The organism is Burkholderia sp. Ax-1719 (assembly GCF_011753055.1).
Taxonomy (GTDB): domain Bacteria; phylum Pseudomonadota; class Gammaproteobacteria; order Burkholderiales; family Burkholderiaceae; genus Paraburkholderia.
On record NZ_VWWJ01000024.1, the window covers coordinates 1 to 114,316 of the forward strand.

Genomic DNA, 114,316 nt, shown 5'->3' on the forward strand with positions numbered 1-114,316 from the left:
CCACGCCGATGATAGTGCGGATTGCCCGTGTGAAAGTAGGTAATCGTCAGGCTCCTTATGCTGTACGTCCAAAACCCCGGTATCTCCGCAAGAGAACCGGGGTTCTGGCGTTTACGCGCTTGAAAAATCAATCGCGAGTCAGCAAAACACGGTCGATTTGTCTCGCGAAAAAATCAATACAGATCCATTCGATCAGGATCGCGAATGAATCGCTCGGCAATCGGTGGGAGACCGGCCTCGCGGTTCAGAGCCGCCGTGAACATTGCGCCACACCATGCGCCAGCGGTTTCACATCATCTCCCGCAAACCCTCACCTTTGCGCCACTCACCTGACACGCCCGCCATATTGGCGTCAGGGGCGCGCCACTCCGGCACCATAAGATACGGTCCTTCGCGCCGGGGCTCGCGCCTCTTGCTAGTCCGCGCGTAGCACGACCGAGGTGATGAATGAAGAAGTGGATTTACAGCTTGATCGCAGCCAGCGCGTTGAGCGCATGGGCCAGTGTACCGGCGATGGCCGCCGACGAACCGGCCTGGTTGCCCGCAACCGCGGCGACGCGTCTACAGGGCGCAAGCGCCATCGTCGAAGGAGCGAGCGGAGCGAACGTAAAGTCGACGCTTTACGTCTTCATGGATCCCAACTGCATTTTCTGTCACCTGGTATGGAAAGCGCTGCAACCGTATGAAGCCGCTGGCCTGCAGGTCCACTGGATTCCGATGGGATTCCTGAAGCCTGATTCAGCAGGCAAGGCCGCCGCGCTGCTGCAGTCGAAGAATAGTGCGGCACTCCTGAAGGAACTGGAAACGCACTACTCCGAGAAGGATGAATCGGGCGGCATCGCGCCGCTCGCGCAGATTCCGCCGACCGCACAGACGCAAATCGAGCGCAATATGCAACTGTTCCAGGACCTTGGCTTTGAAGGCACGCCTACGATCATCTATCAGGGCTCGGGTGGTCGCTGGGCCGATCTCGATGGTTTGCCCAAACTGGGCATGCTGCCCGGCATCCTCAACCTGCCGGAGCAACGCATCACGGACCCGGAACTGCAGAAGTACCGCTAAGCCGCTGAGGTGAGCCGTTCCAGGAGATACCGCAGCAGAGTGAGTGCGTCGATGTGCGGCGAGATCACCGCAATGCGCGAATGGTGAGGAATTCCAGGAGTCGGCGCGTCAATTCAGACGAGGTGAGCGGGCGACAACGCGGCCCACTCACCCAGTGCGAATTCGCAAAGCAGTTTGTGAAACTAACGATGCGATCGCGCCTTAAATCCTGCACATCATGAAGCGGTGAAGGCGGCACAGGCCGCCTCCATCACCGTCATTGCGCTCCCGAAAATGCTCACCTCAAGCGCGTATCAGAACTTGTAGTCGGGGTTCTTGGGATCGAATACGTCGGCGTCGAATGACTTCGGCGTGATGCTGTCGATCACGATCTTCTCGAACATCTGGCCGTCATCGCCATAGGCTTCGACAGTCCGGAAGTAGGGATGGCGCAGATCGAGCCCAAGTGTCTGCTTCTTCGCATAGAACTGCGGCTTGCCGCTCGGCGACACATAGGTGAGCGCAACCACGCGCACGCCGTTGATCGTCTTTACCTCGACGTCGGGCTTATACGGCGCGCCCACTTCCACGTACTTCTTCGCGTCGGTCATGAACTGGCTCACGATGAACTCGGTGCCCAGATCCGTGATCTTGTGATTCGATTGCGAGCGCGCGAGCGTGCCGTCGAGCGCCGTCCACATCGGCATGACGCCCAGCAGGCCGCCTAGGTGCCCGTACATTTCGTCGGGCTTCTTCGACGCGTCGTAAATGACTTCCTCACCCGAATGCTCGCCATCGGGCAGCCACTTCGCGTAGATACGCAGAGGATCGTGATCGAGCTTCACGAGCATGTGCGCGGGCTTCGACGGCCATTTGCCGTTCAGACGCTCCCAACGCGACAGCGTGAACTCATAGGACGGATAACCCGACGGCCCCAGCTTGATGACGGTCGGCACCACGAGCGGGTCGAGCGTTTGAAAGAGCGCGGTGAGTTGCGCATCGTCCATCTTGACGAGCGCGCCGCTCTTTTGCGCGCGCTGCAGCCATTTCACCTGCTGGTCGACGGAAAGCTTGCTGACTTCCGCCGCGGCGTTGCCAGCCGGGCTGGCAGCGGCGGTCGGTGTCGCGCTGGCGTCGGGGCTCGCATCGTCCTGCGCAAACGCCGTGGCGCAGCTAAGCGCGACGGCGAGGGCCGCCAGGCGTAGCGTGTACCGTGTCACGGCGCGTGCTATCTGTGTCACCGGCTGCGAATCGATCGTGTTCATGATTTGTCTCCCTGTATCAGTGCTTGTTTGAGTGAAGCGAAAAAGCAGAACGGCAAAGACAGAACAGACAGCGGCGCTCAGCTCACGCGCTGTTTCGCAATCTCCTCGTCGCGCAACGCGCGCCGCAGGATCTTGCCGACGTTGGTTTGCGGCAGCGCATCGCGGAACTCCACCAGGCGCGGCACCTTGTAGCCGGTGAGTTGCAGCCGGCAATGCGCGATCACCGCATCGGCCGTGAGCGAGGGATCGCGCGCCACCACGAACACCTTCACACGCTCGCCCTGCACGGGATCGGGCACGCCGATGGCGGCCACCTCGCGCACCTCGGGATGCATCGCGACGACCTCTTCGATCTCGTTCGGATACACGTTGAAACCCGACACGATGATCATGTCCTTCTTGCGATCGATGAGGCGGATAAAGCCTTGCGCGTCCATCACGCCGATGTCGCCCGTTGCGAGCCAGCCATCGGCGTCGAGCACCTGGGCGGTATCGTCGGGACGGTTCCAGTAACCGAGCATGACTTGCGGACCCTTCACGCAGAGTTCGCCCGGCTCGCCCACATTGGCCCATGTGCCGTCCTCGCGACGAAAACGCACCTGAGTGGACGGCACTGGCAGGCCGATCGTCCCCGCGAAGTCGCGCATATTGCCCAGCTCGACGGGATTGGTCGCGACGATGGGCGAGCATTCCGTAAGGCCGTACCCTTCGACGATGGGCTGGCCCGTCACGGCCTTGAAGCGATCGGCCACGGCCTTCTGCGTGGCCATGCCGCCTGCCATCGCGAGCTTGAGCGAGGAAAAATCGCGCTTGCAGAATTCGGCGTCGTCGAGCAGGGCGTTGTAGAGCGTGTTGATTGCCGTGATGCCGGTGAAGGTTTCGCGGCGCAGGATCATCATCATGCGCTTCGTGTCGCGCGGATTCGCGATCAGGATATTGCGGCCGCCCAGCCCGAGAAAGATGAGCGCGTTTACCGTGAGCGAATAGATGTGATACAGCGGCAGCGGCGTGAGTACGGTTTCGACTTCGCCGGTGAGCTGCGAGGCCGACCAGGCTTTCGCCTGCAACACATTGGCGATGATGTTGCGATGCGTGAGCATCGCGCCCTTCGCGACACCCGTGGTGCCTCCGGTGTACTGAAGAAAGGCGAGATCGCCGCTGGTGCGCAGTGCGGGCGCGAGCGTGCGGCGCGCACCGGCTCGCAGCGCATCGCGCAGACGCACCGCTTGAGGCAGGGTGTACTTCGGCACCATCTTCTTTACGTGGCGCAACACGAAGTTGAGCAGCTTGCCCTTGAGGTTCAGACCATCCGCGAGCAGATCGCCCAGACCTGTCACCGCGATATGCTCGACGCGCGTGCCCGGCAGCGCCTCTTCGAGCGTCTTTGCGAAGTTCTCGAACACGACGATTGCGCGTGCGCCGCTGTCCTTCAACTGATGCGCCAGTTCGCGCGGCGTATAGAGCGGATTGACGTTGACGACCACCGCGCCCGCCTTGAGTGCGCCGAACAGCGCAACCGGATACTGGAAGGTATTGGGCAACATGATCGCCACGCGCTCGCCCGGCGCGATGCCCACGCCTTGCAGCCACGCCGCGAAAGCTTCAGCTTTGCGCGCGAGTTCACCATAGGTCAGCGACGATCCCACGCTCACATAGGCGACGCGATCGCGAAACTGCGCGACGCATTCGTCGAAATAGTGCGTAATCGTTTCGTACTCTGAAACGTCGATCTCGGCGGGAACGCCAGCGGGATACGATGCGTACCAGATGCCATCGGTATCGGGCGCGGTGTGCCGCGCGCCATCCGCTGGCGCCGTCTGCGCTTGCAGTTGGGCTGCCATGGTCGTCTCCAATATGTTTTTGTCGTGAATCGCGTAGCGGCGCGCGCGTAAGCACGGCACCGCAGCCATTTACGATAGCAAGCTCACCTCCCGCTTCGCACGCTTTACGACCGAGCAGTCGCTCTAGCGCTCACGCGCCTACATAACGGCGCGCTGTTGCAGCACCGCCGCAGAGGGCGATGTCTGAGTGCCCGCGTGCTGATCCACCGAAATGGCGCGCTCGGCCTGCGCCTGCGTCGTACCGGCAATCGCGCTGCGAAGCCATTCGACAGTCGCCGAAGGCGCCGTGACGGGCAGCATATGGCCGCCATCGATCACCTTGAGCGAGACCTGCTTCGAGCGTCGGCGCAACGCATCGCCGTGGCGCGTCCAGTTCAGGACGATATCGCCGCGTCCGAACAACACGTCCACCGGTACCGAGAGTTCTGCGTAGCGTTGCTCCATCTGCGCGAGATCGTCGGCATCTTCGATAGCGACGAGATCGAGCGATGCATTGATGAAACCCGTCGGCCGCAGGCTCAGCAGCGCGCCGCCGCGCGTGCGGAAATCCGTCGGCGTGGCTTCGGGAGCGAAGACCGCCTTGAGCGTGGGCGTACTGGTGGCAAGGCCAAACGGCGTCGCCAGCGTGCGTGCGATGAAGCGGCGCACCGCGCCCGAGCGCACGACGAGCGCGCGAAACGCCTTCGGCACTTCGGTTTGCACATGCGTGAGCGGCGCAATCAAGGCGATGCGCGTGACCGATTCGGGATGATCGAGCGCGACCGCGAGCGCAATTGCACCGCCCAGCGAATGCCCGACCAGCACCGGCGCGTGCAGGTCAAGCTTCTTCATGAAGCGCGCGATGATGTCGCCCTGCGCGCGGATGCTCGCGCTCGCTCGCGCGCTGCGGGTGGAGTAGCCGGAGCCGGGCCGATCGACGAGGATCACGCGATGATCGTGCGCTAGCGTTTCCAGCGGCAGGTAAGCGAAGTTGCGCATTTGCCCGCACAGACCGTGGACGAACACGATGGCCGGCTTGTCGCGGCTGCCGAATTCGACGTAATGCAGACGCTCGCCATCGACATCGATCAGACGGCCATCCATCGGCACGTCCTGTTCGATGCGGCGCGTCGCGCGTCGCGTGAACAGCATAAGCAGCGCGAGCGTGGCCATGATGGCGACGATCACGATAACGCCCGTCAACAAGGGTAGTGCGATGGTGTTCACGCGATTCTCCACGGGCAAGATTGTTATAGGTCGAGAGCGACGGATTGCGCTTCTTCGCGCTTTACCCACGCGATGAAACGCTGCACGCGCGCGGCGATTTGCGGCGCGTCGCGCACCACGGTCCAATGCGGCGCGTCGATGATCTCACGTCGATGACGACCGAGCCACTGCGCCACGTTCGCGGTGAGTGCGGGCGTCACATAGCGGTCGAAGCGCGGCACGATCACCTGCACGGGCACGTCGGTGCGACGCTCGCGCGGCTGACGCGCGCGAGCGATGAAATTCGCGCGATAGAGCTGCAAACCGTTGATGCAATTGCGCAACTGATCCGGATCGCGCTGCGCGCGAACGCCTTCGGTGCGACGCAGCCACCACGGCCACAGCGCCGCGCCGCCCAGACGCCAGACCAGTTGCGGCACGAGCGGCAGATGAAAGAACGCGATGTACCAGGAGCGCAGCGACTGCGCGAGACTCATGCGCACGCGGAATACATGATCGAGGCAAGGCCCGGAGATCGACGTGTAGGACGCGATGCGCGCGGCGTTGGCGGGATCGGTGACCGCCTCCCAGCACTGGATCGAGCCCCAGTCGTGCGCGACCAGATGGAAAGGCCGTGCGCCGCACGTGGCGTCGGCGACCGCGATCAGATCGCGTGCAAGTTGCGCGAGCTTGTAACCGGCTCGCGACCGCGGGGCTGCCGACGCGCCCGCACCGCGCACGTCATAGGCGATCACGCGAAAGCGCGTCTCCAGTTCGCGGCGCATGCCCTCCCAGACGCGCGCCGAATCCGGATAGCCGTGCACGAGTATGAGCGGTGGCGCATCGCGCGGCCCGCTCACATACACGGCGAGCCGCACGCCATCCGACGACACATCGAGCCGCTCGATCTCACGGGATAGCGCTGCAACGGCAGGCGCTTCATATTCACGCCCACCGCCACGCGGCACATCGCGCAAGGTACGCATGACCGTTCAGGCCGCACGCGGCGTGCTTGCCGCATGCAGGGGCACACGGCGCGGCGCGGCCTGCGCGGCATATTGCGCGTTGGTCTCGTCGATCTGCTCGATCAGGCCGTTGATCCGTTCGAGATGCTTACGATTGTTGTGATCCCACGGATGGAAGCCCGGCTTGAAAAAGCGCAGCCATTCCATGGCGATGCCTGGAAACACGCCGTGGCGCGGGCCATACAGGAATTTAAAGAGCCGCCAGTAGCCGCTGAACTTGCCGATGCGGCGCTTGTGCCGGCGCATCAGCGCCAGGTGATAGTCGAACACGATCAGCCAGAACAGCACGGACGTGGCGAGCATCGTGCCCGTGCGCATCAGATAGCGTTTCGGCCCTGGCTTGATGACGAGATTCCAGACATCGTAGGAAACCGCTTTGTGCTCGGTTTCCTCCAGCGCGTGCCACAGCCACATCTGCTTGTAACCTTCCACCGACCCTTCGATGCGCGTGCCCGTATCGGCCAGCAGCAGATCGGCGAGCATGGCGGTGTAGTGTTCGAGCGCCACTGTCTGCGCCAGTTGCAGCGAAGGCGGCAGGATCTTGCGCGCGAAGTTGAGAATGGCCCACAGACGCTTGTCGAGCTTGTGCGCGGGCAGTCCGGCCGCCTGCAGCAGGTCGTTGTATTCGACGTGTTCGCGCGTGTGCATCGCTTCCTGACCGATAAAGCCCATGACCTGCTTCTTCAATTCCGGATCTTCGATACGGTCGCGGTAATGGCGCACCGAATCCATAAAGAAGCGCTCGCCCGCCGGAAAGAGCAGCGAAAGCGCGTTGAAGAAGTGCGTCACCGGCACGCCTTCAACGTGCCAGTCGCAAGCCCGTTCGGGCGGTAACGCGAAACGGACGTCGCGTCGTACCGGCATGATCATGCTGTTTCTCCCTGATTTTTACCTGCGTTGTTGTTCATGGTGTGGCCCGTGCCGTTGAGCATGGCCTCGCGTTCGGCGCGTCGGGCGCGCTTGCGCGCTTTGGCGGCCTCGCGGCGCGCGCTCATCACGACGAGCGCCTGGTAGGCGGCGGGCAGCGAGCGTGCGAGCCAGTCGGCGGCGCGCGCATCGCGTCCGATCAGCACGCGCCGCGCGTTGCGGCGCACGCCGTTGAGAATGGTGCGGGCAGCATCGTCGGCGGTGGTGATGAAGAACTTCTCGAATTCATCCTTGCCCTGCTGTTCGCTCGCCACCATGAAGCCGACCATGTTCGATGCCACACGGCTCGACTGGGCGATGTTGGTGCGGATGCCGCCCGGATGCACGCAGGTCGCCGAAACCCCGCAGCGCATCATGTCGAGTTCCTGACGCAGCGATTCGGTGAAACCGCGCACCGCGAATTTGGTGGCGTTGTAGCCGCTCATGCCGGGCTGCGCGAACAGGCCGAACACGCTCGACGTATTGACGATATGACCGTCGCCCGAGGCTTTCAGATGCGGCAGAAAAGCCTTGGTGCCGTGCACGACGCCCCAGAAGTTGATGTTCACGATCCATTCGAGATCGCTGTACGACATGCCGTCGATAGTGCTGGACAACGCTACGCCCGCATTGTTGAAGATGAGATTCACGCGCCCGTGCGCGGCGGCGGTCTCATCGGCCCAGGCGAACATTCCTTCGCGATCGCCTACGTCGAGCTCGCGCGTCGTTACGCGGACATTGGGCGCGAGCGCACGCACGATGCGCTCGGTTTCGGCCAGTCCGATGGCGTTCTTGTCGGCCAGCGCGAGATGACAACCCGCGCCGGCGAGCTGCACGGCAAGCGAGCGGCCCATGCCGGAACCCGCACCCGTGATGGCGGCAACTTTATTGTCGAAGTGCTTCATCTGTTTTTCTCTCCCTTGATCGATCGATGGGCGCTGAACGTGGCGTCAGGCCGCTTCGGTCGTCTGCGCGGTCACGGTGACGGGAACTTCGGCATCCTCACGACGTGGCGCACGAAATACCTGATACTCGGCGATGGAAAAATGCGCCGTCGCCTGGCGGAAGCGCCACGTGAAGCCTGGCCAGAGCGTGGTGTTCTTGCCGTTGCGCGGATCCAGATACCAGCTCTTGCAGCCGCCCACCGACCAGATCGCGCGATCGAGTTTCATCTGGATGCGCTCGTTGTAGCGCGCTTCCACCTGCGGGCGCACTTCGATCGCATCGGCGCGATCCTTCTTCATCGCATCGAGCGCGCCGAGGATGTATTCGATCTGCGACTCGATCATGAAGACCATCGAGTTGTGACCCAAACCCGTATTCGGGCCGACGATCATGAAAAAGTTCGGATAGCCAGGCAAGCTCGTACCGAGGTACGCATGCGCGCCGTTGCGCCACGTATCGACGATATCCACGCCGCCGCGCCCGAGGATCGTGCCCGGTGCGAACGGGTCGGCCACCTGAAAGCCCGTGCCGTAGATCAGGCAATCGACTTCGTGATGGCGGCCATCGGTGGTGATCACGCCGGTCGCGTCGATCCGTTCGATCGCGTCCGTCACCACGTTCACATTGGCGCGCGTAAGCGACGGGTAGTAGTCGTTCGAAATCAGCACGCGCTTGCAGCCGATCGTGTAATCGGGCGTGACCGCCGCGCGAAGCGCCGGATCCTTGATGTGATGCCGAATGTGACGCACCGCGATCTTCTGCACGTTCTTCATCAGCGAAGGATGGATCGCGAAACCCAGCACGCGCGATTCCAGCAGCCAGTAAAGCCCGGTGCGCGCGATCTTCTGCGTGAACGGGAGCGCGCGGAACATCCATTGCTCGAACTTCGAGAGCGCGCGGTCGGGTTTGGGCATGATCCACGGCGGCGTGCGCTGGAACAGCGCGAGCTTGTCGACCTGCGGCGCGATCTTCGGCACGAACTGGATTGCGCTCGCACCGGTGCCGATCACAGCCACGCGTTTGCCTTCGAGCGCATAGCCGTGGTCCCACTGCTGCGAGTGGAACGCCTTGCCCTGAAACGTTTCCACGCCGGGAATCGCGGGCAGCGCGGCGCGCGAAAGGCCGCCCATCGCCGAGAGCAGCACCCGCGCCGCAACGCGCCGCCCGTTGGCGAAGGCGAGACGCCAGACATGGGCCGTCTCGTCCCACTGCGCGCTCTGCAGTTCGTGATCGAAATTGAGCCACGGATAGAGGCGGAATTTGTCCACGCAACGGTTCAGATACGCGCGGATTTCCGGCTGGGGCGCGAACATGCGCGTCCAGCGCGGGTTGGGCGCGAAGGAGAACGAATAGACGTGCGATTGCACGTCGCATGCGCAGCCGGGGTAGTGGTTGTCGCGCCAGGTGCCGCCCACCGAGCCGGCTTTCTCGAACACGGCGAAATCGGTATGGCCGCGCTGCAGCAGGCGGATGGCCATGCCAAGCCCGGCAAAGCCGGTGCCGATGATGGCAATGCCGACCGTCTCTAAAGACCGGGTGGGTGCGTTCATCCGGAGCGTCTCCCTATGGTTCATTATTAACTGTTACATTGAATGATGTAAACATAGTGCGCGAGACGGCCGGGCGCAAGAGGCTAGAGGGAGCATTCCAGGAAATGTGCGTGCACGGAACGAACACGTGCAAACGCCTGCCAGGCCTGGCGTTTCAGCGTTTTTGAGGGCGCGCGAGGGCCTTCCGAACCCGCCGTAATAAACAGGGCCGAAATAAAAAACGCGGCGTTAAGCCGCGTTCAAGTTGTGGTGCAGCGCAGGATCAGCGCTTTTTGCTGGCCGCCTTTTTGGGGGCGCGAGCGGGTTTTCCGGTGGGCTCATCAACGGCTGCAACCACCGCCGTTTCGGCGTCAGGCACGCTGCGGCGGCCCAGTTTCTGGTCGAGGATGGTCGCCACACGCCCACCCAGATAGTCGCTTGACTGTTCTTCCAGTGCGCGCAGGATTTCGTTCTCCACGAACACCGTGGAAAGCGGCCGCAGCCGCCAGATGGCGTCGACGAGCGCGGGCATGTCGGTGGCGGGCGGCAGGGCGCCTGCGTCGTAACGGTCGAGATGACGCACCACCATCTCCACCAGCACGCGCGCGATGGCGTCGAAATGCGGGCGCGCCTCTTCCAGCACGTCGAGCAGTTCGCGCGCCGGAATGCCTTCGCGCACCGTCGCGGCGGCGGCGTCGAGCATGGCCGGGTTGCGCGCGACGAACGAGAGGCCCTTGCGTTCGAGCAGACCCAGATCGGCGAGACGCGTGAGGCTGCTAGGCGCCTGCGGGCCGAACAGCTTGATCAGTTCGGGTAGCGAATAAGTCTTCGGGCGCGCATGCGACCACGGGCCGCCGATGGCGTTTTCCAGACCCAGGATCGAGCGCAGATCGCCGCCATCGTCGATGGCCTTGATGAGATCCTGGATGTTCGAAAGCGTATAGCCGCGCGCGAGCAGGTGATTGATGAGCTTCAGACGCGCGACGTGCGAATCGTTATAGATGCCCACGCGGCCGCGCTTGTCGGGCGGCATGAGCAGGTCGCGATCCTGATACGCGCGCACGTTGCGCACGGTCGTATTCGCCACGCGCGCGAGTTCATCGACGGTGTATTCGCTGTCGGTGGCGCGCTCGGGCGCGAGTTCGGTCTCGGGGGGCGTGGGCGATTTCGGCATGCGCCGATTTTAGCGCGAGCGGTCGTACGAGCGCGAGACGCTGTCCCGCGCGAACGTGCGCTGGCCCACCACGCACCCTTACCGGTACTTACGTCAGAAGCGGTAGGACACGCCCAGATACGAGATCAGCGGATCGGCCTTCAGTTCGGCGCGGCTCACGGCGAGCTCGGTGCCGTCGGCGGCCTTCACGATCACAGACGACGTGGTCTTCAGCGGAATATACGTCAGCGAGGCGACGATGCCGAAATGCGCGGTGATGTTGTACGTCGCGCCCAGGTTGAACACCGGCTGCCACGACGACGACGCCTTCGCGCTCACCTGCGTCGTGCCCGGCTTGCCCGCGCCCGCGGCCAGCACCGCGCCCAGATCGTCCTGCGTGGCCTTCACGAAGTTCGGATTGAGCTGGATCGACGAAAACCAGTTGTACGACACGCCCACGCCCACGAACGGGCGGAATTTCGCATCGGCATCCCGGAAGTAGTACTGAAAGATCAGCGCCGGACTCCACTGACGCACGCTCGTCACGATCGGATTAGTGGACGCATCGCTCAGGTTCTGGCTGCCGAGCGCGCCCGCCGGTCCCGGCGGCTTGATGGTGCCGTGGCCGTAGAGCTTGAAGGTGGGCGGCACGCCCGCCACCGACGACACCGCGATGTGATCGGTCAGAAAGTGCGTAAAGACCAGGCCGACCGTGTCCGCCTTGCTGGTCGACAGACCGGTGCCCTGCGAGGTGAACGAGCCCGGCAGGCGCAGCGGCGTGTTGATCGGCGTGGGCGCAACGGTCGTGGTGAGCGGCGTGCTCGATTGCTGCGGCATGACGTGGAACCAGCCGAGCACGGCCACGTTGTCGCCCGCATGCTGGGCATGGGCAGCCGTAGAGAGACCGGCGGCCAACATCGCCGCGGCCGCTGCCTTCGCAGTACGTCTCATCATTCCTCCCTGTGACTCTCAGGTTCGGGTGGCCTGCCCGCGCGCGGCAGCCGTCTCGTGAACGGCTGGTCCTGCGCGCGCCTTGCGGCTCGCTGGCGTGCGCGATGCAGGCCTGGAAGCCTGGCATCGCCCGCCGGCGAAGAGCGGTCACCTCATGGGCAGCGTGTCCCTCGTCGAACGCTGCGTAATTTCAGATCCGTTCAGGCACGCAGCGAGTGCGATCACTGCACGAAGGCACCCGCCGTGAAGTACGGCGCCGACGCATTCGACATGTCGAGGAAGCTGAACACGCCGCCGGTGAAGGTCATCTTGCCGGTCGGCGTCGTGCCGGTCGAAGCGTTCACATGCGTGGTCGTGACGACGCCCGGCGTGCTCTGCGCGAAGTTCAGATCAAGTGCGGTCGCAAGCGAAGCCTGCGAAGCATTGAACGGATCGAGCAGCGTGCCCTGCGTGCCGCTGAGCGCGAGCGTGCGATAGTCGAACTGGCTATCGACACTGATGTACTCGCCATCCTGCGAACCCTGCGCGACGGCCGTTTGCGGCGCGAGCACCGAAATGCCCGATTCATCGTCGGCGACCGGGCCGGTTGCGCCGCTCTGCGGATCGGTGCCGATCTGCGGATACGCCACGCCCGTGCGCACGAGCACCGGCACGAGTTGTCCGCGCAACTTGCCGACGATCATGAAGCCCTTCGCCGCGTTCTTGCCGGTGACGAGCGTGGGCTTGACCTGCCCCTGGAAGTTGTCGGTTTCGAATGCGCCGCTACCGTCGCTCGACTGCGTGAGGTTGGTGCCGGGCTGCTGGCACTTGCCCGCGTTCACGCCGGTGTTGTCGCACTCCTGCCATGTGCCGTCGGCGTTGATGGTGATCTTCGCGTCCACGGCGGCGGGCAGGAAGTTCTGCGACGGCACCTGGTGATAGCCGAGCTGGTTATACGTGCCCGCCACGTTGGCGATATTCGTTTCGATCGACGAAAACGCGATGAACGGGTAATACGGGAACTTGGTGTCCGGCACCACGCCGATGCCGCCGGAGCCCGCGAACTGGATTTCCGCGCCCGGAATCGTGCCGCCCGCCACGCCCATGCCGATAAATACGCGCGCCGGCCGCGACGAATCGAGGCTCGCGCCGTTCAGCTGGAACGCACACTGGTTGAGCTTGGCCGTCGGCAGGCCGGTTTCCTGCGTGATCGTGCCCGAGACCACGGTGCCCTTGCGCGTGGGCGTGACGGTGCCGGTGGTCGCCGGAATCGGCGATTCCACATAGGTGATCTGCCAGGTCTTTTTGGTGGTATCGAGTTGCAGCTTGACGAGTTCGCCGTCACCGCCGCCGCCCGTATAAACCGTGCTGTAATCGAGCGAGGTCGGGCAAAGCGCTGTTTCGACCAGCGGCGGGCTGCTGCTGCCACCGCCACCACAAGCGCCCAGCGTGAGCATCAGCGGGGCGCCTACGCCAACCATGGCGAGGCACTTCGCGAAGTGCTTTGATTGCATACCGCGTCTCCAGATTCATTCTTGTAGGCGGGGCGCCGGCTCCCTGTCGTGGCGCCCCGTTCTGGCTTGCTGCGTGCTGCCTGTTTCTTGTTGATTTGCTGTACGAATCAATGGTTATTGCGGCTGGATCAGCGCGCCCACACCAAAGTAAGGCGTATTGGACGTTTCGCTATTCGCCGACGTCGAGGTGACGCCGCCGTTTTCCTCGCCATTCAGGAAGATGCCGTACAGGCCGCCCACGGCGATCACGTTGCCGGTCTTGCCGTTGTTGTCGGTCGCGCCGATCAGACCCGGATGCGTCTGCGTGTAATCGAGCGTGAACGTGCTTTGCGTGGTCATCGTCGAGGGCTTGAGGAAGCCGCCTGTTCCGCCATTGATGAGCGTGGCCGTGTAGGCGAAGTTCGAGTCCGCGCCGATAAAGCTGCCGTCGAACGAGCCCGAGGTCAGATTGCTGGCGGGCGCCATCATGGCGATGCCCGATTCGTCGTCGACGGCGAGCGAGAGACCCTCGTTCACGTAGCCAGTGCGCACGACCACCGGCACGATCTTGCCGTTGAGCTTGCCGAGGATCAGATGGCTCGACCCACCGTGCGCGAGCAGCGCGACCGACGCCGACTCGATGCGCGGTGCATTGGCGCTGGTGAAGTAGCTGCCATTCGAATCCGTGGCCCATTGCGAGGTGGCGGTATCGCACGACGTGTTGGTCGCGCCGCTCGTCACGCTGCAATTGCCGCTGGCGTCGTAGGTTTCCTGCGCGGTCGTGGCGGCCGCAGCGAAATTCTGCGTCGGCACGATGTGATAGAGCAGCGCGTTCCAGTTGCCCTGCAGATCCGCGATGCTTGTGCTGACCGACGAGAACGCCAGGAACGGATAGAAGTCGAAGGTGCGCGACTTGACGTTGCCGAAGAGCAGCGCGGCCGTGCTGTCACCGGTGATGTTGACGGTCGCACCGGGAATGCCGCCGCCTGCCACGCCGAAGCCCACGTAGATCGTCGGCGGGTTACTGGCGTTGTACGCGGTGGTATAGGTGCTGCCGTTGAGCGTGCCGGTGCCCTGCTGAAGCTGGAACGCGCAGGCGATCTGCGCAGCCGTGGGCAGCGCACCGCTCGGCGGATGCTGGACCGCGCCGGTAATCGTCAGGCCCGCCCGCGTGTTCTGCACCGAACTCGACTGTGCCGGAATCGGCGAAGCGAGGAAGGTCAGCGAGTAGGTCATCTTGGTGGGATCGATGCTCAGGCTCACCACCTCGCCGCTGCCCGCGCCGCCCAGATACGTGTTCTTGGCGATATCGGCATCGGCCGGGCAGAGGGCGGTCGCAGCGGTCGCGCTGCTAGGTGCGCCTTGACCCGTGCACGTCGATCCCGAGCATTGCGCCGGATTGATCGCCGACGGATCGCTCGCCTTGCCTCCACCACATGCGACTAGAAGCGGCGTTGCGGCTGCGGCCAGCGCGACGCAGCGGACAATGCTCTCCAACATATGTCTGCCTCCCTGTCTCGTAATAATTTATGCGCTGAAGATTGGATCATGACATTGCACGCTGTCAATTGAACGAATCACTCTAAAACCGCGCCAGCACGCCGTATCGCTTGCGCTGTCACGGCTCGGACCTGCCGCAACAGGGGTTTGTCCTGATGTGTCCGCCGCGCACGGCGAGGCGCCGGCGCAATCGGCATTCCTGGCGCGATCCCCGCAGATTCCCGAAAGGTGGGACGCTCGTTGCGCGCGCATATTACGGATAACGGCCTTTTGCGTATCGACAAGCTAGAGGCAAACCCTGATTACGATGCATAACGAATGAAAATGTGCGGGCAAGATTCGCGAAGGCTTTCGAATCAATTTGCTTTGGTATCCGAATAAATGAATTCAGGGTTACGTGATTTATTCGGTGGTGAAATTGCCGGTCCATTTGTCGGGCGACGGTGAGGGTTTTCGGGATTTGATTCTCGGGGTGTCGCACACCTGAAAGGTGAGGCTTTACGGGATTGAGGTCGACGGGAGGGCAACGCGGCCCGAAAGTCGCCCGGTAAACCGCTATCAGCGGAGAAAACGGCAAAGGTGAGTGTTTGCGGGAGCAGAAGTGGGCCTCAAAGGCCGAAAAAATCGGCTTTTATGGATGTATTCAAGTTACTTTGCAGATTTTCTAAATCAAAGTGACTGACGCCAGATTTTAAGGTGAGTATTTTCAGGAGGGACGTGACCGCCTGTCATCGGCTGAATAATGAGAAACGGTATAAATAGCGATCCGCGCGGACCGATGCCGCCCGCGCCGCGCTACGGAGTTGCACGATGGGACTTTTCGACCGCCTGTGGCCGCGCAAACGCGCGCAGCCACTTCAGGAAACGGCGCAGACGCGCGCCCTCGTTGAACGGCTGACGGTGCTCAGCCCGTCGCTCAAGCTCGCGCGTGCGTATCGCGAACGGCTCGTGCCGGCGCTCGCTACCTCGCATGGCTATATCAGCGAACTGGTCGCAAGCCTGCCGCCCGCGCACGAAGCGAGCGCCGCGAACTGGCTCGCCGATCCCTACATCCACGCATTTTTCGCCGCGCCCGATGACATCGCGCACGTGTTGAGCCGCTCGCCCGAACTGCACGCGTGGTTCGACAGCCATCCACTCGCGCGCGAAACCTGGGCGGTGCTGGGCATGGCGATGAACGAACGGCGCGGCTTTGGCGTCAGGCAGCAGGGCGATCAGGTGCACGCCGACGTCGCCCAGACCACGGTGAGCTTTGACGATCATCAGGTGCGTGTCTGCGGCGAATCCGAAGCGGATCTGCGTGCGCAGATCGTGCAGCGCGTGGTCGAGCAGATCGCGCTGGAAGGGCTCGCGCAGATTGCCGCGGACGAATCGCGGCGCGGCGCGCTCGAAGAGGAGCGGGCGCTGCTGCGCACGCGCCGCCAGTTGCTCACGCGTCAGGGCGCGGGCACGCAGCGCATGGTGGGCGAACGCGTGCTCGCGGATGCCTCGGAACTCGCGCGGCTGGAAGCGGAGATTGCGGCCAATGAGCAGGCGCTCGCGGCGCTGGGCCTCAAGACCGATGCGATCGAGCACGAACTGGAAGTGATCTGCGACGTGCTCGGCCATCCGGAAAAGCACGCCAACGTAGAGATGCGCCGGGTGACGCTCAATCCGATGAACATCGTGATGGAGCAGGCCGACGGCGCCGCGCCGATTGTGTTTCCGCTCGCGCACATTCCGGCGAGTCCGGAAGGCGTGCGCGCGTTTTCGCTGGTGCGTTTCGCGCGCGCGGATCTGGTTGCGTTGCCGACGGTGCTGGATGCGGATAGCCGGTTCGTGATCTGAACGCTGGCAGACCGTTGAGCTGAAAGGTGAGGGTATCCGGGATCGCGATGCGGCGGCAGTTGTTCGGCTCTGCGAAGCGTGAGGTGATCCAGGATGGGGGTGTCGGCTCACTCGTCAGGCAAGCGCTGCGCAAGAAATCACGCAATTTCTGCGTGAATCATGCTTAAAAATTTCCTGGGACTCCCAGGTCACGCCAGGTGATTGCTAACCCCAATGCAACGATGACGCGCTGTGTCTATGGTGAGGGTTTTCGGGAAGGTGGCGCCACGGTGTGGGCAATCAGCGTGCGGTGAGGGAACGGGGCAGTCGGTCATTCACCGTCTTCATGAGCGTTCCGAGGCGCATATCGGAGGAAAAACGCTGGAACAAGGCCATTTTTCTGGAGAATTTTCCTGGTAGTCCCAGGTTAAGCGATGCGAATCTTTTTCGCATTCGCGTGGCTGACACTGGCGAAACGGGTTGAGGTGAGGATGTTCGGGAGCGTTGCCAGGCAGGTGAGCGCAACGCTTGCCGCCACCGGCAAAAGCCAGAAAACCCCTTAAAACAGCGGCCCGCTTCCAAACCGGCCGCCCGCTCGCGCCACCACCTTCAACCTAAAGGTGAGCCTTTTCAGGAGCCTTCGGCGGCCCACGCCGTGACGCCGCCCGCATCGATCTCAAAACGCAGCGCGCGCGTACCGTCATGCGAGTCGGCCCAGTCGTCGGCGGGAATATCGAACAGTTCGCCTGCCAGTTCGATCGTCACATAGCGGTCGCCGTGGCGCAGCGACGTCCCGGCGATGCGGCCTTCCCAGCGGCCGTCGGGCGCGGCGCGCAGCGCGCGCGGCGCAACGCGCCACATCACGCGCGAACCCTGCGCGAGCGCGTCAGCGCAAGGCAGCCGCAGCCCGCGAGCCGTCTCGATTTCGCCCGTTACCCGCACGACGCCCTCGCCAATGTTATGCAAGCCGAGCAGATCGGCCACACGCAGCGAGGCGGGGCGCGCGAACACGGCGTCGACAGGACCGGCCTGCAACGTGCGCCCATGTTCGATCACGAGGACTTCATCGGCGAGCAGGGCGGCTTCGTCGGGATCGTGCGTGACGATCACGGTCACCGCCGCGATCTCGCGCTGGAGCGCGCGCAGCGATTGCTGCAGCTTACGGCGGCGCGGCGTGTCGAGCGCGGCAAAGGGCTCGTCGAATAGCAGCAAAGGGCTGTGCCGCGTGAGCGCGCGCGCGAGCGCAACGCGCTGGCGCTGGCCGAACGAAAGCTGGCGGGGCAGGCGCTGCGTGAGCGTGTCCAGACCCAGATGCGCGAGCCAGTAGCGCGCGCTGGCGGCGTCGGCATCGACGGGAAACGCCAGTTGTTGCGCCACCGTCATATGCGGGAACAGGCCGTAGTCCTGCGGCATATAGCCGATCTGGCGGCGCTCGGGCGGCAGCACGCCAAGATCCGTCGCGCCGAGCGTCACCGCGCCGGCGTCGTTGGCTTCGAGCCCCGCGATGATGCGCAGCGCGAGCGACTTGCCCGATCCCGACGGCCCGATGATCGCCAGCCGTCGCGTGCGCGGTTGCCAGGCGACGTCGAGCGTGAACGCGCCAAGGTGCCGCTTCGCCGCAAATGCGAGGCGCAGGTCGGCGGCGTCGTTCGAGGTGGTGGCGGGCGTGATGGCGGTGAGTTCGTCGCCGTTATCGACGCTCACCGCCAGCGTGGCGCGCGCGCCGCGCGTGTAGACCGAAAGCACCGCGCAGACGATCGCGATGGCGAGTGTCGGCAGCAGCAGCGGCATCATCGCGGGCAAGCCCTGGCCGCCGAACACGACGTAGGTGTACACCGGCAGTGAGTAAGGGTGATACGCGACCATCACCGTTGCGCCAAACTCGCCGAACGCGCGCAGCCACGCGAGCGCAAGGCCTGCGCGGATGGCGGGCCAGGCGATCGGCAGGGTGACGCGGAAGAAACGGCTGGCGGCGTGATGGCCGAGCGTGGCGGCGACATCGTCGTAAACCGGATCGACCGCGGTGAACGCCGAGCGCGCCGCGACGATCAGAAACGGCGCGGCCACGAAGGTTTCGGCGAGCACGATGCCGGTGAAGGAATCGGTGAGCGCGCCGTTGGTGAGCAAGCCGAGCGGGCTATACGGCCCAAGCAGGAACAGCAGCAGAATGCCGCTCGTGAGCGGCGGCAGCGCCAGCGGCAACTGCACCACGAAACCCAGCAGCGCAACGCCGCGCGAGCGCGAACGCGCGAGCCAGTAGCCCAGCGGCACGCCGCCGATCAGGATCAGGAGCGCCGCGACGCTCGCACTCCCCGCCGATACCCCGACCGCCGACCACGTAGCGTGCCAGTCGACGTTGGCCCAGTCGGCTTGACCGATCTGCGGAATGCTGGCGAGAAAGGGCGCGCACAGATAGACCGCGAGCAGCGCGCCCAGCCACCAGAGCGGCCTTGCGGCGCGCTGCACGGGTTGCGTCATGACCGCATCAGGCTCATTGCTGTGCGGCGTCGATCACGGCCTGCACGGAGGGCGGGATCGCCTGGCCGTTGCCGTTGACGGTGGGTTTCGTCACATCCACGCCATGTTCGGCGAGCAGCTTGCGGCCTTCCGCCGAGAGCAGGAAGTTCACGAAGCGCGCAGCGCCAGCGTTATTCGGCGCGTCGTTGAGGATCGTCAGCGTGTAGTTCGCCTTGATCTTCAGTTCGGGCGCCGGGTGGATCGACGGAATCTTCAGATCGGACGTTTCGGTCGAGTAGAAGAAACCCGCGTCCAGTTGACCCGATTGCAGACGGCCAACCAGCGTTTCTTCCGGCAGCACCTGCTCCGGATTGTCCGGCGTGCCGAGGGTCTTTTCGACCAGATCCGGCTGGTTATACGCCTGCGCCGCCTTCGTCATCAGTTCGACGGTGAAGGCGCCCTTCGGGTCGAGCTTCGGGTCCGTGCGGCCAATACGGATGCCCTGTTCCTGCAGCACCTGGTCCCACTTCTTCGTCTTGAAGTCGGCGGCAAAACGGCTTTTCGCGTTGTAGCCGATCAGCAGCGGCGATTCGGCGAAATTCACGTACCACGAAACATGGTTGCCGTTGGCCTCGCCCATGAGGTTTGAATTGACCTTGGGGCTCGCGCTGATGAACACGTCGCCGCGGCGCAGCTTGCCCTTGATCTCATTGGCGATCTTGTTCGAGCCGGCGGCATAGCCCTTGAAATGCAGGCCCGTTTCCTTTTCAAACGCGGGGCCGACGCTCTTTTCCATCAGGTTCACGAGCGAGCCTGCGTAAAGCACGTTCACATCATTGTCATCTGCTGCGAATGCACTTGAACTCGCGGCCAGCACGCCCGACATCATCACGACCGATGCGATCAACTTGCGGATCATCTCATCTACCCCGTAGCGTTATAAAGGTCGATATATTACGACGTCCTGACGCAACGTTGTGCTTATCCGGATGGCCAATCTTCGCGATAACAAATGGGCGTGGATGTCGGGCGCGACTACACTGGTCTGCTACCCCAGCTTGAACCCGCTTGAACCTTTGAGGAGACAGTCATGCGTACCAGCGCCCGCAATCATTTCACCGGCCAGATCGCTTCGGTCAAGCACGGTGCCGTCAACGACGAAGTCACGCTGCGCGCCGACGGCGGCCTGGAAATCGTCGCCATCATCACGCACGGCAGCGCCGCTTCGCTGGGCCTCGCGGCAGGCAAGCCGGCCTTCGCGCTGGTCAAGGCATCGTCGGTGATCCTGATGGTCGACGGCGATGCGAGCAAGGTTTCCACGCGCAACGTCGTCACCGGCAACGTGACGTCGGTCACCAAGGGCGCGGTGAACGCCGAAGTCGTGATCGCAGCGCCTGGCGGCGCGCAGGTCGCGGCCATCATCACGAACGAAAGCGTCGACAACCTCGGCCTCGCGGCGGGCAAGACCGCATCGGCGCTGTTCAAGGCGTCGAGCGTCATCATCGGCGTGGACGCTTAAGGCGTCTGGGCGTCTGCCATGAGCGGCTCGCCGTCCGATCCGGATCAACCCACGGCAGCGTGCCGCGACCGCCTGACCGGTGTGCCAGGCGGCGCGCGCTCGGCGGACGCCTGGCTGTTCGCGCGCCTCGTGGCGGCGCGCGAAGTGCGCGGCGAGCGCGCGTTGCTGGGTTTATCGGCGTCGGAGATGGCTGGGCTGGCGGCGCGGCATTTTGCGGCGGGCGCACTCGCGGCGCCGTCGCATGAATCCGTCGCTGTGCTGAACGAAAAGCACGCCGCCTTCGCCGCTGCGATGCGCGATTTCCTGATCGGTCTGGCCGCGCCCGAAACCGATGCCGACGACGCGCGCTGTCTCGCCACCATCCTCGCGCACGCGTGCCTGCGGCCCGACCATTTGTGGCGCGATCTCGGCTTGTCCGGCCGCGATGACGTCACACAGATGCTTACGCGTTTCTTTCCCGAAGTCGTCGCGCGCAATACCGGCAACCTGCGCTGGAAAAAGCTGCTCGCGCGCGAACTGGCGCTGTCTCGCGGCGAGGCGTCGGGACCTGCGCCGGGCTGTCCCGGCTGCGAGGATTTCGGCTTTTGTTTTCCGGACGGGAAGCGCGCTCATTAGCGCTTCTGGCGCGCCTCCTGGCATGGGAGACGCCAAACCCATCGTGTATGCTTGCGCCCATGACTGCATCCGCCAAAGACCGCACGCCAGCGCCCGTGAAGACGCGCAAAAGCGCTGCCGAAACCATTCCGCCCGCACCTGAAACAAACGAGCCCGCCAGCACGGGCGCGCGTCGCGAACCCGACGTGCGTTTTCGCATGCGCGTGATCCAGGACGAGACGGTCGCGCTTGGTCCCGGCAAGGTGCAGCTATTGGAGGCGGTGCGCGATCACGGCTCGATATCGGCGGCGGCGCGCAGTCTCAATATGTCGTATCGGCGTGCATGGCTGTTGATGGACGAACTGAACCGCGCGCTCGAATCGCCGGCCACGGTGTCGGAGCACGGCGGCCAAAGCGGCGGGGGCAGCACGCTTACGCCGGTCGGCGAGGAAATCATCCGTCTTTATCGTGGCATCGAAGCGCGTGCGGCCGCCGCCTGCGCGCCCGAAATCGCCGCGCTCACCAAACTCGTCAAGGGCTGAGCGCCGCGGTTTATCCGCTTCTCAACCGTGGCGCAGGCAGAAGCGCGACACCGGCACGGCCGCGAGCGCCGGGGTCGGGCCGGTATGCAGCCGCACCATCAGCTCGACAAAGCTTGCGAGGCTGGCTGTGCGCAGCGGGTGATAGCTCACCTGATGCCGTTCGCACACGCGCTTGAGCATATTCATCGAATCGTGGTCGATGCAATCGACCGGGAACACGGCCATGTCCGCGCCCGCGAGCGCGGCCGCCAGCAGACCCTTGCGGTCCTCGATACCGCCGTCGTGGACCGTCAGTTCGCCGCCCGCCGCGGCAACCCAGCGCCGCAGCGCATGATTCGAACCCGGCCGACCGCCCACATAAACGATGCGTTGGCCCTTGAGCGCTTCGCGCGGCAGGGCGCGCGAAGCGTCGCCATCGCTTTCGTCGCCCGCATGCATCGAGCTTTCCATGGCGTAGGCCTCGGCGCGCAGCGCGTCGATCAGCGCACGCGCTTCGTCCAGTTGCGTGCGCACGGTGCGCAGCGCGTGTTCGTCGGCGGCGGCGCGCTGTTCGGCGGCTTCGCGCCGGCTGGTTTCCAGCGCGAGCCGGGCGTCGCGGGCCGCCAGCGCTTGCTGTAGCGCCGCGATCTGCGCGTGTAGCGCCGATTCATTCTGCGGCTCGCGTTGCGCCACGGCGCGCGTGGTGTGGTCGTCGAGCGCCGCGCGCGCTTCGTCGCGCTCAAGGCTCATCGCGTGCAGGCGCGCCTGCTGACGCTCGATTTTGGCTTGCAGCGCGGCGTTCTCTTCTTCCAGTACGACCAGGCGTCGCAGGTCCGCACGGTTCGCCGCGCCCACCAGATGCGAGAGCATGTGCAGGTCGCCAAACGCGGCCTGGCGCACTTCCATCGTCGTTTCCGGGTGGGACATCAGCGCCCAGTAGGCGGCCGGGATGTCGCCGCTCGCGCGCGCTTCGTTCCAGAGCGCCAGCACGGCGTCGGCGTCGCGCGCGCTGGCAAAGCGGCGCAACGCACCCGCGTAACGCGTGTCGAGCGCCTTTTGCAGCGCCTTGCCGCCCGCGCCGCCCTGGATCGCCAGTTCGACGGCGGTGTGATGAATGTCGAGATCGCTCGCGTGCTGGCCGTCGAGCGACGCGTATTTCGGCACGAGCTTGCGCAGTTCATGCGTGGACAGGCAGGTGCCGATGATCGAGCAGTGCAGATGCGAATCGAGATCGGCGAGACGTGTGCGGCCGCGCGAACGGTTGAGTTCGGCCTGCGAGGGGCCGCAGCAGTCGGCGGCGGGGGCGAAGGCGCGCAGATGCGGCGCCTCGTCCGGCGTCGCGGCGCCCGAGGTGCGCGCGAGGCGAAACGGCGGTGCGTGCATGGTGACCTCTGTCCTCTGTCCGGTTAGGAGCGCGGGCCGGCGATGCGAACAGGGCGCATACCGACAGCGCAATATATCACGGAATATAGCGCTGTCCGGCGGTCGGCCAGGCCCGCCCGATCAGGCCGTGCGCGTGCTGCCCGCGGCTTGTGCGTGCTGCTCGTGCTGCGCCAGAACGTGGTCGACGCACAGGCCGACGAACGCCGTATCGAGCCGGTCAAGTTCCGCGGCGGTCTTGCGCATCGCCTCGGTGTCGAGACACAAGGCATCGGAAAAGAGCGCCTCGCGGGTCTTGTCCAGACGGCGTGCATCGCGGATCGCGCGCTTGAGTTCTCGATGGCGCGCAAAGCTGGCGGGATCGATATGACGCGCGAGCGCGGTCAAAAGCGGCTGGAGTGCGGTGTCGGTCGCGTCGCGTGCGGGGGGCTCGCCCGCGCGCGCCGCGAACATGCGGTTGAAGCGCGCGACGCTCTCGCGCAGCCGCCGGAAGGCATCGACGACGTCGCGGATACGCTCCGCGCGGTCATGGCCGCTGGCGGGGCGCAGCGTCGTAATGGTCGAGGGCAGATCGCCCGACGGGGCGCTCACGCGCGCCGGCGTGACCGAGATCGCCGTGACGGCGGCATTCATCATCAAGGGCCGACTGCTCACTTCCCCACCTTTCGCGGACCTGCACGTTCACGCGTGCAGCCAATATGTACATTCAAGCGGCGCGCCAAAGCCACGCCGGATTCGTTATATTCTAATGGATATATCGATAGGTGGTTCGTCGCCTGGCGTTTGCCCAACGCCGCTCTCCGAATGTTTCACGCGTAATAAGGCCGGCGAAAGCTACGCGAGTACCGCCGCGCCCATTGTTCTAGAATTGTCAGCTTTCCAGTTCCGCTTCACGCGCCGCCGCGCCCGCCGCTGGCGCGCGCCGGCTTCAGTCGCCGTCCATACGCCGTCCAATGAACACACCCTTATCCGACTCCGGCGCTGCGTCCGGCAGTCTTGCGCGCCATCCCAGTTTCCAGCGTTTCTGGGGCGCGCGCGTGCTCGCCTCCCTGTCGTTCCAGATGCTCGCCGTCGCCATGGGCTGGCACATCTACGCGCTGACGAAAAGCGCATTCGCGCTCGGTCTCGTCGGACTCGCGCAGTTCCTGCCGATGTTCCTGCTCACGCTCGTCGTGGGCCATGTCGCCGACCGATATGACCGGCGGCGCATCGCGGCCGTCTGTCAGAGCATCGAATGCGCTGCTGCGCTGACCTTCGCCTGCGGCACCTTCGGCGGCTGGCTAAGCGCGCCGATCATCTATGCGCTGGCGGCCTGCGTGGGCGCGGCCCGCGCGTTCGAGTCGCCGGCGATCTCGTCGCTGCTGCCCGGCGTGGTGCCGCGCTCGCAGTTGCCCAACGCCACCGCATGGTCCACCTCCGCGACCCAGACTGCGCAGATCCTCGGCCCGGCGCTGGGCGGCCTGCTCTACGGCGTCGGCGCGGGCGCGGCCTATTCGGCCTGTGCGGTCTCGTTCGCGCTCGCGGCGGTGCTGTCCGCCAACATTCCGCTGCACACGAAACCCGCGTCGCGCGCGCCCGTCACGCTCGAATCGGTGTTTTCGGGCATCGCCTTCATCCGCTCGCAGCCGGTGATTCTGGGCGCGCTCTCGCTCGATCTGTTCGCGGTGCTGTTTGGCGGCGCGACCGCGCTGCTGCCGATCTTCGCCCGCGACATTCTCCACGCGGGGCCGCTCGAACTCGGTCTGCTGCGCTCGGCTTCGGCCGTGGGCGCGCTCACGGGCACGATCTGGCTCGCGCACTTCCCGCTGCGGCGCAGGCCGGGCCTGGCGATGTTCGGCGGCGTGATCGTGTTTGGCTTCGCGACGATCGCGTTCGGGCTGTCGCACAACATCGTGCTCTCGCTGATGGCGCTGGCGGTGCTGGGCGCGTCGGACGTGGTGAGCGTGGTGGTGCGCAGCTCGCTCGTGCAATTGCGCACGCCCAACGAAACGCTGGGCCGCGTGAGCGCGGTCAATTCGCTGTTCATCGGCACGTCGAATCAGCTGGGCGAGTTCGAATCGGGCCTGACCGCTGGATGGTGGGGCGCGCAGCCCGCCGTGCTGGTGGGCGGCGTGGCGACGATTTGCGTGGCGCTGCTGTGGATGCGGCTTTTCCCCGCGCTGCGCGACACGCGATCGCTCGAACGCGAGCCGGATCGCGCCACGGCGGGCGCAAGCTGACCAGACGGCCTATGCCATCTGGCGCGATAAGCGCACGCCGTTTGCCGCTATGCTTTTGCATATCGACCGCTATTCACAACAGGCAGGACCCCAATGATGCAACCGACCCAATCCGCCCGCGCCGCAGAAAGGAGCCCCGCATGCGCGTAGGCCGCCCGGTCAAGGCGCTGCCGCAGCCGCTTTGCGACTACTGCGGCGCGAAAGCGCTGCTCGCCCGCTTTGGCGACGAAGCCTATCCCTACCGCGACGATCACGGCACGTTGTGGGTCTGTGCGCCCTGCGAGGCGTGGATCGGCGTGCCGGCGCGCAGTACGCGCAACGTGCCGCTTGGGCGCCTGGCCAATGCCGCGCTGCGCGAGGCCAAGAGCCGTCTGCACGATGCGCTCGAACCGCTGGTTGCCGCCAAGGTGCGGCGCGACAAGGTCAACGTATTCGAGGCGCGCGGCCGGGCGCTGCGCTGGATCGCCGAAGAACTGGGTTTCGATCTGCCGAATCCCTCCATCCATCTACTGACACTCGAACAGTGCGAAGCGGCGATTCGTCACATCGAGGCATTCATGGCCGCGCGCCGCGCCACCGACGTCGCCCGCTAAGGCGCGCAGGCGTCGCAGGACTGCCCGGCAAGGCTTGTCGGGCGTATTCCTTCCCAGTTGTCACTAATGGTTACATTGCCGTAGCAAATCACCGCTCAACCTTGAGCGGGAGGTGCCGTTATTGCACCTGAACTGATTTCCTTTGTGCGACATGGCCAAGACGATCCCTTTCCCGCAGCAGAATCAGGCCCGCCGATATCGGGCTAAGGGCGATTTGCTGCCGATGCCGCGCGCGAGCGCGGACGAACTCGCCCTGCAGGTGCATCTGGCACTGGCCGCGTTGCGCGCGGGCGGTTCCCAGCATGATGCGCAGGCAATCCTGCACGCTCACTGGCTGGCCCAGGCGACCGCCGACGCCGGTTACGGCACGCTGACGCCCGAACAGATCGGCCCGGCCGACGAAGCGATCCTCGCGTGCTTTTCGCGCGGCGGCGCGCAGGGCGAATGGTCGATCGATGACGCGCAGTTCGACGCGATCAAGGTCGTGATCGCCGTGTACGACACGCAGCTGCAAAGCGCGCCGTTGTGGGTGCTGACGGAAGCCAGCGAACGGCTGGAGCGGGTGCGCGCGGGCGAGGCGCGCCAGCAGGCGCGCAAGCGCGCCTGAGCGCAGAGCCGCCTCGCAGGATTCCGGGCGCACGGATTGCGCAACAATGCGGATGCCTTCTGCTGATCCGGCCCGGAAATCCGCAATAGCGCTGTAAGAGTGCCGCAAGGCCCGAAAGCGTCCCGGCGTTGGACGCGCCGGATTCGCCCGATGCGCCGTCTGACGGCGTTGTGGCGACATTGGCACGGGATTTGACGAACGGCGCGAATCGTGTTGACTTCAGGCAGGGTGCGTGACTAAAATTCGCCCGTCTTAACAAAAGGGGCTGACGCCTTGGACAGTAGCAGTTGTCGATCTTCGAATAGTTTCGCTGCCTGACCGGCAGGACGTCCGCGCTCCCTTTCTTTCAGCCGCCGTCTTGCCAGCCAGGCAGATGGTGCGCGTCCAGCAGTAAATCCTCGTGCACTCTTTTTAGCGTCGATCCCGCGCCGCCGCATGTCGTCTGACTTTGCGCCGCGCAGGATCGATATCGCGCCGTGAGCGTTTGCGCTCGCGGCACGGTTCGTTCATCGCTTCGTTTGCGGCATCGCTGGGATTGATCCAGCCGCCCCGAGCCGATGCGCGGACCGCCACTCGCGTCGCGCAGGGTCAGGCCGTCTGGCTCGCCTCGCACGCCGCCGTGACGATAAGGAGTTCCGATGTCCGACAGTGACAGTTATCCGTTATGCCGCTTCCTTTCGATATTCCCTGAGGAAAGCCGGCAGACGTAAGCCGTCGTTGCGCGCCGATTCCTATGGTGCGCGCAGCCGGGTCTGCTGACTTTCCTCGCCAAGGCGTCCACCGGACGGTGAGACGCGAGGAGATTCAGCATGAACTTCGGCCTTCTTCTGCCCAACCTGCCGCAAACGCAGCACACCCCGCATCCCGATGTGATCGGCGCCCGCCAGCGCGCGCCGGTTACGCCGCCCTGCCGTCCTTCGACACTCGCCGCGCGCTGGCGTGATCTGCGCGCCCGGATGTTCCAGAGCGCGCGGGGCTGACGGATTTTCGAGAGTCAGACGAGAGAACGGCCCCACGCCCGCCGCGACGCCCGAGCCCACAAGGCAAGGGCGGCGAGTCCGGCAAGGCGCGAGGGCCGCGCATCATCCAGAACGCTGGTGCTTCAAGACATGAATCAGTACAACCGCTCACTGCGAACGAACCGCCGCGCACCGTGCGCAAATGGCCTCGTGCGCGCCAATGCCCAAGGAGGCCGCTAATGGAGTTCAGATTCAACCTGAACCGCACGGCCAACGCTTCGGCGTGGCGCGTGCTGCCCAATCGCTGGGACTTCGTCGCGTTTCCGCTCATCATCTGCCTGATCGCGATGGCGGCCGTCGGTTTTCACGAAACCATGGCGCCCATCGCCGTCCTGAAAACGCAGGCGATCTCGCTTGATCCGGCCAATCTGCCCGAGTACGCGCTGCGCACGACGCTGCGCATGCTGGCGGCCATGGTCGCTTCGCTCGTCTTCACGCTGGTGTACGGCACGCTCGCGGCCAAAAGCCGCCGCGCGGGCCAGGTGCTGGTGCCGATCCTCGACATTCTTCAGTCGGTGCCGGTGCTGGGCTACATCTCGTTCACGGTGACGTTCTTCCTCGCGCTTTTTCCTTCGCGCGTGCTGGGCGCTGAGCTGGCGGCGATCTTCGCTATCTTCACCAGCCAGGCCTGGAACATGACCTTCAGCTTTTACCAGTCGCTGCGCACGGTGCCGCGCGATCTGGACGAAGTGTCGAAGGGTTTCCATTTGACCGGCTGGCAGCGTTTCTGGAAGCTGGAAGTGCCGTTCTCGATGCCCGGCCTCATCTGGAACATGATGATGTCGATGTCGGGCGGCTGGTTCTTCGTGGTGGCGTCCGAAGCGATTACCGTCGGCAATAACACGATCACGCTGCCGGGTATCGGCGCGTATCTGGCTCAGGCGATCACGGAAAAGAATCTGCACGCCATCGGCTGGGTGATCCTGGCGATGACGGTCGTGATTCTGGCCTACGACCAGTTCCTGTTCCGTCCGCTCGTCGCCTGGGCCGACAAGTTCCGCATGGAGAACACCAGCTCGGGCGACGCGCCGGAATCGTGGCTGCTCGACCTGATTCGCCGCACGCACCTGATTCACCGCCTGCTCGTGCCGATGGGCTTCATGCTGGCGACGCTCGCGCGCATTCCGATCCGCGTGCAACTGCCGAAGGCCATGCCGGTGATGAGCGCCTCGCGCAGCAAGCGCTCGCGCGTGGGCGACATCGTCTGGGCGATTTGCGTGATCGCGCTCACGGTGTTCGTGGTGTGGCGCGTGTTTTCCTATGTGCGCACGGGCGTGACGCTCGACGAAGTCGGTCACGTGTTCGTGCTCGGCCTCATCACGCTGTTCCGCGTGATGCTGCTGATTGCCGTGGCCTCGGTGATCTGGGTGCCGCTGGGTGTGCTGATCGGCCTGCGTCCCGCGCTCGCCGAAAAAATCCAGCCGCTCGCGCAGTTCCTGGCCGCTTTCCCGGCCAACCTGCTGTTCCCGGTGTTCGTGATCGTCATCGTGCGCTTCCACTTGAACCCGGACATCTGGCTTTCGCCGCTGATCGTGCTGGGCACGCAGTGGTACATCCTGTTCAACGTGATCGCGGGCGCGAGCGCCTATCCGAACGACTACAAGGAAGCCGCGAAGAACTTCCATATTCGCGGCTGGCAATGGTGGCGTCAGGCGATGCTGCCGGGCATTTTCCCGTACTACGTCACGGGCGCGATCACGGCCTCGGGCGGCGCATGGAACGCGAGCATCGTCTCCGAATTCGTGCAGTGGGGCGATACCAAACTGCAGGCGCACGGCCTTGGCGCGTATATCGCGCAGATGACCGCCGCCGGCGATTTCCCGAAGATCATTGTGGGCATCGCGATGATGTCCCTGTTTGTCACGCTCTTTAACCGCGTGCTCTGGCGTCCGCTGTACACCTACGCCGAGTCCAGGCTGCGCCTCGATTGAGATGGAGTAGATCATCATGCTGAATCCCAAAACCGTCTCATCCGACCTGCTGCCGCTGCGTCCGACGCTCGGCGAAGAAGTGCTCTCGGTCAAGCACATGTCGCGCGGCTTCGCGAAGAAGGACGACGAGCGCCTCGTGCTCGACGACGTCAATCTCTCGCTGCGCGAAGGCGAAATCGTCGGGCTGCTGGGCCGTTCGGGCTCGGGCAAGTCCACCTTGCTGCGCATCATCTCGGGCCTGATCGAAGCCAGCTCGGGCGAAGTGAACTGGCTCGGCAAGCCGCTCGACGGCCCGGCCAAGGGCGTGTCGATGGTGTTCCAGACCTTCGCGCTGTTCCCGTGGCTGACCGTGCTGCAGAACGTGGAAGCGGGTCTGGAAGCGCAGGGTGTGGGCGCGCGCGAGCGTCGCGAACGCGCGCTTGCCGCCATCGACCTGATCGGTCTGGACGGGTTTGAGAACGCCTACCCGCGCGAACTCTCGGGTGGCATGCGTCAGCGCGTGGGTTTCGCGCGCGCGCTGGTGGTCGACCCGATGCTCATGCTGATGGACGAACCGTTCTCCGCGCTCGACGTGCTGACCGCCGAAACGCTGCGTACCGACCTGCTCGATCTGTGGACGCAAGGCCGCATGCCGATCAAGTCGATGCTGATCGTCACGCACAACATCGAAGAAGCGGTGTTCATGTGCGACCGCATCCTCGTGCTGTCGTCGAACCCGGGCCGCGTGGTGGCCGAGATCAAGGTGCCGTTCAAGCATCCGCGTAACCGTCTCGATCCGGCGTTCCGCAAGCTGGTGGACGACATCTACGCGAAGATGACCGCGCGCGATGCGGCGGAAACGTCCTCGCGCCGTCTGGAAGTGGGCAGCCGTCTGCCGGACGTGTCGACCAACCTGATGGCGGGCCTGATCGAAACGCTGGCGGCCGCGCCCTACCACGGCCGCGCCGACATGCCGGAAATCGCGCGTTCGCTGCATCTGGAAGTGGACGATCTGTTCCCGATCGCGGAAATGCTGCAGCAACTCGGTTTCGCCGATGTGCGCGACGGCGATCTGCTGCTCACGCCGCCCGCGCGCGTATTCGCGGAAATGGGCACGCAGGCGCGCAAGCTGATGTTCGCCGACCACCTGCTGCGCAACGTGCCGCTGGCCGCGCGGATCAAGAAGGTGCTCAACGAACGTCCGGGCCACCGCGCGCCGCGCGTGCGTTTCGAGCAGGAGCTGGAAGACTTCCTCTCGGACGTCGCGGCGGAGCAGACGCTCGATACGGTGATCGACTGGGGCCGTTATGGCGAGATCTTCTCGTACAACGACCAGTCGGAAATCTTCAGCCTGGAAGACGTCGAGGCTTGATGCCGATCTCGACGCTTCAGGCGTAAAAAAACCGGAGCCAGGTGCTCCGGTTTTTTTTCGTGCAGCGTGTACGCAAAACAGCGTTAAAGGTGAGCTTGTTCGGGAGCCGGTGCAGACGCGCAATCGTTGTATCGGCAAGTATCGCGCAAAGCCCTTATTTCAAGGCATTCAACGCTGTGCGTGAAAGCGGCGCGGCATGCGCGACAGCGCTAAAGGTGAGGCTTTTCGGGAATGTTCGTGGGGTGAGGCCGGTGCGCGAGAAACACGCACCGGCCACGACGCCATCAGTTGGGCTTGCCGCGCGGCGTGTTCTGACCGTTACGGGTTTGAGCGCTGCCCCCACCAGACGATGAGACGCGTCGGCCGCGCGAATCCTGCGTATCGTCGGTATCGTCAGGCTCATCATCGCGCCCCTCCACATCGTGCTCGTTCGACAGATTGATGAGGAAGTTGCGCTGCGGATTGGCGAGCTCGATGCCGCGCTCCGTGAACGTGGTGAGCACGCGGCGGTTGAATTCGCGCTGCACGCCCCAGCGCGACGAGTCCTTGCACTGGATCTGGCCGACCAGCGTGACGCTCGCGCCATCGACTGAATCCACGCCCCAGTAAGCGAAGTCGCTGAGGATGCCGTTCTTGAAGGCGTCGTCGTTGCGGATGTCCGCGCCGATTTCCTTGAGCGTGGCGATGGCGCGTTCGAGATCCGCGCCGTTGGCGATCATCACCTTGACCGCCGCGTTGCCGATGCCGCGATTCGTGTTGTTGACCGTCGTCACCGAACTGAACGGCACCGTGTAGAGCGAGCCGTCGCCGCCGCGCAGACGCACCGTGCGGATCGACAGGAACTCCACCGTGCCCGACACACCCGCGACCGTCACCCAGTCGCCCACCTGCATGGCGTTTTCAGTGAGCAGGAAAATGCCGGTGATGAAGTCCTGCACGAGTTTCTGCGAGCCAAAGCCCAGCGCCACGCCGAAGATACTCGCGCCCGCGATCAGCGGCGCGGTGTTGATGCCAAGCTGCGACAGCGCCGTGAGACCCACCACCACGATGATCGCCACGAACAGCGTGGTGCGGAACATCGGCAGCAGCGTGCGCAGGCGCGCGGCGCGCACGTAGTCGCCTGCATCGGTCCAGGCGTTCAGGCGGCGTTCGGCCGCGCCGTTCGCCGCTTCCCAGATCACGATGGCGACCACCACCGCGACGGCGATCGTCAGCAGCGCGGAGCCGAGCAAATGGCCGATCGGCGCGTTGACGAGGAAGCGCCCCGGATGCAGGCCCCAGACGTGCAGCAGCACGTCGATCAGCACGATCCACAGCGCGGCCATCACGACCCGGCGCAGCGCCGGGTAATAGCGATAGGCGCGGCGTTGCGTGATCGTGAGGTTCTCGCCCTTGCCGTTCGGATCGAACACGCGTCCCAGGCCGCCCAGCGCGACGATGGCGATCATGCGCGCGACCAGCATCACGCCAAGCGAAATGCCGCCCGCGCGGATCAGTTCCTGGTAGCCGCCGCGCAGATCGAGCGCCCACACGAACCACAGCGCCATCACCACGAAGATCGCGACAATCGCCCAGATATCCGCGAACCAGTGCACGAGCCACGCGAACGAGCCGCGCGCAGCCGCTGAATTGCGGATGCGGTCGGCGACGGCGTGGCGGCATTGCAGGATCATCACGGCAATCGCGATATGCGCGACGAGGATCACGATCTTCACGAGGGCGAGATGCGCGTCCTCGGTCATGCCGAGCGGCACCGCGCCCGCGAGCGCGCCGCCCACGCCGCCAATCACGACGATGCGTTCGAGCCAGCGCTGCGAGAACGCGGCCCACGGCGCGGTCATGGGCGTGAGGCGCAGGTCGTCCGAATCGGGCGCGAACAGCAGATGACCGACCGCGATGATGATGCGGCAGATCACCCACGCATCGACGACATGGCCGACGGCCGCGGCGGGCGCGGCGTCTTCGGGGCCGAACAGCGAGAGCACGCCCGCGGCGCACAGGCCGAAGGCGATCACCGGGATGAGATCGAGCAGGGTGAGAACGAAGGCGAGCGGCAAGCGCTTGAGCAGGCCCCAGTGATGCGCGCCGCGGCTGCGGTGCAGCGCCTCGCGCGCGAGCGCGGCGGCGTTGCGCATGTAGGAGGCGTCGCTGGCGGCCGGAACCTGTGACGTTTCTGCGGCGATGGCGTTGGCATCGACGCCCTTGGCGTCGTCGTCTTTCGTGCCCATGGCGGCAGTGGTGCGCAGCGCGTCTTTTTCCGCGTCTTTGCGCGTTTCGTTTTGCGCAGCGGCTTTGCGTACGGCTGCCGTGCCGCTCGCTTCGGGCGTTTGCGGCTGGGCGGCTTCGCGAGGCGCGACGGCGGGCGGCGCGGAATTTCCGCTCGCGTCTTCGCGATGCGCGTGCGCGACGATGGCGCGATGGGGGCGCGCGATCAAGCGCCGCATGAGAGCTTCCAGCAGCACTGCGGGCACGAGCGTGAGCAACAGCACGCGCAGCAGGCCGATCAACATGGCGTGGCCCTCGGGCGTGCCCAGACGCACGCTCCACCAGTCGCGCGCCGAATGCACATTGAACAGCGCGCCGCGCGCGCGCAACAACTGCTTGCCGATGACGTGCGCGCCGCGCGCTGCGCCATCGGCGATCTGCAAAACCAGGCCGTTCGAACGCAGCGCGTCCGAGAGCGCATCGGACGCGGGCGAGGCGCTAGTCGCCGACGCGGCGGCAGGAGCCGTTGCGGTTGTCGCGCCGCTGGCGGCCGCGCTGCTCGAAGCCGGCGTGGCGAGTGCGCCAGCGGCGGCAATCGCGCGTAGCGTGTCCGCGACGTGCGCGCGCTGCACCGGATCGTCGAGGACTTGCAAAGCCGCGTGCGCCTGTGCCGGCGTGAGCACAACGGGCGCGGCGGGATTCGCAGGCGTTGCCGCAGACTTCGTAGCGGCCTGGCCAGGCGCGGCAGCGAACATCAGCACACAGGCGAGCAAGCCGATCAGCGGATCGATGTGCCGCGTGCGTAAGCGAAATAGAAGGCGGGCGAGTGGGCGAGAGAAGATGGGCATCCTTGGCATGGGAAAAAACGGAGTCGATCTCGATGGCTGGCGGAGTGCCGGACGCAGCATTGGCGAGGCGCGATGTCGCTCGCATGCCCGCGCGCTGTCCGGTTGAACGTTCGACGCGCTGCCGCAATTTTTGTGCCCCTGAAACGCGTTTTTCCCTTCAAAAACAGGTTCGCGAACAGGGATGAAGGCGGTCAGGGAAACGCACGAAACGGTGTCAGACCGTGTGCGTGCCATTCATGCGGGCGTTTTGATGCGCAGAGTATGCGCTCAAAGGCGCGCGACCGGCGCCGAGTCCGCATTGCCTTACGCAGAGGGCAAGTATCCAGATCAAATAAAACGCGCCCTGAAATAAGGGCGCGTTGAAGTGCGGGCTTGTACGCTTACGTACTACTTACGATGGGTTCTCGGGCATTGACGCGTGCTTGTGGCGCGCCGCTTCGAGATTCGCATCGAGCTGGCGCGCGAGCCCATAAAGCATACCGAGCGACGGCGCAGCGACGCCCGCGCGCTGCGCGAGTTCGTAAGGCGCGCCCAGCAGCGCCTCGACTTCGAGCGTGCGGCCCGCTTCGACGTCCTGCAGCATCGACGTCTTGAATGCGCCGAGCTTGCGCGTAATCGCGTTGCGCTCCTCGATCGTCATGGCGAGGCCGATGCCCAGCGCCTCGCCGATCGTGCGCGCTTCCGCCATGATGGCCGCGACCAGTTGCGCGGTGAGCGGATCGTCGAGGATCACGTCGGCGGTGGAGCGCGTGAGCGCGCTGATGGGGTTCATCGTCATGTTGCCCCAGAGCTTGGCCCAGATTTCGTGCTGGATGGACTCGGGCGCCTGCACGTCGAAACCGGCCTCGGCGAGCAGCGCACGCGCCTCTTCGGCGCGCGCCGCCATGCGTGGCGACGACGCGCCCAGGATCAGCAGATTGCCGCGTCCCTTGCGGATCACGCCGGGCGCGGCAATCGACGACGACAGATGTACGACACAGCCCGAAGCCTGCGCAGACGGCAGCGCCGACGACACCACGCCGCCCGGATCGACCGATTCGAGCCGTCCGTTCGCGTGCGCGTGGCCGAAGTCGTTGAGAAACCACCACGGCACGCCGTTCATCGCCGAAACGATGTGCGTGTGCGGCCCGACGAGCGGCGCGAGCGATGCCGCCGATTGCGCGAGCGCCTGCCCCTTGAGGCAGACGAACACGATGTCCTGCGGGCCGAGCGTGGCGGCGTCGTTGGTGGCGTGCACGCGTGCGGTGTAGCGTTCGTCGTCGCTTTCGATAACGGTGAGGCCGTCACGGCGAATCGCTTCGAGCTGCGCGCCGCGCGCCAGCACATTAACCTGCGTGTCGCTGGCCGCCGAACGCGCGAAACGGTCGAGACGCGCGGCGATCAGGCCGCCGATCGCGCCTGCACCCACCACGGTGATACTGCGCTGCGAGGCGTTCAATGCTTACTCCTTGTACGAAGGGTCCTGGCGATCCACGCGCCGGATCAGTGCAGCCAGGATATTGTCGCCCGCGCCATGGGCGGGCGAGAACTGCAGCGCGTCGCGGGTGGAGCGTTCGGTGATGGCGGGATCGATTTGAATCGCCTGGCCGCGCATCGAATCGGTGACGACCTGAATTTCGCAGGCGCGATTGAGCGTCCACAGCAGCGCAAACGCATGCGCGAGGCTCACACCGTGCGCGAGCAGCCCGTGACTGCGCAGAATCAGCAGCCGCTTGTCGCCCATCGATGCGAGCAGGCGCGGCTTTTCTTCGTCGTGCACGGTGATGCCTTCGAAGTCGTGATACGCAACCATGCCGTGCAATTGCGCCGAATAGAAGTTCGTGGCGGCGAGGCCGCTTTCCATGCACGCGACGGCGAGACCCGCGGTGGTGTGCGTGTGCATGACGCAATGCGCGTCTTCCACATTCGCGTGGATGGCGCTGTGGATCACAAAGCCAGCGGGGTTGATCGGGTAATCGCTGGGGCTGAGAATTTTGCCTTCGAGGTCGATCTTGACGAGATTCGACGCCTTGATTTCGTCATACGCAAGACCGAATGGATTGATCAGGAAATGTTTGTGCGGCCCGGGCACGCGCAACGTGATGTGATTGAAAATCAGCTCGGTCCAGCCAAGCTGATGGAACACGCGGTAGGTGGCCGCGAGCTGGACGCGGGCGGCCCACTCCTGCGGTTCGCACCAGTGAGGCCGCGTGGATTCGAAAGTTGCGCTCATGGGTGTCTCCTGATCGTTTAGCCGATGCTACGCCCAAATAAATGCGTGCGCAAGCATCAATTTTTAAGGAATATCCCATGCTTTTAAGGACTTGCTGCGCTACTATGCTAGCGACGGTCCAACCAGATTAGCGCGAAACGAACCATGACAACGGCGAAATACTCCATCGAAGAGCTGTTCACCTACCGGCTCCACGTGATCAAGAAGCAGACCGACCGCACGATGAACGAGGCGTTTTCCTCGGCGCTTGGGCTGTCGCTTACGGAGGCGCGCATTCTGTTGAGCGTGGGCGCGTTCGGGCCGATTTCGGTGTCGGATCTCGGGCGCGTGTCGAATCTCGACCGCAGCCAGGCGAGCCGCGCCACGGACGCGCTGGAGCGTAAAGGACTACTGGAAAAGGCCTCGAACGCGGCGGACGCGCGCGGCGTGCTCGTCAAACTCAGCGCACAAGGGCGCACGACATATCGGCGCGCGTCGGCGATTTCGACGGCGCAGAACGAGGCGATTCTCGGCGCGTTGAGCGCGCACGAGCGCGAGGTGCTACAGGGCGCACTCGCGAAACTCGTGGCGCTGGGCGGCGAGGAAGCGTGATTTAAACCGCAGCCGGGCGAAATGCGGCTGCCAGCTCGCTGGCGCTGCGCGCGAGCAGGGAAACGTCGCTGCCCGCGGCGACGAAATTCGCGCCCGCTTCCAGATACTCGCGCGCAATCGTGCGATCGGCGGCCAGCACGCCTGCCGCCTTGCCGAGCGCACGCACCGCGCGGATGCCGGCGACAATCTTTTCACGCACCGCAGGCGCGCCCGGTTGACCGAGCAGTCCCATCGACGCGCTCAAGTCCGCCGGGCCGAAGAACACACCATCCACGCCTTCCACGGCGGCGATTTCCGGCAATTGCGCGAGCGCGTGAGCCGTTTCCACCTGCACCAGCACGCACAGCTCATCGGCGGCGTGGTGCAGATAATCGGGCGAACCGTTCCAGCGCGACGCGCGTGCCAGCGCGCTGCCCACGCCGCGTATGCCGAGCGGCGGATAGCGCGTGGCGGCGACCGCGTCGCGGGCATCGTCGGCGCTTTCGACCATCGGCACCAGCAGCGTTTGCGTGCCGATGTCGAGCAACTGCTTGATGAGCGCGGCGTCGTTGCGCACCGGGCGCACGATCGGATGCGAGGGATGCGGCGCGACGGCCTGCAATTGCGCGAGCGTGCTGCGCAGATCGTTGGGCGCGTGTTCGCCGTCGATCAGCAGCCAGTCGAAGCCCGTGGTCGCGAGGAGTTCGGTGACATAGGAATCGGCGAGCGCGGCCCACAGGCCGATTTGAGTCTTGCCATCGGCGAGCGCGTGCTTGAACGTGTTGACAGGGACTGGCATCGTATTCATTAGCAGTATTGATGAAGAATCACACGAAGCTAAAGCCGATGCCGCCAAGCGGACCGTAATCGGCATGGAACGTGTCGCCTGCGCGTGCAGGAATCGGCGCGGTGAACGAGCCGCTCAGGATCACGTCGCCCGCTTCCAGCTTTTCGTCGTGACGCGCGATCTTGTTCGCAAGCCACGCCACACCTGTCGCCGGATGATTGAGCACGGCGGCGGCCAGGCCGCTTTCCTCCACGCCGCCGTTTTTGTAGAGCAGCGCGCCCACCCAGCGCAGATCCACGTCGAGCGGCTTGACCGGCCTGCCGCCCAGCACCACGCCCGCATTGGCGGCAAAGTCCGAGATCGTGTCGAATACCTTGCGCGGCGCTTTGGTTTCGCGATCGAACTGCTCGATGCGCGCGTCGATGATTTCGATGGCGGGCGTGACGTAGGCCGTCGCATCGAGCACGTCGAATAACGACACATCCGGCCCTTGCAGCGGCTTTTGCAGCACGAACGCCAGTTCCACTTCCACGCGCGGCGCGATGAAGCGATCCGCGCGGATCGCGCTGCCGGACTCGATAAACATGCTGTCGAGCAGCGGCGCGTAATCGGGTTCGTCGATCTGCGAAGCGCGCTGCATCGCACGCGACGTGAGGCCGATCTTGCGCCCCTTGATGGTGTGGCCCGCTGCCAGTTTGAGCTTGACCCACTCGCGCTGGATCGCATAGCCGTCGTCGATGGTCATCGACGGATGCGCGCGCGAGAAATGGCGCAACTGCGTACGCGTGCGTTCTGCCTCGTCGAGTTGCGCGGCGAGTTCGCGGATGATGTGCGCTTCTAGCATGATGAATTCCTCAACCGCGCGTGCAGGTTGTTGTGTTTCCACGCGCCTTCCTCGCTGAATTCGACAATCTCCAGCGAAAGCGCGAGTCCGTGCGCGGCGAACGCTTCGGCGAAATGTTGCTTGATTGCGTCGAACAGGGCTTCGCCGGTCGCACGACGCACGTCGGGCGCGCGACCCGCGCCGATCTTCAGGCAGCCGTGCAGAAATGCGTTGTGCGGATCGCCGTCGGCGATGAAGTACTGCTCGCAGCGCACTGCGCGCGTGCGGATGCCGCCGCGCGGATAGACGCGCGCGCCATCGGCGTCGCGCTGCGCGTCGAGCACCTGTGCGAGCGTTTGGCAAAGCTGGCCGATACTCGCCGCATCTGCGAGATTGGCGCTGTATTCAAGGGTGAGATGGGGCATCTGAAGCACTCCTTCGTCTTTCAGCGCGGCAGCGGCGTGACGGGCAGCACGGCGTTGATCTGCCCGGTGCCGGAACTGCCGAAATATGGCGTGATGACTTCGGCGCGGCCTTCGTATTGATCCCAGCCCAGCGCGCCCAGCAGCATGGCGGTGTCGTGCATGCCGCCTTCGCCCCAGCACTTTTCGTTGTAGAGCGGCAGCATTTCGCAGAAGGTCTTCCAGTCTCCGCGTTCCCACATCGACACCACGTTGCGGTCGGTCTGTTCGAGGAACGGGTCCCAGACCTTGTGCATGAACTGTTCGGCGGTGCCGTTGTTGGCGAAGTGATGGCTAAGCGATCCGCTGGCGAGAATCGCCACCGTGCCGTCGTAACGCTCCTCGATCGCGCGGCGCACTGCGAGGCCAAAGCGCGCGCTGGTGGCGAGGTCGTGCCACATGCACCAGCCTGCCACCGATACGGTCTTGAAGTGCTGATCCGCGTTCATATAGCGCATCGGCACCAGCGTGCCGTATTCGAGTTCGAGCGTGGTCTCGCTGTGCGCGCGGCTCTTCACGCCCATCTCGTTCGCGACATCGGCGATCAGATGGCCGAGCTTCGCGTTGCCGGGATACTCGTACTCCATGTTCTTGATGAAGTGCGGTAACTCGTTGCTGGTGTAGTTGCCCTCGAAATGCGGTGCGCAATTGATGTGATATTCGCTGTTCACGAGCCAGTGCACGTCGAACACGACAATCGTGTCCACGCCCAGCTCGCGGCAGCGCCGGCCAATTTCCTTGTGCCCGTCGATAGCGGCCTGACGACAGCCCTTATGCGGGCCGTCCAGCTCCGATAGATACATCGACGGAACGTGAGTGATTTTTGCTGCCAGCGCGAGTTTGCCCATCGCTGTGTCTCCTGTGTTCTGTACCGGCAGCCCGGATCAGGCGCCCCAGCGCGGGATGTGATGCGAGCCCAGCGACACGCACACGTTCTTCGGCTCGAGAAACACCTCGTAGCTCCACGTGCCGCCCTCGCGGCCCACGCCCGACGCCTTGGTGCCGCCGAACGGCTGACGCAGATCGCGCACGTTCTGGCTGTTCACGAAGCACATGCCTGCTTCCACGGCGGCGGCGACGCGCAGCGCGCGGCCGGTGTTTTCGGTCCAGACGTAGCTGGACAGACCGTAAGCGATGTCGTTCGAAATGCGGATGGCGTCGGCTTCATCCTCGAAGGGAATCAGGCAGGCGACCGGCCCGAAGATCTCTTCCTGGGCGATACGCATGCGATTGTCGACGTCGACGAATACCGTCGGTTGCACGAAGTTGCCTTTTTTAAGGGCTTCCGGCAAGTCGGGCTGCTCCAGACCACCGCACGCGAGCGTGGCGCCTTCCTTCGGACCCAGCTCGATATAACTACGCACTTTCGCCAGATGTCCCTGGCTGATCATCGGGCCGACTACCGTTTTTTCGTCGAGCGGATCACCCACGGTGATGCGCTTCGCACGCTCGATAAAGCGCTCCGCGAATTTCGCGTAGATCGAACGTTGCACCAGAATGCGTGAACCCGCGGTGCAGCGCTCGCCGTTGTTCGAGAAGATCATGAACACGGCGGCGTCGAGCGCACGCTCGAAATCGGCGTCGTCGAAGATCACGAACGGCGACTTGCCGCCCAGTTCCATCGAGAACTTCTTGAGGCCCGCGCTCTGTACGATGCGATTGCCTGTAGCCGTCGAGCCTGTAAACGAGACGGCGCGCACGTCCGGATGCGCAACGAGCGGTTCGCCCGTTTCCTGGCCGAAGCCATGCACAACGTTCAGGACACCTGCGGGAATCCCAGCTTCCAGCGCAAGCTGACCGAGCATCGACGCCGTGAGCGGCGACAGTTCGCTCATCTTGAGCACGGCCGTATTGCCGAATGCGAGACACGGCGCAACCTTCCACGTGGCCGTCATGAACGGCACGTTCCACGGCGAGATCAGCGCGCACACGCCGGTGGGATGAAACAGCGTGTAGTTCAGATGCGTGCTGGTGGGGTAGGTATGGCCGTCCACCGCCGTGCACATCTCGGCAAAGTAGGTGAAGTTGTCGGCGGCGCGCGGCACCAGTTGCTTGCCCGTCTGCGAAATCGTCTGGCCGGTGTCCTTCGTTTCGGTCTGCGCGATCTCGGGCACGTTCTTCGCGATCAGCTCGCCGAGCTTGCGCACGAGTTTCGCGCGTTCCGCTGCGGGCTTTGCGGCCCACGCGGGAAACGCGTTCTTCGCCGCGCTCACTGCGAGATTGACTTCTTCCGCGCCGCCGCGCGCGACTTCCGCGAGCACGTCCTGGTTCGCGGGATTCACGGTTTCGAAGTAGTCGCGGCTCGCGTGGGCGCGGCCGTCGATCAGGTGTTCGATACGCTCGGTAGACATGGCGTGTTCATTCCGTCGTGGTGGCGCGGCCGAAATCGGCATCGGACGCAATCGTGTTGACAAGGCGGCCGAGGCCGTCGATTTCGCAAATCACTTCGTCGCCGGCATTCACGTTGACGACGCCTTCGGGCGTACCGGTGAGGATCACGTCGCCGGGCGCGAGCGTCATGAAGCCGCTCAGATATTCGATCAGTTCCGCAATGCCGGTGACCAGGTCGCGCGTGTTGCCGTGCTGCTTGAGTTCGCCGTTGACGAAGGTGCGCAGATCGAGGGCGTTGACATCGGCGATATCGGCGGCATCGACAAACCACGGGCCGAGCACGGTGCCGCCGTCGCGGTTCTTCACGCGCAGATTCGGCCGGTAGTAGTTCTCCAGATAGTCGCGGATCGCGTAATCGTTCGCGATCGTGTAACCGGCAACGTACTGCATGGCATCCTCACGCGTCACATTCTGCGCCGCGCGACCGATCACGACGGCCAGTTCGCACTCGTAATGCATGAAGGTGACGTCGGCGGGGCGGCGCGTAAAGCCGCGATGGCCGATCACGCTGCCTGGTCCCTTGAGGAACACCAGCGGTTCTTCCTGCTTGCTGAATTGCAGTTCTTTCGCGTGTTCGGCGTAGTTCAGGCCGAGCGCGAAGATCGTGCCGGGTTCGAACGGCGCGAGCCAGACCACTTCGTGTTCCTCGCGCACGCGGCCATCGGCCAGACGTACACGACCGCCTGCTTCCGGATACGCTTCGTGAATGGCGCCTGCGTAGGCGACGCGTCCTCGCATCATGCTGTGGCTCCTTGTGCGGCGTGAGGCGCGATGAATTCGACGGCAAGTGACGGCCATCCTTCAATCGATATCGTTGCGCGCGCACCTTCATGCGCGACGGGCGAGCCGTGCGGCACGCCTAAGGTGATGACATCGCCGGGCGCAAGCGTCATGAAATCGGTGACGTCGGCGAGCAGTTGCGCGACCTTGCGCACGCTCGTGGCGGTATTCGCTGAGAAGCGCGCCGCACCGTCGATATCGACGTGGATCGCCAGATTGTCTGGATCGGCGACATGGCGGCGCGCGAGCACCGTCGGGCCGATCACGCAGAAGTTGTCGCGCGCCCGAAAGCGCACGGACGGCCGATAGACGCTTTCGTGCGGCACGCTCAGATCCGCAACCAGCGTGAATCCTGCGATGTAATCCAGCGCCTCGCGCGCCGCGACGCGGGCGGCGGTGCGCCCGATCACGATGCCCAGCGACGCGCCGACCTGCACGCCTTCCGCGCCCGGCACGACGACGCGCGCGCGGTGGCCTGCAAGCGTATTGCGCGGCTTCAGATAGAGAATGGGTGCGCGCGGCGGGGCCTTGTACGGCGGCGCATTGACGGCGTCGCCGAGCGCTTCGAGCGCGTGGCGGTCGTTGAGCAGCGTGCCATACACAGCGCCGGAAACCGGCGCGCGGCAGCGTGCGCCGCCTTCGAGCAGCGCGCGGGCCTGCGCCGCGCTGACGTCGCGGGGCAGGGCTTCACCTTCCAGATGCAGCAGATGATCGTCTACGGAAAACATGGCGTGGGTCGCTTTCCCGGAAAACACTAATATGTGAGTGATTCTGCGCTTGCTATCATCCAGCGTCAACTATCGACGTCGCTTTCGCGGGTTTCCCCTGGGCTTTCGGGAATTCGCTACGGCGTCTTGAACCAGGCCATCATGTCCGATTCCTCACGCACCTCCACACGCGTTGCGCACCGCAACCTGCCCATGCTGCTCCTGCGGGCGCGCGAAAAGATGATGGAGCGCTTCCGTCCGCTCATCACCGCGCACGGGCTCACGGAGCAGCAGTGGCGCGTGATTCGCGCACTCAATGAAAGCGGTCCGCTGGAGCCGCGCCAGATTTCCGATCTGTGCACGATTTCAAGCCCGAGCATGGCGGGCGTGCTCGCGCGGATGGAAACGCTTGGACTCGTGACCAAGGAGCGTTTCGCCGACGACCAGCGGCGCGTGCTCGTGACGCTCACGAAGAAGAGCCATCAACTGGTGAAGGCGATCACGAAGGAACTGGAAGCGCGCTATCAGGCGCTGGAAGAGGAGGTAGGGCCGGAAGTGGTGGAGCGCGTCTATCGCGCCATCGACGATCTGCTGGCCGGGCTTGAGTAAATGTGTGCGCGCCGCGCGAGGCGGCGGCGCCTGGATGACTGAAAGACGGCTAAAGGTGAGGATTTACGGGAGGCTTCCCGCGTTCAGGCTAGCGCGTCGAAAGCGTTGTCGAGTTCGCTCGCCGAGGTGGGCCGCACGATGCGCGCGACTTCCGTGCCGTCGCGCAGAAAAATGAGCGTGGGCCACAGTTTCACGCGAAACGAGCGGCCGAGCGCGCGGCCCGGGCCGTCTTCCACCTTGATGCGACGCACGCCGGGATGCTTCGCGAACGCATCGCCAATCAGCGGCTGCGCGCCCTGGCAGTAGCCGCACCAGTCGGTACCGAATTCGAGTACGGCGTGACCGTGCAGCGCGTCGATCTCCTTGCGGGCCGGGGCTTGGGTGGCATAGCTCATCGCGATTCCTTCCGTGTCAGGACATCGTCATACGATAGCGCAAGCGGCGCGAACGCGCTTCAGCTGGCCTCGCGCGTGGCCAGCGTTACGGTCGATTCGATGCGCTCGACCAGCGAGCCGTCGCTGCCGTGTTCGGCGACGATCGCGTCGATCTGCGCAAGCAGCGTATCGAGCCGTTCGCCCAGCCGTTCTCGCGACAGACTCGACATCGACAGCGGGCGCGCTTTCAGTTGTTCCGCGCTCACGCGCCGGTATTCGATCACCGAAATGCGCTCGATGGCGCTGAACGCCGAGCGCGCCAGCACGTCGGTATGGCTCTCCCATTCCTCCGAGCGGCGCAGCGCGCGCGTGGGATCGCTGTTTGCGTAGCTGTCGAGCAGGTTGCGATATTGCGCGGCCCACGGGCGCTGCGGATCGTCGAGTTGCGCGGTATTGAAGAGCGCGACCGCGCCGCGTTGCGCGAGTATCTGGTCGAGCCGCGCGAGCGTATCCACGCGGTCCATCCAGTGAAACGCGCGGCCGATCACGGCGAGATGAAACACGCCGAGATCGGGCGAGAGATCGTACGAACTGCCCTGGCGATAGTCGATATTGGGCGCGATGCCTGCGCCCAGCTGGGCCGCCACTTCGAGCATCGCCGGTTCGGGATCGACGGCGGTCGCGCCGGCCACCCAGCTTGCGAAAGCGAGCGAAAGCTGGCCCGGGCCGCAGCCAAGATCGAGCAGGCGTTGCGTGCCGTTCAGACCCACGCGCTGCGCGACGCGGCGGATCAGCGCGGGCGAATAGGCGGGACGGCCGATCAGGTAATGCGGCGCGGCGTGGTGAAAACGGTCGGCAACGAAGGGCGTGATCTGGCTCATGGCGCGTGCAGGGCGGGGGGACTCGCACAGTCTGGAGACGCGCGGCGACGGCGTCAAGAAGGCTTGAGGTGAGGGTTTTCGGGAGTGAGGTCGAAAGCTCGCAAAAGCGCACCTTTGGGCTTTTCACGGTGCAGCGCGTTTGCGCCAGAATCGCGGAAAGGCACTGTAAAACAAGCATCAATGTGAATTCGCAGAACTTCTGCACAGGTAACGGACAGGCGCTGTGTGAGCGTCGGAGCGCGCGGTTGTTGATCCAGGGTGAGCGTTTGCGGGAGTAGCTGCAAAACGCCGTGTCGATGGCACGGCGGAATCGCCGGTCATGTCGCCGCCATTCGTGTAAACCGATAAAAACACCTGTTTTTGAGGCTTTTTATTCTTCGTCCACATGAACAACCTCAAACGATGGCAGCGCGCGATCCTGCGCTCCAGACGCAAAGGTGAGAAGATTCGGGGGTGGTCGGGAGGCCATTGGACGGCTGCCTGCGATGGGTATATAACTGCAGTGCGGGATTCTTTCTACGAAGCATTAGCGAGGGGAAACAATTCATCATGACGAGCGACGACACACAAAAGCATGACGCTCAAGCGCCCGGTGCGGGCTTGCCTCAACCCGCGCCGCAAACCGATCTGGACAATCTGAACGCTGCGTTCTCGCATGTCGACGAAGGCGTGAAAAGCGGCAGCATTGCGGCGGGCGCGGCCAAGGGCCTCGTCTTCAGCCTGATCGAAACGCTGGGTGCGCTGGTGGGCGATCCAGACTTGCCCGAACATGCGCGTTCCGGCTATGAAGGTCTGCTCGAAGCGGCGCGCGAACTGCGCGTGAAGCTGGAGCGCTGATTCAATCAAGGCGTTTCAAGGCGATGCGCTTCAGGCATCGCCTGGCGTCTGCGCGAGCAACGCGTTGGCCATACCTTCCGGTGCTTCGCCAATGCGCAATTCCGGCGTCTCATGCCAATCGGCGCAACGTTGCAGCGCGCGCCGCACATCGCTGACGAGCCTTCCGCTGATACGCACGCCCGGCTCCAGATGCAGCGACTTCACTTCGAATATCTGCTGGGCGCGATGCGCTTTGGCGTCCACCCGTCCTACCAGTTTTCCACGGCTCAATATCGGTAGTACGAAGTAACCGTATTTGCGCTTGTGCGCGGGCGTATAACACTCGATCGCATAGTCGAAGCCGAATAGCGTCACCGCGCGCTTGCGGTCCCATATCACCGGATCGAATGGCGAAAGCAGCGTCGTGACCGTCGAAGCGAGCGTGCCATTCGCGGCGGCATCGATGAGCGATGCGTGATCGCGATGCACGAAGGCGTCGGGTTTCCAGCCTTCAACGCGCACGGGGATAAGCTCGCCCGCGTCGGCCAGCGCGTGCAGCGCTTCCCCATAGGGGCGGCGCGGCAGCCGATAGTAGTCGGCGGCCCAATCCGCGCGCAGCACGCCCAGCGCAAGCGCGGTGCGAAGCAGCAGCGTCCGTTCGGCGTCGGCGCGCGTGGGCAGATCGCGCGCATCGTTCCAGTTGGGCAGCACACGTTCGGCCACGTCATAGACGCGCTGGAAGTTGTGGCGCTGCGCCACCATCAGCGCGCCGGTCGCGAACAGCACTTCCAGATGACGTTTTTCGGGCTTCCAGTCCCACCAGCCGCCGCCTTTGTCGCCATCGGCGCGCGCGAAATCGGACGAGCGCACGGGCCCGTTCGCGCGGATGCGTTCCAGGAGCGCGTCGATTTCGCGGCGATGCTTCGCATGCCAGTCGGCAGCATATTTCCAGCCCATGCCCGACGGATCCAGCATGCGATGGCGCAGCAGCCCGTAATCTTCGATCGGCACGAAACAGGCTTCGTGCGACCAGTATTCGAACAGCCGCCCATTAGCGAGATGCGCGTCGAGCCAGCGCATGTCGTACGCGCCGACGCGGCTGAACAGCACGAAATAAGGACTGCGTGCGACCACATGAATCGTGTCGATCTGCAGTTGCGCCATGCGGCGGATCGCGGCCAGCACGTCGTCCTGCGTGGCCTTGCGGCGCGGCGGCGCGAGCAGCCCTTGCGCGGCCAGATGCAGCGTGCGCGCCGCTGCCAACGGCAGCGTCACGCAACTGGCGGCGCTCGACGCGCAACGACTCGCGTCGTTGTCTTCGAGCGCCGCGTCATCACGCATGCAGGCCCGCCATCGCGGCCACCGGCGTGACGGCCTGCTCGGCGGCAGAGGGCATCGCGCCCAGCAGCTGGTGGATCTGCGCGACCACGGCCGCGCCTTCGCCCACCGCTGCCGCAACGCGCTTGGTCGAGCCCGCGCGCGCATCGCCGATTGCGTAGACGCCTTCGACCGACGTCGCCAGGCTGCACGACGCATCGTTCGCGCCGGTCTGCACGAAGCCGTTTGCGTCGAGCGCCACGCCGCATTCGCGCAGCCAGCTCGTGTTCGGGTCCGCGCCCGTGAAGAGGAACAGATGGCGCGCGTCGAAATGGTCGATGCCTTCTGGGCACGGCGCTTTGAGCCGGATCGCCGCGAGCCCGGACGCGTCCTCGTCGAGGCCGCCGATCTCGCTGCGCGGATGCACATTCACGTTCGGCAGCGAAGCGATGCGATCGATCAGATAGCGCGACATCGTCGATTCGAAACCGGCCTTGCGGATCAGCACGTCGATCTGGCGCGCCTGGGTGGAGAGATAAACGATCGCTTGCCCTGCTGAATTGCCTCCGCCGACCAGCACGACGTTTTCGTGCTTGCAGAGTTTGGCTTCCACCGGCGAGGCCCAGTAGTAGACGCCGCGTCCCGTATAGCGGTCGAGCCCGGCAATGCTGGGCCGCCGGTAGATCGCGCCGCTCGCGATCACGACAGTGCGTGCGCGCACATCGCCGCTACAGGTTTCGAGGCGGCGCGGATGTTCGTTGCAATGAAGCTTTTTCACGGAGACCGGAATCGCCACATGGGCGCCGAACTTCTGCGCCTGCACGAACGCGCGGCCCGCGAGCGCCTGGCCGGAAATGCCGGTTGGAAATCCCAGATAGTTTTCGATGCGCGAACTCGCGCCCGCCTGGCCGCCTGGCGCACGCGAGTCGAGCACGATCACCGACAACCCTTCGGAGGCCGCGTAAACCGCCGTGGCAAGGCCCGCCGGCCCCGCACCGACGACTGCCACGTCGTACACGCGCTCGCCGTTGAGTTCGGGCAGCAGGCCAAGACACGTCGCGAGTTCCGGCGCGGACGGATGGCGCAGCACGGTGCCGTCGGGGCAGATCACGAGCGGCAGATCCTCGCAGCGCGCCGCGAAGCGCTCGATCACGCAGAGCATGCTGCTTTCGTCGCGTTCGTCGAGCACTGAATACGGATGGCCGTTGCGCGTGAGGAAGCCTTGCAGCGAGAGCAGCGCGGGATCGTTGTGCTTGCCGACGAGAATCGGGCCGCCGGCGCCTTTTTCGATCAGCGAGACGCGGCGCAGGATCAGCGCGCGCACGATGCGCTCGCCGAGTTCTGCTTCGGCAACGATGGCCGCGCGCAACTGCTCGGGCGGAATCAGGATGGCGTCGACGGGTTCGAGCGCCAGGCCGTCGACCAGCGCCGGGCCGCCCGAGAGCTGGCCGACCTCGGCGAGGAAATGACCCCGACCGTGCTCGACGATCAGACGCTCGCGGCCCAGACCGTCGCGCTGGAACACCTTCACGGAGCCCGCGAGCAGCACAAACATGCCGGGACCGGTTTCGCCGGTGTGGAACAGCAGTTCGCCCGGCTCCCAATGGCGGCGCTCGCCGAAACGCGCGAGGCGCGCGATTTCGTCGTCGGTGAGTTCGGGGAACATCTGGTGCCGCCGCGTGGAGAGCGTCGAGAACGGCGCGTCGGCGGGTTGCGGCTGGGTATCGGAAAGCGTGGATTGCGGGGACGGCGATGCCTCGTAGCGAGGCGGCTCAGTGGCAATGGAGCCCATCAGGCGATTCTCCTCATGCGCGCGGCGGCACGGGGCAGGTCCTGCGTTGGCCCCTGCCGCCGCGCGGAATCAGACAGCTTTCGGCGTGATGTTGACTGGCACTTCGGGATGCTGGGTCATCAGCAGCGATTCGAGCGCACGCCCGGAATCGCGCCAGGCGTCCAGGCCGCCCAGCAGCGGCACCACGTCGACGAAACCGGCCTCGACGAGCTTCTTCGCCATCCAGGCCGCGGAAATTTCATTGGGGCACGAGCAATAGATCACCAGCTTCTGCTCGGGCGGATACTTCGAGAGAATCTCGTCGAGCTTGCGCTCGTCGGCAAACAGCGCGCCCGGGATGATGAACGGATCGAGCTTGCGCTTTTCTTCCGAACGGATGTCGAAAACCACGGGCGGCGGCTTGTTGGCCATCGCGCGGTAGAGATCGTCCACCGTGATGCGCGCGTTCGCGAGCTTCTTGATGAGCTGGCGGCGGCGCTGCCAGCGGTAGGCGGCGTAGACCAGCAGCAGCACCACAACCACCACCAGCGCAAAGCGGCCGAGACGGCTTGCGCCCGCGAGCATCATGTCGATCTGCGGTGCGAACAGCACGCCGATCAGCAAACCGGTGCCGGACCACAGCGCCGCACCAATGCCGTCGAAGCCGACGAACTGGCGATACGGCGTGCCCATTGCGCCGGCCAGCGGCACCGAGACGAGCGAAAGACCCGGCACGAACTTGGCGACGGCGAGCACGCGCACGCCCCAGCGGCCGAAAAACCGTTCGGTTTTCTTCACGCAGGTGTCGCGCGAAAGCGAGAGCTTGCAGAGCGTCTTGAGCGTATTGCCGCCGTAAAGCCGTCCGGCCATAAACCAGACGCTGTCGCCGATCAGCATGGCGATCACGGACAGCCCGAGCACCGGCGCGACCTGCTGGCCGATCGAACCCGGATGCATGGCGGCCATCGCGCCGAACAGCACGAGCGCGGGCATGGCGGGCACCGGCAGGCCGAGTGCGCCTGCAAGCACGTTGAGAAACACGAGCGCAGGGCCGTACTGCGCGATGAGGTCATGTAGCATCGGCTTACTTCCTGCCTTGGGAGCGCCGCGCGGGCAGCGCAAATTGGAAGAGTAACGTAACGATTATGGACGCATTTCGAAGGCGTGCAAGCGAGGCCGCAAGCGCCCTGGAACGCGCGTTGGGGAGCATACGCCCAATGCGGAATCGATGCGCTTAAGCCCCGGCGCGTACGGCGGTCGCCAGAGAGCCGTCACGCACGCACGCACGCGGGCGAGCATGCATGCAACGCGCGGCAGGCGTGTGAAACGGCGCGCTAATAAGGAACTATCAAGGAGCTACCAGGAAACTACTAAGGAAATACTGAAGAAAACAGCAGAAGAACAAGCGTGTGAACGCGCGAAGACACCATGACGGCGCCTTCGCGCACACGGCCCGCACGATACGCAGGCGCGTGGTTAAACCGCAATCAGCCGGCTTCGGCCTAGCGGGTGTGCGATTCCCCAGGTAGCTCGGCGCCTTGAGCGCGGATGGCGGCGATCAGCTCCGCAGGCGTGATTTCATAACGCACTTCGCGGTGGATGCCCGGCTTGCGCTCGTCGATTTCAATCAGCAGCAGGCTCTTGCCGTCGGCCGAAGATTCGAGGCGCAACGAACGCGTTTCGCGGCCGGTGGCGTCGTCATGCTCGGTGAGCAGGGTCATGGTTCCGGAAGACCCGGTCGTGCGCATTGATGTTGTCCTCGTAGGTGGTCGAGCCAATTGTACGGGGTCGGCCGCGCGGCGTCTCAGTGCTGTGAGCGCGGGCGCACATACCGCGCCGCCGCCTGACCCGGCCAGCCAGTTTAACGCGAGTCAACGTTTGCACGAGCATTTTTGCGCGCCCTGCAACGGTGCACCGAACTTGTTTCGCCGCCTGAGGCATTGTCACGGGCATGACGCAAAGGATGCTTAATACGTTTGCAGAGGCGGCAAGGCCTTGCCTGATCGAACGCCGGATCCCGCAAGTTCTCACCTTTCGCGCGGCGCTCCCGCCAAGAAAAAACGGCTCACCCGGTAGAGGCCAGGTGAGCCGTCGAAACGCCGTTGTTACTCGGATCAGACATCCACATGGTGGGTGTCTGACGGTTGCGATATTGCGGGCTGGAATGCCTGCTGTCGAGATGGGACAAATGCCGATCTGTCAGCTTAATCGGAGCACGCGATCCGATTACGGCGGCATTACGGCGTGATGTGCGGCCGCGGCCGCCCGCGATTAAACCTCGGCTTGCTCGCGAGCGTGCTGGGTTCGCGTCGTTCGCGTGACGGGGCGCTTCGCCGGGCTCTTGGGCACGTGAGTATCCGCGCCCGCCACCGTGAAGAGGCGCACCGCCTCGTCCAGTACATCGGCCTGCTCGGCCAGACGCTGCGCCGTGGCCGCGGCCTGCTCGACCAGTGCCGCGTTCTGCTGGGTCGCGCTGTCCAGATGGGCGACCGCCTGATTCACCTGGCGGATGCCCTCGGCCTGCTCGCCGCTGGCGTTGGCGACTTCGACGATGATCGACGAGACGCGGCTCACGGCCTCGTCGATGGCGCGCATCTGCGCGGTCGTGAGGTCGACCAGCTCCGTGCCCTGGGCGATCTCGTGCACGCTGGCATCGACCACCTGCTTGATTTCCTTCGCCGATGCCGCGCAGCGCTGCGCGAGCATGCGCACCTCGCCCGCGACCACAGCGAACGAGCGGCCCGCCTCACCCGCGCGCGCGGCTTCGACGGCCGCGTTGAGCGCGAGGATGTTGGTCTGGAAGGCGATGCCGTCGATCACGCCGGTGATGTCGGCGATGCGCTTCGAGGCGTCGGTGATGCCCACCATCGTGCGCTCCATGCGGCCCGCGATCGAGCCGCCCTGGGCGGCGGCGTCCTGCGCCTCGCGCGCCAGATCGAGCGCGCGGGTGCTGGCTTCGGCGTTGGCCTGTACGGTGGTGGTGAGCTGATCCATCGTGGCCGCCGTCTCTTCGAGCGAGGCGGCCTGCAGTTCGGTGCGGCGCGACAGATCGAGATTGCCGGTCGAGATTTCGTGCGCGGCGTCGAGCATGCCGTCGATCTGCGAGCGCACGTCATAGACGATCGCCGTGAGATTGGCCTGCAGCTGATTGAGCGCCTGCAGCACATCGCCGAGATCGTCCTTCGACGCGATCGCCAGCGTTGCGGTGAGGTCGCCCGCGGCCATGCGAGTTGAAGCCGCCGACATCTGCGCGAGCGGCGCGCCGAGATGACGCGTGGACAGACGCCAGGCCGCGACGCTGCACACGGCGGCCGCGCCGAACGCACACCAGAACGGCGTGGGCGGCAGACCCTGCCACGCGCCGAAACCCGCCGCCGCGAGCGCGGCAGGCACCAGTGCATAGCCGATGCCGATACGCGTGGCGATCGGCAATCGCATGAGCGCCTTGATCGAGCCGATCAGGCCGGTGCGCGTGAGATCGCCTTGTTGCAGACGCACGCCGCGCAGACGGCCCTCGCGCATCTGCGCGTAGAGCTGCTCGGCCTCGCGCACCTCTTCGCGGCTGGGCTTCACGCGCACGCTCAGATAACCGACGACGGTGCCCTGCTCGGACACGGGCGTCACGTTCGCGCGCACCCAGTAGTGATCGCCGGACTTGCGGCGATTCTTCACGAGCGCGGTCCAGGGACGGCCCGAACCGATCGTCGCCCACATGTCGGCGAAGGCCTCGGACGGCATGTCGGGATGGCGAATGACGTTATGCGCCTTGCCGATCAGTTCGTCCTTGGTGAAACCGGAGACGGCGACAAACGCGGGATTGCAATACTGAATACGGCCCTTGAGATCGGTGGCCGAAACGAGCATCTGCGAAGCAGGGTAGTCGAACTCCTGCTGCGTGACGGGTTGGTTGTTGCGCATGGGATTCCTTGCAGATCGGCCGGTCACGGCCCGACAACATGTCGGGATTAACGGCATTTTCCCCACGATCTTTAGGGCTTTTGCGTGCAACAGACCTTTGATTCAGGGCGCATCGGTTGCGAGGCGCGCGTGGGATGCTTGCGTGATCAAGGAAATCTGGAAGGAAGACCGGGAGCTATGCACCGGCCTCGCGAGAAGATCTGTGGATAACATCGAGAGGGGCAACGATCAGAGAGCTTGCCGGATGGGAACATTGATCCAGATTACGCTCAAGAGGACATTTTCACTTGGTCATCCAATCGCGATGACCTCGAAGCCGTAATATAAAAGGCCCACCGCATCCTATTCGACGAAAATGCGATTCAAATATTGTTAGGAATGCATATAAATATGATCTTCGATGTGGATGGTCTGCATAAGCCTCGGGTGATGTGACAAGGAGGGGGTAAAGAAAATGGCAGTACAGGATCCGCTTTCAAGGCTGCTGACAGGACGGCAGGCGTATTTCCTGGAGGTGTCTGGAACGGATAGCGCGTCGCAAATCTCGGTGGTCGCGTTCAAAGCTACGGAAAGGCTGGGCGAGCCAAATGTGGTTCGCATTGAACTGACCCACCCGCAGCAGCTCTCCCGCGCGGAATACCTGAACCGCGAGGGCACGTTCCGGATTGTCGCCGAGGACGCGACGACGAAGCAGTTCTCGGGCTACATCGAGCGCTTCTCGACGGTGCAGACCACGAAGGACTACACGAAGTACGAGGTCGTTCTCAAGTCGCGCTTCGGGCGACTGCAGGCGGGCACTAACACCCAGGTCTTCCAGCACCTCACCATCCCGCAGATCGTCCAGAAGATCCTGCGCGCCCACGGCATCCGCGATCACCAGATGCTGTTCCGGCTGCGCGGCAACTATCCGAAGGTGCTATGGCGCTTCCAGTACCAGATGACCGACTTCGACTATGTGCACATGCTCATGGAGAAGACCGGCATCTACTGCTACATCGTTGAGACGGAGCACGGCGACCAGATCGTGTTCGGTGACGACATCGATCATTACATCTATGATCCGCGCCTGATCGTGCCGTACCGAGAGGCGGCGGGCCTTGAGTCGGGTGGTCTGGAAGCGGTCACGACTTTGAAAACGCACATGGAGATCGTGCCGCAGTCATACCGTGTCGCGGACTACAACCCGGATTCCGCCTGGGAACGTTTTCGCGACGAAGCGAACGTGGCCCCCAGCGACTCGACCACCTACGGCCAGCCGTATATCTATGGCACTGGCCATCTGGACCAGCAAGGCGCGAAGTGGGAAGCGCAGTTGCGCCACGAAGCGGCGCTGGCCCGCCAGGTAATCTACGAAGGCGAGAGCAACGTCATCGCGCTGCAGTGCGCACGCGTGATCGAAACTGACATAGTTCTGCCCGACGCGCCGAAGGCACAGGTCGTTATCGAGATCACGCATCGTGGCGCACGTGACAAGGCTTATTCGAACACCTACAAGGCAATCCCTGCCGACCGGCGCTTCCGGCTCCAGCTTGAGCCGTCTAAATGGGCAAAAATCGCCGGTTCACTGTCAGCACGAATTTGCAGCCCGGACAAATACACCTACAGCTATTTGAACGCCGCGGGCTATTACGTAGTCCGTCTGGATGCAGACTTTGGCCCTTGGCCCAAAGGTGGCGAGAGTGTGCCTCTGCGCCTCGCAAAGCCGTTCGCGGGGAAGCTTCAGACCGGCATGCATTTCGTCGCGCTCGATAACGACGAGGCCACGATCACTTTCCGGGATGGCGATCCGGACAAGCCTGAAATCAGCGGTTTCCATCACCACTCGCAGGCGCGCGACCTGGTGACGAGCGACCGCCGCTGGCTGTCCCGCAACATGATCCGCACGCAGAGCAACAACAAGCTGCGCATGGAGGACTGGGAGGGCCAGGAAGGCGTCAAGCTTTCTACCGAGCATTCGGGCAAGTCGCAACTCAATCTGGGCTATCTGGTCAACCAGAAGCTTGAGTACCGGGGCGAGGGCTATGAGCTGAGGACTTCGGGCTACGGGGTCGAGCGTGCTGGCAAAGGGCTGCACCTGACGACCTATGACTGGCCTTCTGCCACTGGCAAGCAACTCGACATGCAGGAGACCATCGCGCATCTCGAAAGCGCGCTGGCAACTGCGAAGGCGCTGGCTGCGTCCGCGAGCAGCGCGAAGGCTGAGCCTGCTGATACCGACGCGCAGCAGCAGATGAAGGACGATCTGGACGGCCTCAAGAAGCCGGGGCTGTTGATGAGCACACCGGCGTCGGCAGCGCTGGTTGCGGGTCAGAGCGTGCAACTTGCCGCGCAGGGTGACATTTCGGCAGTGGCCGGGAGAAACGCAGACTGGAGCGTACTGAAGCGCTTTACGGTGGCGGCGGGTGAAAGAGTTTCGTTGTTCGCACAAAGGCTTGGCATAAAGGTCTTCGCTGCCAAAGGCCCGGTCGAGATTCAGGCGCAGACCGATGCCATGTCTCTGACCGCCGATCAGGATCTGTCGATATCGACTGTCAATGGCACAGCGCGGATTGTCGCGAAGAAGGAACTTGTCCTGGAGTGTGGCGGCGCGTTCATCCAGCTCAAGGACAGCAGTATTACGCTCGGTGGTCCTGCCGATCTGTTCTTCAAGGTCATTACGATCCAGAAGAAGGGCAAGGCGACACTGAACATGCCGCTGGATCTGACTCACCCCTCACTCTCAGGCTTACCGACGATCCCACTTACGTTGAACGCTGCAGCATCGCCTTCGGCGCGCGCGACCATGCCCGTTGGCATGCCTTACAAACTGTTCGCTGGCGGAACGCTTGTGAAGCAGGGTGTGTTTGACGAGAGCGGGCTGCTTCAGATCGATCACCATCCCACGACGCAGAAGTACGCGCTGCAACTGGCCAACGGCGTCACACACGAAGTCCCGGTCGCAGAAGTGTATCGCGGCAATGTCGCCAACGGCACGCTCGCTAACGATGGCTTTCATTTTCACGAGAGCACGTCCGGCGACGTTGATCGCGCGGAACACCGCGCAACCTATAACAAGCTCCTCAATCCTGATACGGACGTCTGAAACAAATAGCGGACCAACCTATGGCAACGCTGACCACCAAACCCATTACCACGCCGATCGCGTTGAGCTGCAAGCCAGGCGCGAGGCTCACATCGCCATGGTTTGTGCAGGGAACGGAATACCTCCCTGCACCGGCAACGTATCTCCCTCTTGTGAACGGCGAGGCCGCATTCGGCGCTGTGTTCGATGCAATACGGAATGCGGAGCACAGCATCGACATTCTGTGCTGGGGATTCCAGCCGTCGATGTATTTCAGACGGGGAGGCGATGCGTCGGGCGCGCCGTCGATTGGTGAGCTTCTCGAATACAAGGGACTGGAAAGACCTGATATCAAGATACGTCTGCTGGTCTGGAGCGATGCGCTACATGTGTCGTCCTTCTCAGAGGACATGATGCCCGGTAACCACGGGCTTTTCGGGCTGGCAGGTGCGGCAGCGGACGGACGTACCCGCGCCCAGAGAGAGTTTGACATCCTCTGGTACAAGCGGGCCAGCCTGACCAACGTTACGCGGGTTTCGGCTGGGACGAAAGCCAACCCGTTCCCGGCGGCGAGAGCCCTCGTTACGGTGGGGTTGAACGCGCTGCCGGGGGCTCCAACGCCGCTGAAAAACATTGAATTTGCCACGCGCGATTTCGATCTACGGGAGCGCGCCGAAATCGCATGGCGTACATGGATGGGTGGCCCGGATGGCGACCGCGCGCTGAGAGATCTGAATACCGCGGCAATGACGGCTGAGCCGTCACATCACCAGAAAATGGTGCTGGTCGATTACGAAGCGCCGGAGAAGGCAATCGGATTTGTGATGGGCCACAACACCCTTGACGAATACTGGGACAGGGACGATCACACGTATCTGCGACAGGCCCCGAGAATGGGGCGCAACGGCCTGCATCCGCGACAGGATATGTCGGCCAAGGTGACCGGGCCGATTCTGGATTATTTGAACCGGAATTTTTGCCAGGCGTGGGACGATGCGACCGGCCAGAATATCACTGCAGCGCGGGCGGGCCTGTCCCGTCAGTTGAAACTGCGCCCGGAGCATGGCAAACCCGTCATGGCGCAGATCCTTCGCACGCAGTCTCAGCACGGCAAGGGCGGCACGAAGGACATCAGCAAGCTCTACGTTCAGGCGGTTAACAACGCGACAAATTTCGTCTATATCGAGAACCAGTATTTCCGCTACATGCCAGTGGCCAACAAACTGCGGGATAACGTCAACTCACAGACATCGGGAGGGCGCAATCCGGCCAAACATGGCGTGGTCTATCTGTTCGTGGTCACGAACTCGAATGACGATGGCATTGGTCTTGGAACGGTCAGTACGTACCAGATGCTTGATGCGCTTGGTTACGTCGACCGGATGCCTGGCGTCGAGAAGCTGGAGAAAAGCGATCAGCTTGCAAAGCAGGCGCAGGCGTTGACGGACCAGTTTGCCGACGAACAGGCAACCAGCCAGCGCATGATGCAGCACGGCGCGGACTTCTCGCACATGCAGGGACTGGCGAACTACGCCGCAGATTCACAGCTGCGTCAGACCGACATTCAGCAGCAGCTCAATGAGGTCAGGCAGGAGCAAAGACGGGTCGCTAACCTTAGCCCGGATGGCATGACGAAGGACGAGCAGCTGGTGCCTCCGCAGGACATGCCGGGCCTGAAAGTGCTGGTCTGCACCCTGGTTGCTCCGGATACACCGGCTGGCCAGCCATGGGATTACGTCTATATCCACCAGAAGCTGATGATCGTTGACGACGTTTTCACAACACACGGCTCGGCCAACGTCAACCGACGCAGCATGGAAGTCGATAGCGAACTGAATATCTGCCATGAGCATGGCGAGGTGACCCGGGCGCTGCGCAAGCAGATGTGGGGGCTTCATACGAATGGTGGGGGAGCGCAGGACGATATGAGCAAAGCGTATAAGGAATGGAGCAGGCTCATTTCCCGTAACACCAAATTTCAACGCCGGAAGCAGGCCCCGGTAGCTTCGCTGGTGGGCTTCCTGCGGACCTCGCCCAGTCGTTCTTACCTGGATTGATCCATGAGACGAGGCATTCTTGTCGCGCTGTTGACCTGCTTGGCTTGTGCCTGCACAAAGGAGAGCCCCTTGGCTTCGCTACCTGACCTGAGCGCCGTTCGCGCGAATCTTGCCTTTACCTGCGTGCACGAGGACGACCACCTGCCACCGCTCGATCCCGATGCGGACCGGTTGTTCAAGTATGGCCGTTGGCTGCAAAAGCAGGACGGTCCGAAGGACTTCAATGACATCGCTCGGTATTACCGGATCGCGGCGGCCAACGGTCATTACAAGGCGAATAACAACCTTCAGCAACTGATATCGACGGGGCTGGCTGACTCACCGAACGCACAGAAGGAGTCGGTCGATCTGGCGATCCAGCTAGTGCACCGGGGCGTTCCAGGCGGTTACTACGATATTGCGCATTACCTCGAACTCGGTTACGGCTTGAAGCAGGATAGCAAGACGGCCTTGCGCTATTTCCGCAAGGCGGCAGACCTAGGTAGTCCTGACGCACAGTATTACGTCGCTGAGAAGTTGGATCCCATCGACGCCGCACCTGACGTAGCACTGCAAATGTATAGGTGTGCCGCGGATCAGGGCCATGGCCTGGCGGCAACGTCGCTAGCAAATGGGCGTGCGGCAGAGAAGTTTTACGCCGAAGCAGTCAAGGCTTTCCAGCAGGGGGTCATGGCGGGAAACAGCATGGCCGCGTCGTTTCTCGAAGAGGGCTTCAAGGGTCCTCTCCCGGACGACCGATTGAATTACCTTGCTCTTCCAAAAGACCTCGAACGCTCTCGCCGCTACGAACTAATAGGTAATTTCCTGGACGTCAACGAAGGCCTCAATCCGAAGATGCCAGACATCGATCAGATCGTGCCGCTGCCGCCCGCTGAACTGCCCGCTTGGGACGGCACGTTCCAGTGGCAGAAGGAACAGGACGCTGCGAAGCCGCCGCAGAAGCCTGGAGACAAGTTAGTGGAGCGCTTGGCACGCGAGAAAAACCTTGACCCTGCAACGGGGCTTCCTCTCGCACCGGCCAAAAGCGCGCATGCCGAGCCCGTGCCTCTGGGAACGGTGGTGCGCACCGGCGAAGTCTGCCCGCAAAGCGGCGTGTGGTGCGACAAGCGTTGGGCTTCGGTCAGCTACGAAGCTACTCAACGTTTCAGGAAAGGCGAGACGATGCCGCAATTCGCCATGGATGATCGTCGTCCTATTCCGTTTCTCGACACGCTGCTTGGGATGCGCAAATTCCGGACCAATGCGGATTGGAGTTTGGTGTCATACGACGAGCGGGCGTAATGTCGGGATTGCCTCAAGCTTTTCCACGAAAAGATGTTCACAAACACAACCCGCAGTCACCCTCATCCCCTCCGCTGCCTCAATCCACCAGCGGCGCCGGACTCAACATCAGGATCGCGCTCACACCATCACTGGCGTCGATCGCCGATGCGGCGCATTGATTCATGGAGATATCGAACTCGCCGTTCTTGAGGTGAATCGTGGCACTGCCATGCGGATGAAACGACAGATTGGTCACGAAACTCAGGTCCGTTTGCGCACTTGCGACGCGCGTGAGCATCAGTGCATCCACGAAGATCGCGCCAATCGGCTTTTGCACGGGCGGACGTTCCTGCTGATCGATTGACTCGGGCTGTGCGCTCGGTTCAGTTGCAAGGTGTTCCATCTTTCGACTCCTTTCTGCCGGGAAATCCGGCGACGTTGCAATCAATCCTCGGCGTTCGGTGAACGAGAAAAAATAGAAGGATTGCGAAATTTATTTGAATGATTCGTCCGACCGCCTGCATGGATCGAACGATCAGCCGACGCCACAAAGCGCGTGGTTCATTTAGGCGGAAGCACGGCGGCGACAGCAAGCAGAACCGCCGCGAGCGCCACAATGGCGATGCCGCTTGTGCGTAGAACCACTCGCCGACGCGCGATCACCGGATCGGACGACGGCACGAACAAGACCACGGCGCCTGCCAGCACGACGATCGATACGAGAATGACGCGAAATAAAACGGGGTAGATCACGATGCGACTCCTGATAGATAAGTGGGAGTCATATCGTAGAAAGTCACGCTACTGGAGCCAATCAAACAAATTCGATTTTTCGCTGAGTCACGGCGTCGCGCATCGCGGTCAATGCGCGTCAAATAATCTGCAATACGAAATAAATCACAGCCATTCGCGGCAGCATTTAAAGCCCGCTTATCTAACCCCACGCGATCTTTAATCAGACAAATAAAGTCGCTTTAAATTACGATATCCAACCAATTAAATTACATTTTCATTAAATCGTACAAAACCCTGAAATCCCTACGTGATGTAGCTGAAATACATCAATCAATTGAAATAAAAAGTAACTTCTGGAATGATAGCGATTCTCATTCTCTCGGCGACCCCACGATGGTCGTTCGGGTTTTAAATCAAAAATAGCCAGCCTCGTCAGTCCCTGTGCGCAATTTGGGGGCGGCCAGCCAGCCACCGCCATCCAGGCCAACGCGCCTCCATCGCGCGCTCCACCGGCCGGATTTTCTTTTGTCGCACAGGGAACCCATGTTGATCAGGACGCCGCTCGCGAGTGCCCTCGCGCTAGCTTTTGCCTTGCCGTTTGCTTCTTCCGCGCTCGCCCAGAGCGCGCCTGCCGTTGCTGCTTCGGGCGTCGCCGCCACGCCGGCCGCGTCGAAAGCCAATGCCAAGGCCGATGACAACGGCACGCTGCCGGCTGTCGCCGTGAGTGGGGCGGCCGCTCCGCAGGACTTCCAGGCCGAAAAATCGACCGTCGGCGCCAAGACGCCCACGGCGCTGCGCGACATTCCGCAGACGGTGACGGTGATCAACAAGGCGCTGATCCAGTCGCAGGGCGCGACTTCGTTCCAGGACGCGCTGCGCAACGCGCCCGGCATCACGATCGGCGGCGCGGAAGGCGGCCAGATCGGCAACAACATCAATCTGCGCGGCTTCACGGCGCAAAACGACATTTATCTGGACGGCTTCCGCGACCGCAACCAGTACTATCGCGACACCTTCGATCTCGAATCGATCGAGGTGCTGTACGGGCCGTCGTCGATGCTGTTTGGCCGCGGCTCCACGGGCGGTGTGATCAACCAGGTGAGCAAGCAGGCCGGTCTCAAGCCGCTCACCGAAGTTTCGTCCACCATCGGCACCGACGACCGCTATCGCGCGACGCTCGACGTCGATCGTCCGCTTGGCGATCACGCGGCATTCCGTCTGAATGCGTTTGGCCAGTCGCTCGGCTCGACGCGCGACGAGATGATGAACAAGGATTACGGCTTTGCGCCCACGCTGCGCTTTGGCATCGGCACGCCGACCGAGGTCACGCTTTCCGCGCTGATCCAGCACAACTACGATCAGCCCGACTACGGCGTGCAGGCGATCAACGGCCATGCGTTCGCGCCTTCGAAGAGCACGTATTACGGCCTGACCGACGACCGCACGATCCAGGACGTCCAGACGCTGACGGCGCGCGTCGATCACAAGTTCAACGATCAGTTCAAGATCAGCAACCAGACCGAGTTCTCGCACTCGCTCACGGATGCGCGCGAGACGGCGGCGCAGGCGGTGCTCACCGGGCCGCTTTCGACCAGCACGGCGCTCAAGAACGGCAACTACACGACGCTGCCGCTGTCCGATCTCTACGTGAAGCTGCAGAGCCACGATCGCGTGATCGAGAATCACTCGGTCTATAACGATACGATGGCGCAGTACAAGTTCAACACGGGCTTCGTGAAGCACGAGATGATCGCGGGCGTCGAAGTGGGCCACGACAGCTACACGAATCAGGCCTACACGCGCAACAATCTGCCGATTGTCTCGCTGCTCGACCCGGTCTATATTTCGACGCCTTCGAACGTCACGACGACGGTCGGCAATCACGCGGAATCGGGCGCGACCACGCTGGCGGCGTACTTCAACGAAACGATGTCGCTGGGCGAGCACTGGAAACTGATTGGCGGCGTGCGCTGGGATCGCTTCCAGGCGCATATTACGAACTCGATCAGTGCTCCGAACTATGCGGCGCAGACCAATACGTTCACGAGCGTGCGCGCCGGCGCGATCTATCAGCCGACCGACTGGCAGTCGTATTACTTCTCGTACGGCACCTCGTTCGATCCGTCGCTTGAAGCGATGACCGTCACGAACAATACGCAAGGTCTCGCGCCCGAGCACACCAAGTCGTACGAAGTGGGCGGCAAGTGGGATTTGCTGGGCGGCAATCTGTCGGTGACATCGGCGTTCTTCCAGCAGGAAATGGATAACGCGCGTACGCAGACCTCGACGGGCGAATACACGCTCGAAGGCGATATTCGCGTGCGCGGCTTCCAGGCGGGCGCAACCGGCCACATCACCGACAAGTGGCAGGTATTCGCGGGCTACACCTATATGGACGGCATCGTGCTCAAGGCCGCCGATGGCACCCAGGGCAACACGCCTGCGAATACACCGCGCAACACCTTCACGCTGTGGACCACGTATGCGTTCACGCCGCATTGGGAAGTGGGTGGCGGCCCGACGTATATGTCGTCGCGTTATGCGGCCAACACGAATTACGTGCAGGTGGGCGGTTATACGCGCTGGGACGCGATGGCCGAATACCACGAGAAGAAGTGGGACGCGCGACTCAATTTGCTGAACCTGACGAACAAGTTCTACTATGACGCCCTCATCCAGTCGGATGGCGGACGTTCGGTGCCGGGTGTCGGTCGTACGCTGCTCGCGACGTTCGACTACCGCTTCTAAATCCGAAGGTTCGTAACCGGCGCTAATGAAGTCTCCACGCCGGTGTCACGCAAAGCCCGCATGATTGCGGGCTTTTGTGCGTCCGTACCCTCTGTAATGCCGCGTAATGAACGGGCTGCGAACAAAGCCCGTTTCATGCGCAACGATTGAAGGAAACGACGATGCTGATCCATATCCCGAACGTCCTGACGCCCGAACAGGTGCAGGCGATGCGCGCGCGCCTGGACAACGCGGGCGACGCCTGGGTGGACGGCCGCGCAACGGCCGGCTGGCAGGGCGCGCCCGTAAAGCGCAATCAGCAGATCGCCGAGCACACGCCGCTCGCGCGTGAGCTGGGCGATGTGGTGCTGGCCGCCATCGAGCGCAATCCGCTCTTCATCAGCGCGGCGTTGCCCAATCAGGTGTATCCGCCGCTCTTCAATCGCTACGAAGGCGGCATGACGTTCGGCTCGCATGTCGATGGCGCGGTGCGCGTGCTGCCCAACGGCATGAAACTGCGCACCGATGTGTCGGCGACGCTGTTTCTTTCCGCGCCCGATGAATACGACGGCGGCGAACTGGTGGTCGAGGACACCTACGGCGTGCAGGAAGTGAAGCTGCCGGCGGGCGACATGATCGTCTATCCGGCCACGAGCCTGCATCAGGTGAATCCGGTCACGCGCGGCGCGCGCGTGGGCAGTTTCTTCTGGGTGCAAAGCCTCGTGCGCGACGACACCAAACGCGCGCTGCTTTTCGACATGGACACCGCCATTCAACGGCTGGCCGCGAGCGACGCGGACGCGCAGGCGCGTCGCAGCCTCGTGGGCTGCTATCACAATCTTTTGCGTATCTGGAGTGAGACGTGAGTTCTACCGAAAGCGCTGTATTGATCGACGATCAGCAACGTAGCGAGCGCGCGAAGCGTTCGCGGCGCGCCACCTTTATCAAATGGCTGCGCAAGGTGCATGGCTGGGTCGGCTTGTGGGGCGCGGCACTCGGCTTGTTGTTTGGTGTGACGGGCTTCGTGCTGAATCACCGCATGGAGCCGCTGCGCATTTCGCCGGGCGCGCCGCAGGTTTCGTCGATGCAGCTCGACGTGCCCGATCCCGCGCCCGAAACGCCGCGCGATCTGGTCAAGTGGCTCAAGTCGCAGCCCGATCTGAAACTGCCGCAACGCATGGGCCGCGTGCAGAAGGAGCCAGAGCACAAGGTGGCCTGGGGCGATCGCACGGTTGTGCAGCCGGAACACTGGCAAGTCATGTTCAACGCGCCGCATGAAAGCGTGACTGCCGAGTACTGGGTGGGCAACGACACCGTCACGCTCAAGCGTTCCGATAATTCGCTGATGGCGACCATCACGAACCTGCACAAGGGCGTGGGCATGAGCATCGGCTGGGTGCTGTTCATCGACACCTTTGCGGGCGCGCTCATTCTGCTGTCGCTCACGGGCGTGCTGTTGTGGACCGAACTGAACAAGCGCAAGACGGTGGGCGCGGTGCTGGTGATCGGCTCGATCGTCGTGGCGGTGTGCGTTGGGCTGGCCTGAGTTTTAAACCATTTTTTCCACGCCGCCGAGGTGTTGCGCCAGATAGTCGATGAAGGCGCGCACCTTGGGCGGCAAAAACCGGTTGGGCGGATACAGCAGCCAGACCGGGCCCATATAGGCGCGCGCCTCGAAGACCCATTCCGGCAGCACCTGCACGAGCCGGCCGTCGCGCAATGCTTCGGCGGCGGTAAATTCGGGCAGGCAGGCGATGCCCCAATCCTCCAGCGCCGCTTCCAGTCGCGCGCCCGCATGATTGGCGATATAGCGGCCCTTCACCTCGACAGTCTGTGTTTGCGCACCCTCGCGTAGACGACGCAGACGCCAGCGATGATCGTCGGCGGTTTCTCCCAGCCATAGGCAATCGTGTTGCGCGAGGTCGCGCGGCGCTTCGGGCGTGCCGCGTGCAGCCAGATATGCGGGCGACGCGCACAACAGCCAGCGCACCTCGCCCAACTGGCGCGCGGCGAGTCCGGGCGGCGGCGTGCGCGTTGGCCGGATCACCAGATCGAGGCCGTCGCGCAGCGGATCGACTTCGTGGTCGATAAAGACGAGTTGCACGTCCACGTCCGCAAACTCGCGCAAAAAGCCCGGAATCAGCGGATGAATCACGGTCTTCGCGTAGGCCGTGGGCGCGGCGACGCTCACTCGTCCCTGCGGCTTTGTGGCGAGTTGGCCCGCGGCGTCGATGGCGCCTGCCGCGGCGCCGACCATGTCGCGGCAATGTCGATACACCTGTTCACCCGATTCGGTCACGCGGATCTGGCGTGTCGAGCGCTCCAGCAGACGGGCGCCCAGCGCTTCCTCCAGACGTTTGATCTGGCGGCTGACCGTCGATGGCGTGCTGCCCAGCTGGCGCGCGGCCACCGAGAAATTGCCGGCCTCGACCACCCGCGCGAAGGTCGCGAGATCGGGCAGCAGGGCGAAAAGTTCGGTTGGGCTCATGGGCAGCGGTCTGTGTTTATCTGTGCGTGGACGACATAAAAGCTGTGCGCTGACACCTGATTATCGTCATTAACGCAAAGCAGGACAATGGCTGTTCCCGCCATCCACGAGAATCACGCCATGATCCTGCGCTTCGCCCGACTGATGCATCTCACCGACTGGCTGCTGCTCGCCGTCGCCTTTGTCTGGGGCACGAGTTACGGCGTGGTCAAGCACGCGCTGGCGTTTTATCCAGTGTTGGGGTTGTTGGCGCTGCGCTTTGGCATCACGTTCGTATTGCTTGCGCCCGCGCTACGCAGCTTGCGCGCGGCATCGCGGCGCGCGTTGGCCGGCGCGCTGCTGGCGGGCGCGCTGTTGCTCGGCATCTTTTTGTGCGAGACCTTTGGCGTGATGCTTACGCGCGCGTCGAACGCGGCGTTCCTCATCAGTCTGTGCGTCGTACTCACGCCGCTGGTCGAGTGGGCGATGTTGCAGCGGCGTCCGGCGCGAGCGGAGTGGCTGGCGGTAGCAGCGTCGCTGGCGGGAGCGTGGCTGCTGACGGGCGGCGCCTATGTGCCGAACGCCGGCGACGCGTTGATCTTGCTGGCCGCGCTTCTACGGGCGTTGTCGGTCTGCGTGACGAAGCGCGTGATGCGCGATGCGGCCCTCGCGCCGCTTGCGGTGACTGCCGTGCAGGCGGGCTGCGTGGCGTTTGGCAGCGCGGCGCTTGCTTTTGTGTTCGCGCCTGGGCAGTGGCACGCGCTGCCGTCATTTGCAGGACATGGTGTGTTCTGGACGAGCGTGGCGTGGCTGGTGCTCGCCTGCACGCTATTCGCCTTCTTCGTCCAGAACTATGCCGTACGCCGCAGCAGCCCGACGCGCGTGGCCTTGCTGATGGGCAGCGAACCCGCGTTCGGCGCGTTGTTCGCCTGCATCTGGCTGGGCGAGCGCCTGAGCGCAGCGGCGTGGATTGGCGGCGCGCTGATCGTCGCCGCTTCGCTGCTGGCAACGGTGCAATGGAAGCGCGCCGACGCCGCCGCACTCGCGGAAGCCGCGAGCGCGTGAAACCGCGCTAGTCCTTCACGCCGCGTTTGCGCAGCAGATACGTATCCATGATCCAGCCGTTGGCTTCGCGCGCTTCGGCGCGCACACGCACGATTTCGTCTTTTACTTCGTCCAGCGGACCGGCTACGAGGATCTCATCGGGCGTACCCACATACGCGCCCCAGTAAATGTCGAGATCCTCGCCTGTCATCTGCATATAGGCGTTCTGCGCGTCGAGCATCACCACGGCGCTGTCCGCGTCGTCGGGAAAGCCGTTTTCCGCGAGACGCCGCCCGGTTGTGATGCTCACCGGTTTGCCGATGAAGTTCAGCGGCACGCGATGCTTCGCCGCCAACGCCTGCACGCTGCTGATACCCGGAATCACCTCGAACTCGAATGCGATACGCCCTTCGGCCAGAATCGCATCGAGAATGCGGATCGTGCTGTCATAGAGCGATGGATCGCCCCACACGAGAAACGCACCGCATTGTTCCTCTGCGAGTTCGTTTTCGATCAGCCCTTCAAACACGCGCTGCTTGTCGCGATTGAGTTCATCCACGGCGGCCTTGTATTCGACGCCATCGCGCCGCCGTTCGGGACTACTTGCCTCCACGATCCGATAATCAGGATTCCGGATAAAGCGCGCGCAGATTTCCTTGCGCAGCGCGACGAGCTTGTCCTTTGCGGGGCCCTTGTCCATCACGAAGAATACGTTGGCGGCGTTGAGCGCCTCGATGGCTTGCACGGTCAGATAGTTGGGGTCGCCCGCGCCGATGCCGATGATCAGAATCTTTTTCACGTTGAAGTTGGGTTGAATGCGTTGCGTAAAGAATGATAGCAGGCACGCCAGCGCAGTAATTTTCTTCAATACGCGTGCTTTCGCTTTGCGTACGCTCGACGGTGATTTATCGCCATCGGGCGAATCGAGGAGAATCGTGAGCACTGCACTATCTATGGCCGCTTTTGCGCTGGCCACATCCATCACACCGGGTCCCGTCAATATCGTTGCGCTGGGTGCGGGCGCGCGTTATGGCTTACGCGCAAGCCTTCGTCACGTCACGGGCGCGACGGTGGGCTTCGCGCTGCTGTTGCTGCTGATCGGCCTCGGTCTGCACGAACTACTCGTGAAATTGCCGATGCTTACGCGCGTAATCGAATGGGCGGGCGTGGCGTTTCTGCTTTACGTCGCGTGGAAACTCGCCACCGACGACGGCCGCATCGATACCACGGGCGCTGCGCGCGGCCCCACGCTGCTCACGGGCGCGGCGATGCAATGGCTCAATCCGAAGGCGTGGCTCGCTTCGGTTGCTGGCATGGGCGCGTATGCGGCCTCCGGAGAGAAAGCCCTTGTATGGCAGTTCGCGGCGATCTATTTCGTGGTGTGTTACGCGTCGATTGCGTGCTGGGCGTGGGCAGGCGCATCGCTGCGCCAGGCGTTGCGCGAACCGGCGCGCGTGCGCTTCGTGAACCGGACGATGGCGGCGCTGCTGGCGGCGAGCGCTTTATGGCTCCTGCTCGATTAAACCAGCGCTTTAACCGCGATATTGGCCCGGCGTGGCGGCCACGAATTGCCGGAACGCACGCTGCAAATGCGCCTGATCGGCGAAACCGGCTTCGGCGGCCACATCGGCGATAGCGTGGCCGCGGCGCAATTGGGCACGGCTGAATTCGATGCGCCGGTTCACCACGTAGGCGTGCGGTGTGAGGCCATATTGCTCGCGAAACGCGCGAATCAGATACGAAGGCGAAAGGTCCGCCGCCGCGCAGATTTCTTCGAGCTTGAGCGCGCGCGTGTAGTTATCGTCGATAAATTCGGCGGCGCGTTTGATGCGCTGGTCGGGCGCGCGCGACGTGTTGCCATCGGGCGCGGGATTGAGCGTTTGCTGAAGCTGCGTGAAATACTGCGTGGCCGCGCTTTCCTTGCGCAATACCTCCGCATGTGGATCGACCAGCAGGTCGTAGAGCGCATTCAAGCCGTTGAAGAGATTCGCGTCCCACGTGAGCGTCTGCGCGAAGGGCCGAAAACCTTCCTGCGCGCCAAAGCCCAGCGTATGTTGCAAACGCGCGAGCCAGGTCACGTCGATATGAAACATGCGGTAGGCCCATGCTTCGTCGTCGGCGGGATTGCAGGCGTGAACCACCTGCGCATTGATGACGACGACCGCGCCCGCGTGAATGTGCTCCAGCGTATCGCCGTTCAGATAGGTGCTGCGCCCGCCCAGAATCGAGCCGATCGAAAACGTGCTGTGCGCGTGCCGCCCGTAGCGGACCTTGCGGCCGTCGGTGATGGCGCGCACTTCGATGAAGGGCAGGGCGTCGTCGCGCCAGAAGCTGGGCGTGGCGTCGGCGGATTGGGACAGCGGGGGCATGGCGGACCCATCGACATAAAACTTGATCTTAACGCAGCGGGCCGATGCGGTTGCGCGTGGTGGCCGCGCAAGTCGTGCTAGTTTGACGGCTCCCTCTAATTCGAACGGATGCCCGCTGCTTATGACCGCCACTGCAAACGCCCCTGTGCTGACGATCCGCACGCTCACCGAAAACGATGTTGATGCCTTTCGCGCGATGCGTCTGCACGCGGCTGTCGATACGCCGTTCGCCATCGTTCCCACGCCCGAAGAAGAAGCGCACTGGACGCGCGAAGAAAATATCGCGCGCGTGCGCGAAACGGATCAGCAGGCGGTATTCGGCGCATTCGATGGCGAGACGCTGATTGGCATCACCGGCTGGCGGCGCGAGCAGCGTGTCAAATTCGCACACAAATCGATCGTCTGGGGCGTGTTCGTCGATCCGGCTTATCGACGCACAGGCATCGGGCGGCGGCTCATGGAAAGCGCCATCGAGCGCGCGAAAGCGAGTGGCGTCGAACAATTGCAATTGAGTGTTTGTGCGCAAAATCCGCGTGCGCAAACGTTGTACTTGTCATTGGGCTTCGTGATTTACGGTCGGGAGATGCGCGCGATGAAAATTGGCGACGCGTATTTCGACGAAGATCTGATGGTGCTGATGCTCGATTGATTTCGCATGGATTCACCGTACAATCGCGCCAAATCTGTCTGTGCGTTTGCGCACTAATTAAGTACATTCATCATTTCGTCATACAGCTAAGTCGATAATCCACTCCGAATAAATTGGCCTTGGTGTCACGAGGCGTGCAAACGATAGCGCGCCCGGCACGATGAAGGCCTCGGGGATTTCGACATGACCATTCGTCACCGCATCACGCTACTCATCGTTCTGATGTTCGTCGCGCTGTCCGCCATCGGCGGCTACGCGGTTTATCAGACGCGCCGCAGTGCCACCGATGTTCACCAGGTTACGCAGGGCGTCGTGCCCAGCGCGCTGGCGTCTTCCGATCTCGTTTCGCTCGTCAAGGACGTGCAACTCGCGACGATGACGCTGGTCTACGCGCCGGACGCGACCACTGCGCAACTCGCGCAGGACGATCTCAAGAAGAAGGAAACCGCGCTGCGCGCCGCGCTCGACGTGCAGAAGCAGGCTGCCGCGAGCCACGCGCAGGACGGTCTCGTCGCACAGGCGCAGGAAAGCATCACGAATTATTTCAACGCGATCGACGACACAGCGAAAATGAAGGCGGCCGGCAAGAACGAGCTGGCGCAGGCCTATCTGTTCGCCAACGTCGCGCAGTATCGCGACGAACTCGAAGGCATCGTCACGACGATGCGCGTCGAGAAGAACCGCCAGAAAGACGACGCCATCAACGCGCTCAACGGCATGCTCGACACCACCACCAGCGCGATTGCCGGCGTGACGGGCGGCGCGGTGGTGCTGCTCACGGCCATCGGCTTGCTGCTCTATCGCCAGATCACGCGCCCGCTCTCGCGCATGCAGGAAGAGATGAGCGAGATCGCGTCGAAGCAGGATTTCACGCGCCGCGTGCCGGTGGGCCGCATGGACGAAATCGGTCATTCGATCGTGGCCTTCAACGGCATGATCGAAAAGATCCAGCACAGCTCCGCGCAGCTCAAGCGCAAGACCGCCGACATTCAGGCGATGCTGCAGAACATGCAGCAGGGTATTTTGACTGTGGTTGAGGGCGCAACGGTTCACAACGAATATTCGGCCTATCTGGAAGCGATTTTCGAAACGAACGAAATCGCGGGCCGCCCGTTGATGGATCTCGTGTTCTCGCACACGGAACTGGATGCCGATACGCTCTCGCAGATCGACGCCGCCGTGCAGGCATGTCTGGGCGAAGACGATGTGAACTTCGCGTTCAATCAGCATCTGCTGGTGAATGAAGTCACGCGCACCATGCCCGATGGCCGCAAGAAGGTGCTCGACCTGAGCTGGTCGGCGATTACCGACGAAAACGATGTGGTCGTGCGCCTGATGCTGTGCGTGCGCGACGTGACCGAACTGCGCGAACTCGCGGCAGAAGCGGGCGAGCAGAAGCGCCGCCTGCAGATGATCGGCGAAATTCTCGCGGTCAGCGAAGAGAAGTTCCATAACTTCGTTGAAGGCGCAACCGGTTTCATCCACGAGAACGAACGCATCATTCGCCAGCACGATTGCGCGGATATGAGCGCAATCGACGCGCTGTTCCGCAACATGCACACCATCAAGGGCAACGCGCGCACGTACAGCCTCCAGCATCTCACGGGCGTCGTGCACGAAGTCGAACAACGCTACGACGCGCTGCGCCGCGAAGATACGAGCCACGCCTGGGACCAGCAGGCGCTGATCGACGATCTGCACCGCGTGCGCGAAGCCGTCGATCACTACGCCACGCTCAACGAAGTGAGCCTCGGCCGCGGCGTGCGTTCTAAGGACGAAGGCCTGAGCATCGGCCGCGATCAGATCGACGCGAGCCTGCGTCTGCTGGACAACGCGAATCTGGACGATATCGGCTCGCTGCGCGCGATGCGTGAAGAACTGCGCAGCGTGCTGAGCGGAATCGGCACGGAAAGCGTCGAAGATGCGCTGGCAGGCGTGATCGAATCGCTGCCGTCGCTGGCGCAGGAACTCGACAAGGCCGCGCCCGTCGTGCGTATCGACGATGGCGGCTACCGTCTGCGCGGCGAAGCGGCGGGCACGGTCAGCGATGTCTTCACGCATCTGCTGCGCAACTCGCTCGATCACGGCATCGAAATGCCGGCGCAGCGCCGCGAGCAAGGCAAGGAAGAAGCCGGTCAGATCGACATCAAGCTGAACATGACCGAAGGCGCGCTGCGTATCGCACTCGCCGACGATGGGCGTGGTCTTGCGCTCGCGCGCATTCGCGGCATCGCCACGGAGCGCGGCTGGCTCGCAGCCGGCGAATCGATCAGCGATGACGCCGTGGCGGCGTTCATCTTCCGTGCGGGCTTTTCCACGGCGCATAGCGTGACCGAAGTGTCGGGCCGTGGCGTGGGTATGGACGCGGTGCGCGACTTCCTCGAACGCGAGGGCGGTCGTATCGAGCTGCGTTTCACCGATAACCGCGAAGGCGCCGATTATCGGCACTTCGAAACAATCGTCTATCTGCCGCAAACGTGCGCAGTCGCTGCGGCGCCTGCACGCGCGGCGGTGCAAGAAGAAGCGCTGGCTTGACGCGCAGCGGGGGATGACGTGGTGTTTCCGTATTTGATCGGCGCTGTGGCGGGTTTTGTGGTGGCGGCGCTGTGCGCCGTCGTGCTGCGCCTGCGCGCGCGTGGGCAGGCCAACGAAGCGATGCTGGCGCTGCAAAATGCGCATGACGCGGTGCTCGCTCAGCTCGAAGCACGCTTGCATGACGCGCAGGAAAGTGCGGCGCACGAGCACGAAGATCTGGCAACGCAGATCGATTCGCTGCGCGCGGACCTCGCGCAACGCCGCATGGTGGCCGACGCGATGGAAGCGACGCTGGCCGCCGAACGCGCACGCAACACCGATGCGCTGCACCGGATCGAGCGCATCGCCACCGAGGCCGCGCGCCTCAAACAGATGTCCGTCACGTTCGAGCGCTGGCATGAGCAGATGATCTCGCTGATGTCGCAGAACCACGATATGCACCAGAAGAATCAGGAGCTGTCGTCGATCGTGAGCCACGTGCTGATCGTGTCGCTCAATGCGTCGATTGAAGCGGCGCGCGCGGGCGCGGCGGGACGCGGCTTCTCGATCGTGGCCGGTGAAGTGCGCACGCTGGCGACGCGTTCGCAGGAATTGTCGAAGAGCTATCGCGACAGCCTGCATCGCAACGACCTCATTACGACGGCGACGTTCCAGGACATTCAGGCGGGCGGCAAGATGATTGCGGCATCGCTCGCGAGCGTGGAGTCGCTTTCGCAGCAGTTGCGCGCGGAGCTGGACGACGCGCGCGCCGAGGCGCACGCATGATCGGCCAGCATGCGCAGGACAGTTTCGAGCGGATCTTCTTTGGCGCGGCGCGCACGCGCCTCGTCACCGATCCGCAACACGCCTGCGAGATTGCGTCTGCGCCCAACGATGTGCCGCAGGGCGAGCATGTGGTGGTGCTGACGATTTCGTCGATGCAGTTCCGTGTGCTGCTATTGCTGCATGTGAAGGATGACGAAGCAACACGCGATTACTACGCGGGCGACGGTAGCCGCGCGGTGCTGGATACGTTCATGGAATTCGGCAACCTGTGTTGCGGATCGATGAACCAGCAACTGGTTGAGCATTTTCCCGATCTGGGCATGTCTACGCCGTATTCGCTGGGCAGCCAGTGCCTGCCGTATCTGCGCGAATTGAAGCCGGACAGCGTGAAATCGTATTCGCTTACGCTCGATGGGCGCGTTCGGCTGGGCGCGACGTTGTGCATCTGCACACATACGCCGCTTGATTTCATTGCGGTGGAACTGGTTGGCGAGCATGAAAGCGCTGGCGAACTCGAATTGTTTTAAGCCGATTTTCACGCAACACCACGCAACGCCACGAATCACGTACGCCTTCGCAAGCGCAGGAAAGCAAAGCATGAACACGAACAAACCCGGCAGCAAGATCCTGCTGCTGGAAAACGATACGGCGCGGGCGCAAGCGCTCGAAGCCATCGTCGCCGAGCATCATCTCGCGTGCGTGCCCGTGCGGCGCGACGCGCTGGCCACGGCGCTGCAGACGCATTACGACCTGGGCGGCGTGCTGCTTGGCGAGGATTTCGGCGGCTCGCCCGAAGCGGCGGCAGCCGTGGCGGTGGCGCTGGAAGTCGAGCGGCCCGAACTACCGATCGTGCTGCGTCGCGCAGGCCGGGAAGCGCAAGGCGCTGCCGACGATCTGCCCGAAGCGCTGCGCCGCGTGCCGCGCACGAGCTGGTTTGAGGACGAACCGGAAACGCTGCGGGCGGCGCTCGCGACGCACGTGTTCTCGGATGACTATCCGGATCCGCTTGTCGACGGTATTACCGATCTGACGTTCGGACGCCTGCGCGGCCTGTTTCCGGACCTCGACGTGAACTGGGATACGCCGAGCGTGGTGCGCGACCGCATCATCTTCGGCGAAGTGCTCACGCTGATTCCGATCGAGACGGCGTGGTGCCGCGGCTGGCTGCTGATGCAGACCGAAGAAGCGCCGCTGATCGAACTGCTGCCGCCGCGCGCGGGTCGCGACGAAACCAGCGATTTCCGCGACGTCAACGGCGTGCTGGGCGAACTGACGAACCTCGTGTGGGGCGCGTTCCGCAACCGCTATCTGGGCAACGCGAGCAACGCCGAGGAAGGCGGCGCGAGCCGCGCGCAGGTGCAGGTGCAGGTGCCGCTGCTCATCAATCATCGGCGGCGCTACATGTCGTTCGGCTCGGACAATCCGCAGCTGTGCATCAAATATCGCCTCACGTGTCCCACGACGGGCCGCGAGGTGGTGATCGACCAACGCTTCGTATTCAGCCTGGGCTGGTCGCGCGAGGGTTTCGACGAGACGGCGGCACAAGCCGCGGCCGCCGCCGAAGTGGAGCAGGCGAGCGGCGAACTCGAACTGTTTTAACGAACCGATTTTGATAGGCGCGCCGGTCATGGCGCGAAGGAAAGAGACAACATGGCAAAGATTCTGGTAGTGGACGATTCGAGCACCGTGCGCGACGAAGTGGCGGGCTTTCTGCGCAAGAACGGTCTGGACGTGGACACGGCGGTGGACGGCAAGGACGGCCTCGCCAAGCTCAAAGCGAACCCGGGCGTGAAGCTGGTGGTGAGCGACGTGAACATGCCGAACATGGACGGCCTCACGATGGTCGAGAAAATCCGCAGCGAACTCGCGAATACGGCCGTGAACGTCGTGATGCTGACGACGGAAAGCAGCCCGGCGATGAAGGAGCGCGGCAAGGCAGCCGGCGTGCGCGGCTGGATCGTCAAGCCGTTCAAGGGCGAGGCGGTGCTGGAGACGTTCCGCAAGCTGGCGGGTTGATCGCGCACTGCATTGCGGTTGAGGGTTGAAGCGAGAGAAAAGGCTGATCCGGGTTTCGGGTTGGCCTTTTTTATTTAGAGCGCTATTCGCTGAAACTGCTGATTGGCGTGTAATTTTTTATTTTTTGTATTCATTAAATCGGATTTTACTGATTCCTTCACTCCCCTTGAATCAGCCAGTATGCGCTAATCGGTTTCTGGAGGGAGTGCATTTATGCGGTGTTGCTTTCTATGGCCATATGGCTGCCTTTTCGCTTCGGAGGTTTTGGCGCTTCGCGTTGAGCGGTGGGTTGTCGACTTCGTGATTGGCCTAATGTTCTCCGGCCTCGCTTGTGCAAAGACAAATCCGGAATGCCTCAAGCATCTGGGCGGCGGTTTCAGCGATGCCGAGTGCTACTCCGGCCTCCGACAGGATATCGAGGCAGCAAACCAGCAAATCTATGTGCGCATTCGCGCGGGAATTCCCGCCGGGAGTTCGCATCTCGCACTTCTCGATGGATACATGCGATCGCAGGATGATTCGCTGAAGTTCTGTGAGTTGCAGCGAGACGCGAGCGTCAGATGGGAGCGCCAGCCGGACGGTTCGATGTATCCCGTGCCCTACGAGCAGTGTGCCTATGAGCAGCGAACGATCCAGAACAAGTTTCTGAGTGACCTTCTTGGCATAGGGCTGGAGTCATCCACGGCTAACTTAAAACCGCGAGGTGTACCTTGACGAAGAAAGCGCTATTTCTTTCATCGATGGTCGTACTAGCGGCTTTATCGTTCTCCCAATCTGCTCACGCATGCAGCATCAATGAGTTTATGGAAACACGTTTTCCCTTCAACTCAACCTCGCTGACAAACGAAGACAGGCTGGCGATTGCGAATATTGTTCTCGAAGCGAAAAAGTGGCCCGATGTCGATATTCAGGCCGTCGTGATCGCGGGTGCGTATGTTGGAGAGAAGAACGCCGAGAAGTTGAAAAGTGAGCGCGGTGCAGTCGTCAGTACCTATCTCGTCCAACTGGGCATCAAGCCGCAAAATGTTCTGATTGAACCGAAGACACTGACCGATCAGATGGTTAAGAACGAAGATGGCTCATTGAATCTCCATCAGATCGCGATTGAACTCGTACCGTTGTGTAACGGCAGTTGCGAACGGCTGTGCGACGATCCGCGTGTGACACCGACGAGCCGTGCAATACAGTAGTTCAAGCGCTCGACAGCGGTGGCCCCACCTCGGCGGGGCATTTCGATTTGAACGCCAGTCGCGTCCCCAAGAACTACCTTCATCCAGCCCCTTCCCCGCCCCAACCCCCACTACGATAAAATGATGGGTTGCGCCTTCGAGGGCGTGCAGTCCATTCGGTCGATTGATTGATTCACCCGGCACGCTCATCGCGGCGTTGCGTCAGATTACGGGGTCGAATCCCCGTGCGGTGGCAGCCACACAGCAACATTGCCGCCGTCCTTTGTCAGCCATCCGTAAAGAATGGAACGGTCATCCGCCTGCGCGATGACCGCGCCCCGGGCCGTCCGTCCGGCCTCGAGAGACAGGCCAGCACACCCAGTCACACTAGCCAGAAAGAAATAGAGTTATATGGATTCGGATCCGCATCGCGTTTCAGGGGGCACATCCCGCTCCGGGGACGAGCAGCCTTCGTTGCATCGCAGTCTCAAAGCCCGCCACCTCACCATGATCGCGATCGGCGGTTCGATCGGCACGGGGCTGTTCGTCGCCTCGGGCGCGTCGATCTCGCAGGCCGGTCCCGGCGGCGCGCTCGCCGCCTACCTGGTGATCGGCCTGATGGTCTACTTCCTGATGACGAGTCTCGGCGAGATGGCGGCCTTCATGCCTGTCTCCGGCTCGTTCGCGACTTACGGCGCGAAATTCGTCGACGAGGGCTTCGGCTTCGCGCTCGGCTGGAACTATTGGTACAACTGGGCGGTGACGATCGCGGTCGAACTGGTCGCTTCGCAGCTGGTGATGGGCTACTGGTTCCCGCATGTTGCGGGCGTCTGGTGGAGCGCGGGCTTCCTCGCCATCATGTTCCTGCTCAACGCCCTGTCTGTGCGCGGTTTCGGTGAGGCGGAATACTGGTTCTCGCTGATCAAGGTCGTGACCGTCGTGGCGTTTATCGGCGTGGGTCTGTTCATGATCGTCGGCGTGATGAAGGGCGGTGCGGATCACGTCTGGGGCACGTTCACGTCGGAAGGCGGTCCGTTCGTGGGCGGTCTGCCCGCGTTGCTGGGCGTCACCATGATCGCGGGCTTCTCTTTCCAGGGCACGGAGCTGATCGGCGTCGCGGCTGGTGAGTCAGAGAATCCTGGCAAGACGATTCCGCGCGCGGTGCGTCAGGTGTTCTGGCGCATTCTGCTGTTCTACGTCCTCGCGATCATTGTTATCGGTCTGCTGATTCCGCATACCGATCCGAATCTGCTCAAGTCCGATGTCACCGATATCGGCGTGAGTCCGTTCACGCTAGTGTTCCGTCGCGCGGGTCTGGCGCTGTCGGCGGGCGTGATGAATGCGGTGATCCTGACGGCGGTGCTGTCAGCGGGCAACTCGGGCATGTATGCGTCCACGCGTATGCTCTACAACCTCGCCGTCGAGGGCCGTGCGCCCAAGGTCTTCGCGAAGCTGTCGTCGAGCGGCGTGCCGCGCAATGCGCTCTACGCCACCACGGCGGTGGGCGCGCTGTGCTTCCTGTCGTCGATGTACGGCGACAAGACCGTCTACATGTGGCTGCTCAATACTTCGGGGATGACCGGTTTTATCGCGTGGCTGGGCATTGCCGTGAGCCACTACCGCTTCCGCAAGGGCTTTGTCGCGCAAGGGCATTCGTTCGCGCAACTGCCGTATCGCTCGAAGTGGTTCCCCATTGGCCCGATCTTCGCGTTCGTGGTCTGCCTCATCATCATGCTGGGACAGGACTATCAGGCGTTCACGTCGAGCAAGATCGACTGGGCAAGCGTGGTGGCGACGTATATCGGCATTCCGCTGTTCGCGCTGATGTGGCTGGGTTATCGCATCGTCAAGCGGACGCGTTTCATTCGCTACGACGAGATGGAAATCGGCCCGCTGACGGGGCAAACGAGCGCAGAGCCGAAGGCCGCGCGCGTTGCAGCGGAACACGAAGCGTAAGCCGCTTCGACCGCAAAGCAAAAAGCCATTCCGGTGCAAACCGGAATGGCTTTTTTATTTCCCGCTAACAGCGTTCTAACTCAAGCCGCCATCGCCACTTTAGAAGCCGAAAGCAGCACCGGAATCGACTTCGAAGTCGGCGTACCCGCGCCATCCGCAATCGACGAGAGCGGCACCAGCGGATTGGTTTCCGGATAGTAAGCGCCGAGGCATCCACGCGGAATGTCGTATTCCACCAGCAGGAAGTCTTCCACGTGGCGCTCCACGCCGTCGTCCCAGACGCTCGTGATATCCACATGCTGGCCGTTTTCGAAGCCGAGCATCGCCAGATCGTCCTTGTTCGCGAACAGCACGCGGCGCTGGCCGTACACGCCGCGATAGCGGTCGTCCAGACCGTAGATCGTCGTGTTGTACTGATCGTGCGAGCGCGTCGTCATCAGCGTCATCAACTGCTGGCCGTGTTCGGCGCGCGCGCGGTGGATCGGCGTGTCGAGCGAGATCGCGTGCACCTTGAATTGCGCCTTGCCGCTAGGCGTTTTCCAGACGCGGTCGCGCGAGGCGACGCCCAGGTGGAAGCCGCCCGGGTGCTTGATGCGCTCGTTGTAGTTCTGGAAGCCGTCGAACACCTGTTCGATGCCGTCGCGAATCTTCGCGTAATCGGCGGCCAGATCGAGCCAGTCCACCTTGTCGCTACCCAGCGTCGCATGCGCCATGCGCGCGACGATAGCGATTTCCGACAGCAGGTTCTGCGAAGCCGGACGATTCATGCCGTACGAGATATGCACCATGCTCATCGAATCCTCGACGGTCACGCCTTGCGCCACGCCGTTCTGCAGGTCGATTTCGGTGCGGCCGAGCGTCGGCAGGATCAGCGCGTCTTCGCCGTGAATCAGATGGCTGCGGTTGAGCTTGGTGGTCACGTGCACGGTGAGCGCGCACGAGCGCATCGCGTCGAAGGTGCGCGGCGTGTCGGGCGTGGCAATCGCAAAGTTGCCGCCCAGACCGATGAACACCTTCACATGCCCTTCGAGCATCGCGTGAATCGATTCGACCACGTCGTAGCCATGCTCGCGCGGCGGCTCGAAATCGTAGGCTTTGCCCAGGCGGTCGAGGAAGGCCTGCGTGGGCTTTTCCTCGATGCCGACGGTGCGGTCGCCCTGCACGTTCGAGTGGCCGCGCACCGGGCACAGGCCCGCGCCGCGTCGGCCAATATTGCCGCGCATCATCATGAGGTTCGAGAGCAACTGGATCGTCGCCACCGAATTCTTGTGCTGCGTGATGCCCATGCCCCACGTCGAGATCACGGCTTTACCGTTTACGTAGATATCGGCGAGCTTGAGGATTTCCTCCATCGGCACACCCGCTTCGGCGACGATCGTATCCCACGACTCCGCGCGCAGATCGGCGCAGAAGGCGTCGAAATCGACGGTATGTTCAGCGATGAAATCGACGTCGAGAATACGTTCCGTGCCTTGCGCCACGGCTTGATCGTCGAGTTCGAGCGTGCGCTTGGCCACGCCCTTGATGAGCGCGAAGTCGCCGCCGATGCGCGGGCGGATGAACACCGAACTGATCTGCACGCCCTTGGGCGAGAGCATGTCGAGGGTGTGCTGCGGGCTCGCGAAGCGCTCCAGACCGCGTTCCTTGAGCGGGTTGATCGACACGATGGTCGCGCCGCGCTTGGCGCAGTCGCGCAGTTCGCCCAGCATGCGCGGGTGATTGGTCGCGGGATTCTGGCCGAAGATGAGGATCGTATCCGCGTGCTCGAAGTCGTCGAGCGTGACCGTGCCCTTGCCGATGCCGACCGTGCCCGGCAGGCCGCGGCTGGTGGCTTCGTGGCACATGTTCGAGCAGTCGGGGAAGTTGTTGGTGCCGTACATGCGCACGAACAGCTGATACAGGAACGCGGCTTCGTTGCTGGCGCGGCCCGAGGTGTAGAAGGCGGCGCGGTTCGGATCGTCGAGCGCCTTGAGGTGCTTCGCGATCAGCGCGAAGGCGGCATCCCAGTCGATCGGCACGTAGCGGTCGCTTTTGGCGTCGTAGACCATCGGATCGGTCAGTCGGCCGTGCTGTTCCAGCTCGTAGTCCGACTGCGCCATCAGGTCGGTGACGGTGTATTGCTCGAAGAACGCCGGCGTCACGCGCTTGCTGGTGGCTTCCGCGGCCACGGCTTTCACGCCGTTTTCGCAGAATTCGAACGTGGACGCGTGCTCGCGGTCCGGCCAGGCGCAGCCGGGGCAGTCGAAGCCGTCGGGCTGGTTCTGCTTGAGCAGCGTGCGGTAGTTGCCGCCCGAGACCTTTTCCTTGATGAGGTTGATCGCGACCTGTTTCAGGGCGCCCCAACCGGCGGCGGGATGATGGTACGGCTCGATGCGGGCTTCGGGCTTCTTCATGATGCGCTGGCTTCGGATCTGCTTCGATGGAGGTGGGCGGACTGCCCGATGTCGTGAGACTACTGGTTGGCTGTGCACCTGGTGGGCACAGAAAATCGGAAAAGCAAGGGATACAGTTGCGACGATTTGACATAGACTCCCAGAATCGCCTCTGTGCCTGCCTTGCCGTCATGAACGTTCCGCTGTCCGCGCCTTCGTCGTCTTTAGTGCCCCGTTACGAACAGCTTGCCGACGATATCGAGGCCGCCGTCCGGCGCGGCGTGTTCGGGCCAGGCGAGCGCATTCCGTCGGTGCGGCGCGCGAGTGGGCAGCACGGCGTGAGCATCAAGACCGTGCTGCATGCCTATGCGTTGCTGGAGAGCCGCGGGGTGATCGAATCGCGGCCGCAGTCGGGGTTTTTCGTGAAGGCGCGGCCGAAGGTGCACAGTGCACAATCCGCGCTGAAAGCGCGCCGCGCGGGGCCAGCCGTCGAGAACAAAACCCCGCCGAAGGCCGCCGCCAAAGCCGCGCCGGCCGCCGCGCCCGCACCCGTGGACGTGAGCCGCCTGGTGCTGTCGACGTTGCGCAGCATCGGCGCGCAGGACGCTGTGCCGCTCGGGTCGCCTTATCCCGATCCCGCGCTCTATCCGTGGCGGCGCGTGAACCAGTACGCGAACGCCATCGCGCGGCGTCACGCGAGCTGGAACCTGATCGACGACCTGCCGCCCGGCAATCCCGAACTGATCCGCCAGATCGCGCGCCGCTACGCCGAAAACGGCACCACCATCGATCCCGACGAAATCGTCATCACGGTAGGCGCGACCGAGGCCATCAATCTGAGCCTGCAGGCGGTGGCCAAACCCGGCGACACGGTCGCCGTGGAGTCGCCCACCTACTACGCGATGCTGCACGCCATCGAGCGTCTGGGCATGCGCGCGATCGAGGTGAGCACGCACCCGGACACCGGCATCGACCTGGACGCGCTGGAGCGCGTACTCAAGCGCCAGAAGGTGGCCGCCTGCATGGTGATGCCGAACTTCCAGAATCCACTGGGCTTCCAGATGCCCGACGACCACAAGGCGCGGCTCGTGGCGCTGGCGGCCGAACACGATCTGCCGGTGATCGAGAACGATGTCTATCAGGAGCTGTACTTCGGGCAGACGCGGCCCGCGTCGCTCAAGCAGTTCGACACGCGCGGGCTGGTGCTGCATTGCGCGTCGTTTTCGAAGAGCCTTTCGGCGTCCTACCGCATCGGCTGGGCGCTGCCGGGCCGCTATCGCGCGCAGGTCGAAAAGCTCAAATTCCTCAATACGCTGACCACGCCTTCGGTGCCGCAGGTGGCGCTCGCCGATTATCTGCGCCACGACGGCTACGACCGCCATCTGCGCCGGCTGCGGCGTTTTTACCGCCAACAGGCGCGGCTCATGCGTGCGATGATCGAGCGTTTCTTTCCAGCCGGCACGCGCACGTCCGATCCGCAAGGCGGTTACGTGCTGTGGGTGGAGCTGCCGCCGCGCGTCGATTCGATGCGGCTCTATCAGGCCGCGCTCGCGCAGGGGATCACCATCGGGCCGGGATATATGTTTTCGATGCGCAACGACTTTCACCACTACATTCGCCTGAACTATAGCTATCCGTGGACGGCGCAGACCGAGGCGGCCTTGAAGACGCTCGGCGAGCTGATCGCGAAGATGGCGTGAGGAGACCCACGATGCACGACGAACACGACAGCAACGAAATCGACGATAGCGACGATGGTGACAATCGCGACGGTGACGGCGAAGGCGGCATCGACCCAACGCTGGTCGCCATCCTCGAACAGCTCTGGCGCGCGCACCGCGAAACGCCCGATCGCGAATGGTCGCTCGCGAAGCTCTCGAAGCAGGCTGGCGTGCCGATGAGCGGTCTGCGCCGCCATCTGACCGCGCTGGTGGACAGCGGCCTCGTGGTGACCACGCTGTCCGAGGACGGCACCGGCCGCGCGAGCCTGTCCGACGACGGCCGCACGTTCTGCGCCGAAGTGTTCGGTCAGGCCGCGCCGTAACTTCGCGGGCTTGCGCGCGAGGGTTTGCAGCAGACTCGCGTGTCTGGCCTTAAGCTACGCCATCGTTTCATTCGTCAAACGCCATGGACTATATCGACACCCTGCGGATCTTCCGTTCCGTCGTCGAAGCGCGTAGCTTTACGCGCGCCGCAGACATGCACGGCCTCGCCACGCCCGTCGTCTCCCGGGCGATTGCGCGGCTCGAAAAGCGTCTGGGCAGCCGGCTCTTTCATCGGACCACACGCGCCGTTTCGCTGACGGAAGCCGCCGAGCGCTTCTACGACGGCTGTTGCCGCGTGCTCGACGATCTCGACGCGCTGGAGGCCGGCGCCACGGAGCAGACCCGCGAAGCCAACGGCGTGCTGCGCATCGTCGCGCACACCACGGCCACGGTGAACCGGCTGGTGCCGCTGATTTCCAGCTTCAAGCGCGCGCATCCGAAGGTGACGCTCGACGTGATGATGACCGAGCGCCCCGTCGATCTGGTCGCGGACGGCTACGACCTGGGCCTTGTGCTGCCGTTCATGCTCAACACGGATACGACCGTAACCAAGCTGCTCGAACGCATTCCGCTCGCGCTCGTCACCACGCCCGCGTATCTGGCCGCAACCTCCACGCCCAGGCATCCCGCCGATCTGGCCGCGCACGTATTCGTGCCGATGCCGCCTTCGCTGCGCAAGCCCACGCTCACGTTCCGCGTCGATGGGGAAGACGTGACCGTGCCGCTCAAGTACGAAATCGCCTCGAACAACCCCGAGTTCAACCGCGAGATGGTGCTGCAGGGCTTTGGCATCGGCATCCTGCCGCAAGGCCTCGTGCAGACGGAACTGGACGACGGGCGGCTCGTGACGCTGCTCGACGACTATCCGATGAGCGATATGCAGATCGAAATCCGCCTGGCCTACACCTCGCGCACGCTGCTGCCGGCCAAGGTGCGCGCGTTCATTGACCACGCGACGGCGTTTTTCGGCGGCGTGGTACATCCCGCGCAGAAAGTCGAGTGAAAGCTGGCGAGTGATAAAAGAGGGATTGTTCTCCGCGCGGTCATAAAGTGATGCCGCGCGCGACGGTTGTGGCGGGGCGTACTGCCGTCTAATCTGTGCGTATGCACACCTATGCCGATTCCCTTGTCGATTCATTGACGGACATGCCGGTTCAAGACGCCGAACCCGCGCCATTTCCGGAGCACGACGATTGTTTCGCGGTGCGCCAGGCGGCCCGCCATCTCTCGCAGCTTTACGAGCGCCACCTGAGCGCGGCAGGCGTCACGCCCACGCAGTTCAGCATTCTGGGCGCGCTGGGCGCGGCGGCGGTGGAGGGCGGCGAGGCATCGCTGACGATGGCGCAGCTGTCCCGCACGATGGTGATGGAGCGCACGACGCTGGTGCGCGCGTTGCGTCCGCTGCTGCGCGGCGCGCTGGTGGAAGATCTCGCGGCGGCAAGCGATTGTCGTCGCCGGCGTCTGGCGCTCACACAGGCGGGCCGCGATCGGCTGCTCGATGCCAACGTGCATTGGCGCGCCGCGCAGGACGAATTCGAGCGCCGTTTCGGGCCGCGACGTGCGGCCTGGTTGCGGCGCGAGCTGTTGCGCATTACGCGCGCAGTGTGAACTAAACCGTTTGACGGGTATTTGAGTCGGGCCGCTTCAATCGCAAGGCGGCAATTTTTTAATCTTTATAGTGCATATACACAGGTGAACGACATGTCGAGTCCTTCCACTCCTGCCACGGGTGCATCAGGTGCCTCGGGTGCCACCGCGCGCGAACGCGCCGGCCTGCCCTGGATGCGTCTCGCGCTTGGCGCGGTGGCGCTGGTGCTCGCGGTGGCGGGCGGTTACTGGTTCTTTGTGCTGCGCTTCGTGCAAAGCACCGACGACGCCTACGTGGGCGGCAACGTCACGTTGATGGCGCCACGCGTGAGCGGCTTCGTCTCCGAAATCGACGTGCAGGACAACCAGCGCGTGAAAGCGGGCCAGTTGCTGATGCGTCTGGATTCGCGTGACTACGACGCCAAACTCGCCCAGGCCGATGCCGATCTCGCGAGTGCCCGCGCCGCCGTGACGCAACTGGAAGCGCAGCGCACCTTGCAGGCGGCCGTCATCAACCAGCATCAGGCCGAAGTGCGCTCCTCGAATGCCGAACTCACGCGTAGCGCCCAGGACCAGACGCGTTACCGGGCGCTGGTGAAGGACGACGCCGTCTCGAACCAGCTGGTCGAGCGCGCCGACGCCGATTTCGCCAAGGCGCAGGCCTCGGTCGCGCAAAGCGGCGCCACGGTGGTGGCGTCTCAACGCCAACTCGACGTGCTCGCCGCGCAGATCGCCGACGCCCAGGCGCGCGTGGGCACCGCCGAAGCGGCTCGCCGTCTCGCCGCGCTCAACGTCGAATACACGACGATCCGCTCGCCCGTGGACGGCTTTATCGGCAATCGCACGGCCCGCGTGGGCATGCTCGCGAACGTGGGCTCGCCGCTCCTGACGGTCGTGCCCGCGAGCGACCTCTGGGTGGACGCCAACTTCAAGGAAGACCAGTTGAAGAAGATGCGTGCGGGTGATCGCGCCGATATCGAACTGGACGCCGCGAGCGGCACGCTGCACGGCACGGTGGAGAGCCTTGCGCCCGCCACCGGCGCGACCTTCAGCGTGCTGCCGCCCGAAAACGCCACGGGCAACTTCACGAAGATCGTGCAGCGCGTGCCGGTGCGTATTCATGTGAACGTGCCGCAGGGCATGGAGGGCGTGCTGCGCCCCGGCCTTTCGGCGACGGTGAAGGTGCATCTGGGCGAGCAGGGTGAGCCTGGTGAGGGCGGCAAGCCTGTCGCCGCCGCCTCGAACTGAACCACAGGCGAGACGATATGAACGCCCCGACCTCCGCCGCCGAAGTCACTGCTGCGCCTGTCACGCCAGCCGCACCCGCAGCCCCGCTCGCGCCGCATCTTCAGCCCATCGGCCAGCGCGCGTTTGCTTTCGCGCTGATGTGCATCGGCTTTTTCATGGCCACGCTCGATATCCAGATCGTGGCGTCCTCGCTGCGCGATATCGGCGGCGGACTTTCAGCGAGTCAGGACGAGCTGTCTTGGGTGCAGACCGCTTATCTGATCGCCGAAATCATGGTGATCCCGATGTCGGGCTGGCTCTCGAAAGTGATGTCGACGCGCTGGTTGTTCGTGGCGTCGGCGGTCGGCTTCACGATCACGAGCATGCTGTGTGGTCTTGCGTGGGACATCCAGTCGATGATCGTGTTTCGCGCGCTGCAAGGCGCACTGGGCGCGGCGATGATCCCCACCGTGTTCACCACCGCGTTCGTGCTGTTTCCCGGCAAACAGCGCATCGTCGCCTCGACGACGATTGGCGCGCTGGCGTCGCTCGCACCGACGCTCGGCCCCGTGATTGGCGGCTGGATCACCGATCAGTGGTCGTGGCACTGGCTGTTCTATCTGAACCTCGTGCCCGGCATCGCCGTGGCCGCGCTGGTGCCCAAATACGTGCATATCGACGAACCCGATCTCTCGCTTATCAAGCGCGGCGACTATATCGGCATTCTGCTGATGTGTGGTTTTCTCGGCTGCCTCGAATACGTGCTGGAAGAAGGGCCGCGCAAGAACTGGTTCGGCGACGACGCCATCGTGGCCTGCGCGTGGATCGCGGCGATCAGCGGCTTTCTGTTCATCGTGCACGCGCTCACCGCGAAAGACCCGATCGTCGATCTGCGTGCGCTCACGGTGCGCAACTTCGGCATCGGCAGTGTGCTGTCGTTCGTGACGGGCATCGGCATCTTCGTGGCGGTGTTTCTCACGCCGCTCTTTCTTGCCGAAGTGCGCGGCTTCAGCTCCTTGCAGATCGGTTTGTCGCTGCTTTCGGTGGGCGTGTTCCAGTTGCTCGCACTCGGCGTCTACGCCTACGCGACGCGTTATTTCAGCATGCGCGCGTTGCTGGTGTTCGGCCTCGTGTGCTTCGGTCTTGGCTGCTATCTGTACGTGCCGATCACGCACGATTGGGGCTGGCAGCAATTCCTGCTGCCGCAGGCGCTGCGCGGCATTGGCCAGCAGTTTGCGGTGCCACCGATCGTGACGATGTCGCTGGGTTCGCTGCCGCCTTCGCGCCTCAAATCGGCCAGCGGTCTGTTCAATCTGATGCGTAATCTGGGCGGCGCAATCGGCATTGCCGTGAGCGCGACCATGCTCAACGATCGCCTCAATTTTCACTATCTGCGTCTGAACGAAAGCGTCACGCATGGCGTGCCGCAAGTCGAAGGGCTGCTGGCGGGGCGCACGTCTTACTGGCAGTCGGTGGCGGGCAATACGCTCGACGCGGCGCAAACCGGCATCGCGCAACTGCACGCGCTGGTGCTGCGCGAAGCGCTGGTGATGACGTTCTCCGATACGTTTTTTGTGCTCTCGCTGTGCTTTGTGGTCGCGCTTGTCAGCGTGCTGTTCTCGCGCCCCATCACGACCGCCGCGCCGCCGCCCGACGCGCATTGAGCCTTAATTTGAGCCTGAATCGAGACTTAAAGGTCCCAACATGTTCACGTCCATTCGTTCTTTCGTCCGGCCCGCGCGCTTTGTTTTGTCGACGCTCGCCGCCGCCGCGCTGGCCGCCTGTGCCGTGCAGCCCGCACAGCATCCCGATCTGCCCGCCGCCGTGCAATCCACCGCGCCCGCAGCCTGGCGCATTGATGCTCCGCAGGATGCCGTCGATGCGCGCGCCTGGTGGGCGCAGTTCGACGACGCTACGCTCGACACGCTGATCGCTGGCGTGCTGAACGGCAATCTCGACTTGCAGGCCGCGGCGGAACGCGTCAAGCAGGCGCAATCGATCACCACGCAAAAGCACGCCGTGCTGCTGCCGCAACTGGATTTCACGGCGCAGGGCGCGTACGCGCGCCAGAACACGCCGCCGCCGCTGGGCTATGTGAAGCAGGCCGGCGCGGGCGTGGCGCTGAGCTGGTCACCCGATGTATTTGGCGGCGAGCGGCTCGATCTGCTGGCCGCGCAGGCCAGTCTGGTGGGGCAGAAACATGCGCTTGACGCGGTGCGTCTCGCGCTGGCGGCTGACACAGCGTCCGCATATGTCGATCTGCGCTGGGCACAGGCTGAATTAAAGATTCTTCAGGATAACGTATCGATACGTCAGCGCACCTTGCAGCTCACGCAAGACCGTTTGAAGTATGGACTGTCGACCCAGCTCGACGTGACGCGCGCGCAGACGCAGTTGAGCGAACTGCAGGCGCGCATTCCGCGCGCTCAGGCCAGTATCGATCATCAGCTCAATCTGATCGCCGTGTATACCGGCCGCACGCCTGAATCCGTATCGCAGCTTGCGCTGGCTACGCCCTCGCCGATTCCCGTCGCGCCGCAGAGCGTGCCGCAACTGCTGCCGTCCGAAGCGCTGCTGCGCCGCCCCGACGTGCAGGCCGCCTACGCGACCGTGCAGCAACGCGCGGCGGAAGTGGGCGTGGCGCGCGCCGAGCGTTACCCGAAGTTCTCGCTCAATCTCACGGACGGCGTGCTGGCTTCGTCCTATCTGGGCATGCCGACGCTCACCGACAATCTCTTCAGCGCGGCACTGGGCGCGACCAGCCCGATTTTCAACGCGGGCCGCATCACCGCCGATATCGAGCAAAGCGAAAGCCGCATGCGCGAATCGCAGCTCAATCTGCAACAGACCATGCTGCAGGCGCTGCGCGAAGTGGAGGACAGCCGCACCGATCTCGTCAGCACGGCCACGCAGACGCAGCAGTTGCATGACGCGGTGGGCTCGTCGGCGCAAGCGCTCAAGCTTGCGAACCAGCTCTACAAGGGCGGCGCGGCCGATTTTCTCGATGTGCTGAGCGCGCAGCAAACCTGGCTCGCCGATGCCGATCTGCTCAACGATGCGCAGCGCGAGCGCGCACAGGCGGCGGTGGCGCTGTATCGCTCGCTGGGCGGCGGCTGGAGCGAAAGCGGCGACGTGATCGCCCAGAATGCGGGGCGCGCGCCGGGCAGTTGATGGTTCGCTATCCGAATGAATCCGCGAATTCAGGCGTTCGCACGCGCCGCGCTGCGCCACTGCGCGGGCGTCATGCCTACGTGGCGCTTGAAACCGCGCTGGAACGCCGCATCGGATTGATAGCCCACATATTCGCCGATCTCGGCGACGGGCTGGCTACCTTGCGCGAGCAGACGCCCCGCGAGCGTCATGCGGATATCGGTGAGGACATCGGAAGCGGATCGGCCGATGGCCTCGTCGAAATGACGTGCGAAGGTCGCGCGCGACATGTGGCACAGCTCGGCGAGTTCAGGCAGCGTCCAGGGCTTGCCGGGCGTGTCGAACATCGCGTCGATGGCGGGTTGCAGGCGTGGGCGCTGCGCGAGCGCGAGCAGGCCGCGTGGCGGGGCATCGGTGTGGCTCGCGTAGCGCAGCGTGAGCGCGAACAGCGCGCCCGACAAATGATTGACGAGCGATTCGCTGCCGGGCTGGGCTTCCAGCGCCTCGTCGCGCAGCAGGTCGATCAGGCGCACGAGCCGCTCGGGCACGTCGCCGCCTTTGGGCGCGCTGCTCACCACCAGACGTCCCGGCAGATTCTCGCGCAGCAGGCGTTGCGGCACGGCGGGCAGCACGAAACTGCCGCACAGCACATCGGCGATCTCGCCATCGCCGTGATTCGATTCGATGGTGCGGCCATGCTCGACGCGCTTGTCGATGGGGGCGGGCGTTGCGCCGCTGCCGTCGTGCAACTGGTGCGCGCCGCCGGACGGAAACAGCACGATATCGCCGGCCTGCAACTCGGTCGGCGCGCCGTGGGCGTCCTCGACGACCGCCGTGCCGTTGAGCAGCACGTGGTAGCGCATTTCGCGGGCGTCGGCGTCGGGCTGGTCGATGCGCCAGGGGGCGCCAAAGTGGCAGCGCACGTCGAGACGGCCCGCGACAGGCATGAGTGACAGGAGGCGGCTGAGGATATCCATGGTCGGCAGCGTGAGACGAATGAGCATGAAGTCGCGTCATTCTGGCATTAAAAGTGGCGGCGTGCGCGCCTAGACTTCAGTCATGCCATCGACGATGGCGCGCCAGAACCGGCAACCCTCTCATTGAACAAGGAGTCGATCATGTCCCGTCTTACTGCCATCAAGCCCGAAGAAGCCACCGGCGCTGCTGCAGAAGTATTCGCGAAGATCCGCAAGGCTGTCGGCAAGGTGCCGAATGCTTACGCCACCATCGGCACGCACAGCCCGGAAGCGCTGGCTTCGATTCTGGGCGTGGAAGCCGTGCTGGCCGGCGGCGCGCTGACCAAGGCCGATATCGAAGCGATCAAGCTCGCAGTCAGCGAGGTCGCCGGTTGTGACTACTGCGTGGCCGCTCACACGCTGGCGGGCAAGTTCGCGGGCCTGTCGCCGGAAGCGATGAAGCAGATTCGCGCGGGCGAAGCCACTGGCGACGCGAAGCGCGACGAACTGGTGCGGTTCGTGCGCACGCTGGTGCGTACACACGGCACGGTGGCGCAAGCCGATGTGAATGCCGTCAAGGAAGCGGGCTATACGGAGCGTCAAATCGTGGAAACGGCCCTGGCGATCGCATCGATCACCTTCACGAATCTCGTGAATCGCGTGAACGATACGACGCTGGATTTCCCGGCTGTGGCTTAAAGGTCGCGAAACAAGGCACGGATCTAACGATCCGCGCCTTGTCCCTCGCTGAATCGGACATAAACCATGCCACGCGCGACGAGTGCCGACTCCACGAATTTCTTTGAATGTGTGCATATGCATACATAAACTGGAGCAGTGAACGCAGAGACTCTGCAATCTCATGGAGAAAACACGATGAGCAGCATGAATTCAGCGCGGGAAATCGTTTTGTGTCAGCCGGTGCGCACGGCGATCGGTGCATTCAATGGTTCGCTCAAGGGCGTGCCGGCCACCGAATTGGGCGCAATCGCGGTGCGCGAAACGCTCGCGCGCGCGAAACTCGATCCGGCCCTGCTCGGCTCGGTGGTGCTAGGCAATGTCATTCAGGCCGGCAACAAGATGAATCCCGCGCGCCAGGCGGAACTGGGCGGCGGCGTGCCGGTGCAGGTGCCCGCGTTGACGGTGAACCGCGTATGCGGCTCGGGCGCACAGGCGATTGCGAGCGCGGCGCAGGAAATCCTGCTCGGCCTCGCCGATGTGGCGCTCGCGGGCGGCATGGAGAATATGGACCGCGCGCCTTATCTGATGGACGGCGGCCGCTGGGGTTATCGCATGGGCAACGCCGAAGTCCACGACAGCATGTTGCGCGATGGTCTGGTCGATGCGTTTTCGGGCCAGCATTCGGGCTGGCATACCGAAGACCTCGTAACGAAAGCCGAACTCACGCGCGAAGAGCAGGACCGCTGGGCTGCGCGTTCGCAACAGCGTTTTGCGGCGGCGCAGGCGGCGGGGCGTTTCAAGGAGGAAATCGTCGCGGTGGAACTGAAGCGCCGCAAGGGCGTGGAGCGTTTCGAGGCCGACGAAACGCCGCGCCCCGACACCACGTTCGAAACGCTGGCGAAACTCAAGCCTGCATTCCGCCCGGATGGCACCATCACGGCGGGCAACGCGCCGGGGCTCAACAGCGCGGCCGCGGCAATGCTGGTGGCCGAGCGCGGTTTCGCCGAAGCGCACGGCCTCGCGCCGATGGTGCGGCTCGTCTCGTGGGGCGTCGCGGCGGTCGAGCCGGGCCTGTTCGGCCTCGGTCCGGTGCCGGCAGTGCAGCTGGCCTTGCAGCGCGCGAGCTGGTCGCTCGGCGATGTCGATCGCTTTGAGATCAACGAGGCGTTCGCGGCGGTGCCGCTTGCGGTGATGAAGCAGCTCGGCATTCCCGACGATGTGGTCAACGTGGAAGGCGGCGCGATTGCACATGGCCATCCGATCGGCGCAACGGGCGCGATCCTGACGACGCGGCTTGCGTGGTCGATGCAGCGTGACGGCATACGTCGCGGCGTGGTGACGCTGTGCATCGGCGGCGGCCAGGGTATCGCGCTGGCGCTCGAGAAAGTATGATGGCCGGGCGCGCGCGCTGGTGTAAAAGCGGTGCGCGCGCCCTGGACTAACGAAGCGAACGAAGCAAAACCGAAGGTGAACGGCAATGACGAAGCGAGTAACGCGCGAGGAATGCAACTGTTTTGCGCTGCGGCAGGCCGCGCGCTTCGTCACGCAGCTTTACGAGCGTCATCTTTCGCAGGCGGGCGTGACGGCCGCGCAATTCACAATTCTCTCGCGTCTGGCGGGCCGCCCCGACGCCACCGCCGCCGAGCTTTCCGATGATCTCGTGATGGATCGCACCACGCTCGTGCGCGCGCTCAAGCCCTTGCAGCGCGATGGCCTCGTGCTCACGGCGGCTGCCGAGCACGATACGCGCACCCTTGTTTATCGGCTTTCGGCAAGCGGCTTGCGGCGCTTCGACAAGGCGCATGCACTCTGGCAGGACGCCCAGACGGAATTCGAGCAATACATGAAGCGCGACCGCGCCAAGGCCTTGCGCGCCGAACTGTTCGCGCTGACCCAGGCGGCGGCTTGAGGTTTTTGCGGCCGGCTTTCAGAACGGCGCGCGCCTGAAACAAGCGTCGCGCTGGCTTCGCTTTCAACGTCACGACAGCGGGGCAACCCCGCACAACCCCCAGCGTCCCGATCCGGCGCGAAAATGGCATGATGCAGTTTCCAGAGTTCGACGCCACGCCGCCGGGTTCTCATGAGACGACATCGACCGCCCCTGCCGCATTTCATGCGCGATCCCTCGCATCCCGCGTGGCGAGACATCGCGTTGTCCACGCTGCCGGTCGCGTTGTTCTGCATTGCGGTGGTCGCGCTGGTGGTGTGGCTCGTCGATCCCGCGCCGCCGCGCTCCATCACCATCAGCGCGGGGCCGCGCGATAGCTCGTTCATGCAGATGGCCGAAGCCTACCGCACGATCCTCGCGCGCAACGGTGTGAAGCTGAAGATCCTCGAATCGGACGGCTCGGTCGAAAACCTCCAGCGCCTGCTCAATCCCAAATCGCATGTCGATCTCGCCTTCGTGCAAGGCGGCATCGCGCAAGGCATCAATACCGATACGCTGATGTCGCTGGGCAGCGTGGCGTATCTGCCGATCGTGGTGTTCTATCGCGGCAACGGGCTTTCGCAACTTTCCGATCTCGACGGCAAGCGCATTGCGATTGGTCGCGTGGGCAGCGGCACGCGTGAGCTGTCGTTGAGGTTGTTGCACGCGAATGGCATGGACCCAGGCGGCGACGCCACTTTCCTGCCGCTAGACGGCATGGAGGCCGCCACCGCGCTGGTCTCGGATCGCGCCGACGCCGCCATGCTCAGCGGCGACTCCACCACGCGCACGCTGATGCTGCGGCTGCTCAATATTCCGGGTATCTCGGTGATGAGCTTCGAGGAAGCCTCTGCGTATACGCGTATTTTTCCGTATCTCGAAGGCGTTGACCTGCCGCCGGGCGTGCTCGATCTGCGCCGCCGCGTGCCGCAGCAGACCGTGCATCTCGTTGGGCCGACGGTGGAGATCGTTGCGCGCAATACGCTGCATCCGGCGATCTCAGATCTCATCATCGAGGCCGCGAGCGAAGTCAACGGCGTGCCGGGTCTGTTGCAGCGCGCGGGCCAGTTCCCAAGCCCCGATGCACACGATTTCCGCATCAGCGAAGACGCGACGCGCTACTACAGGTCGGGCAAAAGCTTTCTGTATCGCACGCTGCCATTCTGGCTCGCGAGCGTCGCGGACCGGCTGCTCGTTTTGTTGCTGCCGCTGGCGGTGCTGGTGTTTCCTGCCTTGCGAGCGATCCCCGCGCTCTATCGCTGGCGTGTGCGATCGCGCATCTATCGCTACTACGGCGCGCTGATCGCCATCGAGCGCGATGCGCTCAAGCACACGAGCGAGGAGGAGCGCGTGGCGCTCATCAACGAACTCGACGAGATCGAAGGTTCGCTCAATACGCTGCGCATGCCGCTCGCCTATGCGGATGCTTTCTACGTGCTGCGCGAGCACGTGGGCTTCGTGCGCATGCATCTCACGCCTGCGCGTCGGCAACCTGAAAACGCGACCCATTGATGACGTAAACGCGTTGTTTGTCGCGCGCATGAACGTCGATTGAATGCTTCTCGAATTGTTTCGTAGTCCGTTTTTATCGGGTTAATTGATCCGCTTTTATAAACAGACAAACTTTAACGATCCGACGGTTGACACTACGAGTCACACCCCTATATTTTTGTCCGCTAGTACCTGTACGACATCGCATGGCGGCGGGGCGTACAAGCATAAGCAAACGTTCGCGCCGCAAGTACGCATGCCGAAGTGGGACGCGCAGTTGGACGTTCTCAAAGACCTACCCGCAACGAGGAGGACCGATTCGTGAAATCGTCCGGTGTACGCCAGCATGCTGCCTGGCTCATGTGCGCCGCGCTCGCGGCCGCACCGCTGTACATGGGGCCTGCCGGGCCCACTGCCGCGCTTGCGCAGAGCGCGGCGCATCTCTCCAACCAGCAACTCGATTCCCTCACCGCGCCCGTCGCGCTGTATCCCGACGCCTTGCTCGCGCAGGTGCTCATGGCGGCCACGTTCCCGCAGGACGTGCAGTCCGCGGCCGCATGGTCCAAGGCCAATCCCAAGCTTCAGGGCGACGACGCCGTCAAGGCGGTTGCCTCGCAGCCCTGGGACCCGAGCGTGCAATCGCTGGTTGCGTTTCCGCAGGTGTTGGCCACGATGTCGTCCAAGCCCGACTGGGTCACGCAGATCGGCAATGCGTTTCTTGCGCAACCGAACGATGTGATGGATTCCGTGCAACGTCTGCGCGCGCAGGCGCAGAAGGCCGGCAATCTCAAGTCGAACGAGCAGCAGAAGGTCGTGGTGCAACCCGCATCCAGCACCACCACCACGCAGACCATCGTGATCGAGCCGGCCAATCCGCAGGTGGTCTATGTGCCGACCTACAACCCCACGGTGGTCTATGGCACGTGGCCGTATCCGGCCTATCCGCCGGTGTACATGCCGCCGCCTCCGGGCTATGCGATCGCCGCGGGTTTCGTGAGCGGGCTCGCCTTCGGCGCGGGTGTGGCGGTGGCCAATTCGTTGTGGGGCGGTTTCGGTTGGGGTACGCATGACGTCAACATCAACGTCAACCGCTACAACAATATCAACGTCAACAACCGCATCAACACCAACGGCTCCACTGCTAACTGGAATCGCAACACCAATGTGGAGCGTCGCCAGAACTTCAATCAGAACTTGAACAACGCGAACCTGAATGGTCAGCGCAACCAGTTTCGCGGTTACGACCAGTCGCGTCAGCAGGCCGCGCAGACCTTGCAGAACCGCACCGGCCAGAACATGAACGGCAACGCCAGCCAGCGACTAAACGATATCCAGCACGGCGGTACGCGGCCCGGCGCGGGCGCCCCTGGTGCGAACGGTACGCAGAACGCCAATCGCGGCAACGAACTCAACAATCGTGCCCAAAACGGCAACCGCCAGAATGAACTCAACAATCGCACGCAGAACGGCAACCGCCAGAACGAACTGAACAACCGCGCGCAGAACGCCAACCGGCAGAGCGACCTCAATAACCGTGCACAGAGCGCCAATCGCGACAACGCGTTGCGTGGCGCTGGCGATGGCGGCGGAGCGCGTGCCGATATGCAGCGCGGCCAGCAAAGCCGTGAGGCCTTCCAGAACCGTGGTGGCGGCGGTGGTGGTGGATTTGGCGGCGGAGGCGGCGGAGGCGGCGGCGGTCGCCTGGGTGGTGGTGGCGGTGGCGAACGCCACTTTGGCCGTCGTTGAATATCTATAGGAGTCTCGCGATGATCCGTACTCACGCACGCCGCCCGTCGCAAGGCGCGCGGCCTGCCGGGCTCGCCCGGCTCAGCGCGGCGCTGGCATTCGCGCTGTTCGCCGCGCCCGCCTTGCTGGCTGTCCCCGGAGCGGGCGCGGCCTCGGCGCAGGCCGTGTATCCCACGCCCGATGCCGCAGCCCAGGCCTTCACCGACGCGCTCTCCAGCAACGACCACGAAGCGATGAAGCACGTGCTCGGCAGCAACTTCCAGCAGTTCATCCCCACGCAGAACATCGGCGAGGATGACATCAACGACTTCCTTGGCGCGTGGGCGCAAGGCCATCAGATCGTGCCCGACACCACGCCCGTCGCAGGCAAGGCCAGCGCGCATCTGACCGTGGGCGACAGCGGCTGGACGCTGCCGGTCCCGTTGGTGCAAAGCGGCAGCGGCTGGCGCTTCGACCCGCGTGAAGGCGGGATCGAAGTGCTCACGCGGCGCATCGGCCGCAATGAGCGCGCGGCCATGCTTTCGTCGCTGGCCTATGTCGATGCGCAGAACGACTACCGCAAGCTCACGCAGCACTACGCCCAGCGCATCGTGAGCACGCCCGGGACGCATGACGGCCTGTACTGGCCAGTTGGCCCCGGCGAGGACGAAAGCCCGCTTGGCCCGCTCGCGGAAACCATGCCGAACAATTCGAAGATCACGCCGCAGGAGGGCTACCACGGCTACCACTTCCGCATTCTCACGGCGCAGGGCGCGCATGCGGATGGCGGTGCGCGCAGCTATCTGGAAGGTGGGCAGTTGACCCATGGTTTCGCACTGGTGGCCTGGCCGGCACAATACGGCAAGACGGGCGTGATGAGCTTTATCGTCAATCAGGACGGCAAGCTCTACCAGAAGAACCTTGGGCCGAACGGCGCGAAAGCGGCCGCCGCGCTCAAGAGCTTCGATCCCGATCCCTCATGGCAAGCCACGGCGCCCTGAGCCTCCAGTGCAAGCGCGCCGTGTAGTGCGTACACGGCGCGCTTGCAGCTAATTCACGCTGTGCACGTATTCACGCAGGCGCCTTCGGGCGCCTTTCTCTTTTTGCGCGATCGGCTTCGATTCCGTCGCCGCTGCACAGGTTTGCGACGCTTGAGCGCTCTTATCTTGTAAATCGGGCACAATCGGCTGGAAGTGGGGGCTGACGGCGCGCAGCCGCCTCCATTTCGCGGCTGGGGAGAGGGTGAAAGCGAGGCCGGATCGACGCCGGGCACGTCGCTTGCTGTATCCCTCCGCAAACTCTTATTCGTGTGGAGAAAACGACATGCAACGACGCAACTTCATGCTTTCGGCAGCCGTAGCGCTTGCCTCCGGCGGTATGGCGCTCGCAGGCTGCACCACTACGCCGGGCAACACCTCCAACGCCTCGACGGATATGTCGAAGCGCCAGTCGATCGACGCCAATGTCGACGACGCGATGACGAAGCTGTATTCGACCGTCAAGGGCTCGCGCGAGCTGGTTGCCAAGTCGCGCGGCGTGCTCGTGTTCCCGTCGGTGCTGCAGGCGGGCTTTATCGTCGGCGCGCAGTACGGCGAAGGCTCGCTGCGCGTGGGCGGCGCAACGACCGGCTACTACAGCACGGTGTCTGGCTCGTTCGGCCTGCAGGCCGGTGCGCAGTCGAAGGCCATCATCTTCTGCTTCATGACCCAGGACTCGCTGGACAAATTCCGCAACACCGACGGCTGGGCAGCGGGCGCGGACGCCTCGGTCGCGCTCGTGACGGTTGGCGCGAACGGCGCGGTCGATACCAACACGGCAACGCACCCGGTCGAAGTCTTCGTGATGACCAACGCCGGCCTGATGGCGGACGTCTCGCTCGCGGGCACGAAGGTTACGCGTTTGAAGATCTGATCGGTTTGGGCGTAGCCTGAAAACCGGGTAGTGAAAGAGGGCAAGGCCGTATGGGCTTTGCCCTTTCTATTTGTGCTTGCATCAAGCCTGAGCGCGATCAAACTCGACGCCGTCATGGCAGTCGATAATCGATAAATTGCCTGGCATGCCTATCTTGTTTCCTTGCTGACAAAGCAAATCCTGCGATCAGGCGCCGCTGCACGGGCAGCTTTTTCACTTCCCATCGCAATCGCAGAGCTTCCCGGACCCGGCGCACACTCATGTTAGGATCGACTGGAAAATCATCAAGCAATGGCAACCCGAATATTGGCTTGCCTGGCACTCACGACATGAGCAACCACGAGCGCTTCAACGTTGTCTATGACGGCCCCGCACTGGCGGAGCATCGCATGGACGTGCGCGACCTGGCTCCGGCGTTGGTCGCAATGGCCGATCTGTTCACTGCCGCCAACCGCGTACTCAATGGCGAGGCCGCGGATGTGCGCGTCGAAGTGAAGGGCAGCTTTCGCGCCGGGTCGTTCAATATCGAGCTGATCTTCGTCCAGCAGTTTCTTTCGCAACTGCGCGATATGTTCGCGGGGAGCAGCGCGACTGCTGTCGCCAACGCATGGACCATACTCGGCGTGCTGGGCTGCGTCGGCGGAGGCGGTGTCATCGGCTTGTTGCGCGCGCTGCGTGGGCGTCGCGTGCACCGCGTCGAACCCGCAGGCGAAAACGTGCGTATCTGGATTACCGATACCGAATCTATCGAGGTCGAGAATCAGGTCGTGCGGCTCTGGCGCAGCCAAAGCGTGCGCGTTGCGCTTCAGAAAACGCTGTCTCCGCTCGCGCGCGAGGGCATCACCAGCTTTGGCATTGTTCGCGACGAGCAAATCGAACTTGCAATCGACGATGCAGAATTGCCGGTTTTCGAAGCGTCGATGAGCGAAGGAGAGGTGGTGACCGATCACGTCGTGCGCAAAGTGCTCTTGATCGAATCGGTCGTGTTCAAGGACGGCAACAAATGGCGGGTTCACGACGGGCAGTACCCGTTTTTTGCTTCGCTTGAGGACGAAGCATTTCTGGCCCGGATCAATGCGGGCGAGCGCTTCGGAAAGGGGGATGTGCTCGTGGTTGATCTACGGCAGATTCAAACCGTGGATGCGGGCGCGTTGAAGACCGACAACCATATCGTCAAGGTCTTCGAGCATCGCGCACCGCTCCAGCAAAGCCTTCTCTAGCGCTGTCTCGGGATGCTGCTTAGCACCCCGTATTCTTCACCCGCTCCACTTCCAGCCCGAACATCGGGCGCAGACGCGTGCCGACAACATTCCCCGCGAAAGCGCACACGAGCCACAGCCAGCCGTGCAGGCTGCCCGACACAATCCCGCTGAAATACGCGCCGATATTGCAGCCATACGCGAGCCGCGCGCCATAGCCCAGCAGTAGCCCGCCGATCATCGCCGCCACCAGCGAGCGCAGCGGAATGCGCCAGACCGGCGCGTAACGTCCCGCAAGCGAGGCGGCGGCCATTGCGCCCAGCACGATGCCGATATCCATCACCGTGGTGACGTCGTGGCTGGCGGGCGCGGCGAGCGCGGCCGCGTTCGGGCCGGCCATCCAGTATTTCCAGCTCGCCACGTCGACGCCGAGCGCGGCGAAGCCCTTGGCGCCCCACAGCGCGAACGCCGAGGTTACGCCCCACGGTCGGCCCGACAGCGCGAGCGTCGCGAAGTTGAGTACGGCAAGCGCGACGGCGCCGGCCAGCAGCGGCCACGGACCATGCAGCCACGGCGAGGCATGCGGCGCGCGTTCCGGCTGATTGACGAGGCGGCCATGGCGGCGCTTTTCGATCGCCACGGTCAGCGCGGCAATCGCCGCGAACACCGCAAGGTTGAGCACGATCGCGGGCGCAACGCCGAGCGCGTTGACGAGCGAGAGCGGCTTGAGTTGCGGCATCGACGTCCAGAACGGCATGTGCGCAGTCGCGACCACCGATCCGATCACGAACGCGATCAGCGTAACGACCATGCGCGTGCTGCCGCCGCCCACGGTATAGAGCGTGCCCGAGGCGCAACCGCCGCCCAGTTGCATGCCGATGCCGAAGACAAACGCGCCGACGATCACCGACGTCCCGGCGGGCGACACCAGCCCCACCACCGGATGGCCGAACAGCGATCCCGCCGAAAGCGCCGGGAAGAACAGCAGCACGCCGATGGCGAGCATGAGCATCTGCGCGCGCAAGCCCGCGCCGCGACCATCGGCGATAAACACGCGCCACGCCGACGTAAAGCCGAACGCCGCGTGATAGAGCGTCATGCCGAGCAGCGCGCCGACCACATAGAGCGCGGCCTGACGGGCGCTGACCGTCTGCGCCAGATAGACGGCGCCGAGCGCCACGAGCAGCAGCGCCAGGGCAAGCGACTTCGGATTGATGGAGTCGAGGCGGCGCGGCGCGCGCGCCAGCGGCGAGGAGAGGTCGGACATGATGGGAGCAGGCGAAAGCGCGGCGTGATGACGAAAAAGGGCGAAAAACCTGCCAAAAGTCGTCGAAAAGGCCGCTCAGGTCAACAAATGAAAGGAAAACGATAGCACGAAACGCATATCGCCTTACCCGGCTACCCGTGTCGCTCTCATGGATATCCCCTATGCGCCCGCGCCGCGCGCCTGCCGATAGGACGAGTCGAAGAGCACGAATGCGCAACATAAGAAGTCACACAAATAGACGCAAAAGACGCAAAAAAGCAGACGCAAAAAGCGACGCCCACCAAAGCGATCGCGGACCTATACGCCAGGAGACCGGACCACATGCTCAGGAACATCACGATTCGCGGAGGGCTCACCCTCGTCATCGGCATCTTTGTCGCCTTTTTGCTGGTCGTGATTGGCGTGGCCTATGGCGCGCTGAAACTGACCAACGAAAGCCTGCTCGACACCCAGCGCAGCGCGCAGTCGCTCGCTGCGCTCAAGACCAGTTCCGAGCGGCTCCTGCAGGTGCGTCTCGCGCTGGGCGGCTACGAGACGCTTTTCAGCGTGGGCAAGTCCACCGAGGGCATGCTCGACCAGGCGCACAAGATCCTCGCCGATTCGAACAAGGATTTCGCGACCTACAGCGCCGGCCCGTTCGCCGATAACGACGAGGCGCGCCTCGCGCAGACCGTGGCGCAGGCGCGCACGGCGCTGGTCGAGCAGGCGCTCGAACCCGAGTACAAGGCGCTCGTCGACAACGACTTCAACACCTTCCGCACCATCCAGGGCGAAACCGCCGACCGCTATTACGGCACCTACGCGAAGGCCATCGACGCGCTGGAAGACTGGCAGGAGGCGCGCGAGCAGCGCAATGCCGAAACCGCGGCGACGCGCTTTCGTCTCTCGCTCATCGTGTTCGGCGTGATTGGCGCGGTGGGCGTGGCAATCGGTCTGATCGCGCGCAGCGGGCTGGCGGCGGCGGTGGTCAAGCCCGTCGATACGGCGATTCGCCACTTCCAGCGCATCGCTGCCGGCGACCTGACCGTGGATGTGCGCGTGCGCTCGAGTAACGAAATGGGCCAACTGCTCGGCGCGCTGGCGCAGATGCGCGAAGCGCTGATCGGCACGGTCGCGCGCGTGCGCGGCAGCACGCAGGAGATCACGTTGGGCGCCAATCAGATCGCGGCAGGCAATGTCGATCTGTCGAGCCGCACGTCGCAGCAGGCGGCGGCGTTGCAGGAAACTGCCGCGAGCCTTGAGCAGCTTTCGGCGGCGGTGCGCCAGAACACGGCGGGCGCGCAGGAGGCGAGCGGCCTTGCGCAGGGTGCGCTGAGCACCGTTTCACGCGGCGCGGACGTGGTCGCGCGCGTGAACGAGACGATGAACGATATCTCGACGTCGTCGCGCAAGGTCGAGGAGATCACCGGCATCATCGAGGGCATCGCGTTCCAGACCAATATTCTTGCGCTCAACGCGGCTGTCGAGGCGGCGCGTGCGGGCGAGGAAGGGCGCGGCTTCGCGGTGGTCGCGCAGGAAGTGCGCAGCCTCGCGCAGCGCTCGGGGACGGCGGCCAAGGAGATCAAGGAACTGATCGCCGCGTCGGTGGCGACGGTGGGTACGGGCGCGCGTCTGGTCGAGGAGGCGCGTCACACGATGGGCGAGGCGCGCGACGCCGTTGCGCGCGTGAGCCACATCATGGGCGAAATTACGGCGGCCACGCACGAACAGAGCGACGGCATCGAGCAGGTCAATCGCGCAGTCGCGCAGATCGACGAAGTCACGCAGCGCAACGCGGCGCTGGTGGAGGAAGCGGCGGCTTCGGCGCAGTCGCTGGAATCGCAGGCCGACGCGCTGCGCGAAGCCGTTTCCGTGTTCCATCTGGCCGATGGCGCGGCCGCACGTGCAGCGGCGCATGGCGAGCGCGAAGCCGCTCGTGTGGGCGCGCTCGCCTTAACCTGAGGTTATATCCCCCGTTCGATTCGCAATTGAGTTCCTTTTTTTGCCCGGCGAGACTGGAAGGAACATAGAAAGCGGAAACAACGGGATATGCGAATTTGCGTGCTGGGCGGCGGGGTGATCGGGGTCACGACCGCGTATTTTCTTGCCCGCGATGGACATCAGGTGACGCTCGTGGAGCGTCACGCCAACGTGGCGCAGGAGACCAGCCACGCCAACGGCGGCCAGTTGAGCTACAACTATGTGGCGCCGCTGGCCGACCCCTCGGTGCTGCCGAAACTGCCGCAATGGCTCTTCTCGCGCGACGCCGCGCTGCGCTTCGTGCCGCGGCTGGATCTACGTCAATGGCACTGGTGCGCGGCTTTTCTGCGAGCCTGCACGCACGCGCGCAGCCGCGCCACCACGGCGGAATTGCTTGGCCTGGGCTTTCTGAGCCAGCGTCTCATGCATGAAATCGTTGCGCGCGAAACCATCAAATTCGACTATGTGCGCAATGGCAAGCTCGTGGTGTTTCGCGATCGGGATGGCTTCGAAGGGGCGCGCCGCCAGGCTGACTATCAGGCTCAACTGGGCTGCGAGCAACATGCGCTAGATGGCGCGGCGTGCGTCGCGCTCGAACCGGCGCTGGCGCATATCGGCGGCGACATCGCGGGCGGCATTCACACGCCAGGCGAAGAAGCCGGTGATTGCGACAGCTTCACGCGCGGCCTTGCACGCGCGGCTCAGCGCGACGGCGTGGATGTGCGTGTCGCCACGGAGTTTTCCGGACTGCGAACGAAAGGCGAGACAGTCGAAGCCGCAGTGACCTCAGCGGGCGAAATCGAGGCCGATGCTTTCGTCGTCTGTCTGGGCATGCAGAGCCAGCCCTTGCTGAATTCGCTCGGTGTGCGCGTGCCCATGTATCCGCTCAAGGGCTACAGCCTCACGCTGCCGGCGGCGCAAGGCCAGGGCGCACCGCTTCTCTCCGTCACCGACGCGCATCACAAGGTGGTCTACGCGCCGCTCGGTGAGCGTCTGCGTATCGCGGGCATGGTCGACCTCACAGGCATGAGCGCGCAGGCCGATCAGGCGCGCATTGCCTTGCTCACGCGTCAGGCGCGCGAGACTTTTCCCGATGCGGGCGACTACAGCGCCGCGCAGACGTGGACCGGCATGCGGCCCGCCACGCCGGACAGCAAGCCGTTGATCGGCGCAACGCATTTTCGCAATCTCTGGATGAACACAGGGCATGGAGCGCTGGGCTTTACGCTCGCCTGCGGCAGTGCCCAGTTGATGGCCGATCTGATCGCTCAACGCGCCTTGCCGCTTAACGGCGATGCATTCGCGCCGAACCGCTGAACGTTTTTCTCACTTCGTTTTTCACCACACGCTGGGAGTAGAGCACGATGAACACAATCAAGATGATCGCGGCGCTGGCACTGGGCTTCACGACGCTGACCACGATCACTGCTGCGGCGCGCGCCGACGAACTCACGGGCACGCTCAAGAAGGTGCATGACAGCGGCGTGATCGTGCTCGGCACGCGCGAATCATCGATTCCGTTTTCGTACTACGACCAGAACCAGAACGTGATTGGTTATTCGCAGGAGATCGCGCTCAAGATCGTCGATGCGGTCAAGCAGAAGAGCAATACCCCTAACCTCAAGATCAAGACGATTCCGATCACCTCGCAGAACCGCATTCCGCTGATGCAGAACGGCACCATCGACCTGGAATGCGGCTCGACCACGAATACTTTCGAGCGCCAGAATCAGGCCGCGTTTTCGAACAGCATCTTTCTTTACGGCATTCGCTTCATCACCCGCAAGGACTCGGGCGTGAAGGATTTCCCCGATCTCGCGGGCAAGACCGTGGCGACCACGGCGGGCACGTCGGATGAACGCATGCTGCGCAAGATGAACGAGGAGAAGCATATGAACATGACGATCATCAGCGCCAAGGATCACGCGGAGTCGTTCCTCAACGTGACGACGGGACGCGCCGTGGCCTTCGTCATGGATGAGCCGCTGCTCTATGGCGAGCGCGCGAAGACGAAAAATCCGCAGGATTATGTGGTGACGGGTACGCCGCCGGTGTCGGAAAACTACGCTTGCATGCTGCGCCGTGACGATCCGCAGTTCAAGGCGCTCGTGGACGAAACGGTCGCGAAGATGCAGACCTCCGGCGAGATGGCGAAGCTTTATACGAAGTGGTTTACACAGCCGATTCCGCCGACCGGCATGAATCTCGACTATCCGCTTTCGCAACAGATGAAGGATCTGTTCGCGCATCCGAACGACAAGGCGCTCGATTGATACGCTTTTTCAGGGGCTAAAAAAGAAAATGCCGCATTCCTGTGAAGGAGTGCGGCATTGTCATTGCGCAGCGAACTGAGCCGCGCGGTACTGCATATTCGTTGGTAGGCTCGATTGGATTCGAACCAACGACCCCCACCATGTCAAGGTGGTGCTCTAACCAACTGAGCTACGAGCCTGTTGAGAGCGCGAATTATAGAGAGGGTATCGCAGCCTTGCAAGCCTTTTTCGCAAATTGTTGAAAAAAGCCTTTGTGGCGCGGTTTATGGGGTCTGCGAGGGGGGCTGCGAGGTGGCCTACGATGTCGGGCGCTTTGCGCCGCCCTCCGCGGCTTCGAGCGCCGTTTCCATCTCCTGCGCCGCGCGCTGCAATTCGGGCACGAAGCGCCGCACGGCCTCCGCCGGATTGATCGCCTGCTCCAGATAGATGATGTTGAGGCTGGCGATCACGCGCCCATGCGTGTTGATCGCGACCGCCAGTGCGCCGATCTTGCGCTGGTCGGCCCAGTCGCCGTGATTCGAACCGAAGCCATCGGCCAGAGTCTGCCGCACGAGATTGCGCACGAACGCCGCATCGGCGGCCAGCTTCTGCTGTTGTTCGCCGCCCGCGCCCGCACGCAGCATGTCGAGAATGTCTTCGCGCTGCGCCTCGGGGCAATGCGCGAAATAGGCGCGGCCCGCGGCCGTGAGCAGCATCGGCAAACGGCGACCCACCATCGCGCGGTGAAACGACAGCGGGCTGAAGCGGTGCGTGGTCTCGCGGATGATCATCGCCTCGCCGTCGGGCGTGGTGAGATCGGATGGCCACACAACCCGCTGCATCATCTGGCCCATGATTGGCGGCGCGATCGTGGCGATGAGTTCGTCGTCCGTGAAGCCTTCGCTGAGCGCGCGCACATTCATCGTCAGACGGAAGCTGTCGTCCGACGCACTGCGCCGCACGAGATCTTCTTCCACCAGCGTTTCCAGCAAACGCCGCACTGTCGTGCGATGCAGGCCCGTGGCGTCGCTGAGTTGCTGGCTGGTGGCGCGGCCGTTTTCCATCGCGTTGAGCGCCCGCAGCACTTGCAGGCCGCGTGCGAGGCCGCGCACGTTTGCATACTTCATCATCAAAAAATCTCTTTTAAATCAACTGTGTGCATTCTATGCACATTTCTCTCAAATTGTTGAGAGCGTGCCGCGGCGACTCTAGACTCGCTTCCATGCCTTGCATGAGATCGCCCCGATAAAGGGCGACTGACACGGAGACAACATGAACACCCTTCCCGCAGGAGCGGACGCCGGACGCGTGCGCCAGCGCGCCACCGACGTCGCCATCATCGGCGCAGGCCCCGTCGGCCTGATGATCGCCAATATCCTCGGCCTGCAGGGCGTGCGCGTCACGCTCATCGAAAAGCTCGAACAGATTATCGACTATCCGCGCGCAATTGGTTTGGATGACGAAGCATTGCGTGTGTTCCAGTCGATTGGTCTGGCTGACGCCTTGTTGCCGCACACCACGCCCGATCACTGGATGCGTTTCGTCACGAAGGACGGCCATTGCTTCGCGTCCATCGAGCCGCGCACCGATGAATTCGGCTGGCCGCGCCGCAACGCCTTTATCCAGCCGCTCGCGGATCGCGTGCTTTATGAAGGGCTCGCGCGCTTCGAGCATGTGGACGTGCTGCTGGGGACCAGTGTGAACGGCTTCGTGCAGGACGCGCAAGGCGTGTCCATCGACGTAACCGACGCAAGCGGCGAGCGCCGCACGATCCGCGCCGCTTATCTGGTGGGCGCGGACGGCGGCAACAGCTTCGTGCGCCGCGCGCTCAACGTGCCCTTCGAAGGCCGCACCAAGCCGAATCAATGGATCGTGGTGGACGTGCGCAACGATCCGATCGGCTCGCCGCATATCTATATGCATTGCGATCACGAGCGGCCGTATGTGTCGGCGGCGCTGCCGCACGGCATTCGTCGTTTCGAATTCATGGTGATGCCCGGCGAAACCGAGGAAGAACTCTCGAAGCCCGACAACCTGGCCGCGCTGATCCGCAAAGTGGTGGCGGACCCGGACAAGGTCAACACTATCCGCAAGCGCGTCTATACGCACAACGCGCGTCTGGCCGAAACCTTTCGTGTGGATCGCATCCTGCTGGCGGGCGACGCCGCGCACATCATGCCGGTGTGGCAGGGTCAGGGCTACAACAGTGGCATTCGCGACGCCAACAATCTGGGCTGGAAGCTCGCGATGGTCGCGAAGGGGCTGGCCGATGGCCGCCTGCTGGATACCTACACCGTCGAGCGCCGCGCGCATGCGCGTTCGATGATTCATCTTTCCGAAGTGGCCGGCGACATCTTCGCGCCCAACACGCGCTTTGGCGCGCGCTTTCGCGATGCATTTGTGAAGTCGATGAACGTGTTCCCGGCGGTGAAGCGCTATTTCGTCGAAATGCGTTTCAAGCCGATGCCCCGTTACGAAGCAGGCGTCGTGCTGCTGCCGCCGCCGAAACCAACGGGCGGCTGGCTTGCGCGCCGGCTCGAACGTGCGGGCGATTCCGCGCCGGGCCGTTTGCTGGGTTTGATGAGCCAGAAGCGCGATTCGCTGCTCGGGCGCATGGCCTATGGACGCGATCCGCTCGCGGCGTCGCCGGTGGGCCGCATGTTCATCCAGCCGCGCGTGCGTCTGAGCGATGGTCGCGTGGTGCGACTGGACGATGCGATCGGTAATGGCTTCGCGGTGCTGGCCTGGGGCGCGGACCCGACCTTCGGCCTTACGCCGCAGGCGCGTGCGTTGTGGGAGCGCCTGGGCGCGCGATTCGTGTTCGCCAAGCCCGATGTCCAGCTCAATTACACCGATGACGTGCCCGAAGGCGTGCTCGCGCTCGGCGATGTGCAAGGGCGTCTCAAGGACTGGTTCAGCCGCTTGCCGGAATCGGTGGTGCTGCTGCGCCCGGATCGCTTCGTGGCGGGCGTGTGCTCGCCGCAGCAGCTATCGGACGCCATTGTCGAGCTGGCCGGCAAGTTGGGGATGAGTGATATCGCTTTGCGCGAAGAGGCTTCGCAACAACGCCCCGTGCGCGCCGACGTCGCCGTCGCGCAAGCAGCATGAGCAACAGCGAGCAGGAGCCGCACTTGAATTCCAGCATGATTCACCTCGAATGCCTCTCGCACACGCCGCTGCACGGCTACTTCGATCCGCACCCGGACGTGGTCGCCGAAGTCGAGCGTGTGGGCCGCGCGGCGCGCGCACGCGTCGAGGCTTTCCAGCCCGATCTGATCGTTGCGTTCGCCCCCGATCATTTCAACGGCTTCTTCTACGACGTGATGCCGCCGTTCTGCATCGGCGCCAAAGCGCAGGCGATCGGCGATTTCAAGAGCCTCGCGGGCACGCTGCCGGTGCCCGAAGACCTCGCTTACGCGCTCGCGGAGAGCGTGCTGGCCGCCGATATCGACGTGGCGCTGTCGTATCGCATGCAGGTCGATCACGGTTGTGCGCAGGCGCTCGAAGTGCTCACAGGCAGCCTGGATCGCTACCCGGTGATTCCCGTGTTCATCAATTCCGTCGCGCCGCCGATGGCGACGCTGCGCCGGGCGCGGCTGCTGGGCGACGCCATCGGGCGCTTCATGGCGCGCACCGGCAAGCGTGTGCTGGTGGTGGGTTCGGGCGGCATCTCGCACGAGCCGCCGGTGCCGGAACTGTTCGGCGCAACGCCTGAAATCGCGGAACGTTTGATCGCGGGCCGCAATCCGTCCGAGGAGTCGCGCAATGCGCGCCAGGCGCGCACGGTGGCTGCCGCGCGGGCCTTCTCGCAGGGCGATAGTCATCTGCATCCGCTCAATCCCGAATGGGATCGCGCGTTTCTCGAACGGCTCGCCTCGGGCGAACTGACCGCCGTGGACGGCATGACGAATGCCGCGATCACGCGCGACGGCGGCAAGTCCGCGCATGAAATCCGCACCTGGGTAGCGGCGTTCGGCGCGCTCGCGGCGTATGGCCCGTATCGCGCGTCGCTCGATTATTACCGCGCGATTCCCGAGTGGATCGCCGGTTTCGCCACCATGCATGCCACGCCCGCTGCTTCGGCAGATTGAACCAGGAGAACGCATTGACTGATCCGAAACTCATCGCGGCGCTGGCCGCGCGTCTGCGCGAAGCCGAAGCGGCGCGCGCCGTGATCGAACCGGTGCGCGGCGAGATCGCCATCGACGACATCGCCACGGCCTACGCCGTGCAGCAAGCGAATGTCGATCTACGCGTGCAGAAAGGCGAGCGCATCGTGGGCCGCAAGATTGGCCTCACGTCGCTGGCGGTGCAGAAACAACTGGGCGTCGATCAGCCGGATTTCGGCGCGCTGTTTGCATCGATGGCGTATGGCGATGGTGAACCGATTCCGCTTTCGCAACTGATCCAGCCGAAGGTGGAAGCGGAAATTGCGCTCGTGCTCGAACGCGATCTCACGCAAGAAAAGCACACCTTCGTCGATATTCTGCGCGCGAGTGCGTATGCACTGGCCGCTATCGAAATCGTCGATAGCCGCATCCAGAACTGGGATATCCGCTTTGTCGATACGGTCGCCGATAACGCGTCGAGCGCGCGTTTCGTCGTGGGCAGCCGCCCGGTGCCGCTTTCGCAGATCGATTTGAGTGCTTGTGCAATGACACTTTCGCGCGATAACGAAGTGCTCTCGCGCGGCAACGGCGCGGCGTGTCTGGGCAATCCGCTCAACGCGGCCGTGTGGCTCGCCGATCGCATGGTGCAACTGGGCACGCCGCTGCGCGCCGGTGACGTGGTGCTCACGGGCGCGCTCGGACCGATGGTCGCCGTGAAGGAGCCGGGCACTTATACCGCGCAGATCGACGGCCTCGGCAGCGTTCGCGCAACTTTCACCGCCTGAATTGCAGGCCGACATACAGGACTTCACATGGCTTCCGAAAAACTCAAGGCCGCGATCATCGGCTCCGGCAATATCGGCACGGACCTGATGATCAAGATCATGCGCCACAGCCAGCATCTGGAGATGGCGGCGATGGTCGGCATCGACCCCAACTCCGATGGTCTCGCACGCGCCGCGCGCCTGGGCGTGGCGACCACGCATGAGGGCGTGGAAGGGCTCACGCGTCTGCCCGTGTTTGCCGATATCGATTTTGTGTTCGATGCGACGTCTGCTGGCGCGCACGTTAAAAACGACGCGTTGCTGCGCAAGCTGAAGCCGTCGATTCGCGTGATCGATCTGACGCCCGCGGCAATTGGGCCGTACTGCGTGCCGGTCGTGAATCTCGACGCGCATATCGACGCGCCCAACGTGAATATGGTCACGTGCGGCGGCCAGGCGACAATTCCCATCGTCGCGGCGGTGTCGCGCGTGGCGAAGGTGCATTACGCGGAAATCGTCGCGTCGATCAGCAGCAAATCGGCGGGACCGGGCACGCGCGCGAATATCGACGAATTCACTGAGACGACTTCGAAAGCGATTGAAGCCGTTGGCGGTGCAGCGAAAGGCAAAGCGATCATCGTACTCAATCCGGCGGAGCCGCCGGTGATGATGCGCGACACGGTTTATACGCTTTCTGCAATGGCGGACCGTGAAGCCGTCGAGCGCTCGATTGAAGAGACCGTAGCGAAGGTGCATGCCTATGTGCCGGGCTATCGCCTGAAACAGAAAGTGCAATTCGATGAAATCCCCGCAAGCGCGCCTTTGAATATTCCGGGCCTTGGTCAATTTAGCGGCCTGAAAACCTCGGTGTTTCTCGAAGTGGAAGGCGCTGCACATTATCTGCCCGCGTATGCAGGCAATCTCGACATCATGACTTCCGCCGCGCTCGCCACCGCCGAGCGTATGGCGCAAACGCTCTTGAGCGTGCAGGGAGCGTAAAGCGATGAGCAAGAAACTCTATATTTCCGACGTCACGCTGCGGGACGGCAGCCACGCCATTCGTCATCAATACTCGATTCAGAACGTGCAGGACATCGCACGGGCGCTGGACCGCGCAAAAGTCGATTCGATCGAAGTCGCGCACGGCGACGGTCTGCAAGGATCGAGCTTCAATTACGGCTTTGGCGCACATAGCGATCTCGAATGGATTGAGGCGGTCGCGGACGTGGTGAAGCACGCGAAGATCGCCACGCTGCTGTTGCCCGGCATCGGCACGATTCACGATCTGAAGGCCGCCTACGATGCGGGCGCGCGCATCGTGCGCGTGGCCACGCATTGCACCGAAGCCGATATCTCGAAGCAGCACATCGAGTATGCACGCGAACTGGGCATGGATACGGTCGGCTTTCTGATGATGAGCCATATGACCACGCCGGAGAATCTGGCGGTCCAGGCGAAGAAGATGGAAGGCTACGGCGCGACCTGCATTTATGTGGTCGATTCGGGCGGCGCGCTGACCATGAGCGATGTGCGCGATCGCTTCCGCGCTGTGAAAGCCGTTTTGAAGCCGGAAACGCAGACGGGCATGCACGCGCACCACAACCTATCGCTGGGCGTGGCGAATTCGATCGTGGCGGTGGAAGAAGGTTGCGACCGCATCGATGCGTCGCTCGCGGGCATGGGCGCGGGTGCTGGCAACGCGCCGCTCGAAGTGTTTATCGCGGCAGCGGAACGCATGGGCTGGAATCACGGCACCGATCTCTACACGCTGATGGACGCTGCCGACGATATCGTGCGGCCCCTGCAGGATCGTCCGGTACGCGTGGATAGGGAAACGCTCGCGCTCGGCTATGCGGGCGTGTATTCGAGCTTCCTGCGCCATTCGGAAGTCGCCGCACAGAAGTACGGCCTGAAAGCCGTCGACATTCTGGTCGAACTCGGCAAGCGCCGCATGGTGGGTGGCCAGGAAGACATGATCGTCGATGTGGCGCTGGATCTGAAACAGCGCAGCACAACCGCCATGCAGTAAAAACGCACGCCGCGTGTCGCTTCAAGCGACTCGCGGCGTTGCTACGTCGAAGTCGCAGTACACATGCGCAGTACACACGATTAGCCGCCGCAAAGAGCGGCTGACACCCAACATTGGAGACTTTTCACATGACGTCACGAATCAGTGCTGCCGGAGGCGGCAACAAGGCGACCATTGGCCTGTGCCTGGCGATTGCGTTGCTCGAAGGCTTGGACCTGCAATCGGCGGGCGTGGCCGGACCGCGCATGGCGAAGGAGTTTTCGCTCGCCGTGGCGCAGATGGGCTGGGCATTCAGCGCGGGCGCGATTGGACTGCTGCCGGGCGCGGCGCTGGGCGGTCGACTCGCGGACCGCTTCGGACGCAAGCGCGTGCTGATGGCGTCGGTCGCGTTGTTCGGGCTGTTCTCGCTGGCGACGACGCTGGTCTGGAACTTCGAAAGCCTGCTGGTTGCACGCCTGTTGACGGGGCTCGGACTGGGCGCGGCGATGCCCAACCTCATCGCGTTGTGCTCCGAAGCCGCAGGCCCGCAGCAGCGCAGCACGGCGGTGGGTGCCATGTATTGCGGCATGCCGTTCGGCGCGGCGATTGCGGCCTTGATCGGCATGCTGGGCGCGAGTCCGACAAGCTGGCGCGATGTCTTCTATGTCGGTGGACTCGGGCCGATTGTGATGGTGCCGCTGCTCGGCGTGTTCCTGCGCGAATCGCAACAGTTCGTGGCGGCGCGCGCAGCCAAGGCATCGCGTGAAAGCGTCCCGGCAGTCAGCGAGGCTCTGTGGCGTCATGGCCGCGCACGCACCACGATTGCACTGTGGATCAGCTATCTCGGCACGCTGATCGTGCTGTATTTCCTGATGAACTGGCTGCCGTCGATGGTGCTTTCGCGCGGCCTCACGCGTTTGCAGTCGAACATCGTGCTGATGATGTTCAACATCGGAGGCGGCATCGGTGCCGTTGCGATCGCAACGATCATGGATCGATTTGGACGTCGTCGCACGGTGATCGGCATGTATGTGGGCATTGCGCTGGCGCTTGCGGCGCTGGCGAGTGCGGGCGGCGCAGGCTCGATGGCATGCGGTGGGCTGCTGTGCGGACTCTTCCTGGTGGGCGGCCAGTCGGTGCTCTATGCGCTTGCGGGTCACGCGTATCCCACGGAAGTGCGCGGCACCGGCGTGGGCGCTGCCGTGGCGGTGGGGCGGCTGGGTTCGATTCTCGGGCCGCTGGTGGCGGGGCAATTGTTCGCGCTGGGCCAGAGCGCTTCGATGCTGGTGGCGTCGAGCATTCCGCTTTGCGTGATCGCTGCACTCGCGGCTTTGACCGTGGTGGGCGGATTCGCGCGGCGCAGCGCGCCAGGCGCACAAGGCGTTTGAATCAAACATTTTTGGCGGAGTGGGCAAGCGCCTGCTTCATGACGGATTAGCGGGATTTACTGCAAGGACATCATCATGACCTCGACGGCACAGACAATCACGGAAGCCTCCACGAGCCAGTTCGCGCGCGTGAAGGACGGCGAACTCGAACTGCAGATTCACTACAACGACACGGGTGCGAGCGCATCGAATGCCGAAACCGTCGTGATGCTGCACGGCTCCGGGCCCGGCGCGAGCGGCTGGGCGAACTTCAACCGCAACGTCGAACCGCTCGTCGCGGCGGGTTATCGCGTGATCCTGATGGACTGCCCGGGCTGGAGCAAGAGCGACCCCATCGTCTGCACGACATCGCGTTCGGAGTTCAATGGGCGCCTGCTCAAAGGGCTGCTCGACGTGCTCGATATCGAGCGTGTGCATATTCTCGGCAATTCGATGGGCGGCCATAGCGCCGTGGCGTTTGCGCTGGCGAATCCGCAACGCGTCGGCAAGCTCGTGCTGATGGGCGGGGGTACCGGCGGCCCGAGCAACTTCGCGCCGATGCCCACCGAAGGGATCAAACTGCTGCAAGGGCTCTACCGCGAGCCCACCATCGACAACCTCAAGCGCATGATGAACGTGTTTGTCTACGACGCGAGCGCGATCACCGACGAACTGATGCAGGCGCGTCTCGACAATATGCTTGCGCGCCGCGACCACCTCGAAAATTTCGTGAAGAGCCTCGCGGCGAATCCGAAGCAATTCACCGACTATGGTCCGCGTCTTGGTGAAATCGCCGCGCCCGCGCTCGTGATCTGGGGCCGCGACGATCGCTTTGTGCCGATGGATATCGGCCTGCGTCTGCTTGCGGGCATGCAGAACGCGCAACTGCATGTGTTCAACCGTTGTGGCCACTGGGCGCAGTGGGAACATGCCGAGGCGTTCAATCGCATGGTGCTGGATTTCCTGCAGCATTGATCGGACGTTGATGACGTATCGGGCGCGCAGGGATGGAGCGCCATTGCGCGCCGCCCGAACGAGCGGCGTACACTGAATGGACCTTTGAGCGCGCTATGCATGCCGCATGTGCGCGCTCGATGGTCGGCATGTCCAACCGCATCCATCGGGAACGTCATGAAGAAACTGGTCAATCAACCGTCCGACGTCGTGCGCGAAATGCTCGAAGGCATTGCGCTGCAGGCGCCTAACGTCGTCATTCTCGGCAATGAAAACGTGCTGGTGCGCCGCGATATTCCCGAGGCCCAGTCGCGCGCGGTCGCGTTGATATCGGGCGGCGGCAGCGGTCATGAACCGGCGCACGGCGGCTATGTAGGGGCGGGCATGTTGAGCGCGGCGGTGTGCGGCGAAGTGTTCACCTCGCCGCCGACCGACGCGGTGCTCGCGGCGATCCGCGCGACGGCAGGCCCGAAGGGCGCGCTCCTGATCGTCAAGAACTACACGGGCGACCGGCTCAACTTTGGCCTGGCTGCTGAACTCGCGCGCGCTCAGGGCATTCCGGTCGAGGTCGTGACCGTCGCCGACGATGTTGCTTTGCGCGCTCACGCAGAGAAGCATCAGCGGCGCGGCATCGCGGGCACGGTGCTGATTCACAAGATCGCCGGCGCGGCAGCCGCGCGCGGGGCATCGCTCGATGTGGTGGCGGCGACCGCGCGCGATGCGGCGGCGAATCTGGGCACGATGGGCGTCGCGCTTGACGGTTGCACGCTGCCGGGCGTGGCGCAATCGAGCTTCACGCTCAACGACGACGAGATCGAACTGGGCCTTGGCATTCACGGCGAAAAAGGCGTGGAGCGCAGCGCGCCGCTGCCCGCCGACGAACTGACCGAAGCGCTGCTCGTCAACGTCCTCGAAGAGCTGGCCATCAAGCGCGGGGAGCGCGTGGTGCTGCTGGTCAACGGCCTGGGCGCGACGCCACAGATGGAACTCGATATCGTGCTGCGTGCGGCTTATTCGAGTCTGCAGCGCCGCGAAGTGCGTGTGGAGCGTGCGTGGGCGGGGACGCTGCTATCGGCGCTCAATATGCCGGGGTGCTCGATTTCGCTGATGCGTGTCGACGATAGCCGGCTCGCCTTGCTCGATGCGGCGACCGAGGCGCACGCATGGCCCGGTAAAGGCTGCATCAACCCGACGATTCGATTGGACGTGGTGTCCAGCGCGATTCATGAGGAATGCGTAGCAAAGCCCCTTGATGCTTCGCGCGCAGCGTGGGCGGCACGCGCGAAGGCCGCGTTGGATGCCGTCGCTCAAGCGCTGGTGCAAAACGAGGCGCGTTTGACCGAACTCGACGCACTTGCCGGGGACGGCGATCTCGGTGCGAGCATGCATCGCGCGGCGGATGCGGCATCGGCGTTGCCGGTGGATGCGCTGGGTACGGCGCCGCAGGCACTTGCGGCGCTTGGCGCGAGTTTGCGTCGCGCCATCGCGGGCAGTTCGGGGCCGTTCTATGCCACGGCGCTGTTGCGCGCTTCACGCGTGCTTGCCGATACGCCCGAGCCGACGCCGCAGGAATGGGCGCAGGCATGGCGAGGCGCGATCGAAGCGATTAGTGAGCTAGGCGGCGCGAAGGCGGGCGATCGCACGATGATCGACGCCTTGGCACCGGCGGTGGAGGCGTTCGAGGACGCGCTGAAAAACGGGCAGGTGGCGCAGCAGGCGTTCAGCGCTGCCGTGGCCGCAGCCGCGCACGGCGCGCAGGCGACGACGCATATGCATCCGCGCGTGGGCCGGGCGAGTTATCTGGGCAAGCGCGCGATTGGATCGCCAGATGGCGGCGCGGTGGCCGTGGCGTGCTGGCTGGCGGCGCTCGGCCCGTATGTGGGGAATCAGGCGGCGGTCGCTAGATAGGTGCGAATAAAGCCAATTGAGGGGCTGTAAAAATTATTTTGCAGATTCGCTTGACGAGCCGATCTGCGCCCTGCATAATTCGCCTCCTCCTGCTGATGCAGCGACGCAGAAAACACCGGAAGGCCTGATTTTCCAGATGTTTTCAGCGAATTGATCTTTAAAAATTTACAGCCGATAAGTGTGGGCGCTTGATTCGATTCAGCTCCCCGCCGCGATCATTCGTGATCTGGCGGGATAGCAAAAGTATCAAGAGTCTCACACAAAAGTAAGTCAGGTTTTTGAAGTAATTCAACTACCTGTCAGCTTTGAGTGAGCGACCGGTTCGAAAGAACCGAAAACAGTAACAGGTTTGAACTGAAGAGTT

At 63.6% G+C, this 114,316-nt stretch carries 97 protein-coding genes, 1 tRNA gene and 1 pseudogene; 57 read left to right on the plus strand and 42 right to left on the minus strand.

The annotated features are described in order from the left end of the window. Nucleotides 1-447 precede the first annotated feature (447 nt). The gene (locus F3J17_RS29260) at nucleotides 448-1,062 is read left to right on the plus strand and encodes a thioredoxin fold domain-containing protein (protein ID WP_167067589.1); all 615 of its coding nucleotides are present in this window, start codon (nucleotides 448-450) and stop codon (nucleotides 1,060-1,062) included. Nucleotides 1,063-1,355: 293 nt separating this feature from the next. Here F3J17_RS29260 and F3J17_RS29265 read toward each other — a convergent pair whose 3' ends face one another. The 11 genes from F3J17_RS29265 to F3J17_RS29315 form a co-directional block, all read right to left on the minus strand. Further along, complete coding sequence (locus tag F3J17_RS29265) at nucleotides 1,356-2,306, minus strand: DUF1571 domain-containing protein (RefSeq protein ID WP_167067592.1); 951 nt, start codon at nucleotides 2,304-2,306, stop codon at nucleotides 1,356-1,358. 77 nt (nucleotides 2,307-2,383) lie between these two features. Further along, a complete protein-coding gene (locus F3J17_RS29270) occupies nucleotides 2,384-4,147 on the minus strand; it encodes an AMP-binding protein (protein ID WP_167067595.1) in 1,764 nt (587 codons plus the stop codon). 138 nt (nucleotides 4,148-4,285) lie between these two features. Beyond that, on the minus strand, nucleotides 4,286-5,299 hold the full coding sequence (locus tag F3J17_RS29275; RefSeq protein ID WP_167067836.1) for an alpha/beta hydrolase: 1,014 nt from the start codon (nucleotides 5,297-5,299) through the stop codon (nucleotides 4,286-4,288). Between the two features lie 77 nt (nucleotides 5,300-5,376). Beyond that, nucleotides 5,377-6,318, minus strand: a complete 942-nt coding sequence (locus F3J17_RS29280; protein WP_167067599.1) for an alpha/beta fold hydrolase — start codon at nucleotides 6,316-6,318, stop codon at nucleotides 5,377-5,379. 6 nt (nucleotides 6,319-6,324) lie between these two features. Further along, complete coding sequence (locus F3J17_RS29285) at nucleotides 6,325-7,227, minus strand: metal-dependent hydrolase (RefSeq protein ID WP_167067602.1); 903 nt, start codon at nucleotides 7,225-7,227, stop codon at nucleotides 6,325-6,327. Further along, complete coding sequence (locus F3J17_RS29290; protein WP_167067605.1) at nucleotides 7,224-8,168, minus strand: SDR family NAD(P)-dependent oxidoreductase; 945 nt, start codon at nucleotides 8,166-8,168, stop codon at nucleotides 7,224-7,226. The genes F3J17_RS29285 and F3J17_RS29290 overlap by 4 nt, the downstream gene beginning before the upstream one ends. 45 nt (nucleotides 8,169-8,213) lie before the next feature. Then, complete coding sequence (locus F3J17_RS29295) at nucleotides 8,214-9,758, minus strand: NAD(P)/FAD-dependent oxidoreductase (protein WP_240161202.1); 1,545 nt, start codon at nucleotides 9,756-9,758, stop codon at nucleotides 8,214-8,216. 262 nt (nucleotides 9,759-10,020) lie between these two features. Continuing rightward, complete coding sequence (locus F3J17_RS29300) at nucleotides 10,021-10,911, minus strand: MerR family transcriptional regulator (RefSeq protein ID WP_167067612.1); 891 nt, start codon at nucleotides 10,909-10,911, stop codon at nucleotides 10,021-10,023. A 93-nt stretch (nucleotides 10,912-11,004) separates the two neighbouring features. Then, nucleotides 11,005-11,841 (minus strand): OmpW family protein, encoded by an 837-nt coding sequence (locus F3J17_RS29305; protein WP_167067615.1) that lies wholly within the window; start codon nucleotides 11,839-11,841, stop codon nucleotides 11,005-11,007. Nucleotides 11,842-12,062: 221 nt separating this feature from the next. Continuing rightward, nucleotides 12,063-13,301 carry a DUF2957 domain-containing protein gene (locus F3J17_RS29310; RefSeq protein WP_205195021.1) on the minus strand — a complete coding sequence of 413 codons (1,239 nt, stop codon included), beginning with the start codon at nucleotides 13,299-13,301 and terminating at the stop codon, nucleotides 12,063-12,065. 147 nt (nucleotides 13,302-13,448) lie between these two features. After that, complete coding sequence (locus F3J17_RS29315) at nucleotides 13,449-14,813, minus strand: DUF2957 domain-containing protein (RefSeq protein WP_167067621.1); 1,365 nt, start codon at nucleotides 14,811-14,813, stop codon at nucleotides 13,449-13,451. Nucleotides 14,814-15,623: 810 nt separating this feature from the next. On the opposite strand from F3J17_RS29315, the gene F3J17_RS29320 reads away from it, so the two are divergent. Continuing rightward, complete coding sequence (locus F3J17_RS29320; RefSeq protein ID WP_167067624.1) at nucleotides 15,624-16,640, plus strand: hypothetical protein; 1,017 nt, start codon at nucleotides 15,624-15,626, stop codon at nucleotides 16,638-16,640. Between the two features lie 609 nt (nucleotides 16,641-17,249). On the opposite strand, the gene F3J17_RS29325 is transcribed toward F3J17_RS29320, so the two are convergent. Both F3J17_RS29325 and F3J17_RS29330 read right to left on the minus strand, forming a co-directional pair. After that, entirely contained in the window at nucleotides 17,250-19,097 is a 1,848-nt protein-coding gene (locus tag F3J17_RS29325; RefSeq protein ID WP_167067627.1) for an ATP-binding cassette domain-containing protein, read from the minus strand. A 13-nt stretch (nucleotides 19,098-19,110) separates the two neighbouring features. After that, nucleotides 19,111-19,995, minus strand: a complete 885-nt coding sequence (locus F3J17_RS29330; protein WP_167067630.1) for an extracellular solute-binding protein — start codon at nucleotides 19,993-19,995, stop codon at nucleotides 19,111-19,113. 171 nt (nucleotides 19,996-20,166) lie between these two features. On the opposite strand from F3J17_RS29330, the gene F3J17_RS29335 reads away from it, so the two are divergent. Genes F3J17_RS29335 through F3J17_RS29345 form a run of 3 tightly spaced genes read left to right on the plus strand, consistent with a single transcriptional unit; the run spans nucleotide 20,167 to nucleotide 21,731 of the window. Further along, the gene (locus F3J17_RS29335; RefSeq protein ID WP_167067634.1) at nucleotides 20,167-20,595 is read left to right on the plus strand and encodes a TOBE domain-containing protein; all 429 of its coding nucleotides are present in this window, start codon (nucleotides 20,167-20,169) and stop codon (nucleotides 20,593-20,595) included. An 18-nt stretch (nucleotides 20,596-20,613) separates the two neighbouring features. Beyond that, the gene (locus tag F3J17_RS29340; RefSeq protein ID WP_167067637.1) at nucleotides 20,614-21,210 is read left to right on the plus strand and encodes a nitrogen fixation protein NifQ; all 597 of its coding nucleotides are present in this window, start codon (nucleotides 20,614-20,616) and stop codon (nucleotides 21,208-21,210) included. A 59-nt stretch (nucleotides 21,211-21,269) separates the two neighbouring features. Next, a complete protein-coding gene (locus F3J17_RS29345; protein WP_345891264.1) occupies nucleotides 21,270-21,731 on the plus strand; it encodes a LysR family transcriptional regulator in 462 nt (153 codons plus the stop codon). Nucleotides 21,732-21,752: 21 nt separating this feature from the next. Here F3J17_RS29345 and F3J17_RS29350 read toward each other — a convergent pair whose 3' ends face one another. Both F3J17_RS29350 and F3J17_RS29355 read right to left on the minus strand, forming a co-directional pair. After that, nucleotides 21,753-23,093, minus strand: coding sequence for a DUF2325 domain-containing protein (locus tag F3J17_RS29350; protein WP_167067639.1), 1,341 nt, complete (start codon nucleotides 23,091-23,093; stop codon nucleotides 21,753-21,755). A gap of 120 nt (nucleotides 23,094-23,213) precedes the next feature. Continuing rightward, on the minus strand, nucleotides 23,214-23,744 hold the full coding sequence (locus F3J17_RS29355) for a hypothetical protein (RefSeq protein ID WP_205195017.1): 531 nt from the start codon (nucleotides 23,742-23,744) through the stop codon (nucleotides 23,214-23,216). A 299-nt stretch (nucleotides 23,745-24,043) separates the two neighbouring features. On the opposite strand from F3J17_RS29355, the gene F3J17_RS29360 reads away from it, so the two are divergent. From F3J17_RS29360 to F3J17_RS29390, 6 genes are all read left to right on the plus strand, one after another. Beyond that, nucleotides 24,044-25,309, plus strand: coding sequence for an MFS transporter (locus F3J17_RS29360; RefSeq protein ID WP_167067643.1), 1,266 nt, complete (start codon nucleotides 24,044-24,046; stop codon nucleotides 25,307-25,309). 140 nt (nucleotides 25,310-25,449) lie between these two features. Continuing rightward, the gene (locus tag F3J17_RS29365) at nucleotides 25,450-25,902 is read left to right on the plus strand and encodes a zinc-finger-containing protein (RefSeq protein ID WP_167067645.1); all 453 of its coding nucleotides are present in this window, start codon (nucleotides 25,450-25,452) and stop codon (nucleotides 25,900-25,902) included. Between the two features lie 151 nt (nucleotides 25,903-26,053). After that, the gene (locus F3J17_RS29370; RefSeq protein ID WP_167067647.1) at nucleotides 26,054-26,509 is read left to right on the plus strand and encodes a hypothetical protein; all 456 of its coding nucleotides are present in this window, start codon (nucleotides 26,054-26,056) and stop codon (nucleotides 26,507-26,509) included. Nucleotides 26,510-27,318: 809 nt separating this feature from the next. Beyond that, nucleotides 27,319-27,489, plus strand: a complete 171-nt coding sequence (locus F3J17_RS29375; RefSeq protein WP_167067586.1) for a hypothetical protein — start codon at nucleotides 27,319-27,321, stop codon at nucleotides 27,487-27,489. Between the two features lie 218 nt (nucleotides 27,490-27,707). Next, nucleotides 27,708-29,459 carry an ABC transporter permease subunit gene (locus F3J17_RS29385; protein ID WP_167067651.1) on the plus strand — a complete coding sequence of 584 codons (1,752 nt, stop codon included), beginning with the start codon at nucleotides 27,708-27,710 and terminating at the stop codon, nucleotides 29,457-29,459. Nucleotides 29,460-29,475: 16 nt separating this feature from the next. Further along, entirely contained in the window at nucleotides 29,476-30,810 is a 1,335-nt protein-coding gene (locus F3J17_RS29390) for a nitrate/sulfonate/bicarbonate ABC transporter ATP-binding protein (RefSeq protein ID WP_167067654.1), read from the plus strand. A gap of 284 nt (nucleotides 30,811-31,094) precedes the next feature. Here the strand turns inward: F3J17_RS29390 and F3J17_RS29395 are convergent, their stop codons facing one another. The 3 genes from F3J17_RS29395 to F3J17_RS29405 form a co-directional block, all read right to left on the minus strand. Then, nucleotides 31,095-33,863 (minus strand): mechanosensitive ion channel domain-containing protein, encoded by a 2,769-nt coding sequence (locus F3J17_RS29395; RefSeq protein WP_240161203.1) that lies wholly within the window; start codon nucleotides 33,861-33,863, stop codon nucleotides 31,095-31,097. A gap of 391 nt (nucleotides 33,864-34,254) precedes the next feature. Continuing rightward, nucleotides 34,255-35,301: a 2-dehydropantoate 2-reductase gene (locus F3J17_RS29400; protein WP_167067657.1), complete on the minus strand. Its 1,047-nt coding sequence runs from the start codon at nucleotides 35,299-35,301 to the stop codon at nucleotides 34,255-34,257. Between the two features lie 3 nt (nucleotides 35,302-35,304). Next, nucleotides 35,305-36,075 carry a class II aldolase/adducin family protein gene (locus tag F3J17_RS29405; protein WP_167067659.1) on the minus strand — a complete coding sequence of 257 codons (771 nt, stop codon included), beginning with the start codon at nucleotides 36,073-36,075 and terminating at the stop codon, nucleotides 35,305-35,307. 144 nt (nucleotides 36,076-36,219) lie between these two features. Between F3J17_RS29405 and F3J17_RS29410 the strand changes: the two genes are divergently transcribed. Beyond that, the gene (locus F3J17_RS29410; protein ID WP_167067662.1) at nucleotides 36,220-36,666 is read left to right on the plus strand and encodes a MarR family transcriptional regulator; all 447 of its coding nucleotides are present in this window, start codon (nucleotides 36,220-36,222) and stop codon (nucleotides 36,664-36,666) included. A gap of 1 nt (nucleotide 36,667) precedes the next feature. Here the strand turns inward: F3J17_RS29410 and hpaI are convergent, their stop codons facing one another. Genes hpaI through F3J17_RS29445 form a run of 7 tightly spaced genes read right to left on the minus strand, consistent with a single transcriptional unit; the run spans nucleotide 36,668 to nucleotide 42,615 of the window. After that, a complete protein-coding gene (gene hpaI / locus F3J17_RS29415; protein WP_167067666.1) occupies nucleotides 36,668-37,444 on the minus strand; it encodes a 4-hydroxy-2-oxoheptanedioate aldolase in 777 nt (258 codons plus the stop codon). A gap of 28 nt (nucleotides 37,445-37,472) precedes the next feature. Next, the gene (hpaH, locus tag F3J17_RS29420) at nucleotides 37,473-38,276 is read right to left on the minus strand and encodes a 2-oxo-hept-4-ene-1,7-dioate hydratase (protein WP_167067669.1); all 804 of its coding nucleotides are present in this window, start codon (nucleotides 38,274-38,276) and stop codon (nucleotides 37,473-37,475) included. Beyond that, the gene (locus F3J17_RS29425; RefSeq protein WP_167067672.1) at nucleotides 38,270-38,680 is read right to left on the minus strand and encodes a 5-carboxymethyl-2-hydroxymuconate Delta-isomerase; all 411 of its coding nucleotides are present in this window, start codon (nucleotides 38,678-38,680) and stop codon (nucleotides 38,270-38,272) included. Before F3J17_RS29425 ends, hpaH begins: the two co-directional genes overlap by 7 nt. Before the next feature lie 20 nt (nucleotides 38,681-38,700). Further along, nucleotides 38,701-39,564 carry a 3,4-dihydroxyphenylacetate 2,3-dioxygenase gene (gene hpaD / locus F3J17_RS29430; protein WP_167067675.1) on the minus strand — a complete coding sequence of 288 codons (864 nt, stop codon included), beginning with the start codon at nucleotides 39,562-39,564 and terminating at the stop codon, nucleotides 38,701-38,703. Nucleotides 39,565-39,600: 36 nt separating this feature from the next. Continuing rightward, nucleotides 39,601-41,067: a 5-carboxymethyl-2-hydroxymuconate semialdehyde dehydrogenase gene (gene hpaE / locus F3J17_RS29435; protein ID WP_167067678.1), complete on the minus strand. Its 1,467-nt coding sequence runs from the start codon at nucleotides 41,065-41,067 to the stop codon at nucleotides 39,601-39,603. 7 nt (nucleotides 41,068-41,074) lie between these two features. After that, a complete protein-coding gene (locus tag F3J17_RS29440; protein ID WP_167067681.1) occupies nucleotides 41,075-41,848 on the minus strand; it encodes a fumarylacetoacetate hydrolase family protein in 774 nt (257 codons plus the stop codon). Next, nucleotides 41,845-42,615 (minus strand): fumarylacetoacetate hydrolase family protein, encoded by a 771-nt coding sequence (locus tag F3J17_RS29445; protein WP_167067684.1) that lies wholly within the window; start codon nucleotides 42,613-42,615, stop codon nucleotides 41,845-41,847. Before F3J17_RS29445 ends, F3J17_RS29440 begins: the two co-directional genes overlap by 4 nt. 192 nt (nucleotides 42,616-42,807) lie before the next feature. Here F3J17_RS29445 and hpaR point away from each other — a divergent pair, with 192 nt between their 5' ends. Beyond that, the gene (gene hpaR / locus F3J17_RS29450) at nucleotides 42,808-43,203 is read left to right on the plus strand and encodes a homoprotocatechuate degradation operon regulator HpaR (RefSeq protein WP_167067845.1); all 396 of its coding nucleotides are present in this window, start codon (nucleotides 42,808-42,810) and stop codon (nucleotides 43,201-43,203) included. 83 nt (nucleotides 43,204-43,286) lie between these two features. Here the strand turns inward: hpaR and F3J17_RS29455 are convergent, their stop codons facing one another. Both F3J17_RS29455 and F3J17_RS29460 read right to left on the minus strand, forming a co-directional pair. Beyond that, nucleotides 43,287-43,598, minus strand: coding sequence for a thioredoxin family protein (locus tag F3J17_RS29455; protein WP_167067687.1), 312 nt, complete (start codon nucleotides 43,596-43,598; stop codon nucleotides 43,287-43,289). Between the two features lie 59 nt (nucleotides 43,599-43,657). Next, entirely contained in the window at nucleotides 43,658-44,458 is an 801-nt protein-coding gene (locus F3J17_RS29460; RefSeq protein ID WP_167067690.1) for a class I SAM-dependent methyltransferase, read from the minus strand. A 549-nt stretch (nucleotides 44,459-45,007) separates the two neighbouring features. On the opposite strand from F3J17_RS29460, the gene F3J17_RS29465 reads away from it, so the two are divergent. Then, complete coding sequence (locus tag F3J17_RS29465; RefSeq protein WP_240161204.1) at nucleotides 45,008-45,295, plus strand: hypothetical protein; 288 nt, start codon at nucleotides 45,008-45,010, stop codon at nucleotides 45,293-45,295. A gap of 30 nt (nucleotides 45,296-45,325) precedes the next feature. Here the strand turns inward: F3J17_RS29465 and F3J17_RS29470 are convergent, their stop codons facing one another. The 5 genes from F3J17_RS29470 to F3J17_RS29490 all read right to left on the minus strand — a co-directional run bounded on the left by F3J17_RS29470 (nucleotide 45,326) and on the right by F3J17_RS29490 (nucleotide 52,280). After that, entirely contained in the window at nucleotides 45,326-46,549 is a 1,224-nt protein-coding gene (locus F3J17_RS29470; RefSeq protein WP_345891268.1) for a crosslink repair DNA glycosylase YcaQ family protein, read from the minus strand. A 58-nt stretch (nucleotides 46,550-46,607) separates the two neighbouring features. Next, nucleotides 46,608-48,383, minus strand: a complete 1,776-nt coding sequence (locus F3J17_RS29475) for an FAD-dependent oxidoreductase (protein WP_167067696.1) — start codon at nucleotides 48,381-48,383, stop codon at nucleotides 46,608-46,610. Nucleotides 48,384-48,452: 69 nt separating this feature from the next. Then, a complete protein-coding gene (locus F3J17_RS29480) occupies nucleotides 48,453-49,442 on the minus strand; it encodes a DedA family protein/thiosulfate sulfurtransferase GlpE (RefSeq protein WP_167067699.1) in 990 nt (329 codons plus the stop codon). Between the two features lie 422 nt (nucleotides 49,443-49,864). Further along, nucleotides 49,865-50,110 (minus strand): hypothetical protein, encoded by a 246-nt coding sequence (locus F3J17_RS29485; RefSeq protein ID WP_167067702.1) that lies wholly within the window; start codon nucleotides 50,108-50,110, stop codon nucleotides 49,865-49,867. A gap of 523 nt (nucleotides 50,111-50,633) precedes the next feature. Then, nucleotides 50,634-52,280, minus strand: a complete 1,647-nt coding sequence (locus tag F3J17_RS29490; RefSeq protein WP_167067705.1) for a methyl-accepting chemotaxis protein — start codon at nucleotides 52,278-52,280, stop codon at nucleotides 50,634-50,636. A 454-nt stretch (nucleotides 52,281-52,734) separates the two neighbouring features. Between F3J17_RS29490 and vgrG the strand changes: the two genes are divergently transcribed. The 3 genes from vgrG to F3J17_RS29505 are packed head-to-tail and all read left to right on the plus strand — an operon-like array spanning nucleotide 52,735 to nucleotide 58,679. Continuing rightward, entirely contained in the window at nucleotides 52,735-55,362 is a 2,628-nt protein-coding gene (gene vgrG / locus F3J17_RS29495; RefSeq protein WP_167067708.1) for a type VI secretion system Vgr family protein, read from the plus strand. Between the two features lie 20 nt (nucleotides 55,363-55,382). After that, nucleotides 55,383-57,398 (plus strand): phospholipase D-like domain-containing protein, encoded by a 2,016-nt coding sequence (locus F3J17_RS29500; RefSeq protein WP_167067711.1) that lies wholly within the window; start codon nucleotides 55,383-55,385, stop codon nucleotides 57,396-57,398. A gap of 3 nt (nucleotides 57,399-57,401) precedes the next feature. Then, a complete protein-coding gene (locus F3J17_RS29505; protein WP_205195018.1) occupies nucleotides 57,402-58,679 on the plus strand; it encodes a sel1 repeat family protein in 1,278 nt (425 codons plus the stop codon). Nucleotides 58,680-58,758: 79 nt separating this feature from the next. Here the strand turns inward: F3J17_RS29505 and F3J17_RS29510 are convergent, their stop codons facing one another. Together F3J17_RS29510 and F3J17_RS29515 are read right to left on the minus strand one after the other, a co-directional pair. After that, nucleotides 58,759-59,064: a hypothetical protein gene (locus F3J17_RS29510; RefSeq protein ID WP_167067717.1), complete on the minus strand. Its 306-nt coding sequence runs from the start codon at nucleotides 59,062-59,064 to the stop codon at nucleotides 58,759-58,761. A gap of 158 nt (nucleotides 59,065-59,222) precedes the next feature. Then, on the minus strand, nucleotides 59,223-59,414 hold the full coding sequence (locus F3J17_RS29515; protein ID WP_167067720.1) for a hypothetical protein: 192 nt from the start codon (nucleotides 59,412-59,414) through the stop codon (nucleotides 59,223-59,225). A gap of 525 nt (nucleotides 59,415-59,939) precedes the next feature. On the opposite strand from F3J17_RS29515, the gene F3J17_RS29520 reads away from it, so the two are divergent. From F3J17_RS29520 to F3J17_RS29530, 3 genes are all read left to right on the plus strand, one after another. Next, a complete protein-coding gene (locus F3J17_RS29520) occupies nucleotides 59,940-62,144 on the plus strand; it encodes a TonB-dependent siderophore receptor (RefSeq protein ID WP_167067723.1) in 2,205 nt (734 codons plus the stop codon). A gap of 161 nt (nucleotides 62,145-62,305) precedes the next feature. Continuing rightward, nucleotides 62,306-62,989: a Fe2+-dependent dioxygenase gene (locus tag F3J17_RS29525; protein ID WP_167067726.1), complete on the plus strand. Its 684-nt coding sequence runs from the start codon at nucleotides 62,306-62,308 to the stop codon at nucleotides 62,987-62,989. After that, nucleotides 62,986-63,669 carry a PepSY-associated TM helix domain-containing protein gene (locus F3J17_RS29530; protein WP_167067729.1) on the plus strand — a complete coding sequence of 228 codons (684 nt, stop codon included), beginning with the start codon at nucleotides 62,986-62,988 and terminating at the stop codon, nucleotides 63,667-63,669. Before F3J17_RS29525 ends, F3J17_RS29530 begins: the two co-directional genes overlap by 4 nt. Nucleotides 63,670-63,672: 3 nt before the next feature. Here F3J17_RS29530 and F3J17_RS29535 read toward each other — a convergent pair whose 3' ends face one another. Next, entirely contained in the window at nucleotides 63,673-64,611 is a 939-nt protein-coding gene (locus tag F3J17_RS29535) for a LysR family transcriptional regulator (protein ID WP_167067732.1), read from the minus strand. Nucleotides 64,612-64,698: 87 nt separating this feature from the next. Between F3J17_RS29535 and F3J17_RS29540 the strand changes: the two genes are divergently transcribed. Then, a complete protein-coding gene (locus F3J17_RS29540) occupies nucleotides 64,699-65,655 on the plus strand; it encodes an EamA family transporter (protein WP_240161205.1) in 957 nt (318 codons plus the stop codon). A gap of 7 nt (nucleotides 65,656-65,662) precedes the next feature. Here the strand turns inward: F3J17_RS29540 and cobF are convergent, their stop codons facing one another. Further along, nucleotides 65,663-66,577, minus strand: a complete 915-nt coding sequence (gene cobF, locus F3J17_RS29545) for a precorrin-6A synthase (deacetylating) (RefSeq protein ID WP_345891265.1) — start codon at nucleotides 66,575-66,577, stop codon at nucleotides 65,663-65,665. Here cobF and F3J17_RS29550 point away from each other — a divergent pair. Further along, complete coding sequence (locus F3J17_RS29550; RefSeq protein ID WP_167067736.1) at nucleotides 66,570-67,157, plus strand: LysE family translocator; 588 nt, start codon at nucleotides 66,570-66,572, stop codon at nucleotides 67,155-67,157. The genes cobF and F3J17_RS29550 overlap by 8 nt on opposite strands. A gap of 9 nt (nucleotides 67,158-67,166) precedes the next feature. Here the strand turns inward: F3J17_RS29550 and F3J17_RS29555 are convergent, their stop codons facing one another. Next, complete coding sequence (locus F3J17_RS29555) at nucleotides 67,167-68,003, minus strand: AraC family transcriptional regulator (protein ID WP_167067739.1); 837 nt, start codon at nucleotides 68,001-68,003, stop codon at nucleotides 67,167-67,169. A gap of 121 nt (nucleotides 68,004-68,124) precedes the next feature. Between F3J17_RS29555 and F3J17_RS29560 the strand changes: the two genes are divergently transcribed. The 9 genes from F3J17_RS29560 to F3J17_RS29600 all read left to right on the plus strand — a co-directional run bounded on the left by F3J17_RS29560 (nucleotide 68,125) and on the right by F3J17_RS29600 (nucleotide 77,093). Continuing rightward, on the plus strand, nucleotides 68,125-68,652 hold the full coding sequence (locus F3J17_RS29560; protein ID WP_167067742.1) for an N-acetyltransferase: 528 nt from the start codon (nucleotides 68,125-68,127) through the stop codon (nucleotides 68,650-68,652). A 183-nt stretch (nucleotides 68,653-68,835) separates the two neighbouring features. Then, nucleotides 68,836-71,187, plus strand: coding sequence for a HAMP domain-containing protein (locus F3J17_RS29565; protein WP_167067745.1), 2,352 nt, complete (start codon nucleotides 68,836-68,838; stop codon nucleotides 71,185-71,187). Between the two features lie 18 nt (nucleotides 71,188-71,205). Next, nucleotides 71,206-71,952: a methyl-accepting chemotaxis protein gene (locus F3J17_RS29570; RefSeq protein WP_345891266.1), complete on the plus strand. Its 747-nt coding sequence runs from the start codon at nucleotides 71,206-71,208 to the stop codon at nucleotides 71,950-71,952. After that, on the plus strand, nucleotides 71,949-72,479 hold the full coding sequence (locus F3J17_RS29575; RefSeq protein WP_167067748.1) for a hypothetical protein: 531 nt from the start codon (nucleotides 71,949-71,951) through the stop codon (nucleotides 72,477-72,479). The genes F3J17_RS29570 and F3J17_RS29575 overlap by 4 nt, the downstream gene beginning before the upstream one ends. A gap of 70 nt (nucleotides 72,480-72,549) precedes the next feature. Then, nucleotides 72,550-73,551: a chemotaxis protein CheX gene (locus tag F3J17_RS29580; RefSeq protein ID WP_167067751.1), complete on the plus strand. Its 1,002-nt coding sequence runs from the start codon at nucleotides 72,550-72,552 to the stop codon at nucleotides 73,549-73,551. A 51-nt stretch (nucleotides 73,552-73,602) separates the two neighbouring features. Further along, a complete protein-coding gene (locus F3J17_RS29585; RefSeq protein ID WP_027820075.1) occupies nucleotides 73,603-73,968 on the plus strand; it encodes a response regulator in 366 nt (121 codons plus the stop codon). Between the two features lie 312 nt (nucleotides 73,969-74,280). Next, nucleotides 74,281-74,682: a hypothetical protein gene (locus F3J17_RS29590; RefSeq protein ID WP_167067754.1), complete on the plus strand. Its 402-nt coding sequence runs from the start codon at nucleotides 74,281-74,283 to the stop codon at nucleotides 74,680-74,682. After that, nucleotides 74,679-75,158, plus strand: a complete 480-nt coding sequence (locus F3J17_RS29595) for a hypothetical protein (RefSeq protein WP_240161206.1) — start codon at nucleotides 74,679-74,681, stop codon at nucleotides 75,156-75,158. Before F3J17_RS29590 ends, F3J17_RS29595 begins: the two co-directional genes overlap by 4 nt. A 390-nt stretch (nucleotides 75,159-75,548) precedes the next feature. Continuing rightward, the gene (locus F3J17_RS29600) at nucleotides 75,549-77,093 is read left to right on the plus strand and encodes an amino acid permease (protein WP_167067757.1); all 1,545 of its coding nucleotides are present in this window, start codon (nucleotides 75,549-75,551) and stop codon (nucleotides 77,091-77,093) included. 80 nt (nucleotides 77,094-77,173) lie between these two features. On the opposite strand, the gene F3J17_RS29605 is transcribed toward F3J17_RS29600, so the two are convergent. Further along, nucleotides 77,174-79,486, minus strand: a complete 2,313-nt coding sequence (locus tag F3J17_RS29605) for an FdhF/YdeP family oxidoreductase (protein ID WP_167067761.1) — start codon at nucleotides 79,484-79,486, stop codon at nucleotides 77,174-77,176. 206 nt (nucleotides 79,487-79,692) lie between these two features. Here F3J17_RS29605 and F3J17_RS29610 point away from each other — a divergent pair, with 206 nt between their 5' ends. The 7 genes from F3J17_RS29610 to F3J17_RS29640 all read left to right on the plus strand — a co-directional run bounded on the left by F3J17_RS29610 (nucleotide 79,693) and on the right by F3J17_RS29640 (nucleotide 87,495). Further along, nucleotides 79,693-81,165, plus strand: coding sequence for a PLP-dependent aminotransferase family protein (locus tag F3J17_RS29610; protein ID WP_167067863.1), 1,473 nt, complete (start codon nucleotides 79,693-79,695; stop codon nucleotides 81,163-81,165). An 11-nt stretch (nucleotides 81,166-81,176) separates the two neighbouring features. Further along, the gene (locus F3J17_RS29615; protein WP_167067764.1) at nucleotides 81,177-81,509 is read left to right on the plus strand and encodes a helix-turn-helix domain-containing protein; all 333 of its coding nucleotides are present in this window, start codon (nucleotides 81,177-81,179) and stop codon (nucleotides 81,507-81,509) included. An 83-nt stretch (nucleotides 81,510-81,592) separates the two neighbouring features. Next, complete coding sequence (locus tag F3J17_RS29620) at nucleotides 81,593-82,513, plus strand: LysR family transcriptional regulator (protein WP_167067767.1); 921 nt, start codon at nucleotides 81,593-81,595, stop codon at nucleotides 82,511-82,513. A 143-nt stretch (nucleotides 82,514-82,656) separates the two neighbouring features. Beyond that, nucleotides 82,657-83,118 carry a MarR family winged helix-turn-helix transcriptional regulator gene (locus F3J17_RS29625; RefSeq protein WP_167067770.1) on the plus strand — a complete coding sequence of 154 codons (462 nt, stop codon included), beginning with the start codon at nucleotides 82,657-82,659 and terminating at the stop codon, nucleotides 83,116-83,118. 93 nt (nucleotides 83,119-83,211) lie between these two features. Further along, nucleotides 83,212-84,345: an HlyD family secretion protein gene (locus F3J17_RS29630; protein WP_167067773.1), complete on the plus strand. Its 1,134-nt coding sequence runs from the start codon at nucleotides 83,212-83,214 to the stop codon at nucleotides 84,343-84,345. A gap of 17 nt (nucleotides 84,346-84,362) precedes the next feature. Continuing rightward, a complete protein-coding gene (locus F3J17_RS29635; protein ID WP_167067776.1) occupies nucleotides 84,363-85,988 on the plus strand; it encodes a DHA2 family efflux MFS transporter permease subunit in 1,626 nt (541 codons plus the stop codon). 40 nt (nucleotides 85,989-86,028) lie between these two features. Beyond that, nucleotides 86,029-87,495, plus strand: a complete 1,467-nt coding sequence (locus F3J17_RS29640) for an efflux transporter outer membrane subunit (RefSeq protein WP_167067779.1) — start codon at nucleotides 86,029-86,031, stop codon at nucleotides 87,493-87,495. Nucleotides 87,496-87,524: 29 nt separating this feature from the next. Here the strand turns inward: F3J17_RS29640 and F3J17_RS29645 are convergent, their stop codons facing one another. After that, on the minus strand, nucleotides 87,525-88,478 hold the full coding sequence (locus F3J17_RS29645) for an AraC family transcriptional regulator (protein WP_345891267.1): 954 nt from the start codon (nucleotides 88,476-88,478) through the stop codon (nucleotides 87,525-87,527). A 114-nt stretch (nucleotides 88,479-88,592) separates the two neighbouring features. Here F3J17_RS29645 and F3J17_RS29650 point away from each other — a divergent pair, with 114 nt between their 5' ends. The 8 genes from F3J17_RS29650 to F3J17_RS29685 all read left to right on the plus strand — a co-directional run bounded on the left by F3J17_RS29650 (nucleotide 88,593) and on the right by F3J17_RS29685 (nucleotide 97,385). Beyond that, on the plus strand, nucleotides 88,593-89,129 hold the full coding sequence (locus tag F3J17_RS29650; protein WP_167067782.1) for a carboxymuconolactone decarboxylase family protein: 537 nt from the start codon (nucleotides 88,593-88,595) through the stop codon (nucleotides 89,127-89,129). Between the two features lie 186 nt (nucleotides 89,130-89,315). Further along, entirely contained in the window at nucleotides 89,316-90,503 is a 1,188-nt protein-coding gene (locus F3J17_RS29655; RefSeq protein WP_167067868.1) for a thiolase family protein, read from the plus strand. An 85-nt stretch (nucleotides 90,504-90,588) separates the two neighbouring features. Further along, the gene (locus tag F3J17_RS29660; protein WP_167067785.1) at nucleotides 90,589-91,020 is read left to right on the plus strand and encodes a MarR family winged helix-turn-helix transcriptional regulator; all 432 of its coding nucleotides are present in this window, start codon (nucleotides 90,589-90,591) and stop codon (nucleotides 91,018-91,020) included. A 171-nt stretch (nucleotides 91,021-91,191) separates the two neighbouring features. Continuing rightward, nucleotides 91,192-92,550, plus strand: coding sequence for a TAXI family TRAP transporter solute-binding subunit (locus F3J17_RS29665; RefSeq protein WP_167067788.1), 1,359 nt, complete (start codon nucleotides 91,192-91,194; stop codon nucleotides 92,548-92,550). A 372-nt stretch (nucleotides 92,551-92,922) separates the two neighbouring features. Next, a complete protein-coding gene (locus F3J17_RS29670) occupies nucleotides 92,923-94,275 on the plus strand; it encodes a DUF3300 domain-containing protein (RefSeq protein ID WP_167067871.1) in 1,353 nt (450 codons plus the stop codon). 20 nt (nucleotides 94,276-94,295) lie between these two features. Continuing rightward, complete coding sequence (locus F3J17_RS29675; protein WP_167067791.1) at nucleotides 94,296-95,255, plus strand: DUF2950 domain-containing protein; 960 nt, start codon at nucleotides 94,296-94,298, stop codon at nucleotides 95,253-95,255. 322 nt (nucleotides 95,256-95,577) lie between these two features. Next, nucleotides 95,578-96,165 (plus strand): YSC84-related protein, encoded by a 588-nt coding sequence (locus F3J17_RS29680; protein ID WP_167067794.1) that lies wholly within the window; start codon nucleotides 95,578-95,580, stop codon nucleotides 96,163-96,165. A 329-nt stretch (nucleotides 96,166-96,494) separates the two neighbouring features. Next, on the plus strand, nucleotides 96,495-97,385 hold the full coding sequence (locus tag F3J17_RS29685; RefSeq protein ID WP_167067797.1) for a hypothetical protein: 891 nt from the start codon (nucleotides 96,495-96,497) through the stop codon (nucleotides 97,383-97,385). Nucleotides 97,386-97,404: 19 nt separating this feature from the next. Here the strand turns inward: F3J17_RS29685 and F3J17_RS29690 are convergent, their stop codons facing one another. Continuing rightward, nucleotides 97,405-98,631 carry a YeeE/YedE family protein gene (locus F3J17_RS29690; RefSeq protein ID WP_167067800.1) on the minus strand — a complete coding sequence of 409 codons (1,227 nt, stop codon included), beginning with the start codon at nucleotides 98,629-98,631 and terminating at the stop codon, nucleotides 97,405-97,407. A 321-nt stretch (nucleotides 98,632-98,952) separates the two neighbouring features. Between F3J17_RS29690 and F3J17_RS29695 the strand changes: the two genes are divergently transcribed. The 3 genes and pseudogenes from F3J17_RS29695 to F3J17_RS29705 all read left to right on the plus strand — a co-directional run bounded on the left by F3J17_RS29695 (nucleotide 98,953) and on the right by F3J17_RS29705 (nucleotide 102,863). Next, complete coding sequence (locus F3J17_RS29695; RefSeq protein ID WP_167067803.1) at nucleotides 98,953-100,572, plus strand: methyl-accepting chemotaxis protein; 1,620 nt, start codon at nucleotides 98,953-98,955, stop codon at nucleotides 100,570-100,572. Between the two features lie 81 nt (nucleotides 100,573-100,653). Then, a pseudogene (locus F3J17_RS29700) lies at nucleotides 100,654-101,907 on the plus strand (D-amino acid dehydrogenase); the annotation flags it as partial. A gap of 62 nt (nucleotides 101,908-101,969) precedes the next feature. Next, nucleotides 101,970-102,863 carry a glutamate/aspartate ABC transporter substrate-binding protein gene (locus tag F3J17_RS29705; protein WP_240161210.1) on the plus strand — a complete coding sequence of 298 codons (894 nt, stop codon included), beginning with the start codon at nucleotides 101,970-101,972 and terminating at the stop codon, nucleotides 102,861-102,863. A 102-nt stretch (nucleotides 102,864-102,965) separates the two neighbouring features. Here the strand turns inward: F3J17_RS29705 and F3J17_RS29710 are convergent. Then, nucleotides 102,966-103,042, minus strand: a tRNA-Val gene (locus F3J17_RS29710). Between the two features lie 117 nt (nucleotides 103,043-103,159). Next, complete coding sequence (locus F3J17_RS29715) at nucleotides 103,160-103,972, minus strand: DNA-binding transcriptional regulator (protein WP_167067812.1); 813 nt, start codon at nucleotides 103,970-103,972, stop codon at nucleotides 103,160-103,162. A 142-nt stretch (nucleotides 103,973-104,114) separates the two neighbouring features. Here F3J17_RS29715 and F3J17_RS29720 point away from each other — a divergent pair, with 142 nt between their 5' ends. The 8 genes from F3J17_RS29720 to F3J17_RS29755 all read left to right on the plus strand — a co-directional run bounded on the left by F3J17_RS29720 (nucleotide 104,115) and on the right by F3J17_RS29755 (nucleotide 113,952). Beyond that, nucleotides 104,115-105,950 carry a bifunctional 3-(3-hydroxy-phenyl)propionate/3-hydroxycinnamic acid hydroxylase gene (locus tag F3J17_RS29720; RefSeq protein WP_167067815.1) on the plus strand — a complete coding sequence of 612 codons (1,836 nt, stop codon included), beginning with the start codon at nucleotides 104,115-104,117 and terminating at the stop codon, nucleotides 105,948-105,950. A gap of 35 nt (nucleotides 105,951-105,985) precedes the next feature. Next, nucleotides 105,986-106,933, plus strand: a complete 948-nt coding sequence (locus F3J17_RS29725) for a 3-carboxyethylcatechol 2,3-dioxygenase (protein WP_167067873.1) — start codon at nucleotides 105,986-105,988, stop codon at nucleotides 106,931-106,933. A gap of 14 nt (nucleotides 106,934-106,947) precedes the next feature. Next, nucleotides 106,948-107,736: a 2-keto-4-pentenoate hydratase gene (gene mhpD / locus F3J17_RS29730; protein ID WP_167067818.1), complete on the plus strand. Its 789-nt coding sequence runs from the start codon at nucleotides 106,948-106,950 to the stop codon at nucleotides 107,734-107,736. A gap of 27 nt (nucleotides 107,737-107,763) precedes the next feature. Further along, complete coding sequence (locus F3J17_RS29735) at nucleotides 107,764-108,714, plus strand: acetaldehyde dehydrogenase (acetylating) (RefSeq protein ID WP_167067821.1); 951 nt, start codon at nucleotides 107,764-107,766, stop codon at nucleotides 108,712-108,714. 4 nt (nucleotides 108,715-108,718) lie between these two features. Next, entirely contained in the window at nucleotides 108,719-109,744 is a 1,026-nt protein-coding gene (gene mhpE, locus F3J17_RS29740) for a 4-hydroxy-2-oxovalerate aldolase (protein ID WP_167067824.1), read from the plus strand. A gap of 128 nt (nucleotides 109,745-109,872) precedes the next feature. Continuing rightward, a complete protein-coding gene (gene mhpT / locus F3J17_RS29745; protein WP_167067827.1) occupies nucleotides 109,873-111,111 on the plus strand; it encodes a 3-(3-hydroxy-phenyl)propionate transporter MhpT in 1,239 nt (412 codons plus the stop codon). 75 nt (nucleotides 111,112-111,186) lie between these two features. Continuing rightward, nucleotides 111,187-112,065 carry an alpha/beta fold hydrolase gene (locus F3J17_RS29750; RefSeq protein WP_167067830.1) on the plus strand — a complete coding sequence of 293 codons (879 nt, stop codon included), beginning with the start codon at nucleotides 111,187-111,189 and terminating at the stop codon, nucleotides 112,063-112,065. Between the two features lie 156 nt (nucleotides 112,066-112,221). Continuing rightward, nucleotides 112,222-113,952, plus strand: a complete 1,731-nt coding sequence (locus F3J17_RS29755) for a dihydroxyacetone kinase family protein (protein ID WP_167067833.1) — start codon at nucleotides 112,222-112,224, stop codon at nucleotides 113,950-113,952. The last annotated feature ends 364 nt before the right edge of the window (nucleotides 113,953-114,316 follow it).

Excerpts from the sequence above, each read along its gene's own strand:
- F3J17_RS29260 (WP_167067589.1), top strand. The coding sequence starts at position 448 with ATGAAGAAGTGGATTTACAGCTTGATCGCAGCCAGCGCGTTGAGCGCA.
- F3J17_RS29265 (WP_167067592.1), bottom strand. The coding sequence starts at position 2,306 with ATGAACACGATCGATTCGCAGCCGGTGACACAGATAGCACGCGCCGTG.
- F3J17_RS29270 (WP_167067595.1), bottom strand. The coding sequence starts at position 4,147 with ATGGCAGCCCAACTGCAAGCGCAGACGGCGCCAGCGGATGGCGCGCGG.
- F3J17_RS29275 (WP_167067836.1), bottom strand. The coding sequence starts at position 5,299 with ATGGCCACGCTCGCGCTGCTTATGCTGTTCACGCGACGCGCGACGCGC.
- F3J17_RS29280 (WP_167067599.1), bottom strand. The coding sequence starts at position 6,318 with ATGCGTACCTTGCGCGATGTGCCGCGTGGCGGTGGGCGTGAATATGAA.
- F3J17_RS29285 (WP_167067602.1), bottom strand. The coding sequence starts at position 7,227 with ATGATCATGCCGGTACGACGCGACGTCCGTTTCGCGTTACCGCCCGAA.
- F3J17_RS29290 (WP_167067605.1), bottom strand. The coding sequence starts at position 8,168 with ATGAAGCACTTCGACAATAAAGTTGCCGCCATCACGGGTGCGGGTTCC.
- F3J17_RS29295 (WP_240161202.1), bottom strand. The coding sequence starts at position 9,758 with ATGAACGCACCCACCCGGTCTTTAGAGACGGTCGGCATTGCCATCATC.
- F3J17_RS29300 (WP_167067612.1), bottom strand. The coding sequence starts at position 10,911 with ATGCCGAAATCGCCCACGCCCCCCGAGACCGAACTCGCGCCCGAGCGC.
- F3J17_RS29305 (WP_167067615.1), bottom strand. The coding sequence starts at position 11,841 with ATGAGACGTACTGCGAAGGCAGCGGCCGCGGCGATGTTGGCCGCCGGT.
- F3J17_RS29310 (WP_205195021.1), bottom strand. The coding sequence starts at position 13,301 with ATGGTTGGCGTAGGCGCCCCGCTGATGCTCACGCTGGGCGCTTGTGGT.
- F3J17_RS29315 (WP_167067621.1), bottom strand. The coding sequence starts at position 14,813 with ATGTTGGAGAGCATTGTCCGCTGCGTCGCGCTGGCCGCAGCCGCAACG.
- F3J17_RS29320 (WP_167067624.1), top strand. The coding sequence starts at position 15,624 with ATGGGACTTTTCGACCGCCTGTGGCCGCGCAAACGCGCGCAGCCACTT.
- F3J17_RS29325 (WP_167067627.1), bottom strand. The coding sequence starts at position 19,097 with ATGACGCAACCCGTGCAGCGCGCCGCAAGGCCGCTCTGGTGGCTGGGC.
- F3J17_RS29330 (WP_167067630.1), bottom strand. The coding sequence starts at position 19,995 with ATGATCCGCAAGTTGATCGCATCGGTCGTGATGATGTCGGGCGTGCTG.
- F3J17_RS29335 (WP_167067634.1), top strand. The coding sequence starts at position 20,167 with ATGCGTACCAGCGCCCGCAATCATTTCACCGGCCAGATCGCTTCGGTC.
- F3J17_RS29340 (WP_167067637.1), top strand. The coding sequence starts at position 20,614 with ATGAGCGGCTCGCCGTCCGATCCGGATCAACCCACGGCAGCGTGCCGC.
- F3J17_RS29345 (WP_345891264.1), top strand. The coding sequence starts at position 21,270 with ATGACTGCATCCGCCAAAGACCGCACGCCAGCGCCCGTGAAGACGCGC.
- F3J17_RS29350 (WP_167067639.1), bottom strand. The coding sequence starts at position 23,093 with ATGCACGCACCGCCGTTTCGCCTCGCGCGCACCTCGGGCGCCGCGACG.
- F3J17_RS29360 (WP_167067643.1), top strand. The coding sequence starts at position 24,044 with ATGAACACACCCTTATCCGACTCCGGCGCTGCGTCCGGCAGTCTTGCG.
- F3J17_RS29365 (WP_167067645.1), top strand. The coding sequence starts at position 25,450 with ATGCGCGTAGGCCGCCCGGTCAAGGCGCTGCCGCAGCCGCTTTGCGAC.
- F3J17_RS29370 (WP_167067647.1), top strand. The coding sequence starts at position 26,054 with ATGGCCAAGACGATCCCTTTCCCGCAGCAGAATCAGGCCCGCCGATAT.
- F3J17_RS29375 (WP_167067586.1), top strand. The coding sequence starts at position 27,319 with ATGAACTTCGGCCTTCTTCTGCCCAACCTGCCGCAAACGCAGCACACC.
- F3J17_RS29385 (WP_167067651.1), top strand. The coding sequence starts at position 27,708 with ATGGAGTTCAGATTCAACCTGAACCGCACGGCCAACGCTTCGGCGTGG.
- F3J17_RS29390 (WP_167067654.1), top strand. The coding sequence starts at position 29,476 with ATGCTGAATCCCAAAACCGTCTCATCCGACCTGCTGCCGCTGCGTCCG.
- F3J17_RS29395 (WP_240161203.1), bottom strand. The coding sequence starts at position 33,863 with ATGCCCATCTTCTCTCGCCCACTCGCCCGCCTTCTATTTCGCTTACGC.
- F3J17_RS29405 (WP_167067659.1), bottom strand. The coding sequence starts at position 36,075 with ATGAGCGCAACTTTCGAATCCACGCGGCCTCACTGGTGCGAACCGCAG.
- F3J17_RS29410 (WP_167067662.1), top strand. The coding sequence starts at position 36,220 with ATGACAACGGCGAAATACTCCATCGAAGAGCTGTTCACCTACCGGCTC.
- hpaI (WP_167067666.1), bottom strand. The coding sequence starts at position 37,444 with ATGCCAGTCCCTGTCAACACGTTCAAGCACGCGCTCGCCGATGGCAAG.
- hpaH (WP_167067669.1), bottom strand. The coding sequence starts at position 38,276 with ATGCTAGAAGCGCACATCATCCGCGAACTCGCCGCGCAACTCGACGAG.
- F3J17_RS29425 (WP_167067672.1), bottom strand. The coding sequence starts at position 38,680 with ATGCCCCATCTCACCCTTGAATACAGCGCCAATCTCGCAGATGCGGCG.
- hpaD (WP_167067675.1), bottom strand. The coding sequence starts at position 39,564 with ATGGGCAAACTCGCGCTGGCAGCAAAAATCACTCACGTTCCGTCGATG.
- hpaE (WP_167067678.1), bottom strand. The coding sequence starts at position 41,067 with ATGTCTACCGAGCGTATCGAACACCTGATCGACGGCCGCGCCCACGCG.
- F3J17_RS29440 (WP_167067681.1), bottom strand. The coding sequence starts at position 41,848 with ATGATGCGAGGACGCGTCGCCTACGCAGGCGCCATTCACGAAGCGTAT.
- F3J17_RS29445 (WP_167067684.1), bottom strand. The coding sequence starts at position 42,615 with ATGTTTTCCGTAGACGATCATCTGCTGCATCTGGAAGGTGAAGCCCTG.
- hpaR (WP_167067845.1), top strand. The coding sequence starts at position 42,808 with ATGCTGCTCCTGCGGGCGCGCGAAAAGATGATGGAGCGCTTCCGTCCG.
- F3J17_RS29455 (WP_167067687.1), bottom strand. The coding sequence starts at position 43,598 with ATGAGCTATGCCACCCAAGCCCCGGCCCGCAAGGAGATCGACGCGCTG.
- F3J17_RS29460 (WP_167067690.1), bottom strand. The coding sequence starts at position 44,458 with ATGAGCCAGATCACGCCCTTCGTTGCCGACCGTTTTCACCACGCCGCG.
- F3J17_RS29465 (WP_240161204.1), top strand. The coding sequence starts at position 45,008 with ATGACGAGCGACGACACACAAAAGCATGACGCTCAAGCGCCCGGTGCG.
- F3J17_RS29475 (WP_167067696.1), bottom strand. The coding sequence starts at position 48,383 with ATGGGCTCCATTGCCACTGAGCCGCCTCGCTACGAGGCATCGCCGTCC.
- F3J17_RS29480 (WP_167067699.1), bottom strand. The coding sequence starts at position 49,442 with ATGCTACATGACCTCATCGCGCAGTACGGCCCTGCGCTCGTGTTTCTC.
- F3J17_RS29485 (WP_167067702.1), bottom strand. The coding sequence starts at position 50,110 with ATGCGCACGACCGGGTCTTCCGGAACCATGACCCTGCTCACCGAGCAT.
- F3J17_RS29490 (WP_167067705.1), bottom strand. The coding sequence starts at position 52,280 with ATGCGCAACAACCAACCCGTCACGCAGCAGGAGTTCGACTACCCTGCT.
- vgrG (WP_167067708.1), top strand. The coding sequence starts at position 52,735 with ATGGCAGTACAGGATCCGCTTTCAAGGCTGCTGACAGGACGGCAGGCG.
- F3J17_RS29500 (WP_167067711.1), top strand. The coding sequence starts at position 55,383 with ATGGCAACGCTGACCACCAAACCCATTACCACGCCGATCGCGTTGAGC.
- F3J17_RS29505 (WP_205195018.1), top strand. The coding sequence starts at position 57,402 with ATGAGACGAGGCATTCTTGTCGCGCTGTTGACCTGCTTGGCTTGTGCC.
- F3J17_RS29510 (WP_167067717.1), bottom strand. The coding sequence starts at position 59,064 with ATGGAACACCTTGCAACTGAACCGAGCGCACAGCCCGAGTCAATCGAT.
- F3J17_RS29520 (WP_167067723.1), top strand. The coding sequence starts at position 59,940 with ATGTTGATCAGGACGCCGCTCGCGAGTGCCCTCGCGCTAGCTTTTGCC.
- F3J17_RS29525 (WP_167067726.1), top strand. The coding sequence starts at position 62,306 with ATGCTGATCCATATCCCGAACGTCCTGACGCCCGAACAGGTGCAGGCG.
- F3J17_RS29535 (WP_167067732.1), bottom strand. The coding sequence starts at position 64,611 with ATGAGCCCAACCGAACTTTTCGCCCTGCTGCCCGATCTCGCGACCTTC.
- F3J17_RS29540 (WP_240161205.1), top strand. The coding sequence starts at position 64,699 with ATGGCTGTTCCCGCCATCCACGAGAATCACGCCATGATCCTGCGCTTC.
- F3J17_RS29555 (WP_167067739.1), bottom strand. The coding sequence starts at position 68,003 with ATGCCCCCGCTGTCCCAATCCGCCGACGCCACGCCCAGCTTCTGGCGC.
- F3J17_RS29560 (WP_167067742.1), top strand. The coding sequence starts at position 68,125 with ATGACCGCCACTGCAAACGCCCCTGTGCTGACGATCCGCACGCTCACC.
- F3J17_RS29565 (WP_167067745.1), top strand. The coding sequence starts at position 68,836 with ATGACCATTCGTCACCGCATCACGCTACTCATCGTTCTGATGTTCGTC.
- F3J17_RS29575 (WP_167067748.1), top strand. The coding sequence starts at position 71,949 with ATGATCGGCCAGCATGCGCAGGACAGTTTCGAGCGGATCTTCTTTGGC.
- F3J17_RS29580 (WP_167067751.1), top strand. The coding sequence starts at position 72,550 with ATGAACACGAACAAACCCGGCAGCAAGATCCTGCTGCTGGAAAACGAT.
- F3J17_RS29585 (WP_027820075.1), top strand. The coding sequence starts at position 73,603 with ATGGCAAAGATTCTGGTAGTGGACGATTCGAGCACCGTGCGCGACGAA.
- F3J17_RS29590 (WP_167067754.1), top strand. The coding sequence starts at position 74,281 with ATGTTCTCCGGCCTCGCTTGTGCAAAGACAAATCCGGAATGCCTCAAG.
- F3J17_RS29600 (WP_167067757.1), top strand. The coding sequence starts at position 75,549 with ATGGATTCGGATCCGCATCGCGTTTCAGGGGGCACATCCCGCTCCGGG.
- F3J17_RS29605 (WP_167067761.1), bottom strand. The coding sequence starts at position 79,486 with ATGAAGAAGCCCGAAGCCCGCATCGAGCCGTACCATCATCCCGCCGCC.
- F3J17_RS29615 (WP_167067764.1), top strand. The coding sequence starts at position 81,177 with ATGCACGACGAACACGACAGCAACGAAATCGACGATAGCGACGATGGT.
- F3J17_RS29620 (WP_167067767.1), top strand. The coding sequence starts at position 81,593 with ATGGACTATATCGACACCCTGCGGATCTTCCGTTCCGTCGTCGAAGCG.
- F3J17_RS29625 (WP_167067770.1), top strand. The coding sequence starts at position 82,657 with ATGCCGGTTCAAGACGCCGAACCCGCGCCATTTCCGGAGCACGACGAT.
- F3J17_RS29630 (WP_167067773.1), top strand. The coding sequence starts at position 83,212 with ATGTCGAGTCCTTCCACTCCTGCCACGGGTGCATCAGGTGCCTCGGGT.
- F3J17_RS29635 (WP_167067776.1), top strand. The coding sequence starts at position 84,363 with ATGAACGCCCCGACCTCCGCCGCCGAAGTCACTGCTGCGCCTGTCACG.
- F3J17_RS29640 (WP_167067779.1), top strand. The coding sequence starts at position 86,029 with ATGTTCACGTCCATTCGTTCTTTCGTCCGGCCCGCGCGCTTTGTTTTG.
- F3J17_RS29645 (WP_345891267.1), bottom strand. The coding sequence starts at position 88,478 with ATGCTCATTCGTCTCACGCTGCCGACCATGGATATCCTCAGCCGCCTC.
- F3J17_RS29650 (WP_167067782.1), top strand. The coding sequence starts at position 88,593 with ATGTCCCGTCTTACTGCCATCAAGCCCGAAGAAGCCACCGGCGCTGCT.
- F3J17_RS29655 (WP_167067868.1), top strand. The coding sequence starts at position 89,316 with ATGAATTCAGCGCGGGAAATCGTTTTGTGTCAGCCGGTGCGCACGGCG.
- F3J17_RS29660 (WP_167067785.1), top strand. The coding sequence starts at position 90,589 with ATGACGAAGCGAGTAACGCGCGAGGAATGCAACTGTTTTGCGCTGCGG.
- F3J17_RS29665 (WP_167067788.1), top strand. The coding sequence starts at position 91,192 with ATGAGACGACATCGACCGCCCCTGCCGCATTTCATGCGCGATCCCTCG.
- F3J17_RS29670 (WP_167067871.1), top strand. The coding sequence starts at position 92,923 with ATGGGGCCTGCCGGGCCCACTGCCGCGCTTGCGCAGAGCGCGGCGCAT.
- F3J17_RS29675 (WP_167067791.1), top strand. The coding sequence starts at position 94,296 with ATGATCCGTACTCACGCACGCCGCCCGTCGCAAGGCGCGCGGCCTGCC.
- F3J17_RS29680 (WP_167067794.1), top strand. The coding sequence starts at position 95,578 with ATGCAACGACGCAACTTCATGCTTTCGGCAGCCGTAGCGCTTGCCTCC.
- F3J17_RS29685 (WP_167067797.1), top strand. The coding sequence starts at position 96,495 with ATGAGCAACCACGAGCGCTTCAACGTTGTCTATGACGGCCCCGCACTG.
- F3J17_RS29690 (WP_167067800.1), bottom strand. The coding sequence starts at position 98,631 with ATGTCCGACCTCTCCTCGCCGCTGGCGCGCGCGCCGCGCCGCCTCGAC.
- F3J17_RS29695 (WP_167067803.1), top strand. The coding sequence starts at position 98,953 with ATGCTCAGGAACATCACGATTCGCGGAGGGCTCACCCTCGTCATCGGC.
- F3J17_RS29705 (WP_240161210.1), top strand. The coding sequence starts at position 101,970 with ATGATCGCGGCGCTGGCACTGGGCTTCACGACGCTGACCACGATCACT.
- F3J17_RS29715 (WP_167067812.1), bottom strand. The coding sequence starts at position 103,972 with ATGATGAAGTATGCAAACGTGCGCGGCCTCGCACGCGGCCTGCAAGTG.
- F3J17_RS29720 (WP_167067815.1), top strand. The coding sequence starts at position 104,115 with ATGAACACCCTTCCCGCAGGAGCGGACGCCGGACGCGTGCGCCAGCGC.
- F3J17_RS29725 (WP_167067873.1), top strand. The coding sequence starts at position 105,986 with ATGATTCACCTCGAATGCCTCTCGCACACGCCGCTGCACGGCTACTTC.
- F3J17_RS29735 (WP_167067821.1), top strand. The coding sequence starts at position 107,764 with ATGGCTTCCGAAAAACTCAAGGCCGCGATCATCGGCTCCGGCAATATC.
- mhpE (WP_167067824.1), top strand. The coding sequence starts at position 108,719 with ATGAGCAAGAAACTCTATATTTCCGACGTCACGCTGCGGGACGGCAGC.
- mhpT (WP_167067827.1), top strand. The coding sequence starts at position 109,873 with ATGACGTCACGAATCAGTGCTGCCGGAGGCGGCAACAAGGCGACCATT.
- F3J17_RS29750 (WP_167067830.1), top strand. The coding sequence starts at position 111,187 with ATGACCTCGACGGCACAGACAATCACGGAAGCCTCCACGAGCCAGTTC.
- F3J17_RS29755 (WP_167067833.1), top strand. The coding sequence starts at position 112,222 with ATGAAGAAACTGGTCAATCAACCGTCCGACGTCGTGCGCGAAATGCTC.